The organism is Pseudomonas sp. B21-059, from assembly GCF_026016285.1.
Classification (GTDB): Bacteria; Pseudomonadota; Gammaproteobacteria; order Pseudomonadales; family Pseudomonadaceae; genus Aquipseudomonas; species Aquipseudomonas danubii.
Map to the genome: position 1 here is coordinate 463906 of NZ_CP087201.1, position 115343 is coordinate 579248.

General features: G+C 63.2%; 93 protein-coding genes and 3 pseudogenes (2 of these 96 only partly in view). 42 read left to right on the forward strand and 54 right to left on the reverse strand.

Annotation, left to right across the window (positions count from 1 at the left end; genetic code table 11):
- The 7 genes from phaC to LOY69_RS02155 all read right to left on the reverse strand — a co-directional run.
- Window positions 1-634 carry the beginning of a class II poly(R)-hydroxyalkanoic acid synthase gene (gene phaC / locus LOY69_RS02125; RefSeq protein WP_102862792.1) on the reverse strand. It extends 1046 nt beyond the left edge of the window, so 634 of the gene's 1680 nt are visible here — the first part of the coding sequence; it begins with the start codon at window positions 632-634; the stop codon falls past the left edge of the window.
- 258 nt (window positions 635-892) lie between these two features.
- Window positions 893-1270: a gamma-butyrobetaine hydroxylase-like domain-containing protein gene (locus LOY69_RS02130; RefSeq protein WP_102862793.1), complete on the reverse strand. Its 378-nt coding sequence runs from the start codon at window positions 1268-1270 to the stop codon at window positions 893-895.
- 91 nt (window positions 1271-1361) lie between these two features.
- Window positions 1362-2699 carry an ATP-dependent protease ATPase subunit HslU gene (hslU, locus tag LOY69_RS02135; RefSeq protein WP_110595389.1) on the reverse strand — a complete coding sequence of 446 codons (1338 nt, stop codon included), beginning with the start codon at window positions 2697-2699 and terminating at the stop codon, window positions 1362-1364.
- A 57-nt stretch (window positions 2700-2756) separates the two neighbouring features.
- A complete protein-coding gene (gene hslV, locus LOY69_RS02140; protein ID WP_003186641.1) occupies window positions 2757-3287 on the reverse strand; it encodes an ATP-dependent protease subunit HslV in 531 nt (176 codons plus the stop codon).
- A 198-nt stretch (window positions 3288-3485) separates the two neighbouring features.
- Window positions 3486-4193, reverse strand: a complete 708-nt coding sequence (locus LOY69_RS02145) for an SPOR domain-containing protein (RefSeq protein ID WP_016962745.1) — start codon at window positions 4191-4193, stop codon at window positions 3486-3488.
- Between the two features lies 1 nt (window position 4194).
- Window positions 4195-5931, reverse strand: a complete 1737-nt coding sequence (gene argS, locus LOY69_RS02150) for an arginine--tRNA ligase (RefSeq protein ID WP_102882089.1) — start codon at window positions 5929-5931, stop codon at window positions 4195-4197.
- Between the two features lie 211 nt (window positions 5932-6142).
- Entirely contained in the window at window positions 6143-8362 is a 2220-nt protein-coding gene (locus LOY69_RS02155; RefSeq protein WP_221809859.1) for a primosomal protein N', read from the reverse strand.
- Window positions 8363-8661: 299 nt separating this feature from the next.
- Here LOY69_RS02155 and rpmE point away from each other — a divergent pair, with 299 nt between their 5' ends.
- From rpmE to LOY69_RS02170, 3 genes are all read left to right on the forward strand, one after another.
- Window positions 8662-8883 carry a 50S ribosomal protein L31 gene (gene rpmE, locus LOY69_RS02160; RefSeq protein ID WP_011058815.1) on the forward strand — a complete coding sequence of 74 codons (222 nt, stop codon included), beginning with the start codon at window positions 8662-8664 and terminating at the stop codon, window positions 8881-8883.
- Between the two features lie 41 nt (window positions 8884-8924).
- On the forward strand, window positions 8925-9704 hold the full coding sequence (locus LOY69_RS02165; RefSeq protein ID WP_123391504.1) for a thermonuclease family protein: 780 nt from the start codon (window positions 8925-8927) through the stop codon (window positions 9702-9704).
- Between the two features lie 187 nt (window positions 9705-9891).
- Entirely contained in the window at window positions 9892-11160 is a 1269-nt protein-coding gene (locus tag LOY69_RS02170; protein ID WP_102862798.1) for a malic enzyme-like NAD(P)-binding protein, read from the forward strand.
- 169 nt (window positions 11161-11329) lie between these two features.
- On the opposite strand, the gene LOY69_RS02175 is transcribed toward LOY69_RS02170, so the two are convergent.
- Complete coding sequence (locus LOY69_RS02175; RefSeq protein WP_180988481.1) at window positions 11330-13762, reverse strand: penicillin-binding protein 1A; 2433 nt, start codon at window positions 13760-13762, stop codon at window positions 11330-11332.
- Between the two features lie 217 nt (window positions 13763-13979).
- Here LOY69_RS02175 and LOY69_RS02180 point away from each other — a divergent pair, with 217 nt between their 5' ends.
- From LOY69_RS02180 to hemE, 11 genes and pseudogenes are all read left to right on the forward strand, one after another.
- Window positions 13980-15029, forward strand: a complete 1050-nt coding sequence (locus LOY69_RS02180) for a pilus assembly protein PilM (RefSeq protein ID WP_265074077.1) — start codon at window positions 13980-13982, stop codon at window positions 15027-15029.
- Window positions 15029-15595, forward strand: coding sequence for a PilN domain-containing protein (locus tag LOY69_RS02185; RefSeq protein ID WP_110595393.1), 567 nt, complete (start codon window positions 15029-15031; stop codon window positions 15593-15595). The genes LOY69_RS02180 and LOY69_RS02185 overlap by 1 nt, the downstream gene beginning before the upstream one ends.
- A complete protein-coding gene (locus LOY69_RS02190; protein WP_265074078.1) occupies window positions 15592-16215 on the forward strand; it encodes a type 4a pilus biogenesis protein PilO in 624 nt (207 codons plus the stop codon). Before LOY69_RS02185 ends, LOY69_RS02190 begins: the two co-directional genes overlap by 4 nt.
- Window positions 16212-16739: a pilus assembly protein PilP gene (locus tag LOY69_RS02195; protein ID WP_102882083.1), complete on the forward strand. Its 528-nt coding sequence runs from the start codon at window positions 16212-16214 to the stop codon at window positions 16737-16739. Before LOY69_RS02190 ends, LOY69_RS02195 begins: the two co-directional genes overlap by 4 nt.
- 191 nt (window positions 16740-16930) lie before the next feature.
- A pseudogene (locus tag LOY69_RS02200) lies at window positions 16931-18190 on the forward strand (type IV pilus secretin PilQ); the annotation flags it as partial.
- A gap of 4 nt (window positions 18191-18194) precedes the next feature.
- Window positions 18195-18713 carry a shikimate kinase AroK gene (gene aroK / locus LOY69_RS02205; protein WP_011058824.1) on the forward strand — a complete coding sequence of 173 codons (519 nt, stop codon included), beginning with the start codon at window positions 18195-18197 and terminating at the stop codon, window positions 18711-18713.
- 146 nt (window positions 18714-18859) lie between these two features.
- Entirely contained in the window at window positions 18860-19960 is a 1101-nt protein-coding gene (gene aroB / locus LOY69_RS02210; RefSeq protein ID WP_265074079.1) for a 3-dehydroquinate synthase, read from the forward strand.
- Between the two features lie 10 nt (window positions 19961-19970).
- Window positions 19971-21536 (forward strand): SPOR domain-containing protein, encoded by a 1566-nt coding sequence (locus LOY69_RS02215; protein ID WP_265074080.1) that lies wholly within the window; start codon window positions 19971-19973, stop codon window positions 21534-21536.
- 348 nt (window positions 21537-21884) lie between these two features.
- A complete protein-coding gene (gene gltB / locus LOY69_RS02220) occupies window positions 21885-26333 on the forward strand; it encodes a glutamate synthase large subunit (protein WP_265074081.1) in 4449 nt (1482 codons plus the stop codon).
- Between the two features lie 124 nt (window positions 26334-26457).
- On the forward strand, window positions 26458-27876 hold the full coding sequence (locus LOY69_RS02225) for an FAD-dependent oxidoreductase (protein ID WP_102882079.1): 1419 nt from the start codon (window positions 26458-26460) through the stop codon (window positions 27874-27876).
- 211 nt (window positions 27877-28087) lie between these two features.
- Window positions 28088-29155, forward strand: a complete 1068-nt coding sequence (gene hemE / locus LOY69_RS02230) for a uroporphyrinogen decarboxylase (protein ID WP_110651016.1) — start codon at window positions 28088-28090, stop codon at window positions 29153-29155.
- 188 nt (window positions 29156-29343) lie between these two features.
- On the opposite strand, the gene LOY69_RS02235 is transcribed toward hemE, so the two are convergent.
- Window positions 29344-30555 carry an MFS transporter gene (locus tag LOY69_RS02235; protein ID WP_265074868.1) on the reverse strand — a complete coding sequence of 404 codons (1212 nt, stop codon included), beginning with the start codon at window positions 30553-30555 and terminating at the stop codon, window positions 29344-29346.
- Window positions 30556-30723: 168 nt separating this feature from the next.
- Between LOY69_RS02235 and LOY69_RS02240 the strand changes: the two genes are divergently transcribed.
- Window positions 30724-31623: a LysR family transcriptional regulator gene (locus tag LOY69_RS02240; protein WP_102882202.1), complete on the forward strand. Its 900-nt coding sequence runs from the start codon at window positions 30724-30726 to the stop codon at window positions 31621-31623.
- On the opposite strand, the gene LOY69_RS02245 is transcribed toward LOY69_RS02240, so the two are convergent.
- The 23 genes from LOY69_RS02245 to LOY69_RS02355 form a co-directional block, all read right to left on the reverse strand.
- A complete protein-coding gene (locus LOY69_RS02245; RefSeq protein WP_102882077.1) occupies window positions 31591-32082 on the reverse strand; it encodes an excinuclease in 492 nt (163 codons plus the stop codon). The two genes, LOY69_RS02240 and LOY69_RS02245, sit on opposite strands and share 33 nt — an antisense overlap.
- Before the next feature lie 205 nt (window positions 32083-32287).
- Window positions 32288-32734: an excinuclease gene (locus tag LOY69_RS02250; RefSeq protein WP_102862811.1), complete on the reverse strand. Its 447-nt coding sequence runs from the start codon at window positions 32732-32734 to the stop codon at window positions 32288-32290.
- 62 nt (window positions 32735-32796) lie between these two features.
- Entirely contained in the window at window positions 32797-33246 is a 450-nt protein-coding gene (locus LOY69_RS02255) for a hypothetical protein (RefSeq protein WP_102882076.1), read from the reverse strand.
- A 25-nt stretch (window positions 33247-33271) separates the two neighbouring features.
- Window positions 33272-34498, reverse strand: coding sequence for a beta-ketoacyl-ACP synthase (locus LOY69_RS02260; RefSeq protein WP_102882075.1), 1227 nt, complete (start codon window positions 34496-34498; stop codon window positions 33272-33274).
- On the reverse strand, window positions 34498-35226 hold the full coding sequence (fabG, locus tag LOY69_RS02265; protein WP_102862814.1) for a 3-oxoacyl-ACP reductase FabG: 729 nt from the start codon (window positions 35224-35226) through the stop codon (window positions 34498-34500). Before fabG ends, LOY69_RS02260 begins: the two co-directional genes overlap by 1 nt.
- The gene (locus tag LOY69_RS02270; RefSeq protein ID WP_102862815.1) at window positions 35223-35696 is read right to left on the reverse strand and encodes a hotdog family protein; all 474 of its coding nucleotides are present in this window, start codon (window positions 35694-35696) and stop codon (window positions 35223-35225) included. Before LOY69_RS02270 ends, fabG begins: the two co-directional genes overlap by 4 nt.
- A complete protein-coding gene (locus tag LOY69_RS02275) occupies window positions 35693-36889 on the reverse strand; it encodes a beta-ketoacyl-[acyl-carrier-protein] synthase family protein (protein ID WP_110595400.1) in 1197 nt (398 codons plus the stop codon). Before LOY69_RS02275 ends, LOY69_RS02270 begins: the two co-directional genes overlap by 4 nt.
- The gene (locus LOY69_RS02280; protein ID WP_110651012.1) at window positions 36886-37371 is read right to left on the reverse strand and encodes a DUF3261 domain-containing protein; all 486 of its coding nucleotides are present in this window, start codon (window positions 37369-37371) and stop codon (window positions 36886-36888) included. Before LOY69_RS02280 ends, LOY69_RS02275 begins: the two co-directional genes overlap by 4 nt.
- Window positions 37368-38129 carry a class I SAM-dependent methyltransferase gene (locus LOY69_RS02285; protein ID WP_110595402.1) on the reverse strand — a complete coding sequence of 254 codons (762 nt, stop codon included), beginning with the start codon at window positions 38127-38129 and terminating at the stop codon, window positions 37368-37370. The genes LOY69_RS02280 and LOY69_RS02285 overlap by 4 nt, the downstream gene beginning before the upstream one ends.
- Window positions 38126-39373: an NAD(P)/FAD-dependent oxidoreductase gene (locus tag LOY69_RS02290; RefSeq protein WP_265074082.1), complete on the reverse strand. Its 1248-nt coding sequence runs from the start codon at window positions 39371-39373 to the stop codon at window positions 38126-38128. Before LOY69_RS02290 ends, LOY69_RS02285 begins: the two co-directional genes overlap by 4 nt.
- Window positions 39360-40550, reverse strand: coding sequence for a sodium:proton antiporter (locus LOY69_RS02295; protein WP_102862820.1), 1191 nt, complete (start codon window positions 40548-40550; stop codon window positions 39360-39362). The genes LOY69_RS02290 and LOY69_RS02295 overlap by 14 nt, the downstream gene beginning before the upstream one ends.
- Window positions 40544-42886 (reverse strand): MMPL family transporter, encoded by a 2343-nt coding sequence (locus LOY69_RS02300; protein ID WP_265074083.1) that lies wholly within the window; start codon window positions 42884-42886, stop codon window positions 40544-40546. Before LOY69_RS02300 ends, LOY69_RS02295 begins: the two co-directional genes overlap by 7 nt.
- Window positions 42870-43550 (reverse strand): outer membrane lipoprotein carrier protein LolA, encoded by a 681-nt coding sequence (locus LOY69_RS02305; protein ID WP_265074084.1) that lies wholly within the window; start codon window positions 43548-43550, stop codon window positions 42870-42872. Before LOY69_RS02305 ends, LOY69_RS02300 begins: the two co-directional genes overlap by 17 nt.
- A complete protein-coding gene (locus LOY69_RS02310; RefSeq protein ID WP_102862823.1) occupies window positions 43547-43972 on the reverse strand; it encodes an acyl-CoA thioesterase in 426 nt (141 codons plus the stop codon). Before LOY69_RS02310 ends, LOY69_RS02305 begins: the two co-directional genes overlap by 4 nt.
- Window positions 43962-45509, reverse strand: coding sequence for an HAL/PAL/TAL family ammonia-lyase (locus LOY69_RS02315; protein ID WP_265074085.1), 1548 nt, complete (start codon window positions 45507-45509; stop codon window positions 43962-43964). The genes LOY69_RS02310 and LOY69_RS02315 overlap by 11 nt, the downstream gene beginning before the upstream one ends.
- The gene (locus LOY69_RS02320; protein WP_102882067.1) at window positions 45490-46446 is read right to left on the reverse strand and encodes a glycosyl transferase; all 957 of its coding nucleotides are present in this window, start codon (window positions 46444-46446) and stop codon (window positions 45490-45492) included. Before LOY69_RS02320 ends, LOY69_RS02315 begins: the two co-directional genes overlap by 20 nt.
- Window positions 46443-47201: a glycosyltransferase family 2 protein gene (locus tag LOY69_RS02325; RefSeq protein ID WP_102882201.1), complete on the reverse strand. Its 759-nt coding sequence runs from the start codon at window positions 47199-47201 to the stop codon at window positions 46443-46445. The genes LOY69_RS02320 and LOY69_RS02325 overlap by 4 nt, the downstream gene beginning before the upstream one ends.
- Window positions 47202-47232: 31 nt before the next feature.
- Window positions 47233-48906, reverse strand: a complete 1674-nt coding sequence (locus tag LOY69_RS02330; protein WP_265074086.1) for an AMP-binding protein — start codon at window positions 48904-48906, stop codon at window positions 47233-47235.
- On the reverse strand, window positions 48903-49448 hold the full coding sequence (locus tag LOY69_RS02335; RefSeq protein ID WP_110651002.1) for a hypothetical protein: 546 nt from the start codon (window positions 49446-49448) through the stop codon (window positions 48903-48905). The genes LOY69_RS02330 and LOY69_RS02335 overlap by 4 nt, the downstream gene beginning before the upstream one ends.
- A complete protein-coding gene (locus LOY69_RS02340; RefSeq protein WP_016962653.1) occupies window positions 49445-49699 on the reverse strand; it encodes an acyl carrier protein in 255 nt (84 codons plus the stop codon). Before LOY69_RS02340 ends, LOY69_RS02335 begins: the two co-directional genes overlap by 4 nt.
- Before the next feature lie 9 nt (window positions 49700-49708).
- On the reverse strand, window positions 49709-49981 hold the full coding sequence (locus LOY69_RS02345) for a phosphopantetheine-binding protein (RefSeq protein WP_011058851.1): 273 nt from the start codon (window positions 49979-49981) through the stop codon (window positions 49709-49711).
- A complete protein-coding gene (locus LOY69_RS02350) occupies window positions 49950-50771 on the reverse strand; it encodes a lysophospholipid acyltransferase family protein (protein ID WP_253084269.1) in 822 nt (273 codons plus the stop codon). The genes LOY69_RS02345 and LOY69_RS02350 overlap by 32 nt, the downstream gene beginning before the upstream one ends.
- Window positions 50747-51466: a beta-ketoacyl synthase chain length factor gene (locus tag LOY69_RS02355; RefSeq protein ID WP_102882065.1), complete on the reverse strand. Its 720-nt coding sequence runs from the start codon at window positions 51464-51466 to the stop codon at window positions 50747-50749. The genes LOY69_RS02350 and LOY69_RS02355 overlap by 25 nt, the downstream gene beginning before the upstream one ends.
- Before the next feature lie 345 nt (window positions 51467-51811).
- Here LOY69_RS02355 and LOY69_RS02360 point away from each other — a divergent pair, with 345 nt between their 5' ends.
- Window positions 51812-52582, forward strand: a complete 771-nt coding sequence (locus tag LOY69_RS02360; RefSeq protein WP_102882064.1) for a ParA family protein — start codon at window positions 51812-51814, stop codon at window positions 52580-52582.
- 47 nt (window positions 52583-52629) lie between these two features.
- Here LOY69_RS02360 and trxC read toward each other — a convergent pair whose 3' ends face one another.
- From trxC to LOY69_RS02380, 4 genes are all read right to left on the reverse strand, one after another.
- A complete protein-coding gene (gene trxC, locus LOY69_RS02365; RefSeq protein WP_102882063.1) occupies window positions 52630-53064 on the reverse strand; it encodes a thioredoxin TrxC in 435 nt (144 codons plus the stop codon).
- A 78-nt stretch (window positions 53065-53142) separates the two neighbouring features.
- The gene (locus LOY69_RS02370) at window positions 53143-54093 is read right to left on the reverse strand and encodes a hypothetical protein (protein WP_265074087.1); all 951 of its coding nucleotides are present in this window, start codon (window positions 54091-54093) and stop codon (window positions 53143-53145) included.
- A 26-nt stretch (window positions 54094-54119) separates the two neighbouring features.
- A complete protein-coding gene (locus LOY69_RS02375; protein ID WP_265074088.1) occupies window positions 54120-55064 on the reverse strand; it encodes a hypothetical protein in 945 nt (314 codons plus the stop codon).
- Window positions 55065-55140: 76 nt separating this feature from the next.
- Entirely contained in the window at window positions 55141-55581 is a 441-nt protein-coding gene (locus LOY69_RS02380; RefSeq protein WP_110651000.1) for an IgaA/UmoB family intracellular growth attenuator, read from the reverse strand.
- Between the two features lie 284 nt (window positions 55582-55865).
- Here LOY69_RS02380 and LOY69_RS02385 point away from each other — a divergent pair, with 284 nt between their 5' ends.
- Together LOY69_RS02385 and LOY69_RS02390 are read left to right on the forward strand one after the other, a co-directional pair.
- On the forward strand, window positions 55866-56162 hold the full coding sequence (locus LOY69_RS02385; protein ID WP_213664620.1) for a type II toxin-antitoxin system HigB family toxin: 297 nt from the start codon (window positions 55866-55868) through the stop codon (window positions 56160-56162).
- On the forward strand, window positions 56159-56560 hold the full coding sequence (locus LOY69_RS02390) for a helix-turn-helix domain-containing protein (RefSeq protein ID WP_102882058.1): 402 nt from the start codon (window positions 56159-56161) through the stop codon (window positions 56558-56560). The genes LOY69_RS02385 and LOY69_RS02390 overlap by 4 nt, the downstream gene beginning before the upstream one ends.
- A 1-nt stretch (window position 56561) precedes the next feature.
- Here the strand turns inward: LOY69_RS02390 and selO are convergent, their stop codons facing one another.
- The 6 genes and pseudogenes from selO to LOY69_RS02415 form a co-directional block, all read right to left on the reverse strand.
- Entirely contained in the window at window positions 56562-58025 is a 1464-nt protein-coding gene (gene selO, locus LOY69_RS02395) for a protein adenylyltransferase SelO (protein ID WP_265074089.1), read from the reverse strand.
- Between the two features lie 49 nt (window positions 58026-58074).
- Window positions 58075-61428, reverse strand: a complete 3354-nt coding sequence (gene mscK, locus LOY69_RS02400) for a mechanosensitive channel MscK (protein ID WP_102882056.1) — start codon at window positions 61426-61428, stop codon at window positions 58075-58077.
- 67 nt (window positions 61429-61495) lie between these two features.
- Entirely contained in the window at window positions 61496-63238 is a 1743-nt protein-coding gene (locus LOY69_RS02405) for a potassium/proton antiporter (RefSeq protein ID WP_102862839.1), read from the reverse strand.
- Window positions 63239-63414: 176 nt separating this feature from the next.
- Window positions 63415-64287 (reverse strand): methyl-accepting chemotaxis protein, encoded by an 873-nt coding sequence (locus tag LOY69_RS30455; protein WP_372342496.1) that lies wholly within the window; start codon window positions 64285-64287, stop codon window positions 63415-63417.
- A gap of 30 nt (window positions 64288-64317) precedes the next feature.
- Window positions 64318-65187 (reverse strand): annotated as a pseudogene (locus tag LOY69_RS30460) (MCP four helix bundle domain-containing protein); the annotation flags it as partial.
- A 45-nt stretch (window positions 65188-65232) separates the two neighbouring features.
- Window positions 65233-66858: a methyl-accepting chemotaxis protein gene (locus tag LOY69_RS02415; protein ID WP_102882054.1), complete on the reverse strand. Its 1626-nt coding sequence runs from the start codon at window positions 66856-66858 to the stop codon at window positions 65233-65235.
- A gap of 311 nt (window positions 66859-67169) precedes the next feature.
- Here LOY69_RS02415 and LOY69_RS02420 point away from each other — a divergent pair, with 311 nt between their 5' ends.
- From LOY69_RS02420 to LOY69_RS30470, 4 genes and pseudogenes are all read left to right on the forward strand, one after another.
- Complete coding sequence (locus LOY69_RS02420; RefSeq protein ID WP_102862842.1) at window positions 67170-67400, forward strand: hypothetical protein; 231 nt, start codon at window positions 67170-67172, stop codon at window positions 67398-67400.
- A complete protein-coding gene (locus LOY69_RS02425) occupies window positions 67397-67699 on the forward strand; it encodes a cell division protein ZapA (protein WP_102862843.1) in 303 nt (100 codons plus the stop codon). The genes LOY69_RS02420 and LOY69_RS02425 overlap by 4 nt, the downstream gene beginning before the upstream one ends.
- A gap of 163 nt (window positions 67700-67862) precedes the next feature.
- Window positions 67863-68888: pseudogene (locus LOY69_RS30465) on the forward strand (cache domain-containing protein); the annotation flags it as partial.
- A 135-nt stretch (window positions 68889-69023) separates the two neighbouring features.
- The gene (locus LOY69_RS30470; RefSeq protein WP_371826196.1) at window positions 69024-69755 is read left to right on the forward strand and encodes a methyl-accepting chemotaxis protein; all 732 of its coding nucleotides are present in this window, start codon (window positions 69024-69026) and stop codon (window positions 69753-69755) included.
- Between the two features lie 157 nt (window positions 69756-69912).
- Here LOY69_RS30470 and LOY69_RS02435 read toward each other — a convergent pair whose 3' ends face one another.
- Window positions 69913-71715, reverse strand: coding sequence for an acyl-CoA dehydrogenase (locus LOY69_RS02435; RefSeq protein WP_102882052.1), 1803 nt, complete (start codon window positions 71713-71715; stop codon window positions 69913-69915).
- A gap of 277 nt (window positions 71716-71992) precedes the next feature.
- Window positions 71993-75946, reverse strand: coding sequence for a trifunctional transcriptional regulator/proline dehydrogenase/L-glutamate gamma-semialdehyde dehydrogenase (gene putA, locus LOY69_RS02440; protein ID WP_123391373.1), 3954 nt, complete (start codon window positions 75944-75946; stop codon window positions 71993-71995).
- A 466-nt stretch (window positions 75947-76412) separates the two neighbouring features.
- Here putA and putP point away from each other — a divergent pair, with 466 nt between their 5' ends.
- Entirely contained in the window at window positions 76413-77897 is a 1485-nt protein-coding gene (gene putP / locus LOY69_RS02445) for a sodium/proline symporter PutP (RefSeq protein ID WP_213664622.1), read from the forward strand.
- Between the two features lie 73 nt (window positions 77898-77970).
- Here the strand turns inward: putP and LOY69_RS02450 are convergent, their stop codons facing one another.
- The 6 genes from LOY69_RS02450 to LOY69_RS02475 form a co-directional block, all read right to left on the reverse strand.
- Window positions 77971-78465, reverse strand: coding sequence for a DUF2165 family protein (locus tag LOY69_RS02450; RefSeq protein WP_110595416.1), 495 nt, complete (start codon window positions 78463-78465; stop codon window positions 77971-77973).
- 121 nt (window positions 78466-78586) lie between these two features.
- Complete coding sequence (locus tag LOY69_RS02455) at window positions 78587-79858, reverse strand: O-acetylhomoserine aminocarboxypropyltransferase/cysteine synthase family protein (protein ID WP_265074091.1); 1272 nt, start codon at window positions 79856-79858, stop codon at window positions 78587-78589.
- A gap of 221 nt (window positions 79859-80079) precedes the next feature.
- Window positions 80080-81504, reverse strand: a complete 1425-nt coding sequence (locus LOY69_RS02460) for a glycerol kinase (protein ID WP_265074092.1) — start codon at window positions 81502-81504, stop codon at window positions 80080-80082.
- Window positions 81505-81531: 27 nt separating this feature from the next.
- A complete protein-coding gene (locus LOY69_RS02465) occupies window positions 81532-82764 on the reverse strand; it encodes an NAD(P)/FAD-dependent oxidoreductase (protein WP_265074093.1) in 1233 nt (410 codons plus the stop codon).
- Window positions 82751-84157 carry an NAD(P)/FAD-dependent oxidoreductase gene (locus tag LOY69_RS02470; RefSeq protein WP_265074094.1) on the reverse strand — a complete coding sequence of 469 codons (1407 nt, stop codon included), beginning with the start codon at window positions 84155-84157 and terminating at the stop codon, window positions 82751-82753. The genes LOY69_RS02465 and LOY69_RS02470 overlap by 14 nt, the downstream gene beginning before the upstream one ends.
- A 158-nt stretch (window positions 84158-84315) precedes the next feature.
- The gene (locus tag LOY69_RS02475) at window positions 84316-85080 is read right to left on the reverse strand and encodes a DeoR/GlpR family DNA-binding transcription regulator (protein ID WP_170001609.1); all 765 of its coding nucleotides are present in this window, start codon (window positions 85078-85080) and stop codon (window positions 84316-84318) included.
- Between the two features lie 380 nt (window positions 85081-85460).
- Between LOY69_RS02475 and eutH the strand changes: the two genes are divergently transcribed.
- The 3 genes from eutH (at window position 85461) to LOY69_RS02490 (ending at window position 88029) form a co-directional block, all read left to right on the forward strand.
- Entirely contained in the window at window positions 85461-86696 is a 1236-nt protein-coding gene (gene eutH, locus LOY69_RS02480; RefSeq protein WP_102862854.1) for an ethanolamine utilization protein EutH, read from the forward strand.
- Between the two features lie 36 nt (window positions 86697-86732).
- Entirely contained in the window at window positions 86733-87089 is a 357-nt protein-coding gene (locus LOY69_RS02485; protein WP_207166976.1) for a DUF1937 family protein, read from the forward strand.
- 103 nt (window positions 87090-87192) lie between these two features.
- Window positions 87193-88029, forward strand: coding sequence for a 23S rRNA (adenine(2030)-N(6))-methyltransferase RlmJ (locus LOY69_RS02490; RefSeq protein WP_102862856.1), 837 nt, complete (start codon window positions 87193-87195; stop codon window positions 88027-88029).
- A gap of 92 nt (window positions 88030-88121) precedes the next feature.
- Here the strand turns inward: LOY69_RS02490 and msrA are convergent, their stop codons facing one another.
- The 4 genes from msrA to aceE form a co-directional block, all read right to left on the reverse strand.
- Window positions 88122-88769: a peptide-methionine (S)-S-oxide reductase MsrA gene (msrA, locus tag LOY69_RS02495; protein WP_102882046.1), complete on the reverse strand. Its 648-nt coding sequence runs from the start codon at window positions 88767-88769 to the stop codon at window positions 88122-88124.
- Between the two features lie 74 nt (window positions 88770-88843).
- A complete protein-coding gene (locus LOY69_RS02500) occupies window positions 88844-91537 on the reverse strand; it encodes a GGDEF and EAL domain-containing protein (RefSeq protein WP_102882045.1) in 2694 nt (897 codons plus the stop codon).
- A 312-nt stretch (window positions 91538-91849) separates the two neighbouring features.
- Window positions 91850-93790: a dihydrolipoyllysine-residue acetyltransferase gene (gene aceF / locus LOY69_RS02505; RefSeq protein WP_102882044.1), complete on the reverse strand. Its 1941-nt coding sequence runs from the start codon at window positions 93788-93790 to the stop codon at window positions 91850-91852.
- 11 nt (window positions 93791-93801) lie between these two features.
- Entirely contained in the window at window positions 93802-96447 is a 2646-nt protein-coding gene (gene aceE / locus LOY69_RS02510; protein ID WP_110595419.1) for a pyruvate dehydrogenase (acetyl-transferring), homodimeric type, read from the reverse strand.
- 383 nt (window positions 96448-96830) lie between these two features.
- Here aceE and glnE point away from each other — a divergent pair, with 383 nt between their 5' ends.
- The 16 genes from glnE to LOY69_RS02590 form a co-directional block, all read left to right on the forward strand.
- Window positions 96831-99770, forward strand: a complete 2940-nt coding sequence (glnE, locus tag LOY69_RS02515) for a bifunctional [glutamate--ammonia ligase]-adenylyl-L-tyrosine phosphorylase/[glutamate--ammonia-ligase] adenylyltransferase (RefSeq protein ID WP_213664627.1) — start codon at window positions 96831-96833, stop codon at window positions 99768-99770.
- A 133-nt stretch (window positions 99771-99903) separates the two neighbouring features.
- Entirely contained in the window at window positions 99904-100938 is a 1035-nt protein-coding gene (gene waaF, locus LOY69_RS02520; protein ID WP_102862861.1) for a lipopolysaccharide heptosyltransferase II, read from the forward strand.
- A gap of 1 nt (window position 100939) precedes the next feature.
- Window positions 100940-102001 (forward strand): lipopolysaccharide heptosyltransferase I, encoded by a 1062-nt coding sequence (gene waaC / locus LOY69_RS02525; RefSeq protein WP_102862862.1) that lies wholly within the window; start codon window positions 100940-100942, stop codon window positions 101999-102001.
- Window positions 102001-103125 (forward strand): glycosyltransferase family 4 protein, encoded by a 1125-nt coding sequence (locus LOY69_RS02530; protein ID WP_102862863.1) that lies wholly within the window; start codon window positions 102001-102003, stop codon window positions 103123-103125. The genes waaC and LOY69_RS02530 overlap by 1 nt, the downstream gene beginning before the upstream one ends.
- Entirely contained in the window at window positions 103122-103928 is an 807-nt protein-coding gene (gene rfaP, locus LOY69_RS02535; RefSeq protein ID WP_110595420.1) for a lipopolysaccharide core heptose(I) kinase RfaP, read from the forward strand. The genes LOY69_RS02530 and rfaP overlap by 4 nt, the downstream gene beginning before the upstream one ends.
- On the forward strand, window positions 103928-104662 hold the full coding sequence (locus tag LOY69_RS02540; RefSeq protein ID WP_102862865.1) for a lipopolysaccharide kinase InaA family protein: 735 nt from the start codon (window positions 103928-103930) through the stop codon (window positions 104660-104662). Before rfaP ends, LOY69_RS02540 begins: the two co-directional genes overlap by 1 nt.
- On the forward strand, window positions 104659-105411 hold the full coding sequence (locus tag LOY69_RS02545) for a lipopolysaccharide kinase InaA family protein (protein ID WP_265074095.1): 753 nt from the start codon (window positions 104659-104661) through the stop codon (window positions 105409-105411). The genes LOY69_RS02540 and LOY69_RS02545 overlap by 4 nt, the downstream gene beginning before the upstream one ends.
- On the forward strand, window positions 105411-106865 hold the full coding sequence (locus tag LOY69_RS02550) for a lipopolysaccharide kinase InaA family protein (RefSeq protein WP_265074096.1): 1455 nt from the start codon (window positions 105411-105413) through the stop codon (window positions 106863-106865). Before LOY69_RS02545 ends, LOY69_RS02550 begins: the two co-directional genes overlap by 1 nt.
- 202 nt (window positions 106866-107067) lie before the next feature.
- Entirely contained in the window at window positions 107068-108825 is a 1758-nt protein-coding gene (locus LOY69_RS02555; RefSeq protein ID WP_102862868.1) for a carbamoyltransferase, read from the forward strand.
- Window positions 108809-109939, forward strand: a complete 1131-nt coding sequence (locus tag LOY69_RS02560) for a glycosyltransferase (RefSeq protein ID WP_102862869.1) — start codon at window positions 108809-108811, stop codon at window positions 109937-109939. Before LOY69_RS02555 ends, LOY69_RS02560 begins: the two co-directional genes overlap by 17 nt.
- Window positions 109939-110835 carry an antimicrobial resistance protein Mig-14 gene (locus tag LOY69_RS02565; protein ID WP_265074097.1) on the forward strand — a complete coding sequence of 299 codons (897 nt, stop codon included), beginning with the start codon at window positions 109939-109941 and terminating at the stop codon, window positions 110833-110835. The genes LOY69_RS02560 and LOY69_RS02565 overlap by 1 nt, the downstream gene beginning before the upstream one ends.
- 8 nt (window positions 110836-110843) lie before the next feature.
- Window positions 110844-112256 (forward strand): PIG-L deacetylase family protein, encoded by a 1413-nt coding sequence (locus tag LOY69_RS02570; protein WP_265074098.1) that lies wholly within the window; start codon window positions 110844-110846, stop codon window positions 112254-112256.
- Window positions 112257-112310: 54 nt separating this feature from the next.
- Window positions 112311-113195, forward strand: coding sequence for a DUF6625 family protein (locus LOY69_RS02575; RefSeq protein WP_265074099.1), 885 nt, complete (start codon window positions 112311-112313; stop codon window positions 113193-113195).
- Window positions 113192-114346 (forward strand): glycosyltransferase, encoded by a 1155-nt coding sequence (locus LOY69_RS02580; protein WP_102882035.1) that lies wholly within the window; start codon window positions 113192-113194, stop codon window positions 114344-114346. Before LOY69_RS02575 ends, LOY69_RS02580 begins: the two co-directional genes overlap by 4 nt.
- A complete protein-coding gene (locus LOY69_RS02585) occupies window positions 114343-115227 on the forward strand; it encodes a glycosyltransferase (RefSeq protein WP_265074100.1) in 885 nt (294 codons plus the stop codon). The genes LOY69_RS02580 and LOY69_RS02585 overlap by 4 nt, the downstream gene beginning before the upstream one ends.
- A 14-nt stretch (window positions 115228-115241) precedes the next feature.
- A protein-coding gene (locus tag LOY69_RS02590; RefSeq protein ID WP_102862875.1) for a CatB-related O-acetyltransferase crosses the window boundary here: on the forward strand, window positions 115242-115343 show its 5' portion. Its footprint extends 519 nt past the window's final position; 102 of the gene's 621 nt are visible here — the first part of the coding sequence; the start codon lies at window positions 115242-115244; its stop codon lies beyond the right edge, outside the window.

A 115343-nucleotide genomic window follows, 5' to 3' on the forward strand; every position in this document is an offset into this window, starting at 1 on the left:
GCTCGGTGATCGGCCGGTACTGGATCAGTTCCAGGACATCGTTGCGAAACACCACAGCCCCTTCGCTGGTGCCCAGGTTCTTGCCGACTTCGAAGGCGTCCATATTCACCTGGCTGGGCATGCCGCCGTTGTGCACCAGGTCCTTGGCCAGGTGGGACAGGCCGTCCAGCAGGCTCTTGCCGCCGGTTTCGAAGAAGCGTTTGACTGCGGCAGGGTTGGCCGCGCTGTTGGTCGGGGCCATGGCCTCGGTCATCAGGTTGATCACGAAGTGGCCGCGGCTGATGTCCTGCTCCGACAGGCTGCTGTCGCCGATCCAGTCGTGGAGCTCTTTGCGCCATGCCAGATAGGTTTGCAGGTAGCGTTTGTACAGCGGGTTCTGGCTCCAGGCCGGATCGTTGAAGCGACGGTCGTCGCTCTCCGGTTGCAGCGTCGACTTGCCGAACATCACGTTCTTCAGTTCGAGGCCGAAATGCGCAACGTGCTTGACGCTGTGGATGGGTTGTTTGATGGCCTGGGCAAGCACCATTCGAGCAGAGGTAAGCAGATCCTTTCTACGCAAGCCGATGACCGGATTGAGCCCCAGGGTGTTTTCCGAGGCTTGGCGTTTCAGGTCATCGTTATTCTTGTTACTCATCTACGACGCTCCATTGTCCTGAGACGAGTACCGGACCTGCTGTGCAGTCACACAGCACGATGCCAGGTACTACTGCTCGGGTGACCGTTAATTGCGCACCGCTGCCTTACAGGCTCGCAAAACTCTGCAGGGAACTTGCCAGCTCCATTGGTTACCCGAGTTTAATTTTTTTCGCAAGCAGGCCATTCATTGGCCATACAGCCCAGCATTCAAACAGATGGAATTAGAAAATGCCCTCTAAACAGTCGGAGGCTTGAGTTAGAGCATCAGCTTGATGACGGACTGATTCGGATCGCGGGTTTTTCCGGCGGCTTTGAGCTCCGCCAGATAATCGTTCCACAGATCGTCCTGGCGCAGCGCCAACTGATACAGGTATTCCCAGGTGAACAATCCGCTGTCATGGCCATCATCGAAGGTCAATTTCAGTGCGTACTGGCCAGCCGGTTCAACCTTGCTCAGGCCCACGCCTAGCTTGCCGAACTGGAGGATGGGTTTGCCGTGGCCCTGGACCTCGGCGGAGGGGGAGTGCACCCGCAGGAATTCTGCGGGCAACTGATAGACCTCGTCTGGCCCATAGGTCAGGGTCAGGGTTTTCGAGGCTTTATGCAGGTTGATGCCGGTGGGGAGTTTGCTCATGACCTGTAGTCCTTCCGGTAGCAGCCGGCCTGTCGGCGATCGGGTTTGGCCCTATCGCCTACAGGCCGGTTCCTACGTGGGTAGTGAAGGCTTACAGGATATAACGGGACAGGTCTTCGTTCTGCGCCAATTCGCCCAGGTGGCTGTTGACGTAGGCAGCATCGATGCGGATCGGCTCTTCGTTATGGGCGCTGGCCAGGTCACCGGCGCTGAACGACACCTCTTCCAGCAGGCGCTCGAGCAGGGTGTGCAGGCGACGGGCACCGATGTTCTCGGTCTTCTCGTTGACCTGCCAGGCAATCTCCGCCAGGCGCTTGATGCCGTCGGGCAGGAACTCGATATTCAGGCCCTCGGTCTTCAGCAGCTCTCGGTACTGCTCGGTCAGCGAAGCATGGGGCTCGCTGAGGATGCGCTCGAAGTCTTCTGGCGACAGTGCCTTGAGCTCCACACGGATCGGCAGGCGGCCTTGCAGCTCTGGCACCAGATCGCTGGGCTTGCTCAGGTGGAAGGCGCCGGAGGCAATGAACAGGATGTGGTCGGTCTTGACCATGCCCAGCTTGGTGTTGACGGTGCAGCCCTCGATCAGCGGCAGCAGGTCGCGCTGTACGCCTTCGCGGGACACGTCGACGCCGCCGGAATTGCCGCGCTTGGCCACCTTGTCGATCTCGTCGATGAACACGATGCCATGTTGCTCGACGGCCTCCAGGGCCTTGGCTTTGAGTTCCTCATCGTTGACTAGGCGGCTGGCTTCTTCGTCGCGCACCAGCTTCAGCGCTTCCTTGACCTTGAGCTTGCGGCTCTTGCGCTTGCCCTTGCCCATGTTGGCGAACAGGCTTTGCAGCTGGTTGGTCATTTCTTCCATGCCCGGTGGCGCAGAGATGTCGACACCACTGATTTCCGCCACTTCGATCTCGATTTCCTTGTCGTCCAGTTGGCCTTCGCGCAGGCGCTTGCGGAACAGCTGGCGGGTGTTGGAGTCCTGGGCTGGCGCTTCATCGCCGCCAAAACCCGTGCGTGCCGGTGGCAGCAGGGCATCGAGGATGCGTTCTTCGGCGGCGTCTTCGGCGCGGTGGCGAACCCGGATCATCTCCTGTTCGCGGAACATCTTGATCGCCGCGTCGGCCAGGTCACGAATGATCGATTCAACGTCGCGGCCGACATAGCCGACCTCGGTGAATTTAGTGGCTTCGACCTTGATAAAGGGGGCATTGGCCAGTTTGGCCAGGCGCCGGGCGATTTCGGTCTTGCCAACACCGGTCGGGCCGATCATCAGGATGTTCTTGGGGGTTACTTCAACGCGCAGCTCGGCCGGTAGCTGCATGCGGCGCCAGCGGTTACGCAGAGCGATAGCGACGGCGCGCTTGGCATCGTCCTGGCCGATGATATGGCGGTTGAGTTCGTGGACGATTTCGCGGGGTGTCATGGACATAGTAATTGGCGGTCCTCAAGCAAGAATGAATGCCGTGGCGCGAGCGCCGTAACAGGCTTATTCCGCGAGATCCTGCTCCTCGATGGTTTGAGTGTGGTTGGTGAATACACAGATGTCGCCGGCGATACCCAGGGCGGTCTCGACGATTTCACGGGCCGACAGGTCGGTCTTCTTCAGCAAGGCGCTGGCTGCGGCCTGGGCGTAGGCGCCACCGGAACCCATGGCGATCAGGCCGTCTTCGGGCTCAACCACGTCGCCGTTGCCGGTGATGATCAAGGAAGCGTCCTTGTTGGCGACAGCCAGCATGGCTTCCAGGCGGCTGAGGGAGCGGTCGGTGCGCCATTCCTTGGCCAGTTCAACAGCGGCTCGCACCAAGTGACCCTGATGTTTCTCCAGCTGGCCTTCGAAGCGTTCGAACAGGGTGAAGGCGTCAGCGGTGGCCCCGGCAAAACCGGCGATCACCTGGCCGTGGTACAGGCGACGGACTTTTTTCGCGTTGCCTTTCATCACGGTGTTGCCGAGAGATACCTGGCCGTCGCCGCCCATGACGACTTTGCCGTGGCGGCGGACTGAAACGATGGTGGTCAAGGGGAAGTCTCCACACAGCGGGGCGAAAGTGCCCTGATGGAAACTCATATGGGGGTGGCTGAGCGTTTTTCAACTGGAGGCTGTAGCGGGGGACCGGCGGTCTTTGTTGCAAGCTGCAAGCGCTTCGCGGGCAAGCCCGCTCCTACCGCGCGTTGTGCAGGAGTGGGCTTGTTCGCAATCAATCGTGTAGCCGTCGGCTTAGCGGCTCTGGCGCTGTTGTAACAGCAGGTTGCTGAAGCCGGCGCCGGCCAGTTGTTTCTGGGCCACGGTCAGTTGTTCACGGTTGCTGAACGGCCCCACCAATACCCGGTACCAGGTTTCGTCCTTCACCGTGCCGGATTCCACCGCCACCGACTGGCCCAGCAGGATGATCTGCGCCCGTACCTTGTCGGCATCGGCCTGCTTGCGGAACGAGCCGGCCTGGAGGAAGAACTTGGTCACCGGCGCCGCCTTGGCCACCGGTGGCGCTGGCGGTGGGGTGATGCCGGCCAGGGCCGCCTGGGCCCTGGCGGTGTCGATCTTCGCCGCTTCCGCCGGGGTCACCGGGGTGGTAGGCACCGGTGGCACTTGCGGCGTCGGCAGGGTTTTCTCCGGCACGGCCTCGGGCGGCACTATCACTTCCGATTCCGGCAGCAGGGTATAGAAGTCGTACTTGGGCTTCACCGGTTGCTGCGGGCTCGGCGGGGTCTTGTTGGCCTCGGCGATCTTGCTGGCTTTCTGCTGTTCGATCTTCTCGCGCTTGACGCTGTCGCCGCCCTTGCCTGGTTCGAGCTTCATCAGGAATACGATGAAGGCGCCAATGGTCAGGCCGATGGCCAGCCACAACCAGCCCGGAATCGGCTTCTTGGCCGGGGCCTGGTAACGGCTGGCGCCACGCTTGGGTGCAGGTTTTTTCTTGGCAGCCAACTTACATTTGCTCCAGGACTTTGAGGCCCAGCAGTTCCAGACCTTGCTTGAGGGTGCGACGGGTCAGTTCGGTGAGGCGCAGGCGGCTGTGCATCTGCGTCGGCGTCTCGGCCGCCAGGATCGGGCAGTTCTCGTAGAAGCTGGAGAACAGCCCGGCCACGTCGTACAGGTAGGTGCAGAGGATGTGCGGCGTGCCCTTGTCGGCGACGTTGTTGAGGATCTCGCCGAACTGCGCCAGCTTGGCCGCCAGCTCCAGTTCCTGGGCCGCGTGCAGTTCGATCTGGCCACCGACTTCGCTGAAGTCCTTGCCCAGCTTGCGGAACACACCGGCGGCGCGGGTGTAGGCGTACAACAGGTAAGGGGCGGTGTTGCCTTCGAAGTTGAGCATCAGGTCGAAGTTGAAGCTGTAGTCGCTGGTGCGGTGCTTGGACAGGTCGGCGTATTTCACCGAGTCGATGCCCACCACCTTGGCGATGCTGCGCAGGTCGGCTTCCGGCAGTTGCGGGTTTTTCTCTTTGACCAGGGCGTAGGCGCGTTCTTCGGCTTCGGTCAGCAGGTCGATGAGTTTTACGGTGCCGCCGTCGCGGGTCTTGAACGGACGGCCGTCGGCGCCGTTCATGGTGCCAAAGCCCATGTGCTCCATTTCCATCGGATGGGTCACGAAGCCGGCCTTGCGGGCGACGGCGAACACTTGCTGGAAGTGCAGGGCCTGGCGCTGGTCGACGAAGTACAGGGCGCGATCGGCCTTGAGCTTGCCGCTGCGGTAGCGCACGGCGGCCAGGTCGGTGGTGGCGTACAGGTAGCCGCCGTCGGCCTTGACGATGATCACTGGCAGCGGTTCGCCTTCGGCGTTCTTGAACTCGTCGAGGAACACGCACTGGGCGCCGTTGCTCTCCACCAACATGCCCTTGGCCTTGAGGTCGTTGACCACATTGATCAGGTCGTCGTTATAGGCGCTTTCGCCCATGACGTCGGCCATGGTCAGCTTGACGTTCAGCAGCTCATAGATCTTCTGGCAGTGGGACAGGGAGATGTCCTTGAACTTGGTCCACAGCTCCAGGCAGTCCGGATCGCCGGCTTGCAGCTTGACCACCAGGCTGCGGGCACGATCGGCAAAGGCTTCGGATTCGTCAAAGCGTTGCTTGGCGGCGCGGTAGAAGTTCTCCAGGTCGGACAGTTCGTCGCTGGTGATCGGGTTTTCTTCCAGGTAGGCCATCAGCATGCCGAACTGGGTGCCCCAGTCGCCGACGTGGTTCTGGCGGATCACGGTATCGCCGAGGAACTCCAGGACCCGCGCCACGCCGTCGCCGATGATGGTGGAGCGCAGATGGCCGACGTGCATCTCTTTGGCCAGGTTTGGCGCCGACATGTCGACCACGGTGCGTTGTGCCGGGCTGGCCTTGCGCACGCCCAGGCGTTCGTCGCCAAGGGCGGCGTCCAGGCGCGCGGCCAGTGCCTGGGTGTTCTGGAAGAAGTTGATGAAGCCCGGGCCGGCGATTTCTGCCTTGCTCAGGTCTTCATGGGCCGGCAATGCGGCAATGATTTTTTCCGCCAGGTCGCGAGGCTTCATGCCGGCGGGCTTGGCCAGCATCATGGCGATATTGCTGGCGAAGTCACCGTGGGTCTTGTCGCGAGTGTTTTCGACCTGGATCGCCGGCGTCAGGCCTTCTGGCAACACACCTTCGGTGACGAGTTGGGTGATGGCTTGCTGGATGAGCTGGCGAATGGTGTCTTTCATGGTCTTCTCGTTCGACCGCTGGCGCGGCGGCGCTTCGGTGCGCGGGTGGAAAAACTGGGCATTATCCGTTGCTGAAGCGGGCTTGCCAACTATAGAGGGCTGCTGAGGGATCGGTGGTGGCTACTGGGTCCCGTCCGCGGGCGAGCCTGCTCTTGTGGGTGGGTTGCTATCTATCGTGAGAGCCGGCCTGCTCGCAAAGACGCGATATTGATCAATACAAATCCACCGGGTCCACATCCAGCGACCAGCGCACCTGGCGCCCGCTGGGCATTTGCTCCAGCACCAGCAGCCAGCTGCTGAGTAGCCGGTGCAGCGGTGCCCGGGCGTTGGCCTGCAGCAGCAATTGTGCACGGTAACGTCCGGCGCGCCGCTCCATCGGCGCCGGCACCGGGCCCAACAGTTCGATGCCGCCCAGGTTCTGTTCCGCCAGCAAGCGCTCGGCTTCGCTGCAGGCTTCGTCCAGAAAACCTTCGGCCTGGCCCGGCTTGTGGGCTTCGGCCCGCAGCAGCGCCAGATGGGCGAAGGGTGGCAGGCCGGCGGCGCGGCGCTCGCTCAGGGCCTGCTCGGCAAAGGCGAAGTAGCCCTGTTCGGTCAGTTGCACCAGTAGCGGGTGGTCGGCGAGGTGAGTCTGGATGATCACCTTGCCCGGTTCTTCGGCGCGTCCCGCGCGCCCGGCCACCTGGACGATCAGTTGCGCCATGCGCTCGCTGGCACGGAAGTCGCCGGAGAACAGGCCGCCGTCGGCATCGAGGATCGATACCAGGGTGACCCGGGGGAAGTGGTGCCCCTTGGCCAGCATCTGGGTGCCCACCAGGATGCACGGATGACCTTTCTGGATGGTGGCGAACAGTTGGTTCATCGCATCCTTGCGTGAGGTGCTGTCGCGGTCCACCCGTAGTACCGGGTAGTCGGGGAACAGGATCCCCAGGCGTTCTTCGGCCCGCTCGGTTCCGGCGCCCACGGGGCGCAGGTCGACCTTGCCGCATTGCGGGCAGTGCCGGGGCACGCGCTCGACGTGGCCACAATGGTGGCAGCGCAACTCGCCGGAGCGCTGGTGCACGGTCATCCGGGCATCGCAGCGCTGACATTCAGACATCCAGCCGCAGTCATGGCAGAGCAGGGTCGGAGCGAAGCCCCGGCGGTTGAGAAACACCAGCACTTGCTGCCCGGCGGCCAGGGTCTGACCGATGGCTTGTTGCATGGGGCCTGAAATACCGCTGTCCAAGGGGCGACTCTTCACATCCAGGCGCAGGAAGCGTGGCTGTTTGGCGCCACCGGCCCGCTCGTTCAGGCGCAGCAGGCCATAGCGACCGGTGTAGGCGTTGTGCAGGCTTTCCAGGGATGGGGTGGCCGAGCCCAGGACAATCGGGATGTTTTCCTGGCGTGCCCGCACCAGCGCCAGGTCCCGGGCGTGGTAGCGCAGGCCTTCCTGCTGTTTATAGGAGCCATCGTGCTCCTCGTCGATGATGATCAGCCCGGGATTCTTCATCGGGGTGAACAGGGCCGAGCGGGTGCCGATGATGATATCGGCTTCGCCATCCCGGGCCGCGAGCCAGGCGTCCAGGCGTTCCCGATCATTGACCGCCGAGTGCAGCAGGGCGATGCGTGCGTTGAAGCGCTGCTCGAAGCGCGCCAGGGTTTGCGGCCCCAGGTTGATCTCCGGGATCAACACCAGTGCCTGCTTGCCGGCTTCCAGGGTTTCGCGGATCAGTTGCAGGTAGACCTCGGTCTTGCCGCTGCCGGTGACGCCAGCCAGGAGAAAGGCGTGATAACTGTCGAACCCGGCGCGGATGGCCTCGTAGGCGGCGCGCTGCTCGCTGTTGAGCGGCAACTCGGGCTGGGCCAGCCAGTGTTCGTGGCGCACGCCCGGAGCGTGCTTGCGTACTTCCACCTGCACCAGGTCCTTGGCCAGAAGCAGATCCAGGCTGTCCTTGCTCAGCATCAGCTTGCTCAGCAATGCATGGGGCACGCCATGGGGATGCTGGGCCAGGGTTGCCAGGGCTTCACGCTGGCGCGGGGCACGGGCGATGCGTGGGTCATCAAGGCGGGCGCCAGGGGCAATCGACCAGAAACGCTCCTGGCGGGCCTCGGCCAGCTCTCCCTGGCGCAGTAGCACCGGCAGCGCCCAGCTCAGGGTGTCGCCCAGGCTGTGCTGATAATACTGGGCGGTCCACAGGCACAGCTTGAACAGGGCGGGTGGCAGTGGCGGGGTGGGGTCCAGCAAGGCCAGCGCCGGCTTGAGTTTCTCGGCCGGGACTTCGCTGTGATCCGCCACTTCCACCAGAATGCCGATCATTTCCCGACGGCCGAACGGCACCCGCAGGCGCATGCCCGGATGCAGCTGGGCGCGCAGCACGCCGGCGGGTGCACGGTAGTCGAACAAGCGGCGCAGGGGCGAAGGCAGGGCGAGGCGCAGGATGGCGTCGGGCACGCGGGAAAATCTCGTTGAGCGGACAGTAAATAAGCCCCGGAGCCTAACAGAGGCGCTCTGGAGTGTCCTGCACAAGCGTGTACGGCTCCGGTTCCTGCGACCTTTGAGCTGTGCCGGGACGGCCGTCGTCGCTTACGGAACGGCAAACCGGGTGCTGTCAAGGCTGCTCGGGGTTTTTCTGATGGAGTGCAGTCAGGATCTCTTGCGCGATTGACGGGGTCTGGTAGAATTCGCGCCCTAATTCGTGCGGTATTCAACAATAGTGTTGGGTGGCGGCACGCTAGCCTGAGGAATACACCATGAAAGCCGATATCCATCCAGTATACGAAGCCATTACCGCCACTTGCAGCTGCGGTAACGTCATCGAAACTCGCTCCACCCTGGCCAAGCCTCTGAGCCTGGACGTGTGCAACGAGTGCCACCCGTTCTACACCGGTAAGCAAAAGACTCTGGACGTTGGCGGTCGTGTCGACAAGTTCAAGTCGCGCTTCGGTGCTTTCGGCGCAACGAAAAAGGCCTGAGGCTGATCGTTCTGGAAAGCCGTTACCGACTTTCCTCGCTGATGAAAAAGGCGTCCCTAGTGGGCGCCTTTTTTGTGTCTGCGATTTGGCTGACCACCGCCGAGGCGTTTTGCCCGGTACCGAAGGGACTGATTCCTGCAACCGTGCAGCGGGTGGTGGATGGCGACACGCTGCGCCTCAAGGATGGCCGCAGCGTACGCATGATCGGCCTCAATGCGCCGGAGCTGGCCGCTAAAGGGCGGTCGGCCGAGCCTTTCGCGGTGGCGGCGCGGCAACGCTTGCAGCAATTGGTGACGCAGAGTGGTGGTCGAGTCGGTTTGTTGCCCGGGCGTGAGCGGCGTGATCGCTATGGCCGGACGCTGGCTCATGTCTATGGTGCCAATGGCATCAACTTTGAGGCGCGCTTGATCGCTGAAGGGCTGGCCTACCAGATTGCACTGGCGCCGAACGTCGCCCTGGTGGCTTGTCAGCAAGCCGCTGAAAACCATGCGCGCCGAGCCGGGCTGGGGCTCTGGCGGCGTTCACCTGTACTGAAAGCGGAGCAGATCCGCGGTTCGGGTTTTGTCGTGCTTGAAGGGCGTGTGAGCAAGGTGCAGCGCAATCGCGGGGGTGTTTGGATCACATTGCGGGGCGCGGTTGTATTGCGCATTGCACCCAATGTCCTGGAGCGTTTTGATCGTCGCTGGCTCAAGGGGCTTTCGGGGCAGCGAATCGAGGCTCGCGGCTGGGTGGTGGAGCGCTCGCGTCGAGAGGGTTCCACATCGGGTGGGGCGCGCTGGATGTTGTCAGTGACCGACACTTCTATGGTCAGACGTCTCTGATAAAGAAAAATTGTAGACATTTTTTAATTGGATTGTGAACAGTTGAAAGCCTTGTGCACCGTGGCTCTTGGCCCAAAGTCGTACGCTACAGGCCTTGACAGGGGTGACTGGGCAGTCTTGTAGGGACTATGCGACACGCGTATCCTCGGCGGTCCGTCTGTCCAACAGTAAAAAGCGGAATGCCCACATGTCTGATTTGAAAACTGCCGCTCTCGAATATCATGCCAATCCTCGTCCAGGAAAGCTGAGTGTCGAGCTCACCAAGGCCACTGCTACCGCTCGTGATCTGGCGCTGGCCTACAGCCCCGGCGTAGCCGAACCGGTACGCGAAATCGCTCGCGATCCGGAACTGGCCTACAAGTACACCGGCAAAGGCAACCTGGTTGCCGTCATTTCCGATGGCACCGCGATTCTCGGCCTGGGTAACCTCGGCCCACTGGCCTCCAAGCCTGTGATGGAAGGCAAGGGCGTACTGTTCAAGCGTTTCGCCGGCATCGATGTATTCGACATCGAAGTCGACTCCGAAAGCCCGCAAGCCTTCATCGACACCGTCAAGCGCATCTCCATCACCTTCGGTGGCATCAACCTGGAAGACATCAAGGCCCCAGAGTGCTTTGAGATCGAGCGCGCTCTGATCGAGCAGTGCGACATTCCGGTCTTCCACGATGACCAGCACGGCACCGCGATCGTGACCGCAGCCGGCATGATCAACGCCCTGGAAATCGCTGGCAAAACCCTGTCCGACGCCAAGATCGTCTGCCTGGGTGCCGGTGCTGCCGCCATCTCCTGCATGAAACTGCTGGTGAGCATGGGTGCGCAGATCGAGAACATCTTCATGGTTGACCGTACCGGTGTGATCCACTCCGGCCGTGACGACCTGAATCAGTACAAGGCCGTGTTTGCCCACGCTACCGACAAGCGCACCCTGGCCGATGCCCTGCAAGGCGCCGACGTGTTCGTGGGTCTGTCCGGTCCGAACCTGCTGAGCGCTGAAGGCCTGAAGTCCATGGCGCCGAACCCGATCGTGTTCGCCTGCTCGAACCCTGATCCGGAAATCGCTCCAGAGCTGGCTCACGCCACCCGTGATGACGTGATCATGGCCACTGGCCGTTCGGACTACCCGAACCAGGTGAACAACGTTCTGGGCTTCCCGTTCATCTTCCGTGGTGCCCTGGACGTTCGCGCCAAGCGCATCAACGAAGAAATGAAGATCGCTGCAGCCAACGCCCTGCGTGAACTGGCCAAGCTGCCAGTGCCTCAGGAAGTGTGCGACGCCTACGGCGGCATCAAGTTGGAATTCGGTCGTGAGTACATCATTCCGAAGCCAATGGATGCCCGCCTGATCACCGTGATCTCCGATGCCGTGGCCAAGGCTGCCATCGAGACCGGCGTTGCCACCCTGCCGTATCCGAAGAACTACCCGCTCAAAAGCGTGGATGATGTGTTCAACGGCTAAGCTGTTGTAGCGTCATGCAAAAAGCCCCGGCTCTCGCGAGCCGGGGCTTTTTTGTGGGCGCTTTGCGCCCTGTCATGGCCTTGCCTTAGGAGCGGGCTCGCCCGCGAAGAGGCCGATAAACCAGGTAAGACACCCATCGACCTGCGCTGGCCAGTCGGCCCCAGCAGACCTAGAACAGATCGATCGGTGCCGCCTCGTCCGCCGGCAACGGGCTGCCCGGAGCGACCCCATTGCCCAGCTCGTTGACTGAGGGCGGAGTGTCTTCGCTCTTGAACAGCTCGAAATAGGCATTCGGTGTGCCTGGGGTGGCCGCGCGGCCGCTGACCGGGTCCACCCGCAGGCTGAGGATGCCTTCCGGCTCCGCCTGGGTGTGCGCCGGCTTGTCCTTGAGGGCGGCGCCCATGAAGTTAATCCAGATCGGCAGAGCCACAGTGCCGCCGTACTCACGGCGTCCCAGGCTTTCCGGCTGGTCAAAGCCGGTCCACACGGTGGTCACGTAGTCAGCGTTGTAGCCGGAGAACCAAGCGTCCTTGGATTCGTTGGTAGTACCGGTCTTGCCGGCCAGGTCCGTACGGCCCAGGGACAGGGCCCGGCGTCCGGTGCCCAGCTTGATCACGTCCTGGAGCATGCTGTTGAGGATGTAGGTGGTGCGCCCGTCGATGATCCGCTCGGCGACCGCGGGGGTCTGCACGGGGGCCTGGATCGGATTTTCGCCCGCCACGGTATTGACCGTGAAGCTGTGTTCCGGCGCCGCAATGCCGCTGCTGGTGGTATCCCCGGTGGGGACGCTGGGCGGGTTGGCGCTGAACAGCATCTCGCCGTTGCGGCTTTCGATCTTGTCGATGATGTATGGGGTGATCTTGTAGCCGCCGTTGGCAAAGGTGCTCCAGCCAGTGGCGATCTCCATGGGCGTCAGGGTCGCGGTGCCCAGTGCCAGGGACAGGTTGCGCGGCAGGTCCTGCTTGTTGAAGCCGAACTTGCTGATGTAGTCGATGGTGTGGTCCACACCCATGCTCTGTAGCAGGCGGATCGATACCAGGTTGCGCGACTTGTACAACGCTTCACGCATGCGGATCGGGCCGAGGAAGGTGTTGGTGTCGTTCTTCGGACGCCAGACCTTGTCCAGGTACTCATCGACAAACACGATCGGGGCGTCATTGACCAGGCTGGCCGCGGTGTAGCCATTGTCCAGGGCTGCGCTATAGACGAACGGCTTGAAGCTCGAGCCGGGTTGGCGCTTGGCCTGCATCGCACGGTTGTAGTTGCTCTGCTCGAAGGCAAAGCCCCCCACCAGCGCACGGATCGCGCCGTTTTTCGGGTCCAGGGTCACCAAGGCGCCTTGGGCGACCGGAATCTGGCTGAACTTCAGCGAATTGTCCGCCTGACGCTGTACGCGAATCAGGTCGCCGACCTGAGCCACGTCCGCCGGCTGGCGAGGGACGGCGCCCATGCTGTTGGTGTTGAGGAACGGCCGGGCCCATTTCATGGTGTCCCAGGCCACGTGCTCCTCGCCGTTGCGAGTCAGCACTTGTACGCCGTTCTTCTCGATCTGGGTGACGATTGCCGGTTCCAGGCCGCTGATGGTCCTCTGCTTGGTCAGTTCGGTGGCCCAGGCCGCCTGAGTCTTGCCTGGCAGGCGGGACTCAGGCCCACGATAGCCGTGGCGCTGGTCGTAGGTCATCAAGCCTTCATGGACCGCGGTGTTGGCCATTTCCTGCAGATCGCTGGGCACCGTGGTGGTGACTCGGAAACCTTCGGTATAAGCGTCGCTGCCATAGCGGCCAACCATTTCGGCACGGGCCATCTCGGCGATGTACGGCGCGCTCACTTCCGGTGTCGGCACGTGATAGCTGGCGTTCAGCGGCTCGTTGATGGCTTCGGTGTAGGCCGCTTCGGTGATCTTGCCGAGCTTGTACATGCGCCCCAGGATCCAGTCACGACGCTCCTTGCTGCGCGCCGGGTTGGCCAGGGGGTTGAAGCGCGATGGGGCCTTGGGCAGGCCGGCGATCATCGCCATCTGCGCCAGGCTCACGTCGCGAATGGACTTGCCGTAATACACCTGGGCCGCAGCCTCGATGCCATAGGCGCGGTTGCCCAGATAGATCTTGTTGACGTACAGCTCGAGGATCTCGTCCTTGGTCAACTGCCGCTCGATCTGCAGGGCCAGGAGGATTTCGGTGGTCTTGCGCGAGAAGCTGCGCTCGCTGCTGAGGAAGAAGTTTTTTGCCACCTGCATGGTGATGGTGCTGCCGCCGGACTGGATGTGTCCGCTCTTGACCAATTGGGTCGCAGCGCGCATCAGGCTGCTGGGGTCAACTCCGTAATGGTTAGCGAAGTTGTCGTCTTCAGCACTTAGTAACGCATTGATGAAGTTGGGGGGAATTTCGGCGAAACGTATAGGGGTACGGCGCATTTCGCCAAATTCTGCGATCAACTTGCCGTCGCTGCTGTACACCCGCAGAGGAATCTGCAACTGGATACTTCTCAAGGCCTCAACCGAGGGAAGGCCGGGACTAAGATAGAGAAACGCACCGGAGAGGGCGAGAAGCAGCCCGCAGAACACAGCGACGATGGACCACCCGAAAAACTTCAGCAGACGAATCAAGGCTTTTGGATTTCCAGAGAAAGGAATGAATTAGGCGTCAGGGCATTCAAGGTATTCAGGGACCGACCTACGCAGCAGGAAAGCGGAAAAAAACGCTGCGCATTATAAGCATTTTCCGCCGAGAGCGTCATTTGCCCGTCTGTCAAGACGTGGCGAACGAGTGCAATTGAGCTCAGGAAGTTCGTAAGTTACGGATACTCATAGGGAAATGATCGTGCTTGGACTCTTCAGCAAAAAGTCGGGTTCCCTGCTGGGGATCGACATCAGTGCGACATCGGTCACGCTTCTGGCTCTGAGTCACCAGCGGCGCAGCTATCGAGTCGAGGCCTATGCCAGGGAAGACCTGGCTTCGGACCCGTTCGGGGCCGATCCCGAGGCGCTGGCCAGGGTGTTGTCCCGGGCCTGGCTCAAGAGCGGCAGCCGTCGCCGGGATGTGGCTGTGGCGGTGTCGGGCGAGGCAGTGATCAGCAAGCTGATCGAGATGCCGGCCGGGCTCGGCGACGATGAGCTGGAACATCAGCTCCAGCTGGAGGCGGCCCAGTACATTCCGTATCCCCTGGAGGACGTGGCCATTGATTTCGAGGTCCAGGGCGCCGTGCCCGGTGATCCCCAGCGGGTTCAGGTGCTGCTGGTGGCCTGTCGCAACGAGGATGTCGAAGCCCTGGAAGCGCCAATGACCTTGGCAGGCCTGACGCCAAGGGTGGTGGATACCATGCCCCTTGCCCTGCAGCGTTGTCTGGCAATGCTGACAGAGTCGTTGCCGTCTGCATCGCCCTTGGCCGTGGCGCTACTGGACATAGGTGCAGATATGACCACGTTCTGCGTGATGCACGGCCAGCGAATCATCTATAGCCGGGAGCAGTTGTTTGGCAGTCGACAGCTGACCCAGGCGTTGGAGCGCCGCTACGCGCTGACCCTGGATCAGGCGTTGCTGGCCGAGCGCCAGGGCTGTTTGCCCCAAGGTTGTGCCGAGGACACGCTGCGGCCGTTCGAGCAAGCGTTGTTGCAGCAGGCGCATCGTTCCTTGCAACTGTTTGCCGAGTCGCCGCAACAACAGCCTGTTGAGCGGTTGCTGCTGGCCGGTGACGGCAGCCGCTTGACCGGTCTTGATGGTCGGCTAGCAGAACAAGTGGGAATCGTCACAGTCATCGCCGATCCGTTTGTCAGCATGTCCATTGCTCCCCATGTGGATGCCCGAGCGCTTGCTGAACAGGCGCCGTACCTGCTGCGTGCCTGCGGTCTGGCCCTGCGAGGGTTTGATTGATGGCCGGCATCAACCTTCTTCCCTGGCGCGAGGCCGCACGAGCGTTGCGTCGCCGACGTTTCCTCCAGGCATTGGCGGCAATGCTGGTGCTGGGCGTAGGGCTTGTGCTCCTGGCCGATGCCTGCATCGACCGGCTGATCGGTCGGCAACAGGCTCGCAACCAATATCTGAGGCAGGCGACGGCTGGCCTGGATAACCAAATTGCCACCATTCACCAACTCAAGGTCCAGCGTCAGCAACTGGTGGAGCGCATGGGGATCATTGAGGACCTGCAAGGCAGTCGCTCGGCCAGTGTGCGGATTTTCCAGCAATTGGCCCGCAGCCTGCCCGCTGGCTTGTACTTTACCGAGGTGGGTCTGCTGGGGCAGAGCCTGAGCATTAGTGGGGCCGCGGAGTCCAATCAGCGGGTGTCCGAGTTGATGCGCAATCTGCAGTCCGCCGAGGGGTTTGCCGCACCCAGTCTGACCGAGGTAAAGCATGTTGTGGCGGCGGATCAGGGGTTGGGCAATCTGTTTCGGCTCAACGTTGGGTGGATGCCCTTGCTGCCGCAGGAGGCCCCGCGATGAGCCTGGGACATTGGTTGGCGCAGTTGCGTAGTACCGATCTACGGGAGCTGGAACTGAGCAACCTCGGTTGCTGGCCCGGGCCGATCAAGGCGCTGCTGGCGGTCTTGCTTCTGCTACTGCCCCAGGTGGCGGGCTATAGCTTTTACCTGAGTCCGCATCTGGAGACGCTGGGGCAACTGCGCCGGGAGGAGCATCGATTCAAGCTGCAGTTCGCTGACAAAGCTGGAAAGGTCGCCAATCTTGAGCGCTACCGTGAGCAGCTTGGGGCCCTGCAGGACAGCTTCTCTCTGGTGGTGCGCCAGTTGCCCAGCGAGACCGAGGTCCCAGGACTGCTGGAAGACATCAGTCGCATGGGGCAGGACAGCAGCCTGGCGTTCGAGGAGATCAAGCTGCAACCGGAGGTGGTCCGGGAGTTTTATGTCGAGCTGCCAATTCAGATCGCGGTCACTGGTGCCTATCACGACCTGGCGACTTTCGTCAGTGGCGTCGCCGGTCTGCCGAGAGTCGTCACCTTGCATGATTTTCAGATCAAGCCCGTGGACAGGGGCAATTCCACACAACTGCGCATGAGCATCGAGGCGCGGACCTACAGGTATGACAGTCGGGAGCCTCACTCATGATCGGTTCGCGTTGCTGGGTATTCGGTTGTTTCTGTGTGGCACTGCTGGGATGTGAAGGTGGCGCTGACTTTGCCGACCTGGATGCCTACATGAGTGAGGTGCACCTGCAATCACCGGGGGCGATTGATCCGCCTCCGGTCATGCGCTCCTACCCCTCGGTCACCTATGGCGCCAGCGCGCTGCGCAGCCCATTTCAGCCACCCCAAAGAGTCGAGCAGATCACTGCTCGACAGGGCGCTAGTGCTGTCCGGCCCAATTCGCGGCGGGTCCGGCAACATCTTGAGGGCTTCGATATCGAGCAGTTGCAAATGGTCGGGACTCTGTCCCGTGCCTCCGGCCGCTTTGCGCTGTTGCGCAGCGCAGGCGGTGTCTTTCCCTTGCAGGTCGGTGATTACCTGGGGCGAAACGAGGGTCGGATCGTGGCCATCAGCGAGTCCCGCGTGGACGTGGTGGAAATTGTCGCCGATGGAGCGGGAGCCTGGCAGGAGCGGCCGCGAACACTGTCTCTGAAAAAACACTCTTAAGTGGAATCTGCAAAATGAACAGGACTGTTTCAGCCTTCGGTGTGGTGCTATGGATAGTGCTGCTGGCATCGCTGGTTGGCGCCACCGCGCTCAGGGCCTTCGCCTCTGAAGAGCACAATCGATTTGCCAGCAGCCCCCCGCTTGAGCCGGAAAACATTGGCGTTTCAGGTGAGGGCGCAACGCGTCTGCCCGGTGAAAAGCTTTCGCTGAATTTCCAGGACATCGAGGTGCGCGCGGTGCTGCAACTGATCGCCGATTTCACCGGGCTCAATCTGGTGGCCAGTGACACCGTGCAAGGCAATATCACCTTGCGCTTGCAGAGCGTGCCTTGGGACCAGGCTCTGGATCTGGTACTCAAGACCAAGGGGCTGGATAAGCGCAAGGTCGGGAACGTTTTGCTGGTGGCTCCGGCGGATGAGATCGCGGCCCGCGAGCGCCAGGAGCTGGAGTTGCAGAAGCAGTTGGAAAACCTGGCGCCCTTGCGCCGGGATCTGCTGCAGGTCAATTACGCCAGGGCTGCGGATATCGCCAGGCTGTTCCAGTCCGTGACCGGTACCGAGGAGAAGGCTGGCGAACGTGGCTCCATCACCGTGGATGAGCGCACCAACAACATCATTGCCTACCAGACCCAGGAGCGCCTCGATGAGCTGCGGCGCATGGTCATTCAGCTGGACGTCCCGGTGCGTCAGGTGATGATCGAGGCGCGAATCGTCGAGGCCAACATCGACTACGACAAGAGCCTGGGCGTGCGCTGGGGCGGCTCGGTGCAAAACAGGGGCAACTGGAATGCTTCCGGGGTGCAGGGCGGCGCCAAAGGCTCTTCGACCATCGGCACCCCGGGCAGCAGTGGCAGCAACTCGCCTTTCGTCGATCTGGGTGTCACGGCCAACACCTCGGGCCTCGGCATTGCCTACATCACTGACAGCGTGCTGCTGGACCTGGAGCTGACCGCCATGGAGAAGACCGGCAACGGTGAAATCGTGTCCCAGCCCAAGGTGGTCACCTCCGACAAGGAAACCGCGAGGATTCTCAAGGGCACCGAAATTCCCTACCAGGAAGCCAGTTCCAGTGGCGCCACTTCGGTGTCGTTCAAGGAAGCCTCGCTGTCTCTTGAGGTGACGCCGCAGATCACCCCGGACAATCGCATCATCATGGACGTCAAGGTCACCAAGGATGAGCCGGACTACCTGAACAAGGTTCAGGATGTGCCGCCGATCAAGAAGAACGAGGTCAATGCCAAGGTCCTGGTCACAGATGGCGAGACCATCGTCATCGGTGGGGTTTTCTCCAATACCCAAAGCAAGGTTGTAGATAAAGTGCCATTTCTTGGCGATGTGCCGTATCTTGGCCGCCTTTTCCGGCGTGACGTGGTGTCGGAGAAAAAATCCGAGCTGCTGGTATTTCTCACTCCGCGTATCATGAACAACCAGGCGATTGCTGTGAGTCGTTGATTCTGTGCGAAATTTGATTCTTGTTGGGCCGATGGGGGCTGGAAAAAGCACCATAGGCCGCTTACTGGCCAAAGAGCTGCGCCTGCCATTCAAAGATTCCGATAAGGAAATTGAACTGCGTACAGGCGCGAATATTCCGTGGATCTTCGATAAAGAAGGCGAGCCGGGCTTTCGCGATCGTGAGCAGGCAATGATCGCCGAGCTCTGTGGCACCGACGGCGTGGTCCTGGCTACCGGCGGTGGTGCGGTGATGCGCGAAGCCAATCGTCGGGCGCTGCATGCCGGTGGACGCGTGGTCTATCTGCACGCTTCGGTGGAACAGCAGGTAGGGCGCACCGCCCGGGACCGCAATCGTCCCTTGCTGCGCACCGCCGATCCGGCCAAGACCCTGCGCGACCTGTTGGAAATCCGTGATCCGCTTTATCGGGAAATCGCCGACCTGGTGGTGGAAACCGATGAGCGGCCGCCACGAATGGTGGTGCTGGACATACTCGAGCGCCTGCAGCAGCTGCCACCCCGTTAATGCGTCGAGCGAAATGCGCTATTCTCGGCGTCGCGCCATGACCGCCAAGGTGTGGCGCAGAGCTATCGGGCAGCGTCAGAAGACCAGACGAGGCCCATCGTCAATACAAGGCACAACGCCTGCTTCCATCTTCACTGTGGGGACACATGCAGACACTTAAGGTCGATCTAGGCGAGCGCAGCTACCCGATTCACATTGGTGAAGGACTGTTGGACCGGCCCGAGCTGCTGGTGCCCCATATCGCCGGGCGGCAAGTGGCGATCATTTCCAATGCGACCGTTGCGCCGCTGTACCTTGAGCGTTTGACCCGCAGTCTGGCGCAGTTTTCGGTGATTTCGGTGGTCCTGCCCGATGGCGAGGCCTACAAGAACTGGGAAACCCTGCAACTGATCTTCGACGGCCTGCTCACTGCGCGCCACGACCGTCGAACCACCATCATTGCCCTCGGCGGCGGAGTGATCGGCGACATGGCCGGCTTCGCCGCCGCCTGCTATCAGCGCGGCGTGGACTTTATCCAGATTCCTACCACCCTGTTGTCCCAGGTGGATTCCTCGGTGGGGGGCAAGACGGGCATCAACCACCCCCTGGGCAAGAACATGGTTGGCGCTTTCTATCAGCCGAACGTGGTGCTGATCGATACCACCAGCCTCAATACCCTGCCGAACCGTGAACTGTCGGCGGGCCTGGCGGAAGTGATCAAGTACGGCCTGATCTGCGACGAGCCGTTCCTGACCTGGCTGGAAGAGAATGTCGATCGCCTGCGGTCCCTGGACCAGCAGGCGCTGACCTATGCCATCGAACGCTCCTGCGCGGCCAAGGCTGCGGTGGTCGGTGCCGACGAGCGTGAATCGGGGGTGCGTGCCACCCTCAACCTGGGCCATACCTTCGGCCATGCGATCGAGACTCATATGGGCTACGGTGTCTGGCTGCATGGTGAGGCGGTGGCTGCTGGCACCGTAATGGCCTTGGAAATGTCCGCGCGCCTGGGCTGGATCACCAGCCAGGAGCGTGACCGCGGTATTCGCCTGTTCCAGCGCGCGGGCTTGCCGGTCATCCCGCCTGAAGAGATGACCGAAGCGGACTTCCTCGAACATATGGCAATTGACAAGAAAGTGATCGACGGTCGTTTGCGTCTGGTGCTGTTGCGCCGCATGGGCGAAGCCGTAGTGACCGACGATTATCCGAAAGAGGTTTTACAGGCCACGCTGGGAGCGGATTACCGCGCCCTGGCTCAGCTTAAAGGTTAATAAGATCCCGATGACTAGTTTGCACGCCGACGAGGCTTTCCTCGGCCATTACCAGTTGAGCCATGATCCTTTCGCTCCCCGGGTCCCTGGCTTCAAATTCTTTCCTGCCCAACGCAAGCCTGTGCTGGGGCAGTTGCATCACCTGGCACGTTACAGTCAGCTGCTGCTGGTAGTTACCGGCCCTCAGGGCAGTGGCAAGACGCTGTTGCGTCAGGCTCTGGTCGCCAGTACCAACAAGCAATCGGTGCAAAGCGTGGTGGTTTCCGCCCGTGGCGCCAGCGATGCTGCCGGAGTGTTGCACCAGGTAGCCCAGGCCTTGAACGTGGCCCAGGCCGAGATCGGCGCAATCCTCGCCCAAGTGGTGCAACTGGCCCTGACCGGTCAGGAAGTCTACCTGCTGGTGGATGATGCCGAGCAGCTTGACGAGTCTGCACTTGAGGCCCTGCTGGCCCTGGCGGCGGGCGCTCCGGAAGGTCGCCCTCATGTATTCCTGTTCGGCGAGTCGTCGCTGATCGCGTCCCTGGATCAGTTGAGCGCCGAGGAAGAGCGCTTCCACGTCATCGAATTGCAGCCATACACCGAAGAGGAAACCCGTGAATATCTGGCTCAGCGCCTCGAAGGCGCGGGTCAGGGCATCGAACTTTTCTCCGCAGATCAGATCAGTGATATTCACGAAAGCTCCGATGGCTGGCCGGGCAACATCAACCAGGTCGCCAGGGATGCAATGATCGAAGCCATGATCGCCAGCCGCTCCGCGGTCAAGCGTCCAAGTATGGGGTTCAACATGCCGAAGAAACACGTATTGGCCATTTCCGCTGTAGTGGTTGTGGCCCTGGCTGCAGCCTGGTTGATGCCGGGTCGCAGTAAGGCGCCAACCACCGGGGCTCCGGCCAGCGAGCAAGCGCAACTGCCCCTCGGGCAGACACCGACACCGAATGCCAATGGCAGTCCATCGGTGGAATTTGCCGGCTCGTCTCAGCCGATGCCGCTGCCGTTGGTCGGCCAGTCGCAACCGGTCATGCGCGGTCCTCTGGCTGAAGCCGCAGGCGGTATCACCGAGGGCGACGATGGGGTTCCTGTGGAAGGCTCCAGCGCCGTTCCGCCAACCGTGACCACCACCGCGCCACCTGCTGGTGCAGTGGCCAGTCCTGCACCGACTCCGGCCCCGACCCAGGTCGCCACCGCCAAGCCGACCCCTGCGCCCAAGCCGGTAGAGAAACCGGTTGCTGCCAAGCCGGCTCCGGCCGCCAAGCCAGCGGAAAAGCCGGTCACTGTAGCCAAGGCTGCCGGTGGCAGTTGGTACGCCGGACAAGCGCCAGGCAACTACGTGGTGCAGATTCTCGGCACCAGCTCGGAAGCCGCAGCGCAGAATTTTGTTAAGGAACAGGGCGGCGAATACCGCTACTTCAAGAAAGTCCTCAACGGCAAGCCGCTGTATGTGATCACCTACGGCAACTTCGCAAGCCGCGATGCAGCGGTCAGCGCCATCAAATCCTTGCCAGCGAAGGTTCAGGCTGGTAAACCTTGGCCTCGCACTGTCGCTAGCGTTCAACAAGAACTGGCAACAACTCGCTGAAGATTCGGCGGCCTTACCCAGGCCGCCTCTCCCGGCAACCTCAAATTTCCGCATCGGCATGCTGCCTTACAGGCCGCGTGCCTTGTGGTGTCTGCGTCACAGTAGTTTTTGAGTCGCGGCAGTCAAAAACAAAACTTTTTGACTAGCACAGCATATCGCTTTAAAACGTTCATAAATGCGACATGAATTTGCGACAGATCGTCGTCAAATTTGTGGGGCTTTGTGTCGGTGTGTACAATGACCTCCCTTTTGCCCCCGCAAAGCTGGCGTACGTTCGGCGTGGACGGTAAGTGGTTGAATTGAAAAGAAATTTGTCTCGATAAGAGGCAGCCTGGTGAGAAAGTGTCTATGAAAGCAGGTCTGTACCAACCAGATGAGTTTAAGGATAACTGTGGTTTCGGCCTGATAGCCCATATGCAGGGCGAACCCAGTCATACCCTGTTGAAAACGGCCATTGAGGCCCTGACCTGCATGACCCACCGCGGTGGGATCAACGCGGACGGCAAGACCGGCGACGGTTGCGGTCTGCTGATGCAAAAGCCCGACCTGTTCCTGCGCGCCGTCGCCACGGAGCATTTCGGCGTCGAACTGCCCAAGCAATATGCAGTGGGCATGGTGTTCTTCAACCAGGACCCGGTGAAAGCCGAAGCCGCTCGCGAAAACATGAACCGCGAGGTCCTGGCCGCCGGCCTGCAGCTGGTGGGCTGGCGCAAAGTACCGATCGATACCAGTGTGCTCGGGCGTCTGGCCCTGGAGCGCCTGCCACAGATCGAACAAGTGTTCATCGGCGGCCAGGGTCTGAGCGACCAGGACTTCGCCATCAAGCTGTTCAGTTCCCGTCGTCGCTCCTCGGTGGCCAACGCCGCCGACACCGATCACTACATCTGCAGCTTTTCCCACAAGACCATCATCTATAAGGGCCTGATGATGCCGGCGGACCTCGCCGCCTTCTATCCGGACCTGGGCGATCCGCGCCTGCAAACCGCGATCTGCGTGTTCCACCAGCGTTTCTCCACCAACACCCTGCCGAAATGGCCGCTGGCCCAGCCATTCCGCTTCCTCGCCCACAACGGCGAGATCAACACCATCACCGGCAACCGCAACTGGGCCGTGGCCCGGCGCACCAAGTTCGCCAACGACCTGATCCCGGACCTGGAAGAGCTCGGCCCGCTGGTCAACCGCGTGGGTTCCGACTCCTCGAGCATGGACAACATGCTGGAGTTGATGGTCACCGGCGGCATCGACCTGTTCCGCGGCGTGCGCATGATCATTCCGCCAGCGTGGCAGAACGTCGAGACCATGGACGCCGACCTGCGCGCGTTCTACGAATACAACTCCATGCACATGGAGCCGTGGGACGGCCCGGCCGGCGTGGTCATGACCGACGGTCGCTACGCCGTCTGCCTGCTGGACCGCAATGGCCTGCGCCCGGCGCGTTGGGTCACCACCAAGAACGGCTTCATCACCCTGGCTTCGGAAATCGGCGTGTGGAACTACCAGCCCGAGGACGTGATCGCCAAGGGCCGTGTGGGGCCAGGGCAGATCTTTGCCGTGGACACCGAAACCGGGCAGATCCTCGACACTGACGCCATCGACAACCGTTTGAAGTCCCGTCATCCGTACAAGCAATGGCTGCGCAAGAACGCTCTGCGCATCCAGGCCACCATGGAAGACAACGACCACGGTTCGGCCTTCTACGATGTCGACCAGCTCAAGCAGTACATGAAGATGTACCAGGTCACCTTCGAAGAGCGTGACCAGGTGCTGCGTCCGCTGGGCGAACAGGGCTACGAGGCGGTGGGCTCCATGGGCGATGACACGCCGATGGCGGTGCTGTCCCAGCGCGTGCGTACCCCTTACGACTACTTCCGCCAGCAGTTCGCCCAGGTCACCAACCCGCCGATCGACCCGCTGCGCGAAGCCATCGTCATGTCCCTGGAGATCTGCCTCGGTGCCGAGCGCAACATCTTCCAGGAGTCGCCTGAGCATGCTTCGCGGGTGATCCTCAGCTCGCCAGTGATCTCCCCGGCCAAGTGGCGTTCGCTGATGAACCTCGATCGCCCGGGCTTCGAGCGCCAGGTCATCGACCTCAACTACGACGAGAGCGTCGGTCTGGAAGCGGCCATCCGTAATGTCGCCGACCAGGCGGAAGAAGCCGCGCGCGCCGGCCGCACCCAGATCGTCCTCAGCGACCGACATATCGCGCCGGGCAAGTTGCCGATCCACGCCTCCCTGGCCACGGGCGCGGTGCACCATCGCCTGACCGAAAAAGGCCTGCGTTGCGACTCCAACATCCTGGTGGAAACCGCCACTGCCCGCGATCCGCATCACTTTGCGGTGCTGATCGGTTTTGGTGCTTCGGCGGTCTATCCGTTCCTGGCCTATGAAGTGCTGGGTGACCTGATCCGTACCGGTGAAGTGCTGGGCGACCTCTACGAGGTGTTCAAGAACTACCGCAAGGGCATCACCAAGGGCCTGTTGAAGATCCTGTCGAAGATGGGCATCTCCACCATCGCCTCCTACCGTGGCGCGCAGCTGTTCGAAGCCATCGGCCTGTCCGAGGAAGTTTGCAACCTGAGCTTCCGTGGCGTGCCGAGCCGGATCAAGGGCGCACGTTTCGTCGACATCGAAGCCGAGCAGAAAGCCCTGGCGACCGAAGCCTGGAGCCCGCGCAAGCCGATCCAGCAAGGCGGCCTGCTGAAGTTCGTCCACGGTGGCGAATACCACGCCTACAACCCGGACGTGGTCAACACCCTGCAAGCCGCCGTGCAGCAGGGCGACTACGCCAAGTTCAAGGAATACACCGCGCTGGTGGATAACCGCCCGGTGTCGATGATCCGTGACCTGTTCCAGGTGAAGACCCTGGACACGCCGATGGACATCAGCGAAGTCGAGCCCCTGGAATCGATCCTCAAGCGCTTCGACTCCGCCGGCATCTCCCTGGGCGCCCTGTCGCCCGAGGCCCACGAAGCCCTGGCCGAAGCCATGAACCGCCTCGGTGCGCGTTCCAACTCCGGTGAAGGCGGCGAAGACCCGGCGCGCTACGGCACCATCAAGAGCTCCAAGATCAAGCAAGTGGCCACTGGCCGTTTCGGTGTGACCCCGGAATACCTGGTCAACGCCGAAGTGCTGCAGATCAAGGTGGCTCAAGGCGCCAAGCCCGGCGAAGGCGGCCAGCTGCCCGGCGGCAAGGTCAACGGCCTGATCGCCAAGCTGCGCTATGCGGTCCCCGGCGTGACCCTGATCTCGCCACCGCCGCACCACGACATCTACTCCATCGAAGACTTGTCGCAGCTGATCTTCGACCTCAAGCAGGTCAACCCTCAGGCCCTGGTTTCGGTGAAGCTGGTGGCTGAAGCCGGCGTTGGCACCATCGCTGCCGGTGTGGCCAAGGCCTATGCCGACCTGATCACCATCTCCGGCTACGACGGCGGCACTGGCGCTTCGCCGCTGACCTCGATCAAGTACGCCGGTGCGCCGTGGGAACTGGGCCTGGCGGAAACCCACCAGACCCTGCGCGGCAACGACCTGCGCGGTAAGGTCCGGGTGCAGACCGACGGCGGCCTGAAAACCGGCCTCGACGTGATCAAGGCGGCCATCCTCGGCGCCGAGAGCTTCGGCTTCGGCACCGCGCCGATGATCGCCCTGGGCTGCAAATACCTGCGCATCTGCCACCTGAACAACTGCGCCACTGGCGTGGCGACGCAGAACGAGAAGCTGCGCAAGGATCACTACATCGGCACCGTCGACATGGTGGTGAACTTCTTCACCTACGTCGCCGAGGAAACCCGCGAGTGGCTGGCCAAGCTTGGCGTGCGCTCCCTGGAAGAACTGATCGGTCGTACCGATCTGTTGGAAATCCTCGAAGGCCAGACCGCCAAGCAGCACCACCTGGACCTGACCCCGTTGCTGGGCAGCGACCATATCCCGGCGGACAAACCGCAGTTCTGCCAGGTGGACCGCAACCCACCGTTCGACAAGGGCCTGCTGGCCGAGAAAATGGTCGAGATGGCGCGTTCGGCGATCAACGACAAGAGCGGTGCCGACTTCGCCCTGGATATCTGCAACTGCGACCGTTCCATCGGTGCGCGGATCTCCGGTGAAATCGCCAAGCTGCACGGCAACCAGGGCATGGCCCAGGCACCGATCACGTTCCGCTTCAAGGGCACTGCGGGGCAGAGCTTCGGCGTGTGGAACGCCGGTGGCCTGAACCTCTACCTGGAAGGCGATGCCAACGACTACGTGGGCAAGGGCATGACCGGCGGCAAGCTGGTCATCGTTCCGCCCAAGGGCAGCGTCTACAAGACTCAGGACAGCGCGATTATCGGCAACACCTGCCTGTACGGCGCCACCGGCGGCAAGCTGTTCGCCGCCGGCACCGCGGGCGAGCGTTTCGCCGTGCGTAACTCCGGTGCCCACACGGTGGTGGAAGGCACTGGCGATCACTGCTGCGAGTACATGACCGGTGGTTTTGTCTGCGTCCTGGGCAAGACCGGTTACAACTTCGGCTCAGGCATGACCGGCGGATTCGCCTACGTGCTCGACCAGGACAACACTTTCGTTGACCGGGTCAACCACGAACTGGTGGAAATCCAGCGGATCAGCGGCGAAGCGATGGAAGCCTATCGCAGCCACCTGCAGCGTGTGCTGAACGAGTATGTCGAGGAAACCGACAGCGAATGGGGTCGTAACCTCGCTGAGAACCTCGACGACTACTTGCGTCGCTTCTGGCTGGTCAAGCCCAAGGCGGCGAGCTTGAAGTCCCTGCTCTCCAGTACTCGTGCGAATCCGCAGTAACGCAGCTGCAGACTACGAGCCTCAAGCGGCAAGCTTGAAGCTCGTGCGCGGTGTGCCGACTTAATGTGATTGTCTTGCAGCTTGAAGCTCGTCGCTTGAGGCTGTCGTAAAGAGGTTCCTGAACATGGCCGAACGTCTCAATAACGACTTCCAGTTCATCGAGGTCGGGCGTAAAGACCCGAAGAAGAAACTGTTGCGTCAACGCAAGAAAGAGTTCGTGGAGATCTACGAACCCTTCAAACCCCAGCAGTCGGCCGACCAGGCCCACCGCTGCCTGGGTTGCGGTAACCCGTACTGCGAATGGAAGTGCCCGGTGCACAACTTCATTCCCAACTGGCTCAAGCTGGTGGCTGAGGGCAACATTCTCGCTGCCGCCGAGCTGTCGCACCAGACCAACACCCTGCCGGAAGTCTGCGGCCGGGTCTGCCCCCAGGACCGGCTGTGCGAGGGTGCCTGCACCCTCAACGACGGCTTTGGCGCGGTGACCATCGGCTCGGTGGAGAAGTACATCACCGACACCGCCTTCGCCATGGGCTGGCGCCCGGACATGTCCAAGGTCAAGCCCACTGGCAAGCGCGTGGCGATCATCGGTGCGGGCCCGGCGGGCCTGGGCTGTGCCGACGTGCTGGTGCGTGGCGGCGTGACCCCGGTGGTGTTCGACAAGAACCCGGAGATCGGCGGTCTGCTGACCTTCGGCATCCCCGAGTTCAAGCTGGAAAAGACCGTGCTGAGCAATCGTCGCGAAGTCTTCAGCGGCATGGGCATCGAGTTCCGCCTCAACACCGAGGTGGGCAAGGACGTGACCATGGAGCAACTGCTCGCCGAATACGATGCCGTGTTCATGGGCATGGGCACCTACACCTACATGAAGGGCGGCTTTGCCGGTGAGGACCTGCCGGGCGTGTACGACGCCCTGGATTTCCTGATCGCCAACGTCAACCGCAACCTGGGCTTTGAAAAGTCGCCGGAAGACTTCGTCGACATGAAGGGCAAGAAGGTCGTGGTACTGGGCGGTGGCGACACCGCGATGGACTGCAACCGCACCTCGATCCGCCAGGGCGCCAAGTCGGTGACCTGCGCCTATCGTCGTGACGAAGCCAACATGCCCGGCTCGCGCAAAGAGGTGAAGAACGCCAAGGAAGAAGGCGTGAAGTTCCTCTACAACCGCCAGCCGATCGCCATCGTCGGTGAAGACAAGGTCGAAGGCGTGAAGGTGGTCGAGACCCGTCTCGGTGCGCCGGACGCCCGTGGCCGCCGCAGCCCCGAGCCGATCCCCGGCTCCGAAGAGATCATCCCGGCCGACGCCGTGGTCATCGCCTTCGGCTTCCGCCCAAGCCCGGCGCCGTGGTTCGAGCAGTTCGACATCCAGACCGACAGCCAGGGCCGCGTCGTGGCGCCGGAGCAGGGCGCGTTCAAGCACCAGACCAGCAACCCGAAGATCTTTGCCGGTGGCGACATGGTGCGCGGTTCTGATCTCGTGGTGACGGCGATCTTCGAAGGGCGTAACGCCGCCGAAGGCATCCTCGACTACCTGGGCGTCTGATCGCTCCTGTAGGAGCCGGCTTGCCGGCGAACAACGATAACGCGGTGCTGTTGATGCACCGCGTCGATCGTTTCGCCAGCAAGCGGGCTCCTACGGGATCTGTGCCCGTCCCCGTGACAAATTGACCCCATAGACATAAAGAAACGGCTCTTGCCGTGCCTTTTGTGTCGCGCTCTGAGAAAATGCCCCCACTTTTTTTCCGGATGCCGACATGACTGCCCTGAAGAACGACCGTTTCCTTCGTGCCCTGCTCAAGCAACCCGTAGACGTCACCCCGGTGTGGATGATGCGGCAAGCCGGGCGCTACCTGCCTGAATACCGCGCCAGCCGTGCCAATGCCGGTGACTTCATGAGCCTGTGCATGAACCCGGCGTTCGCCTGCGAAGTCACTCTGCAGCCTCTGGACCGCTATCCACAGCTGGATGCGGCGATCCTCTTCTCCGACATCCTCACCATCCCCGACGCCATGGGCCAAGGCCTGTACTTCGAGACCGGTGAAGGCCCGCGCTTCAAGAAAGTGGTCAGCACCCTGGCCGACATCGAAGCCCTGCCGATCCCCGATCCGCAAAAGGACCTGGGCTACGTGATGGACGCGGTCAGCACCATTCGTCGCGAACTCAATGGCCGCGTGCCGCTGATCGGTTTTGCCGGCAGCCCCTGGACCCTGGCCACTTACATGGTCGAAGGCGGTTCGTCGAAAGACTTCCGCAAGTCCAAGGCCATGCTCTACGACAACCCGCAAGCCATGCACCTGCTGCTGGACAAGCTGGCGCAGTCGGTCACTTCCTACCTCAACGGGCAGATCCTGGCCGGTGCCCAGGCGGTGCAGATTTTCGATAGCTGGGGCGGCAGCCTTTCGTCGGCGGCCTATCAGGAATTCTCCCTGGCCTACATGCGCAAGATCGTCAGCGGCCTGATCCGCGAGCACGAGGGGCGCAAGGTGCCGGTGATCCTGTTCACCAAGGGCGGCGGCCTGTGGCTGGAGAGCATTGCCGATGCTGGCGCCGACGCCCTGGGCCTGGACTGGACCTGCGACATTGGCGAAGCCCGTCGGCGTGTCGGCAGCAAGGTTTCCCTGCAAGGCAACATGGACCCCACCGTGCTCTACGCCAATCCGCAGGCGATCCGCAGCGAAGTCGCGCGCATCCTCGCCAGCTACGGCACCGGCAGCGGCCATGTGTTCAACCTGGGTCACGGCATCACCCCGGAAGTGAAGCCGGAGCATGCCGGTGCTTTCCTGGAAGCGGTGCACGAGTTGTCGGCGCAATACCACGCGTAAGCGCCACCCCATAAAAAACGCCCGGCACCTGCCGGGCGTTTTCATTGGCGGACACTTTCTGTAGGAGCCAGCTTGCTGGCGAATGGGCCCTCGAGACTTGCACCTGCCTGGCAGACGCCTTCGCTGGCAAGCCAGCTCCTACAAGGGCCGCCGGCACAGACCCGATTCGTGTAGGAGCTGGCCAGGCGTTACAAAGGCGGTAGTTTGGCCAGTTTCATGGCAATCAGCAGTGCTCCCACCAGCAAGGCGCCGATAAACAGGCCGATGCCGTTCCACCCCGCCAGGTGCCAGAACACCCCGCCAGCGGTGCCGGCAATGCTCGAACCGGCGTAGTAGCTGAACAGGTACAGCGAGGAGGCCTGGCCCTTGGCCTTGGTGGCACGGCGGCCGATCCAGCTGCTGGCCACCGAGTGGGCACCGAAGAAGCCGAAGGTGAACAGCAGCATGCCGATCAGCACCAGGGACAGCGGCGTCAGCAGGGTCAGGGCGATCCCCGCCAGCATCAGCACGATGGTGGCCCAGAGCACTCGGCGTCGGCCCAGTTGGTCCGCCAGGGCGCCGATCTTCGCCGAGCTGTAGATCCCCGAGAGGTAGACCACCGAGAGCATCCCGACCCAGGCCTGGCTCAGCTGATAGGGATCGGCCAGCAGGCGGTAGCCGATGTAGTTGAACAGGGTGACGAAGGCCCCCATCAGCAGGAAACCTTCAAGAAACAGCCAGGGCAGGCCGGCGTCGCGAAAGTGCATGGTAAAGCCGTCCAGCAGGCTGCGTGGGTGCAGCGAGCGGGGGCGGAAGTTGCGCGACTCGGGAAGGATGCGCCAGAACACCGCGGCGGCGATCAATGCCAGGCCGCCGATCACCAGCATCGCTGTGTGCCAGCTGACGAAGTCGATCAGCACCCCGGTGATCAGTCGCCCGCTCATGCCGCCAATGGCATTGCCGCCGATGTACAGGCCCATGGCCAGGCCGATGTGCTGGGGGTGAATCTCTTCGCTGAGGTAGGTCATGGCCACCGCCGCCAGCCCGCTCAGGGACAGCCCCACCAGCGCCCGCATCACCAGCACTCCGTGCCAGCTGGGCATCAGTGCGCTGGCGATGGTGCACAGGGCCGCGGCGAGCAAGGCCGCCACCATCACCGGCTTGCGGCCGATGCGGTCGGAAATGGGCCCGGTGATCAGCAGACCGATGGCCAGCATGCCCGTCGACACCGAGAGAATCAGGCTGCTTTGTGCCGCATTGATGGAAAACTCCCGGGACAGCAGCGGCATCATCGGTTGCACGCAGTACAGCAGGGCGAAGGTGGCAAAGCCCCCGGAGAACAGCGCCAGCACCGTGCGCATGAACAGCGGTGTGCCTTTTTCGATGTAGACCTCGTTGAGTTGGGCGACCACTTCGTCCAGGGGCGTAGCGGCGAGGGTGTGGGCAAGGGGGGCAACAGCGGTTTTCACAGGAACCTCGGAGGAACGCAGCCGGTCAGGCAATGGAAAAAAGCATATAGCTGGCTAATGATCATTTCCAATATATTGTTCGACCTGTTTGATAGCTTTAACGACTCAATGGAGTTACCCATGGAATTGCGTCATTTGCGCTACTTCATTGCCGTCGCCGAAGAGCTGCACTTCGGCCGCGCGGCCCAGGTGCTGGGCATTTCCCAGCCACCGCTGAGCCAACAGATCCAGGCCCTGGAGCAGGAGGTGGGCGCCCGGCTGTTCGAGCGTACCAATCGTCGGGTCGAGCTTAGCGAGGCCGGGCGCCTGTTCCTCGAAGAGGCGCGCCTGGTGCTGGCTCAGGTGGACAAGGCGGCAGACGTGGCCCGGCGCGCGCAGTTGGGCGAACTGGGCGAGCTGAAGATCGGCTTCACCTCGTCAGCCCCCTTCAACTCGACCATTCCCCAGGCGATCTTTGCCTTTCGCCAGCGCTTTCCCGCGGTGCACCTCAAGCTCAAGGAAATGAGCAGCACCCAGGTGGCCGAAGCCTTGGTGGACCAGACGATCCAGGTGGGCATCATGCGGCCCTTGCCCTTGCCGGACTCCTTGTCGGTGGTGGAGCTGCTGCGCGAGCCGCTGGTGGCGGTGCTCAGCGCCAAGCATCCGCTGGCCAGCGGCAGTGAAGAGGGCTTGCACCTGGCGGCGCTGGCCCAGGAGCCTTTTGTGTTCTTCCCCCGCAGCTATGGCAGCGGCCTGTATGCCCAGTTGCTGAGCCTGTCCCGGGAGGCCGGGTTTACCCCGCATTTCGCCCAGGAGGCGGGTGAAGCCATGACCATCATCGGCCTGGTCGCAGCGGGGCTGGGCGTCTCGGTACTGCCGGCGTCCTACCAGCGCATGCGCATCGACGGCGTGGTCTATCGGCGGCTGCTGGACCCGGAGGCCATGTCGGCGGTGTGGCTGGTACAGCGCAAGGACCAGGCCTCGCCCATGGCCAAGGCCTTTGTCGAGCTACTGACGCGCAAGACCGGGGCCGCGTCCTGAGGGGCTGTTGGGGCGCACCGGGGGCTGCAGGATGACCAGGTCGCCGCGCAGGGCGACGCCCGCCATCAGCACCCCGGCGCGGCATTCGTAGGTGTTGAGGTCCTTGCGTACGCGGCGCTTGTAGTAGCTGACGATGTTGGTCACCGCGTTGGCGCCGACCCGCTTGGCTGCGGCTTGCAGGGTGATCAGCGCCGACTGCAACGCCCACTCGCAGGCAGCGATATCGCTCTTGTTGGAGGCATTGGTCTTCTTGTGGGTGGTCACTTCAGTGAGCCGCACCTGGAGCACCGGTGGCAGCGGGTTGCCGGCCAGGTGGAAGCTCACGCTGCCATCCAGGCGCCCGGCGCGCTCGGCGTCGGCCACGACTTTTTCAAAGGGCATGTACATCAGGTTGGTGGCCTGGCTGGTGGGGCTCAGGACGGCTAGCAGGGCCAGGGCAATCAGCGCTTTCACTTGCATGGTCGGCTCCTTGACGGACGTGAAAGAAGAGCCAGCGTCGCGCCGGCCCAGGTCCAGTCGCAGCGCTTGGCTCCCGCAGGCGACGGTGGCCCGGCCTGCTGTTGCGAGTGTAGACGGCGCTGGCCGGGCTCCCGAAAAAATCCCGGAAACAAAAAGGGCGCCCCACCAGGCTGTGTGGGGCGCCCTTTTCATTGTCAGCCGCAGCTCACTGGACCTTGGACAGATCCCCGCGCAGCGCGACACCAGCCATGATGGCGCCAGCATGGCACTCATAGGTGGTGGCGTCCTTGCGCTCACGGCTCTTGTAGAAGCTGGCGATGTCGGTCACGGCGTTGGCGCCGACTTTCTTCGCCGCCTCATGCAGGGTGATCAGCGCCGACTGCAAGGCCCACTCGCAGGCCACCTGGTCGGCCTTGCCGAAGGCATTGGTCTTCTTGTTGGTCACGGCGCCCGGGCTCAGCACACTGACCTTGCCGGCCGGCTTGTTGCCCGCCAGGTAGAACTTCACGCTGCCATCGATCTTGCCGGTGCTGATGGCCTCGGCCACCACCTTGTCGAAGGGCAGGAACAGGGTGGTATCGCGGGCCTGGCTGATGCCGGGCAGGGTGCACAGCAGCAGGGTGGCGGTGGCCGCCAGTGTCTTCAAACGCATCGCATTCTCCATGACATTAAAGGGGGTGAAGCAGCCCTGTGACCGGGGTCACAGGGAAGGGCTCATTGCGCGGCCGGGAAGCTCTTGGCCGCGGCGTCGGACAGCTGTTGCGCGGTCCGCTCGTTCTGGTTGTCCCGCAGTTCGCGCAGGATGCCCTTGTCCAGCAGGCGTACCCAGCGGATGTAGTTCTTGTGGATCTTGCCGTCCTTGTAATCCAGGTCGCGGCTGTCGCGGTAGACGATCTTGTAGTAGCTGGCGGAGTACTGGATATCGATCTCGGCGTGGAACTGCTCACGCACGGTGATCTCGGCCTGGATCAGCTCCGGGCTGATGCGCTGCACGGTCCATTTGCGGGCCACCAGGTTCTTCAGGATCGCCTGTTTGACCTGCTCCTGGTCGGCCTGGATGGTGGCCGGGATCACTCGGTTGGGGGTGTACATGCGCTTGCTGGTACAGGCGGTGACGCTCAGCAGGGCGAGGACGATGAGGGTGGCGCGAAAGAGGGAAGACATTCCATTTCTCCAGTGAGGTGAGGCATTAGCGCCAGCGGCGGAAGATCAACGAGGTGTTGACGCCGCCAAAGGCAAAGTTGTTGTTCATCACGTATTCGTGGCTCATGGCCCGGAAACCGCCCTGCAGGTAGTCCAGCTCGCCGCAGCGCGGGTCGACCTGATCCAGGTTGCAGGTGTGCACGTACAGGTCGCGGTTGAGCATCTCGATGCTGAACCAGGATTCCAGCGCGCCGCAGGCGCCCAGGGTGTGGCCGAGAAAGCTCTTCTGCGAGCTGATGGGCATGCGACTGCCGAACAGGCTGCTGGTGGCCTGGGTCTCGGCGATATCGCCCTGTTCGGTGGCCGTGCCATGGCCGTTGACGTAGCCGATGGCCGCCGGGAACAGGGCCGCATCCTCCAGCGCCAGCTCCATGGCCCGGCGCATGGTGCTCTGCTCGGGACGGGTGGTGTGCTGACCGTCGGCGTTGCTGCCGAAGCCGACGATTTCCGCGTGAATGCGGGCGCCGCGGGCCAGGGCGTGTTCCAGTTCTTCGAGCACCAGCATGCCGCCGCCCTCACCAATCACCAGACCGTCGCGGTCGGTGTCGTAGGGCCGCGGGCTGGTGTGGGGCGCATCGTTTTTCAGGCTGGTGGCATACAGCGCGTCGAACACCATGGCCTCGGTGGGGCACAGCTCTTCGGCGCCGCCGGCAAGCATCAGCGGCAGACGGCCGAACTTGATCGCTTCATAGGCGTAGCCGATGCCCTGGCTGCCACTGGTGCAGGCGCTGGAGGTAGGAATCAGGCGCCCGGTGAGGCCGAAGAAGATGCTGATATTGGCCGCGGTGGTGTGGGGCATCATGCGCACGTAGGAGTTGGCGTTGAGCCCTTCGGCCACTGAGTTCAGCAGCATGTTGCCGAAGGCCTTGATCTCGTCGGTGCTGCCGGTGGAAGAACCGCAGGCCACGCCCATGCGCCCGTCCTTGATCGACGGGTCGCCCAGCAGCCCGGCGTCGGCCAGGGCCTGCTCGGCGGCGCCCACGGCCAGGCGCGAAACCCGGCCCATGCTGCGCAGTTGCTTGCGGGTCCAGTGGCCGGGCACCTGGAAGTCATCGATGGGGCCGGCCAGGCGGGTATTGAGCTCGCTGAACCTGTCCCACTCGTCCATGCGCCGGATGCCGCTGCGGTTGGCGGCGAAGCGCTCGGCGATGCGGGCCCAGTCGCTGCCCAGGGAGGTGATGCCGGCCATGCCGGTGACGACCACGCGTTTCATCAGCACAGGCCCCCGTTCACCGCCAGCACCTGGCGGGTGATGTAGGCGGCCTCGGCGGACATCAGGAAGTTCACCGCGCCGGCGACTTCTTCCGGGGTGCCCATGCGCTGGGCGGGAATCATCTTCATCAGTTCGTCCACCGGCACGTTCTCGTCGAGCATGGCGGTGTCAATCAGGCCCGGGGCCACGCAGTTGACGGTGATCTTGCGCTTGCCCAGCTCGATGGCCAGGGCCTTGGCGGCGCCGATCAACCCGGCCTTGGAAGCGCTGTAGTTGACCTGGCCACGGTTGCCGATCAGCCCCGACACCGAGGTGATGCAGACAATGCGCCCGGCGGCGCGGCGGCGGATCATCGGCATCATCACCGGGTGCAGGACGTTGTAGAAACCGTCGAGGTTGGTGCGCAGCACCTGATCCCAGTCCTCTTCGCTGAGGGCCGGGAAGGCGCCGTCGCGGGTCAGTCCGGCATTGAGCACCACGCCGTAATAGGCGCCATGAGTCTCAACGTCGGCTTCCAGCGCGGCCTTGCAGGCCGCTCGGTCCGACACGTCGAATTGCAGGATGCGGGCGCTGCGGCCCAGGGCCTCGACTTCGCCCTTGACGGCTTCGGCTTCGCTGCGGCCGCTGCGGCAATGCAGCACCAGGTCATAGCCAGCCTGGGCCAGACGCAGGGCGATGGCACGGCCGATGCCACGGCTGGAGCCGGTGACCAGTACGGAGTCAGTCATGACGGGGTTCCTGTAGAAGAGGCAGGTGTTTCATGCAGATAGTCGGCGGCCTGGGGCGGACGGAACACATTCAGGCGCGCGCTGGCGGCAATGCCGGGGCCGCTGAGGTGGCACTCGAACACGCCCATGCCGTTGTCGTCTTCGAGGGAGCGCAGGGCGTGGATTTCCAGGGTGCTGCCGACGGGGAAATGTTCAACGTTGCACTCGAATTTACGGGTGCCCAGAAGAAAACCCAGCTCCACCGGCAAGCCCTGCTGGCGGGCGCGGCAACCGGCGTAGGCGGCGACGCTCTGGGCCATCAGTTCGATGCCGACCCAGGCCGGCAGGCTGCCATCGGCGCGGTTGAACAGGCCGCCGGGGCGAACTTGGAGGCGAGTGCGGATCTGTTCTTCATCAAAGGCCAGGACCTGATCGATGAGGATCATGTCCCCGGCATGGGGCAGCAACTCGGCGAGCGGCCAGTCAATCATGGGGCGTCTCCGATAATCAGGCTGACGTTGTTGCCGCCGAAGGCGAAGGAGTTGCTCATCAGGCGGCGCGGGGCGTGCGGGTCCAGGCGGTCGGCCGGGGTGACCCAGCGCAGTGCCGGCAGGGCCGGGTCGGCCTGGGCGTCCCAGAGGTGCGGCGGCAGTGCCTGGGCGGCGTTCTCGGCGCTCAGGCTGAGCCAGCAGAACGCGGCCTCCAGGGCACCAGCGGCCCCCAGGGTGTGGCCGCTCATGGGCTTGGTCGATGAGCAGGGCACGCCTTCGGGGAACAGCTGCGCCACCGCCAGGCTCTCCATGGCGTCGTTGTGCTGGGTAGCGGTGCCGTGCAGGTTCAGGTAGCCGATCTGTTGTGGCTGCAAGCCGGCACTGTGCAGGGCCAGTTTCATGGCCTGCAAGGCTCCTCGACCGTCGGGGGCCGGGGCGGAAATATGGTAGGCATCGGAACTGGCACCGCCGCCCAGCAGGGCAATGGGCGAGTCACGGCCCGGTTCCTTGCTCATCAGGAACAGCACCGCCGCTTCACCGATGTTGATGCCGTCGCGGTGGCGGGAAAACGGATTGCAGCGCTGAGCGGACACCGCCTCCAGGGCGGTGAAGCCGTTCAGGGTGAGCTGGCACAGGCTGTCGACCCCGCCGCACAGCACGGCGTCGCACAGGCCCAGGTCCAGCAGGCGCCGGGCGCTGATCAGGGCCCGGGCGCTGGAAGTGCAGGCGGTGGAAATCACATAGGCCGGGCCGCACAGTTGCAGCCAGTCGGCGAGGAAGTTTGCCGGCGCGCTGAGCTCCTGCTGGCGGTAGTCGTAATCCGCCGGGAATTGCCGGTCCTGCAGATAACGGGCAATGCCGCGACTGGCTTCGTCGATGCCCGAGGTGCTGGTGCCCAGGACGATACCGATGCGGCCACGGCCATAGCGTTGGATCGCCTGGCGGATGTCGTCCTCGATCTGCAGCGTGGCCTCCAGCAGCAATTGGTTGTTGCGGCTGTTTTGCGCCTGGAAGCCACTGGGCATGGGGGCCAGTGGACCGCGTACCGCCGCCACCGGCAAGGTGCGCTCGGGCACCCAGTGGCTTTCGTCGCGCATGCCTGAACAGTCGCCGGCAAACAGGCTGCGGGCGACTTCCTGGCGATTGCGGCCCAGGGCGCAAATCACCCCGAGGGCATTGAGGTAGGCCGTCATGGGGTGGCCTCGGTACTCAGTGCAGTGATGTGGTAGTGCGGGCCTTGAGGCAGGTTCAACTCGAAATCCAGAAGTTGTTGATAGTCAATCCGCCAGCGTGGGCCGAGGGTACGTTGGGCGCCTTGCTGACGGGCGCCCGGGTAGTTGGCGGCCAGTTCCGCCTCGGGTGTGAGGGCGAATAGCAGCGCTGCGAACAGCTCCCGGGCCTCCGGGTTGGGGGGCAGCAGGCCATCGGCCTGCCACCGGCCTGCCACCAGGCGCTGACGGGCCTGGGGAATGCCCAATGGGTCCATTAGCGACCAGCGCAGGTCCGCGCCTTCAGCCTGGATCACCAGCAGCCAGTCCTGGCGTTGGCCATCCGCCTGGCGCTGCACATGCAACTGCAACGGCAACACCAGGGAAGGCGTGCGCTCGGGCAGCGGAGCCTGACTGACGCAAGCGCTCAGCAACAGGACACAACCGAGCAGCAGAGCGCGGATCATGCGGGCAGACCTTCCTCGGCGACCGGGGGATTCAGGGGCTTGCGGGCCACCACATTGACCAGGGTTTCCTCGCGCTGGCCCACCGGCGGCGGCTGGCGCAGGCCGAAGCGCTCCAACAGGCCGAAGTCTTTGGCGCGGCTCCACCACAGGTAAGGATAAGACACGTTCTGCGGGCCGAACTCAAAGCCCTGCCGACGAATCATCTCTAGATACTCGGCGGCGCTTTTCTGTACATGCATCGGATGGCGGAACAGCCAGCGGATCACCCAGGTATCGATGTAGGCCTCGGTGGATTCGGCGAACAGCAGGTAGCCTCCCGGCTTGAGCACGCGATAGAACTCGGCCAGGGCCTTTTCCTGCTCCACCAGGTGATGGAAGGTCTGGTGGCAGAACAACAGGTCGACGCTGGCGTCCGCCAGCTCCAGGGTCGCGCAGTCGCTGCCGATCAGTTCCACCTGCAGTTGCTGGCGCCGGGCTTCCTCGGCGCTGAGCTTGAGGCTGTGGGGGTCGGCGTCGAGGCCAATCAGGCGCTGCGGAGCGAACACCTGGCGCAGGTACTGGAACGACTTGCCCTGGCCGCAGCCAGCATCCAGCAGCACCGGGTGGGCCGGCAGCTCACCATCGAACAGCGAACGCAGGTCATTGATCGCCACCCGCAGCACATGGTGCTGCCAGGTGTGGCTGCGCAGGAACCAGAAGCCGAAGCGGGTTTCCTCGACGTAGCTGGCGCTCAGGTACTGGCTGGATGGTTCGCTCATGCCACGTCCCTCGCACAGACTTGCGACAGGGCCTTGAGCCGGCGCTTGGGCTCGCTGACGAAGGGGTTGCGCTCATCCCAGGCGTAGCCGGCGAGGATCGAGCTGATCATGCGGCGGATTTCCGGCGAGCTGCCCGGGTGATAGATCACGTCCTGGAAGGTGCCGGCGTACCAGCCTTCGACGTAGCAGCGGAAGGTGTCGACGCCGCGCTTGAGCGGTTCGGCGAACTCGCTCTGCCAATCGACGCTCTGGCCTTGCAACTGACGGTGCAGCACCGCGGCGGCCATGCTCGATGAACGCATGGCGATGGTCACCCCGGAGGAGAACACCGGGTCGAGGAATTCCGCGGCATTGCCCAGCAGGGCGAAGCCCGGGCCGTGCAGGGTGGTGACGTTGGCCGAGTAGCCGCCGATGGTCCGCGCCGGGGTGTCCCACTCGGCGTTTTTCAGGACCCGGGCCAGGCTCGGGGTTTCGTTGATGAAGCCGCGCAAGCAGGCGTCCAGGTCGCCATCGCGTCCGGCGAAGTGTTCGTCGGCGGCCACCACGCCCACCGAGCAGCGGCCGTTGCTGAAGGGGATGCTCCAGAACCAGATGTCGCGGTGTTCCGGGTGGGTGGTGATAAGGATCTTGTTACGGTCGAAATGCTCGCAGTCGATGCGATCCTCGACATGGGTGAACACCGCCCGGCGTACCGGAAAGTTCGACGGTGCTTCCAGTTCCAGCAGGCGTGGCAGGACCCGGCCGTAGCCGCTGGCGTCGAGGATGAAGTCGGCTTCGATGCGGTACTGGCTGCCGTCTTCACGGCGGCAGTCGAGCTGCGGCAACGGCCGTTCCACGTCTACGGCGACAATCTCTTCGCCGTAGCGGATCTCGACCCCTCGCAGGGCGGCCTGGTCGGCCAGCAGCTTGTCGAAATCGGCGCGCTGCACCTGGAAGGTGGTGGGCTTGCCGTTACTGAAGGTGTCACCAAAATCGAAGGCGCTGTAGTGCTCGCCCCAGGCGAAGGCTGCGCCGTTCTTGAGCTGGAAACCGGCGGCTTGCACCGCCTCCAGCATGCCGGCTTCCTCGACGAAATCCAGGCAGTGGGACAGCAGGCTTTCACCGATGGAGAAACGCGGGAAATGTTGCCGCTCGACGATCAGCACGTCGTGGCCCTGGCGCTTGAGCAGCGCGGCCGCGATGGCCCCCGAGGGGCCGGCACCAATCACCACGACCTGGCGACGTTGCATTTCAACTGTTGGCACTGGGGCTCCTTGCCGGTTCGGCGATGTTCAGGTTCAAGGGGGCCGCGTTTACCGCGGCCGCAGGCGTTCGGTGCATCCCGGCCAGGGCCGGCAGCAGGGTGGCGATCAGGCCCATGAGCATCAGCGCGAAGTACAGCGCCGGGCTGATCAACTGTTGTTGCAGCAGCAGGTTGAGAAAGACGATCTCACTCAAGCCGCGAATGTTCAGCAGCAGGCTTTCCCGCCAGCGGCTGGCGCCCTCGAAGGAGGCGCCGGCCCAGCTCAGGCCCAGCCAGTTGCCCAGCAGCTTGCTGGCAATCGGCAGCAACAGCAGCGCCGCCAGTTGCACCCAGCCGAGGCTGTCCATGGCGCTGTGCACGTTGATCTGCACGATGCCGAACGTCAGGATCAGCGGGATGGCGACCAAGGTCTGCAAGCGGTTCATCCAGGCAGCCTTTAACGGCAGCACCAGCGGCAGCTTGAGGGCGGCCATGCACAACAGGTAGCCGATGCCGAAGATCAGCGCATTGAGCTTGTAGTGCTCGGCCAGCACCAGCAGGCCGAAGAACCCCAGGCTGTGCAGCAGGGGCTGGCGCAGGCCGAGGACCCGCAGCACCAGGGGCAGGCAGGCACCCGCCAGGGGCAGCAGCAGGCTGCTCACCTGCAGGCTGCCCTGGGCCAGGGCGAACAGGGTCCAGCAGGTCAGGTCGATGAGGATCGCGGTCTGCACCAGGCGCCGGGTGGCGGCGGGCGGGTACTGGATGTGTCGCAGGTACAGGTAAAGCACCGGGATTGCGGTAATGGCGAACAGCAGGCCCACCGCCAGGGAGCTGATCCAGGGTTGCGCCGGCAGCAGCCAGAAGGCCGTGGCCAGGCCACAGGCAAAGGGTATGCAGAAGCTCGGCACGGCGATCTTCAGGCTCTGACGGTCCAGGCGCAGGTCGATCACATCACTGAGGATGTGCCCCAGCAGCAGGGCGAAGCTCAGGCCGTAGAGGAACTTGAGCCATTGCGGCGATACCAGCTGCGCGCCGCCCAGCTGCCAGTGGGGTTCGATCCACAGCAGCATCAGCAACGGCAGGCCGAAGGTCGCCAGCAGCAGTTGGCTGACAATCGGAATCAGGCCCAGGTGGCGCCCGATGTAGGTGGCCAGGGCGAACAGGGCCAGGGCCAGCAGCCAGAACAGCAGGATCAGCATGGCGGGTTCTCCGCGGCCGGCGTCGGATGCGGCGTGTGGCCAGCCCAGGGCGCGAGGATGAAGCTGAAGGTCAGCCCCAGGCTCACCGCCAGACCGAAGTTGCTCACCGCCGGGGTGCTGGACACCGCCAGCAGACCGAACGACAGCCAGGTGGTCAGGGCCGCCAGCAAGGTGCCCAGCAGGCTCACGGCGGCGCCACCGATCTGCTCGCGCATGAGGATCGCGTAGTCGACGCTGATGGCGGTCACCAGCAGCAGGCCGAACAGGCTGAACAGGGTCAGCGGCTGGCCCAGCCAGCCGAGGCTGGCCAGGCTGCACAAGGCTGCCAGCAGCGGCAGGGCCACCAGGCGCAAGGCGCCACCGAAACCGAAGGGCAGGATCAGCAGCAGCACGATCAGCACGCAGGACGCCAGCTTGAGTTCGGCGGCGCTGACCTGGGTTGCGGCGAACACGCGGTTCAGCTCGCCCAGGCGATCCACCAGTTGCACCCCTGGCAGGTCATCGGCCTGGACCCGCAGCAGGGCAGCGTCGTTCAGGCCTTGCAGGCTGACCATGGCCGCTACGCCGCTGGCGTTGCTGCCCAGCCACAGCGGGCGATAAGGCTCGGCCAGGGGACCGATGAGCGCGGTATCGATGTCGGCCACGGGCAGGTCCTGCAGTTGTTTCAACTCCGCTTGCAGGGCCGGCAGGGGCACCCCCAGCGCCAGCAGCGGCTGCCAGACGCCCGGCAGTTGCTTGAGGGCCTCGCGTACTTGCTGCTGCTCGGCGGGTTGGCTCACCAGTTGGTCCAGGGACAGGTAGCCCTTGAGCTTGCCCAGGCTCACCAGTTGTTGCAGGCGCAGGTCCAGGGCGCGCAGGCGTTCCAGCAATTGCTGCTGATCGGCCGCGCGCACCAGGAAGAACTGGCTGGTGGGTTGATAACCGGTGATCCGGGCAATGGCCTGGGCCTCTTGCATCAGTTGCGGCGGTGCACCGACCCATTGGCGAATGTCGTTCTTGCTCTCGAGCTGCCACAAACCAGCGGCGCAGAACAGCGCCAACAGGGCCAGCAACGCCGGGCTCGGCACACGCTTGAGCAGCGCGGCACGCACCCCGAGCAAGGCTTCGGCGACCCGCAGCGGCCATTGCGCCGGACGCAGTTCGACGCCCTTGAGCAGGGCCGGCAACAGGCACACCGCCGACAGGTAGGCTCCCAGCAGGCCGGCGGCGGAGAACACGGCGATCTGGGTCAGCGCCGGGAATGGGGTCCAGGCCAGGGCCAGGTAGCCGATGCAACTGGTGATCAGGCTCAGGCTCAGCCCGGGCAGGGTCAGGCGCAGGGCCGGCCAGCTGCGCCAGGGTTTCAGGCTCCAGCTCTTGGACAGGTAATGCAGGGGGTAGTCGACGGCCACGCCGATCAGGCTTGAGCCCAGCACCAGGGTCATGACGTGCATGCGCCCGAACAGCGCGACGCAGGCCACGGCGCCGAACAGCATGCCCACCAGCACCGGGACGAAGGCCAGCAAGGCGCGCCAGCGGCGGAAGGCCAGGAGCAGCAGCAAGAGGATGCCCAGGGTGGCGCCTCCGCCAACCCAGGTGATTTCCCGGCTGGCCTGCTGCTGGCCGTTGGCGGCATACAGCAAGCCGCTGGCGGCCAGCAGTTGTACATCGCTGTGGCCGGCCTGTTCGCGGCTGTGGTCCAGCAGTTCGGCCACCTGCAAGGGCAATTGCATGTCGAAGGCATTGCCGTTGGTGCGGGCCCGCAGGAGTACCCATTGTTTGCCATCGGCGTCGGCCACCAGGGCGCCGCTGCCGATGTCCAATTGCACCGCGCCGTGTTGCGGCTGGCTGTTCTGAATACGTCCGGTCAGGCCCAGCCAGTCATCCTGGCTCGGCACCAGGGAGAAGCCGGCAAAGGGGTCGAAGAGGCTTTGCACTCGCTGCTCGATGAACGCCTGGGGCTGGCTGATCAACTGCTCGCGGTCATGGGTCGAGAGCATGGCCAGGCGGCCTTGCAGCAGTTGCTTGCGCAAGGCCGGCAGGTCGGCCTGCAGGTTCCACTGGACCTTCTCGAACAGCCCGCTGGCCTGCCATTGCTCGGCCAGTTGCCGGGCCATGGCCACGGCTTTTTCGCGCTCGGCATGCCCCACCAGCACCAGGATTTCCCGGTTCAGCGGTTCCTGCATGCGCTGTTCGGCCTGCAGCTCCAGGGCGTCCGGGGCGGTGCCGGGCACCAGCTCCATCAGGTTGGCGGACAGGGGCGCGCCGTGGCGCCATTGCCAGGCGCCCAAGGCCAGCACCAGGGCCAGCAGGATCAGGAAGGATCGCGGCAGCCAGCGTTCACTCGGCAAAGTCATGTTGCTCCGCTTCACTCAAGGGTTGGGCACTGCTGCTGTCCTGCATGATCAGCAAGGTACGGTCGCCCTGGGCTTCCAGCAGTTCGATGCGTTGCACCAGCGCGCCGCCGTCGATGTTGATCTGGTTGAAGATCTGTTTCAGCAGCAGGGAGCGGGGGATCAGTTGCAACTGCCAGTTCTGCGCGCTGCCTTGCAGCTTGAGTTCGAAGTCACGCTGCAGGCCACTGCTGTCGCCTTGCAGCACAGCGAGGAACAGGCGGTTCTGTTCGGCACCGGCACTCTTGCCCGGAAGCATCTGCCAGCCGCCGGCATCGCGCCGGGCAATGCCGGCGGCGGTGATGCGATAGTCCTGCTGCAACGGGGTCTGCAGCAGCCACAGCAGGCCATGGTTTTTCGCCAGCACGAAGTGGCCCTTGCTGGTCAAAGGTTGGGGCAGGGCGCGCAGGTGCTTTTCCTGGATGAAGCGGCCGTGGATCACCTCCGGCCGCGACAGCTGGTCGCTCAGTTGTTGCAGATCGAAGGCCTGGGCCAACCCCGGCACACACCACAGCACCAAAACCGTAGGAGCGAGCTTGCTCGCGAACCGCCGCACCAGGGTGCTTAGCCCTGTGCAATGGGCAGATAGACCAACGATCTTCGCGAGCAAGCTCGCTCCTACCCTCATGGCAGGGCCCTGGCAACGGCGTCGGTGAAGACCTTGGGCGAGGCCAGCTGCATTTCACGGCTGGCGATCTCCACGGCCACCTGCACCGAGCTGGCGCGGGTCAGGCGCTCGCCACTGGCCAGGTCGGTGATCAGGTAGTTGATCTTCAGGCGGTTCTCCCACTCCACCAGGCTGGCGCGCACGTTCAGGGTCTGGCCGAACACCGCGCCGCGCACGTAGCGCAGTTGCAGGTCGATCACCGGCCAGGCGTAGCCGGATTCGAGCATCTGGTTGTAGTTGTGGCCGAGCTTGTCCAGCAGGGCGCAGCGGGCGACTTCCAGGTACTTGACGTAATGCCCGTGCCAGACGACATGCATGGTGTCGACGTCGAAGAACGGCACCTGGACCTGGGTGTCGGCGTGGATCACTCCCTTACTGCGCATGCAGCCTCCAGTGTTGTTCGGCGATACGTTGCAGGCACAGGCGCAGCTCGCGCTCCAGGGCGCGGTCCTCGATCACCGGTGGGAAGTCTGCGGCCAGTTGCTGGTGCATGGCCTCCAGGGCCGGCGGCAACGGCCGGGTATCGGCTTCCTGGCGGCGCAGCCAGACGCCCTGGTTGGCTGCGAGCAAGGTGGCCGCGGCCACTTGCTCGGTGAGCTCCAGCACGCGGATCGCGTCGCGGGCAGCGATGGTGCCCATGCTCACCTTGTCCTGGTTGTGGCACTCGGTGGAACGGGAGAACACGCTGGCCGGCATGGTGTTTTTCAGGGCTTCGGCAGTCCAGGCGCTGGCGCCGATCTGCACCGCCTTGAAGCCGTGATTGAGCATGGCGCGTTCGGCGCTGGCGCCGGACAGGTTGCTCGGCAGGCCGTGGTTGTAGCGCACGTCCACCAGCAGCGCCAACTGCCGGTCCAGCAGGTCGGCGACGTTGGCCACCAGGTTCTTCAGGCTGTCCATGGCGAAGGCGATATGCCCGCCATAGAAGTGTCCGCCGTGCAGCACGCGTTCGGCCTCGGCGTCGATGATCGGGTTGTCGTTGGCGCTGTTGAGTTCAGTTTCGATAAAGCCCCGCAGCCAGTTCAGGCTGTCGGCCAGCACGCCGAGAACATGGGGCGCGCAGCGCAGCGAGTAACGGTCCTGCAGGCGGTGCAGGGGCGCGGTCGGTGCGTCGATGGCCAGGTCCTGGCGCAGCCACGCGGCCACTTGCATCTGCCCCGGGTGCGGCTTGGCGGCGAACAGGCGTTCGTCGAAGTGCTCCGGGTTGCCTTGCAGGGCCACCACGTTGAGGGCGGTGATGCGGGTGGCCAGGTGCAGCAGGTAATCGGCCCGGGCAAAGGCCAGGCAGGCCAGTCCGGTCATCACTGCGGTGCCGTTCATCAGCGCCAGGGCTTCCTTGGGGCGTAGCACCAGGGGCTCCCAGCCCAGCTCGCGGTGCACGTCGGCGGACTCACGACGCTCGCCGCGGAACAGCACCTCGCGTTCGCCGGACAGGGTGGCCGCCACGTAGGACAGCGGCGTCAGGTCGCCGCTGGCGCCCACCGAGCCCTCTTCCGGGATCAGCGGCAGGATGTCCTGGTCGAGGAAGGCCTGCAGACGCTCCAGCAGTTCCACCCGGACCCCGGAAACCCCGTGGCACAGCGACTGCAGGCGTGCGGCCAATACGGCGCGGGTGGCTTGGGCGTCCAGCAGCTTGCCCAGGCCGCAGCCATGGAAGGTGTACAGATGACGGGGCAGGGCCTCGACATGCTGCAGCGGCACCGCCACCACACACGAGTCGCCGTAGCCGGTGGTCACGCCGTAGATCACCCCTTCCTTGTCCAGCAGGGAGTCGAGGAACTGTGCACCCTTGGCAATCCGCTGGCGCCAGGCGGCGTCGCTTTGCAGGCGCGTCGGCACCTGGCGGTTGGCCAGGGCCAGCACGTCTTCGATGCACAGGGGGTGTTCGCCGAAGGTTACCGGCTCATGGGTCGAGGTCGTCATCGGTCTTCCAGAATGGGTAAAAGTTGAACCATTGTTGCGGTGCCTGCAGGCAGTACTGGCCCAGGCGCTCGGCGTAGCGGGCGGTCCACTGGGCGATCACCTGCTGGCGGTCATTGCGCTTCCACTGCACGGCCTCGGCGAAGGGTTCGAGGATCACTTGGTACCGGCCCTGCTGTTTCAGGCACAGCAGCAGGTTGACCGGGCACTTGAGCAGCCCGGCCAGCAGCCAGGGGCCCTGGGGAAAAGCGGCCTGATGGCCGAGGAAATCCACCCGCACGTTGCGCCCGCCGTGCAGCGGTACGCGGTCGCCGGCAATCGCCAGCCACTCGCCGCGATCCAGGCGCTGGCTCAGTTGCAGCATGATCGCCGGGTCCAGCTCGCTGACCTGGATCAGTCGCAGGTTGCTGGCCCCGGCCTCGCCCAGCAGGCGGTTGAAGCGTTCGGCGTGCTTGGTGTGCACCAGCACGTTCATGGTCACTTGCTCGCCCAGCTCGGCCAGGGCCCGGCAGACTTCCAGGTTGCCCAGGTGCGCGCCCACCAGCAGCTGTCCGCGTTCCCCGCGCAGCTGATGGCGCAGCTGCGCCGGGTCGACGATTTCGATCTGTTCGATGCGCAACTTGCCGTTCCACACATCGAGCTTGTCCAGCAGGGCATCGGCAAAGGCCATGAACTGGCCGAACACCCGCCAGTGGCTGGGGCGCAACTCATCGCGCCCGCTCCATTGGGCCAGGCGCTGCTGGTACTGCCAGATGCTGCGGCGGGCGCGGCGGCCGAACAGGAAGAAGTAGAAGACTATGGCGTACAGCACCGGGCTCAGCACCCGGCGCCCCAGCACCCGTACACCGAAGGCGGTGAGCTTCATCAGCCAGAAGCTGCCGCGCTCCTGATGGCCGGCCCAGTGTTCGCTGCCGGGCTCCTTGGGTTGCTCCAGGCTCATGAACGCCACCGGCGCCAGAGGATCAGCGGCAGGCGCAGCAACATGCCGAAGAACAGCTTGGCGTGCATCTTGGAAATCAGCGCGTTGTCGTGGAACAGGCGAAAGTGCGAGAGGCCGTCCTGGGGGTAGTGCACCCGGGTCGGCAGCCAGTGCATGGGCTGGTTGCGCCAGGACAGGCGCACCAGGATCTCCGGGTCGAAGTCCATGCGCCGCCCCAGTTGCACCGAGTCCAGCAGGGCCAACGTGGCTGGCAGGGGATAGACTCGGAAGCCACACATGGAGTCCGGGATCTGCAGCGACAGGCTGTTGATCCAGACCCAGACGTGAGTCAGGTAGCGGGCGTACAGGCGCCCCTTGGGCACGCTGGCGTCGTACTGTGGATAACCGCAGATCAGCGCCTCGGGATGGGCCTGTGAGCGTTGGATGAAGTGATCCACATCCGCCAGGTCGTGCTGGCCGTCGGCGTCCACCTGCAAGGCGTGGCTGAAGCCCAACTGAGCGGCTTCGCGCAGGCCGGCCATGACCGCGCCGCCCTTGCCCTGGTTGATGGCCAGGCGAATCAGGAACACCTGCTCGCGCTCGGCCAGTTGTTCCAGCACCGCCGCACAGGCCGGGCTGCTGGCGTCGTCCACCAATACGCAGGGCAGGCCCCGGGCCAGGAGCGCGTCGACCACGGCGGGCACGGCGGTTTCATGGTTGTAGACCGGAATGACGGCGCAGGGCTTGTGGGTCGGCGCTGGACCCTTGGCTGGCAAGCCAGCGCCTGCAACCGCGAAGTGGGAGGAGTTATCCACAGCTGGCCTCCAGGATGATCCGCCCGCTGGAGCAGGGGGCGCCGTCATTCAGGAAGGCGAAATACAGTTTCTGGCGCTGGACGTCGAAGCGCAGGTTGAGCTGGATGCGGTCGCCGGGGCGCACCAGTTGCTGGAACTTCAGCACTTCCATGCCGGCGAAGCGGCCCGGCAGATCGAGCAACTGCTGACCCAGAGCCAGGGCCCAGTCCACTTGCACCACCCCCGGTAGCACCGGAGTCTGGGGGAAGTGCCCGCTGAAATAGGCCAGGTCTGGCGGGATTGCCAGTTGCAGTTGCCACTCTTCTGCGTGCTGCACCTGCTCCAGTACCTCCGGCGCTTGCGGACGCGGCGCCAACAGCAGGGCCTGGACCTCGGCCTGGGGCAGCTTGCCCTGGTTGTTCAGGGGCATTTGCCGCAGCAGGCGCCAGCGCCGGGGCAGGGCCAGGGCTTCGCAATGCCCGGCCAGGTGCTGGCGCAGGGCTTGGGTCAGGTGGCGTCGGCCCTGGTTGCGCAGGGCATGCAGGCCGGACTCACTGAGTACCAGCAGGGCGCCAAGGTAGGCGCGGTTGTCTTCGATCACCCCCAGGCGCGCTTCCGCGACCCAGTCGTGCTGCTCCAGGGCCTGTTCGAGCATGGGCAGGGAGATGCGTTTTTCTTCCAGCTTGACGATGCGGTCCAGGCGGCCCAGCAGCTCGAAACGGCCGTCGGCGGCGATGCGCGCGGCATCGGCCGTGTGTTCGACATGCCCGGGCGGCAGGTAGGGCGATGCGATCAGCAGTGCGCCGTCGCTGTCCTGGCTCAGGTGCACCTCGGCAAAGGGCTGCCACAGCTCTGGCCCCTGGCGCCAGGCGATACCACCGGTTTCCGAACTGCCGAGGATCTCCGTCGGCCATTGCTGCAGGCGCTGTTGCAGCCCGCTGGCGGCCTCGGCAGGCAAGGCGCCGCCGGAGGAGAACACCCGGCGCACCGGGCTCAGGGCCGGCCAGTCGAGGTTGTCGCCCATGCGCTTGAGCAGGGCCGGGCTGGCCACCCAGGCGAATGCCGGGCATTCGCGGCTGGCCCGTTGCAGGTCTTCGGGGAACGGCAATTGACGGCGCACGAAGGGACGCCCGGCGCACAGCGGCCAGAGCACGCGGAACAGCAGGCCATAGATATGCTGGGTGGCGACGCTGCCGATGATCCAGGCCGGGCCCAGGTCGGCGCCCCAGAGCTGTTCCAGGGCGCTGACCTCGTTGGCCAACTGGCGCAGGTTTTTCTCGATGCGCTTGGGTTCGCCGCTGGAGCCTGAGGTGCACAGGCTCAGTTGGCAGGCGTCCAGGTCCAGCTCCGCCGGTTCCAGCGGCGCAGCCTGCAGTGGCTGCAAGGGCGGGTCCTGGTCGGTCAGCCACAGGTCGACGTCCGCCGCCCAGCGCTGGCGGGTCTGGGCCTGCAGGTCGGCGGGCAGCAACACACTGACCCCGGCGCGCCAGGCACCCAGCAGGGCTACGGCCAGGTCGACGGCATCTTCCAGATGCAGCGCCAGGCGTCGCACGCCGCGCGCTTGCAAGGCCGCGGCCAGGCCCAGGGCCCGGGTCTGCAAGCCTTCCAGGTCGATATCGGGGTGGGCGCTGACCACCCGCGGTGCTTGGGTCCTGAGCAATAGCCGCTCAAGGGCAATCCAGTTCATCTACGGCCTCGTACCCGTTGTCGTAAAAGCCACTCAATGGCAAACAGCAAACCCATCAGCCCGTAGGCGATCAGGCCGTTGTACAACGTCCACCAGCTCAGCGGCGCCCAGAGGGTCAGGGCCGCGGCGATTACTCCGTTACAAAGGAAAAACACACTCCAGGCGATGGTCACCTGGCGGGTATAACGTATGGCTTTTTCCGGCAGGTCCGGCTCGCCAAGGCGCGCCAGGCGCTCCGCCACCGGCGGGCCGTACTTCAGGCTCAGGCTGAACAGGCCGAGCATGAAGCTGCTGATCAGCACCGGGTACCAGCGCAGCAGCGCCGGGTGGTCGAACCACGCCAGCAGCAGGCAGAAGACGAGCGCCGCGGCTGCCATCCACAGGCTGCCGGGACGACGTTCCCCGGTCAGCGCCCGGGCCAGCCACAGGCCGCCCAGCAGCAGGCCGAATTGCCACGGAGCGAAGTGCTCCATACCGAAATACACCGCAAAGGGGTAAAGCAGGCCGGCCAGCAACAAGCCCAGGCCGATCAGCCGGCTCATGCGGCCGGCTGGACCAGACGGTAGACCGCCTCGACCACGTCATTGACGGTACGCACCGACTTGAATTCCTCGGCGGCGATTTTCTTGCCGGTCTGACGCTTGATGTGGTCGATCAGGTCGACGGCGTCGATGCTGTCGATTTCCAGGTCCTGGTACAGGTTGGAATCCAGGCTGATGCTGTCAGGCTCAAGCTCGAAGAGTTCGACCAGGGCATCGCGCAGGGTGTTGAAGATGTCGTCACGGGTTTGCATGGTCGGTTCTCAAGCTGCCTGTTTTGCAGTGACGAACGCCGCAAGGCTCGCCACGTTACTGAAGTGGTTGCGGGTGTCCTTGGCGTCGGCATCGATCTTGATACCGTACTTTTTCTGGATCGCCAGCCCCAGTTCCAGGGCGTCCACCGAGTCCAGGCCGAGGCCTTCGCCGAACAGGGTCTGATCGTTGCCGATGTCCTGGGCACTGATGTCTTCGAGGCCCAGGGCGTCGATGATCAGCAGTTTGATTTCAAGCATCAGGTCCGGGTGTGTATCGCTCATCTCTGGCGAGCTCCTTGATGAAATAGTGGTGCAAGTGCTCATTGAGCTTGCGCGACGCCTGAGGCGCGGGGCCTTGGGCGGCAAAGGTCTGTGGGTCTATATCGGCACCGACGTGAAAACTGAAGTGCACACGGCGTTGCGGAATGCGATACCAGGGCTCGGCCTTGGTCAGGGTGGTGGGGCTGACCTTGATCACCACCGGGGTAATGATTTTCGCACCCCGCAGGGCAATCGCCGCGGCCCCCCGATGAAAGGCGGGAGCGGCGCCCGGCTGGGTACGGGTGCCTTCGGGAAAGACGATCAGGGTCTGGCCTGCTTGCAACGCCCCGGAGGCGCTGTCGAGCATGTCCATGCTGCCGTCGTTGCTGATGTACTGGGTGGCGCGCACCGGGCTGCGGGTGAAGGGGTTGTCCCAGAGGCTTTGCTTCACCACGCAGTTGGCATCGCGCACCAGACCGATCAGGAACACCACGTCGATCAGCGACGGGTGATTGGCGATGATCATCTGCCCCGGACGGCCGAGCAGGTGGGCGCCCTGGACTTCGTAGGTGAGCACGCCGCTCTTGGCCATGAAACGGATGAACAGCCAGAACAGCCGACTGACGGTCCGGCGTGCGCGCCGGCTATGGCTCGCGGCGTCGCCGGGCAGGCAGGCCAGGAGCGGGAAAATCACCAGGCGCAGGCACAAACCACCTATTCCGAACAGTGCAAAGCTCAGACCGGTGGCCAGCAGGCGCCAGTAGTAGGCATTGCGGCCCTTGGCGCTCAGTGGTTGCGTTGCCAGGTCCATACACGATTCATCCAGGCATGTTGGCAAAAGGTCTGCGAGCCAAGCAGGGTTCGCAGCAGGTTCAGGGCATGGGGCCACTGGGTCTTGGGGATTTGACCGTCGTGGCTGTCCAGGGACAGTTGCCAGTCGTCGCCTGGGGTCAGCAACAGACCCAGGGCATAGGGAAATGGCACGTCGTCGATCCAGCTGGCGTAGGCCTCGGGCGGCTGTTCCTCGGTGATCACCAGCAGTACATGGGGAGCGCCGTCCGCCAGCAGGGTGGCGGCTTCCAGCAGGCCGTGTTCCAGGCCGTCGCCGGCGGCGGCCAGGGCGGTCATTTCACTGGTTTCGCCGCGCATGATCGACCACAGGCCGATCACCGCGTTGTGCACCGAGAGGCTGAACTGGGTGGGCGACAGCGGCTGCTCGGCGGCCAGGTCGCTGAGGATCTCGAAGGTTCGCGGGGTTTCGCCGTGCCGGGAGATGAACACCAGCGGCAATTGCTCGAGGCCTTCGGCCAGGGGCCAGCCAACGCTGAAAGCCATGCGCGCCAGGCGACTGAGACGGCGGCGCTGCATGGCAGGCAGAAAAGACACATCGGGAGCGGCATCGCTGCTCTCAGGCAGGCTCGGCTGACGGCTCCAGGCCTGCCAGGCGTCCACGCTTTCGAGCCCAGGGGCCCATGCACGCCATTGAGCGATGTTGAACTTGATCACTTGATTTCATCCCGCCCCTGCGGGCTTCCTTGACGCGGTGTATCGCTTCGATTGGCGATTGACCTGGATGACGCGAAGGCGTCAGTGGCGCGCATTATCCCGGTGCGACTGGCTTGTAGCAAATGCTGCTTGGGCTGTTGGTCGCAAAAGCGTCGAATCTGCCGCGATCATGGGTGTCTATTTGCCACTATCGAGTTTCCTTTGCGCCCCGATCCCTCGCCGCCGAGGCTTTGCATCGCCTGTTCCAGGGGTGGCGGAGGTTGGGAAACTCTTGTGTTGCCGAGGTAGCTAACGGGCGCGGAGGACTACTACACTCGGTGATCTTTGATACACGGAGGTTTAGACATGCGGCGAGTGGTGTTCAATCAGAAAGGTGGCGTGGGCAAGTCCAGTATTGCCTGCAATCTGGCGGCGGTCAGCGCCAGCGAGGGGTATCGCACCTTGCTGGTGGATCTGGATGCCCAGGCCAACTCGACCCAGTACCTCACCGGCCTGACCGGCGATGACATTCCCATGGGCATTGCCGATTTCTTCAAGCAGACCCTGTCTTCCGGGCCCTTCTCGAAAAAGAACCAGGTGGATATCTACGAGACGCCGTTCGACAACCTGCATGTGGTGACCGCCACCGCCGAGTTGGCGGATCTGCAGCCCAAGCTTGAGGCCAAGCACAAGATCAACAAGCTGCGTAAATTGCTGGACGAATTGGCCGAGGACTATGACCGGATCTATCTCGACACCCCGCCGGCCCTGAATTTCTATGCGGTTTCGGCGTTGATCGCCGCTGATCGGGTATTGATTCCTTTCGACTGCGACAGCTTCTCCCGTCAGGCGCTGTACGGCCTGCTGGCGGAGATCGAAGAGTTGAAGGAAGACCACAACGAGGACCTGCAAGTCGAGGGGATCGTGGTCAATCAGTTCCAGGCTCGGGCGAGCCTGCCGCAACAGATGCTCGACGAACTGATCAGCGAGGGGCTGCCGGTGCTGCCGGTGTACCTGGCCAGCTCGGTGCGCATGCGTGAATCCCACCAGGCCAGCCTGCCGCTGATCTATCTCGATCCGCGACACAAGCTGACACAGCAATTCGTTGACCTGCACAACCTGCTGGAAAACGCCTGAACTCAGCGCCGCGGTGGCAGGAGTGCAAGTCTCCTGTCAGGGCGTGTTCAGATGCCCTGGCTGCGCAACCAGCCCAAGAGTTGCGGCAAGGGCAGGGCGCCGCTCTGGCGGGCCACTTCCCGGCCGTTCTTGAACAGGATCAGGCTGGGAATCGAGCGAATACCCAATTGCCCCGAGAGCTGCGGGTTGGCTTCACTGTCCAGCTTGGCCAGCCGGCACTTGCCACTGAGCTGCGCGGCGGCCTGCTGGAAGATCGGCGCAAAGGATTTGCACGGTCCGCACCAGTCTGCCCACACATCCACCAGTAACGGCAGGTCGCCCTTGATCTGGCTGGCGTAGTCGCCCTGTTGCAAGTCAAAGGGTTTGCTCAGCAACACCTCGGCCTTGCAGCGCCCGCACTTGGGCTGATCGCCCAGGCGCTCGGCGGGAATGCGGTTGAGGCCGTTGCAGTGAGGGCAGGGGATCAGCAGTGGCTCGGACATGGTTGGGCTCCGCAAACAGGGTAGAGCGCCTTAAATGGCGGCGCCCGGGGTGAATATCAAGTCGGCGCCGCCATGGCTTCACGTGTTGGGCGGGGCCAGTTCGACGCTGACCAGACGGTCCATGGAGCGGCCGATGTAAAAGGTAAAGGGCCGGCCCAGGTCCATGGCCATGCCCTCGCACTTGCCCATGAAGCCTATGTGTTGCAACGGAGAAATCTCTCCATCCTCGTGGTACTGCAAGCCCAGGGAACCGACACTGAAGCCGACGCGGTCGGCGCGGCGATCCTCGCGCGTGCCCCAGGAGGTCTTGATCGCAGACAGTTGGATGCGGTTGTCGAACAGCATCTGGTTGAGCGTGGGGTTGGCGAACCTGATGTTGCCGAACAAGAACTGCGCCGGTTCGCGCTTGTTGTCTTTCCACTCCAGATACACGTTGTAATCCCCTGTTCCGCTCCCGGCCTTGCTGCCCATCTGGCTGAACGGCATGCCCGGTGCCTGGAGAGTGGCCTGGTATTGGCAAAACGCCTCGTTGGGCGTGCCGGTGGCCGACAGCTTGCCGCTGATCAATTCCTCCATCGAGTAATGAAACAGCACATCGGCGTATTTCACCGGCTCCAGCGCCAGCGAGAAGCGCCGCGGCAAGGCCATGGCTCTTTTGCGGTACTCGGGGTTGGTGTATTTCCCGGTTTCCGGGGCGATCTCCAGAACGGCTTCGAAGGTGCCGGCTGCGCGCGCCTCGACAATCTCGCTGAACAGCTCCCGCAGGCGTTGGCGCTGGGTTTCGGGCACGCTGCTGTCCAGGCTGATATGCAGGGTCTTGTCGTCCTTGCGGTCCATCTCCAGGCCGATGTGGTCAGGCTCGATGCCGATCCCGGCGGCCATCTGAGTGATGGTCTCGGCGAAGTACGGCACGATCTGGGCCTGCTTGGGGTTACCCACGGTGTCCTGGAAGTGCAGGGTGAGGTAGGTCTGCTTGCAGCCGGTCAGCAGCATCAGCAGCAGGGCTGCCGTGTAGAGGCGTCGGTTCAATGGATGTCCTTGTTGCGCCATGGCGCTTAGCGGTAATCGACGCGGGTCAAGCGATCCAGGGTCCGGCCCATTTGAAAGGTGAATGGCCGACCCAGGGTCTGCATCTTTTGCTCGCACAGCGCTTGCAGCTCGTCCTTTCGGGTGTCGAAGGGCAGGGCTGAGGTCAGGGTCTGGACACCGATGGAGCCGATGACGATGGCGAATTCGTCAAGGGGCACCGGCGCTGGCTGAGTGCTTTTCGAGCTGGAAGGCCAGGCCTGGATGGTTTTCTGCTGCATGTGCCGGTTCAGGTCCGGGTCATCGAAATGCACCTTGAGCGGTACCTTGGCAATGCTGCCGCTGCGGGTCAGCAAGGAGATCAGGCCGCGCTCGCTGTTGTCCTGTTCAAGGGCTTCGTAGCCGATCAGTTTCAAGCGCGTGGGCATTGTCAGGTGCGCGGTGATCTTGCAACTGACCGGGCCTTCGATTTCGCTGCGGTTGACGATGGCACGCAGGCTGTCGTCGTAGCTGCGGTCCAGCAGCATCTCGAACGCCGGGTCGAACTTGAGGGTGGCGTCGATGCTGTCTGGCAGGCCGCTGGGGCCGGACGGATTGACGCTGGCCCGAGCGTTGTCCAGTTCCAGGTGCAGGTTCATCGAACTGGCCTTGCGCGCGTCGGTAACCTGCTCGAAGACGGCCTTGAGGCGGCCCCGTTGTTCCGGGCTCAGGGAGTAGTCCACCAGGCGCAGGTGGATCACTTTGTCATCCTCCTTGTCGCGCTCCAGGGCGATGGCATCCGGGTCCAGGCCCTGGGCGCTGAGCGCCGTGTAAATACTCTGCTTGTACGCCTCGTGCACCAACTGGTCGGAGAATTGCGGGCCGGCCTTGGGATCGGAGCGCACCGAGTCCTGGAAGTGCAGGGTGGCGAAGTCTTCCTTGCACCCGGTCAGCCAGAGCAGCAGGGGTAACAGCAGCAGGTAGCGAGTTTTCATGGTGGACTCTTGCAGGGCATCGACGGGGCTAGTGGCATGGGCGAGCGGTGAAATTGGCAGCCAGGCTTTCAGTGTGTCACTGGGCCAGGCGATGCCCGTTGAGGGCGATGACCACGGCGAACTTCTTGGCGATCACCACTTCGGCCTGGTTCTTGGTGGTCAGGAAGTTTTCCATCGGGTAGGGGAATTCCACGGGGATGCCGCCGATCGACATGTGCTTCAGCGTCTGGGACTGCAGCTCGATGCTGTCGCTCCCGGCGCCGCCGCCAATCAGGTAGACGTTGTCGCTGACCGGCTGGTAAGACATGCCGCCGCGGCCCTGGATTCGCTGCAGGCTGGCGGTCTGTTTGGCCAGTTCGTCCAGTTCGACCTGGGTGATGGTGCGGTGCGGTTTGCCGTGCAGGCGCAGGTCCTGCAGGTTCATGCGGTACTTGGCGCGGCGGCTCAGGTAGATGATCGCCGACACCAGGCCAATGACGGTGAAGACTCCGGCGACCAGGGTGAGGAACAGGTTCATGCGCATCCTTGCAGGTACTGGAAATCAGGGTTGCGCATTATCCGTATCCGCTGTCGACGGGTCCATGCGCAATCTTGTGTTTGGCGCTTTTGTGCACGACGGCTGAGGCGTTGGTCGAAGCTCATGAGTCCGTCGCAATCGCTCACACACTGCTCTGCAAGCCCGTTCGTTGGCTGTCTAGGCTTGAAGCACGTGAGCACCGCTGGTCTGGCCGCGGATATAGCATCTTGAGATATCTAATGCTCGCATCTAACGTTAATAGCATTATGCGATAGGGACATTGCATGCACATCATCACCGCAAAACGTATCCGGCAGGCCAAGGAGCAATGGCCGCAAGTCGCGCGGGCGCTGGATACCTGGTACCGCAAGGCCAAAGGCGCCAGACCGGCTGATTTCGCCGACATGAAGGCCTTGTTCCCGGCGCTAGACAAGGTCGGGCGCTTTCATGTTTTCGACATTGGCGGCAACAAACTGAGGCTGATCGCAATCGTGCGCTATGGGGGGCAGCGCCTCTATATCAGGCATGTGCTGGATCACGGCGAATACGACAAGGGGCTGTGGAAGGAGGAATCACAATGAGTCTTCAGGTTAAGCAAGCGGCGGAGCACTGGCAGTTCGTTGCGCCCATATTGCGCAAGCCCAAGAGCGAGGCCGATTACGACGCGCTGGCCCTGGCACTCGATGAGCTGTTGGACATCATGGGCGAAGACGAATCGCACCCACTGGCTTCGCTGGTGGACATCATTGGTGACTGGATCGAGGCCTACGACGAAGAGCACCATCCGATGCCGGCGGTCAGCGCAGTGGAGGTTCTACGTTCGTTGATGCGTGAACATGGCCTGACTCAAAGCGACCTGCCCGGGGTGGGCGCGCAGTCGGTGGTGTCGGAAGTGCTCAGCGGCAAGCGCCAGCTCAACCTGCGGCAGATCCGCTGGCTGGCCGAGCGCTTCAAGGTGTCGATGGAGACCTTCGCCTGAGTCAGGACGAGCAGCTGATTTCCAGGTGCTTGCCCCACTCTGGCGGACGTTCGGCATAGCCTTGCATGCCCTCTTGCTCCTCAAAAGGCCGGCTCAGCACCTGATGCAGGCGACGCACTTCTGAGTAATCGCCTGACTCGGCGGCGTCGATGGCCTTCTGCGCCAGATAGTTGCGCAGGATGTACAGCGGGTTGACCGCGTGCATGCGCTCCCGGCGCAGGTCCTGGCCCTGGAGCGGATCGCGGGCGACCCGTTGCCGATATTGCTCGGCCCAGGCATCGAAGCCGTTGCGGTCGACGAAATCGTCCCGCAGCCGGGCCAGTGCCTGGTTCGGCGCTTGCTCCCCCAGGCGGCGGAAGAACAGGCTGTAGTCGACGCCGCTGTTCTGCATCAGTTGCAGCAGGCGTTCCACCAGCTTCTGGTCGTCGTCCTCGGCCTGGGTGAAGCCCAGGCGCCGACGCATCAGGTCCAGGTAATGGGCCTGGTACAACGGCAGGAACAGGCCCAGGGCTTCACGCAGCGCCTCGACGCTGATGAATGGCGTCAGGGCCTGGGCCAGGGCGCTGAGGTTCCACTGGCCGACGGGCACCTGGTTGCTGAAGGAGTAGCGGCCCTGGTCATCGGAGTGGTTGCAGATGAAGTGGGCGTCGAAATCATCGAGAAAGGCGAACGGGCCGAAGTCGAAGGTGATGCCCAGGATCGACATGTTGTCGGTGTTCATCACCCCGTGGCAGAAACCGTAGGCCTGCCATTTGGCGATCAGTTCGGCGTTGCGTTCGACGATCTCGCGGAACATCGCCAGATAGGGTTCAGGCTGCTCCAGGCACTCGGGAAAATGCAGGGCCAGCACATGCTCCCCCAGTTGTTTATGCAGCTCGGGTTTCTTCGTGTAGTAGAAATATTCGAAATGCCCGAAGCGGATATGGCTCTGCGCCAGGCGCAGGACCATCGCCCCGCGTTCCTGTTTCTCGCGCCATACCGGGGTGTCCGAGCCGATCACGCACAGGGCGCGGCTGCTGGGGATGCCCAGGGCATGCAGGGCCTCGGAGGCGAGGAATTCACGGATCGACGAGCGCAATACGGCACGACCATCGCCCATGCGCGAATACGGCGTCTGCCCGGCGCCCTTCAGGTGCAGGTTCCAGTGTTCTCCCGCCTGGTTGTAGACCTCGCCCAGCAACAGCCCGCGACCGTCCCCCAGTTGCGGGTTGTAGGAACCGAACTGATGCCCGGAATAGACCATTGCCCGGGGTTCGGCCTCGGCCCACAGCTTGTGCCCGCCGAACAGTTCGGCGAACACCGGGCTTTCGGCCACGGCCGGGTCCAGGTCCAGCAGCGCCATGGCCGCCGGGCTGGCGGCCACCAGCCTGGGGTTGTCGAGGGGTTCGGGCAGTACGTGGGTCGAGAAGGCGTCGCCCAGGCGGGCGAAGCGGTTGTCGAAGGTCAGTTCGTCGAGGGCTTTCAACGGCCATCTCCCAGCAGAATGTCCGAGCATTCTGCTAGGGATAGGGGCCTTAGTCGAGTTTGCTCGGCGGCGGTTCCTGCAGCGGCTTGCCCCCGGGCATCGGGACGATGGTCTTGGCCTCCGGCTCGATGGGCACCATCTTGTATTCCTGGCCGTGGAGGTTTTTCAGGTAGACCTCCATCTGCCGGAACGAGATGTTGATGTGCTGCTTCTTGAACTCGCGGTTGATGAAGCGGTTGACCTCGTCCACCACCGGGTTGCGGTCCCCCAGCTCGCGCACGTGCATGCGCAGTTCGTGGTCCAGGGTGCTTTCGCCGAAGTTGAGGAAGTACACCTGAGGCTCCGGTTCCTTGAGCACCCGCGGGTTGTCCCGGGCGGCCTTGAGCAGCAGCTCCTTGACCAGGTCCAGGTCCGAGCCGTAGTCGACGCCGAGCTTGAGGGTCACCCGGGTCACGGTGTCGGTCAGCGACCAGTTGATCAGTTGCCCGGTGATGAAGGTCTGGTTGGGGACGATGATGTCCTTGCGGTCGAAGTCGGTGATGGTGGTGGCGCGGATGCGGATCTTGCTCACCGTGCCCGACAGGTTGCCGATGGTGATGGTGTCGCCGATGCGCACCGGCCGCTCGAACAGGATGATGATGCCGGAGATGAAGTTGGCGAAGATCGCCTGCATGCCGAAACCCAAACCCACCGACAAGGCCGCCACCAGCCACTGCAGCTTGTCCCAACTGACGCCGAGGGTGGCCAGGGTCGAGACGAAACCTATTCCGGCAATGGCGTAGGACAGCAGGGTGGTGGTGGCGTAGGCGCTGCCCTGGGCCAGATTCAGCTTGGACAGCACCAGCACTTCCAAGAGGCCTGGCAGGTTGCGCGCCAGGGCTAAGGTGATGCCGACAATGATCAGCGCACCGATCACGTCGCCGATGCTGATGGGCACCATGCTCATGTTGGCGCCGGTGCCGCTGGTGTATTCGTAGAGGGTGATGTTGTCCAGGTAGGAGAATACCGTGATCAGGTCCGACCAGACCCAGTACAGCGCGGCGATGAAGCCGCCCAGCAGGGCCAGGCGGATCAGGCGCAGGGACTGTTCGTTGACCTTCTCGATGTCCATGGTCGGCTCTTCGACCACCGCGTCGCCGCTTTCCCCGGCTTCCTTGGCCGCCTGGCGTTTGCTCAGGGCCCGCTGGTAGGCCAGGCGCCGTGCTGCAACGCCGAGTCCGCGGACGAAGGTAGCCTCGATCACCAGCCAGAACATCAGCAGGTACAGGGTGTTGATCAGGCGGTCGCTGAGCTTCAGCGCGGTGTAGTAGTAGCCGAAGCACACGGCGATGAACAAGGCGATTGGCAGCAGGGTGAATAGCAGGCCCAACGCCTTGCGGAACAGCGAGGCATTCTCGTGGGCCGGGCTGCTCAGCAACAGGCGGCTCAGCAGCCAGGCCATCAGCCCGTAGCAGGTCAGCACCACGGCGATGCCGAGCACGTCATCGGCCAGGGCCGCGGGCTGGTGCTCGGCCACCGCCACCACGGCCACCAGCGCCAGGACCACCAGCCCCAGGCGCCGGACCCAGCCCTGGAGGAATTCCACCTGGGGTTTTTCCCAGCGGAAATGCAGTTCGGCCACGCCGCCGGGGGCGAGTATCCGATAGGCGGTGTAGAACACCAGCCAGGCCTGGGCGATCTGCAGCAGCGCCGCACCGAGGTTGGCGTTCTGCCCCCGGGCATCGATCTGCAGGGCATAGCCGCACAGCGCCAGGGCCAGGGTGACCGGCATCGCCAGAAGAATGTTCACCAGGATCGCCAGGGGCGTGTGCCACTGGCTGTCGCGTTTGAAGTGGCCGATATCCTTGTGCACCTTGTTCAGGCGCGCATAGAGGTTCTTGCGCCGCCACAGCAGGGCGCCGATCAGCAGCGCCAGGGGCAGGAACAGCAGCGGCCGCTGCGCCAGACCGTCGGTCAGCTCACTGAGGCTGGAGGCCCAGGGCAGGGTGGTGATCTGTTTCTCCAGGCGCTGAGGGACGTCCTGTAGCCACTCGGCGTCCAGAGGCTTGTTGCTGGGAATCCAGAACATCTGCTCGTCGAGGGTCGCCCGCAGGCTCTGGGACGTGCTCAACAGTTGTTTCTGGTTCAGTTGCAGGGTGATGGATTCATTGAGCAGGGCGCTGAGCTCGCGGTTCAGGCGCTCCAGCAGATCGACGCGGGTCATGGCCAGCTCGATCAGGGTCCGGCGCAGTTGCGGCGTGACCTGCTCCGGCGGCTGGCTCTTGAGCAGGTTGTCGACGTAGGTGCTGGGGCTACCCAGCAATTCGCGCTGCTGGTTGACCTCGAATTGATAAAGGCGGATATCGGCGATTTCGTCCGCTAGGTCGCGATCCAGCTTCAGGCGTGGCAAGGCCTGTTTCTGCTTGTAGAGAATCTTCGACAGCAGCAGGCTGCCCTTGAGCACGTTGATCTGCTCGTCCAGGGCCGCGTCGCTTTGGGTCACGCTGTCCAGTTGCTGTCGGGTCTGCAGGTTCTGCTGGGTCAGTTCGTTGAGGCGGTCGGTGCTCTTGAGCAGGTAGTCGGAGAGCTTGAGGTTGGTGGCGCTTTCGGTGGTCAGCAGGCTGCTGCTGCCGGCCTTCTGCGCCTCGATGGACTGCTGGGTCACGGTTTCCTGGGACTGGGCCAGGCGCTTCTGGTTGATCAGGGTTTGCAGGTCCTGGATTTCCTGCTCCAGGCGCGCGGTCTTTTCCATCAGCAGGTCATGCTGGCTGCTGCCCAGGTCCTGCAACTGGCTGTTGCCTGCCAGTTCCTGGCGGCGCAGGGGAATCAGGGCGTTGATCGCCGCCAGTTCGGCATTCAGCAGATTGCGTTGATCGGCGCCGAGCAGCTTGCCGCCGTCCTTGCCGGACTTGAGTGCGGCGTTGATCTGCAGGATGCGGGTCTGGCTGTTGCTGATTTCCGCCTGGGCCCGTTCGGGACGGGTCTGGGCGGTGATGGTCAGGGTGTTGGCGTCGGCCAGGGCCTTTTGCAGCTCGCCTTGCAAGGTGGTGCGTTCGCTCAGCAGTTGCTCCAGTTGCGACACCGCCAGCGAGCCATAGCGCTGGGCCACCGGTGCGACTTTACTGGCCTTCAGGCGTGCCAGCTCGCGCTGGTTTTCCGTGGTCTGGCGCGGCGCGTTGCTCAATTGCTGGCGCAGGTCGTTGAGGCGCCGCTCGTAGTCCTGCTTGTTGTTCAGGTGATTCAGGGTGTTTTGCAGCAGGGTCTGCAGGGCCTTTTGATCGGCTTCCGGCAGTTTGCGTTCGGCGATCTTGTCCAGGCTTTGCTGGACCGACTCGGCACTGGGCGGATCGCCGCCCTGTGCGGCGCCGACAGAGAGACTCAGACCCAGCAGGGCAACAGCGAAAAATTTACGCAAGTTAGGCATAGAAGTCGGTCAAGCAAATAGGAATGGGGGGAGACGCGTCGCGACCAGGTCTGACGCGCTCCGCAGTTTAGAGGAAGAGGCCGGGGCCGGGGCGACTTCCTTCGGGGAATCTGACGCCCACTTTGCCGATCTTGTTCCCGTCCATCACCGCCACGGTCCAGATGGTGTTGTTCCACTCCACCTGGTCGCCGACCACCGGTGCACCGCCGACCTTCTGGGCGATGAACGCGCCCAGGGGCATGTCCGCGTCCTGGCCGTCGAGCTTGAGCCCATAGAGCGCCGACACCGCGCCCAGCTGGGCGTCGCCTTCAAGAACGAAGTCGCCGAAGAAGCGCAGGTCCAGCCCGCGCTCCGGAGCCTGGCTGAAGAGTTTGCCCAGGGCTGGAAGGTTGTGTTCATGGCCGATCACGCACAGCAGGTCATCGGCCTCAAGCACGGTACTACCCGACGGATGGAGCAGTTGCTGGCCGCGAAACAGGGCCGCGATCCGTGTGCCTTCGGGCATTTTCAGCTCCCGCAGGGCGGCGCCGATGCACCATTTTTCCGCCCCCAGGCGGTAGACGAACAGTTCCCACTCGCTGGTGACGTGAACCTCCAGAGCCGCCCGGGAAATCGGTGCCGGCTCCGGCGGCACCGTGACCTTGAGCCACTTGGCCACCCACGGCAGGCTGGTGCCCTGGACCAGCAGCGAGATCAGCACGATAAAGAACGCCAGGTTGAAGTACAGCTGGGCGTTGGGCAGCCCGGCCATCAACGGGAACACCGCGAGAATGATCGGCACCGCGCCGCGCAGGCCGACCCAGGAGATAAAGGCCTTTTCCCGGCCGTGGAAGGCCTTGAACGGCGCCAGGCCCACCAGCACCGACAGCGGCCGGGCGAACAGGATCATCCACAGCGCCAGGCCCAGGGCCGGCAGGGCGATAGGCAGCAGGTCGTGGGGGGTGACCAGCAGCCCGAGCACCAGAAACATGCCGATCTGTGCCAGCCAGGCCATGCCGTCGAGCATGTGCAGGATGCCGTGGCGGCTGCGCACCGGGCGGTTGCCGATCACCAGGCCGCACAGGTACACGGCGAGGAAACCGCTACCGTGCAGGGCGTTGGTCAGGGCGAACACCACCAGACCGCCGGCCACCACCAGGATCGGGTACAGGCCGTTGGCCAGATGAATGCGATTGACCAGTTGCAGCATCAGCCAGCCGCCCCCCAGGCCGATTAACGCGCCGATACCGAATTCGCGGATCAGGTCCCCCAGCAGGCTCCAGTGCAAGCCGGTGTGGCCCTTGGCGAGCATGTCGATCAGGGTCACGGTGAGAAACACCGCCATCGGGTCGTTACTGCCGGACTCAATCTCCAGGGTGGCGGTGACCCGCTCGTTGAGGCCCTTGCCCCCCAGCAGGGAGAACACCGCCGCGGCGTCGGTGGAGCCGACGATGGCGCCGATCAGCAGCCCCTGGATCAGGTTCAGGTCGAACAGCCAGGCGGCAGCCATGCCGGTCAGCCCAGTGGTGATCAACACCCCCACCGTGGCCAGGGACAGCGCCGGCCACAGGGCCACGCGGAAACTCGCGACCCGGGTGCGCAGGCCGCCGTCCAGCAGGATCACGGCCAGGGCCAGGTTGCCCACCAGGTAGGCGGTCGGGTAGTTGTTGAAGATGATGCCGCCGCCGTCGACTCCGGCGCTCATGCCCACGGCGAGGATGATCACCAGGATCGGGATGCCGAGACGGGATGAAAGTGAGCTCACCAGAATGCTCGCACCTACCAGCAACGCGCCGATCAAGAACAGGCTGTTGATGGTCGTCGCATTCAAAGGCAGTACTCCAGAGCGAAAAAGGCGGGCGCAAACTGACCATGCAGTCTGCGTGCCAGCGATTCTAACCTGTTGAAATGCGCCACTGTCAAAAAGCTTTTGATGACAGTGGCGGATTTTTTTGGCGTGAATTCCGGCGCCGATTTACCGGCGTGTTGCGGGGCTGGCGAGCGGCTTCAGAGGCTGAAGCGCGCGACCATGCTGTTGAGGTCCACGGCCAGTCGCGACAGCTCGTTGCTGGCTGCACTGGTCTGGTTGGCGCCGGTGGCCGACTGCACCGACAAGTCGCGGATGTTCACCAGGTTGCGGTCCACTTCCCGGGCCACCTGGGCCTGTTCTTCGGCGGCGCTGGCGATCACCAGGTTGCGTTCGTTGATCTCGATGATCGCGCTGTTGATGGTGTCCAGCGACAGGCCGGCGCCGCGGGCGATGTTCAGGGTCGACTCGGCGCGCTCGGTGCTGTTGCGCATGGAGTCCACCGCGTGCTCGGTGCCGCTCTGGATGCTGCCGATCATGCGTTCGATTTCGCTGGTGGACTGCTGGGTACGGTGCGCCAGGGCCCGCACTTCGTCGGCGACCACGGCAAAGCCACGACCGGCCTCGCCAGCACGGGCGGCTTCGATGGCGGCGTTGAGGGCCAGCAGGTTGGTCTGGTCGGCCAGGCCGCGAATCACGTCCAGTACCTTGCCGATGTCCCGCGACTCGTTGGCCAGGTCGCCGATCAGGCTGGCGGTGCCTTGCACGTCGGAACTCATGCGTTCGATGGCGGACACGGTTTCCTGCACCAGATCGCGACCGTCGCCGGCGGAGGCGGTGGCGTTCTTCGAGGCTTCCGAGGTGCTCACGGCGTTGCGTGCCACTTCTTCCACGGCGCTGGTCATTTCATTGACTGCGGTGGCGGCTTGCTCGATTTCGTTGTTCTGCTGGGTCAGGCCACGGGCACTTTCCTCGGTGACGCAATTGAGCTCTTCGGCTGCCGACGCCAGTTGGGTGGCGGAGCCGGAAATGCGCTGCAGGGTGTCCCGCAGTTTTTCCTGCATCTTGGCCATGGCGCGCAGCAGGCGTCCGGCTTCGTCATTGCCGTCGACCTGGATCGGCCGGGTCAGGTTGCCTTCGGCGATTTCTTCGGCGGCGCTCAGGGCGTTGGCGATCGGTACGGTGATGCTGCGGGTCAGCAGCCAGGCGAACAGCAGGGTCAGGCCGGTGGCCAGCACCAGCAGGGCCACCACCAGGTTGAAGGCCGAGGAGTACTGTTCGGCGGCCTGCTGGTTGGTGTCGAGGGTCTGCTGGGTGTTGATCTCCATCAGGCGGTTGAGCACGGTGTTCATGGCTTCCGAGTTGTTCAGCAGGTCGGTGTTGAGCAGGTTGCGCAGCTCTTCCACCTGATTGCCGCGGGACAGGGACCTCATCCGCTCTTCGATCTGCCGGTACTGTGTCAGCAACTGGACGTACTGCTCGTAGGCAGTCTTTTCCTCGGGGCTGCTGATGAACTTCTCGTAGGTGACCTGGGCGGCGCGGATCTGCTGGTTGCGCATGTCCAGCAGTTCGATGGTCTTTTGCTGGACATCGGGTTCACGGTTGACCAGCAAGCGATAGGACAGCACCCGCAGACGCAGGGTCAGCTGGGTGAACTCGTCGAGGCTCTTGATGCTCGGCACGCTGCTCAGGGTGATGTCCTCGGCGGCGCCGCGGATCTTGCTCATCTGGTTCAGGGCGAACACCCCCAGGATCAGCATCAAGCCGCCGATCATGGCAAAGCCGAGGAAGGCCCGCGGAGCGATATTCATATTGCGTAGGGACATGGTGAGTACCAAAAAGGGCGCATCCGTGCGGGGGCTTGAGACTGATCTACCGTGACTTATCGGTCGTACGACTAAAGTCTTGAGTCGCGCCGTGGATTTAGCCTTTTGGCTACGCACCGGGCCGGGAGTGTCAACGGCCGACTGCATCGGCCCCAGGCCCGTAATAGAGCCCTGGAGCCGGGAGAAGGGGGTTTACAGCTGGAAGCGGGTCACCAGATTGTTCAGGTCAGCGGCCAGGATCGACAGTTCACTGCTGGCGGAGCGGGTCTGGTTGGCACCGGTGGTGGACTGCACCGACAGGTCGCGGATGTTCACCAGATTGCGATCCACTTCCCGAGCCACCTGGGCCTGTTCTTCGGCGGCGCTGGCAATGACCAGGTTGCGCTCGTTGATTTCGTTGATGGCGCTGTTGATGGTGTCCAGGGACTGGCCGGCGCTGCGGGCGATGTTCAGGGTCGAGTCGGCGCGTTCGGTGCTGTTGCGCATCGACTCCACCGCCTGCTCGGTGCCGCTCTGGATGCTGCCGATCATGCGTTCGATTTCACTGGTGGACTGTTGGGTGCGGTGCGCCAGGGCGCGGACTTCGTCGGCAACCACGGCAAAGCCGCGGCCGGCCTCGCCGGCACGGGCGGCTTCGATGGCGGCGTTGAGGGCCAGCAGGTTGGTCTGGTCGGCCAGGCCGCGAATCACGTCCAGTACCTTGCCGATGTCCCGGGACTCGTTGGCCAGCTCGCCGATCAGGCTGGCAGTGTCTTGCACGTCACCGGTCATGCGTTCGATGGCCGAGACGGTTTCTTGCACCTTGTCCCGTCCGTCCCCGGCGGATTGGGTGGCGTTTTGCGAAGCTTCGGAAGTGCTCACTGCATTGCGCGCGACTTCTTCCACGGCGCTGGTCATTTCATTGACCGCGGTAGCCGCCTGCTCGATTTCATTGTCCTGTCGAGTCAGGCCACGAGCACTTTCGTCGGTGACGCTGTTGAGCTCCTCGGCGGCCGAGGCCAGTTGGCCGGCGGAACCGGAAATGCGCTGCAGGGTGTCCCGCAGTTTTTCCTGCATGGTCAACATGGCCTGCAGCAGGCGGCCGGCTTCGTCGCGGCCATCCACGGTGATCGGCTGGGTCAGGTTGCCTTCGGCGATCGCTTCGGCCGCATGCAGGGCGTTGTCGATCGGCAGGGTAATGCTGCGAATCAGCCGCCAGGCAAACACCAGGGTCAGGGCGGTGGCCATGACCAGCAGCGTCACCACCAGGTTGAAGGCGGTGGCGTATTGCTCGGCCGCGTCTTGATCGGCGGCGCTGGAGTACTGGGTGTTGATGTCCACCAGTTGATTGAGAAGGGCGTTGATCTTTTCGGCGCTGGTCATCAGCTCGGTGTTCAGCAGCTGCTGCATGCTTTCGAGCTGGTTGTTGTGCGACAGCTCGATCAACTGGCCTTCCAGTTGGCGGTGGTGGGTCAGCAGTTCCATGTACTGATCGTAAGCGGCGTGCTCTTCCGGGCTGCTGATGAGCTCCTGGTAGCGGGCCCGGGTTTCATCGATTTTCTGGTTGCGCTGGCTGATGGAGTCCAGGGTCTTTTGCTGTTCCTCAGGGTCGCGGTTGAGCAGTAGCCGGTAGGCCTGGACCCGCAGGCGCAGGCTCAGTTGGGTGAAGTCGTCGACGCTCTTGATGCTGGGAATGGTGTCCTGGGTGATGCGTTCGGTCGCTGCGCGGATCTTGCTCATTTGACTCAGAGCGAAGATCCCGAGAAACAGCATCAAACAACCGATCACGGCAAAGCCGAGGAATGCTCTCGGAGCGATATTCAGGGTGCGCAGGGACATTGAACCTACCTCGGATGTGCGCGGCTTGCGCGTTTGGGTCAGGGAAGTACCTGTGCTATCGCGTTGAAAAAACGCTTCTTGAATCGCCAGGAGCGCTTTCAGAAAAGTCTGACCACCTGTTGGGATAATTCGTAAAAGTCCGAAGCATCCGACCGAACGTCAGGAACCCGAGGCGCGAATGACAGTCTCTAACAGCTCTCGCGTGAGGGTCATCGCCAGTAAAATCAAGGCCTTGCGCCTGGATATCCCTGGTATCCAAGGTGACTTTTCTTTATCGTACGCGCCCTTTGCAAACAGCCCGGAAGATCAAAATGTTGGAAGCATCCCTCAGCCAATTGGAACAGTTGGTCAGTGACCTGGTGGTACAGAACCAGGAGCTGCTCGGCACGAACGAAACCCTCAAGGAACAACTGGCCCAGGCCAAGGATGAAAACGAAAGCCTGCAGTTGAGCCTCATGGAGCAGGAAGAAAAACAGGGCGCTACCGCCGCCCGCATCCAGGCTCTGGTTGAGCGCGTCAGTGCGAGCCCGGCCAACCCATGAGACATCACATCGATGGGGTGAAGGTGGTCTCGATCCTGGGCGAGGATTACTCGATCAAGGCGCCGGCCGGTGAGGAACAGACCCTCATGGACGCCGCGCTGATGCTCAAGGCGGCCCTGGCCGACACCAAGAAAAAATACCCGACGCTGATTGGCGAGCGCCTGCTGGTGCTGGCAGCGATGAACCTGTGTTCGCAGCAGATCGAAATGAAAAAGCAGCACGCCCAGGCGCTTGAGCGTTATCAGGAGCAGGTGAGCGCCACCGTTGAGGTGATCGCCAAGACCATTCAACAGAATTGATGGAAGTGCACACAGCTGGCGGGTAATGAGTTGGACAAGCAGAAGCATTGTTTGTATACAACTTCCCGCGGCTGGCGCGGTATCTCAGCCTCTTATAACCATAAGAAAGAGGTGTTCCATGCAATTCTGGCGACGCAGTATTCAATGGCAACTGATCCTCAGCATGGGTTCGGCCCTGCTGGTCAGTCTGCTGGTGGTCGTAGCGATCTACACGGTGCTGATCAATCACCTGACCCAGAGCTACCTGGTGGACAGGGCGCTGCCTTCGAGCATCGAAGCCATGCGCAACGATATCGAACGCATTCTGACCCAGCCTCTGACCGCCGCCCGTGACCTGGCCGGCAACGGCATGCTGCGCGACTGGCTGGCGGCAGGCGAAGACCCGGCCCGGGCGCAGAGCTTCATCAGCTACCTGGAAGACATCCGCGCCGAGAACCAGGCCTTCACCACCATGATGGCCAGCCCGCTCAGCCATCACTATTACAACCAGAAAGGCCTGGACCGGACCCTGAGTCGGGATAATCCGAAGGATGTCTGGTTCTATCGCTTTATCGACAGCGGCAAGCCGCGGGTGCTGAACATCGATGTCGATGTTGCCAGTGGCGAGCTGGCGCTGTTCATCAACTACCGGGTCGAGAAAGACGGTGAGCTGGTGGGGGTCACCGGCCTGGGCTTGCGCATGACCGAGCTGTCGCAGCTGATTCACGACTACAGCTTTGGCGAGCGTGGCCGGGTGTTTCTGGTGCGCAACGATGGTTTGATCCAGGTGCATCCGGACGCTGAATTCAGCGGCAAGCGACAGTTGTCCGAGCAGATCGGCGCGACCGCCGCCGAGGCGCTGATGGGGCACGAGGGACTGACCAGCAGTCATTTCGAGCGTGACGGCGAAGACTACCTGGCCCTGAGCCTGCCACTGCGCGGCTTTGGCTGGAGCCTGGTGGCCGAGGTGCCGCAGGCGCAGATTTACGCCGAGGCGCACCGGGCGATCTGGCTCACTAGTCTGATCGGCCTGGGCATCGCCGGCGTCTGCCTATTGCTGGTTGTACTGCTGGCCCGTGGCCTGGTACGCCCGGTGCGACAGGTGACCGAAGGGCTGGTGGCCATCGGCAGCGGCGGTGGCGACCTGACCCTGCGCCTGGATGCCAGCCGTGCCGACGAGCTGGGGGATCTGGCCCGGGGTTTCAACCGTTTTCTCGACAGCCAGCGCGGCATGATCGGTGAGGTGTTGGCCACCACCGAACGCCTGCGTTCCTCGGTGAGCCAGGTGGCGGCGGTGGTGGATAACACCGCCGAGCGCTCCGGCCGGCAGCAGGAAATGACCGACATGGTGGCCACTGCGGTACATGAGATGGGGCTTACCGTGCAGGACATTGCGCGCAATGCCGGGCAGGCGGCGGATGCTTCCCAGGCGGCCCGGGATGAAGCCCAGCAGGCCCAGGACGTGGTGGGCGGTTCGATTCGGCATATCGAGAGCATGTCCGGTGAAATCGCTCTGGCCGCCGGTGCCGTGGGCGAACTGGCGGAACAGGTGGCCTCCATCGATCAGGTGCTGGCGGTGATCCGCGGGGTTTCCGAACAGACCAACCTGCTGGCCCTCAACGCTGCCATCGAGGCGGCTCGGGCCGGGGAAATGGGCCGTGGCTTTGCGGTGGTGGCCGATGAAGTCCGGACCCTGGCCCAGCGTACCCAGACCTCCACCGATGAGATCCAGCAGATGATCCAGGGCCTCAAGCAGGGGGCGGAGAACGCCGTGTCCTCGATGCATGCGGGGCAATCGGCCACCGGCACCGGGGTTCAGTCCAGCCAGCAGACCGGGGCCTCACTGACGGCGATCACCGGGCAGGTGGAGCGTATCAGCGACATGAATCAGCAGGTCGCCACTGCCACGGAAGAACAGTCGGCGGTGACCGAAGAGATCAACCGCAATGTTCAGGGCATTTCCGAACTGGCCCGGGCCACCGCGGCTGAAGTGCACACCTGTCGTGAGGATTGCCAGACCCTGCAGCGCCTGGCCGAAGACCTGGCGCGCCAGGTGGGCGGTTTCAAGCTGCACTGACCAGCGTAGGAGCTGGCTTGCCAGCGAACCTCGGGCCGCGCAGTGCCAGGCCTGACGCTTTCGCCGGCAAGCCGGCTCCTACAGGTGTGGAGTGAGCCTTCTGGTAGGGGCTGGCTTGCCAGCGAACAGCGCCGCGGTGTGACAGGCCGCCTCGGTCTCAGAACCAGGCGTCCTGCATCTCCAGGCAGGTGGCGTCCCGTGCTTCCAGCAGGGTCAGTTCATGCTGGCAGCCCGGCACTTCCCAGGTCAGGAAGTAGCGCGCGGCCTGCAGTTTGCCGTGATAGAAATCCCGGTCCCCGGCATGGCCTCGCGCCAGTCCTTCCTCGGCCCTGATGGCCTGTTCCAGCCAGCGCCAGCCGATCACCGCGTGGCCGAAGGCCTTCAGATACAGCGCCGAGTTGGCCAGGGTCGCCGTGACCTTGCCGCTGGCCAGGTCGCCCAGCAGACCCAGGGTCACGCTCTGCAGGCGCGTCACCAGTTGCTCCAGAGGCAGGCGCAGGGCGTCCAGCGACGCATGGGCGCGGGCCCGCTCGCCCGTTTCGGCGATCAGGCGGATCAGGCGCTTGAGCCCGGCGCCGCCGTTCTGCGCCAGCTTGCGCCCCAGCAGGTCCAGGGACTGGATGCCGTGGGTGCCTTCATGGATCGGATTCAGGCGATTGTCGCGGTAGTACTGCTCCACCGGGTATTCCCGGGTGTAGCCGTGGCCACCGAGGATCTGGATCGCCAGCTCGTTGGCCTTGAGGCAGAACTCCGAAGGCCAGGATTTTACGATGGGCGTCAGCAGGTCCAGCAGTTCATGGGCCTGCTGGCGCTCGGCCTCGCTGGCCAGGGTGGTGGTGTCATCGAACAGCCGCGCCGCATACAGCCCCAGGTCGAAGGCGCCTTCAACGTAGGCCTTCTGGGTCAGCAGCATGCGGCGCACATCGGCGTGCTGGATGATCGCAACCGGTGCAGTGGTCGGGTCCTTGCTGTCCGGCAGGCGACCTTGCGGACGCTCGCGAGCGTATTCCAATGAATACAGATAGCCGGCATAACCCAGCATCACCGCGCCCATGCCGACGCCGATCCGTGCTTCGTTCATCATCTGGAACATGTAGCTCAGGCCGTGATGGGGCTTGCCCACCAGATAGCCCACGCAATTACCGTTATCGCCGAAGTTCAGCGCGGTGGAAGTGGTGCCGCGCCAGCCCATCTTGTGGAACAGCCCGGCCAGCAGCACATCGTTGCGCGGCCCCAGGCTGCCGTCATCGTTGACCAGGAACTTGGGCACGATAAACAGGGAAATGCCCTTCACCCCGGGCGGCGCGTCCGGCAGCTTGGCCAGGACCATGTGCACGATGTTTTCCGACAGTGGGTGGTCGCCGCCGGAGATGAAGATCTTGTTGCCCTTGAGCCGGTAGCTGCCGTCGGCAGCCGGTTCGGCGCGGGTGCGGATATCCGACAGCGACGAGCCGGCATGGGGCTCGGTCAGGGCCATGGTGCCGAAGAAGCGGCCATCGATCATGGGCTGCAGGAAGCGCTGTTTCTGTTCGTCGGTGCCGAAGCTCTCGATCAGGTTGGCCGCGCCCATGGTCAGGAACGGGTAGGAAGTCGTGGCCGCGTTGGCGGCCTGGAAGTGGGCGAAGCAGGCCTGGGACAACAGGGTCGGCAACTGCATGCCGCCCGCGTCGAAACTGCGCGCGGCATTGAGAAAGCCGGCTTCGAGGAAGGCGTCCACCGCCGGTTTCACTTCAGGGATCAGCACCGCCTGGCCGTCTTCGTAGCGCGGCTCGTGTTCATCGCCCTTGCGGTTGTGCGGGGCGAAGTACTTCTCGGCGATGTTGCGCGCGGTGCCCAGGGCGGCATCGAAGGTTTCGCGATTGTGCTCGGCAAACCGCTCGCGCTGGGTCAGGCCCTCGGCGTCGAGCACCTCATACAGTTCGAAAGCCAGATTGCGGGAACTGAGCAGCGTCTCGGACATGGCGGCATACCTGTTGGCTAGGGAATGGGCTGAGTCTAGGCGCGTGAATAAAGGCTGAATAGCAAGATTGATCTGGGTGATAAAGATGCCAAACAGGCACAGCCCCTGTCGCCGCTGCCGAAGGCTGCGATAAGTCCCGCAGGGACTTTGGCGGCAATGAAATTGCTACGGCCGTTGCGGCCGATCGCAGCCTGCGGCAGCTGCTACAGGACATTGCATCGGGCAAAAAAAAGAGCGCCGCTGAGGGCGCTCTTTTCCATGCTGCTGACTATCGGCTTCAGCCGATGGTCATCAGGCTGGCGTTGCCGCCGGCCGCTGCGGTGTTGACGCTCAGGGCGCGCTCGATCACCAGGCGCTCCAGGGCAATCGCGGTCTCGCCCTGGGACAGGCCCTGGACGCCGACGATGGCTCCGGCACGCTGGGCCACTTGCTGGCAAACGCCGCGCAGTTGGTCAGAGTCGCCGTGATGCAGGACCGCGTCGAATACCACGTCGTCCTTGGTCCAATCCGCCACCCGCTGGATGCGTGCTTGCACGTCCTTGGGCAGACGGGCGAACAGCGCCTTGCTGAGGTCGCTTTCCGGCCAGACTGCCGAACCGCCGACGGCCAGTACGGCCGCCAGTTGGGTCAGCAGGTCGCCCTCGACCTCCGCCAGGCACAGGACGTGCTCGCGGGGCAGGATGGCGTAGCTGTTGCGCTCGCCGGTCGGGCCGTTCAGCTGGCGGGTGATACCGCTTTGCGACTGGCTGGCGAACTGTTTGCACAGGGTCGCCAGTTCCACCAGCTTGCTGCTCTCGGCCCAGGCTTGCAGGGCGTTGAGCGGCTTGCCGAGGGCTTCGCGCAGGCGCAGGTCCGGGGCGTTGGCGGCATCGGCGCGAACGAAGGATTGCTCGATGGCATCCACCGGACGGGTCGACAGCAGGCGGTACAGGTACAGCGGACCGCCGGCTTTCGGGCCGGTGCCCGACAGGCCTTCGCCGCCGAACGGCTGCACGCCGACCACGGCACCGACGATGTTGCGGTTGACGTAGACGTTACCGGCGTTGACGTTGTCCACCACCTTGGCAATGGTTTCGTCGATCCGGGTGTGCACACCCAGGGTCAGGCCGTAGCCGGAAGCATTGATCTGGGCGATCAGTTGGTCGATGTCCTTGCGCTTGTAGCGCACCACGTGCAACACCGGGCCGAAGATCTCGCGCTGCAGTTCATCGAAGCTTTCCAGTTCGATCAGGGTCGGCATGACAAAGGTGCCACGCTTGCATTCTTCGCTGTCGGCGATGGCCATCTGGTACACGCTGCGACCTTTGTCGCGCATGGCCTGGATGTGCTTCTCGATGCCGGCCTTGGCTTCGGCGTCGATTACCGGGCCGATGTCCACCGACAGGCGCTCCGGGTTGCCCAGGCGGTTTTCGGCCATGGCGCCCTTGAGCATTTCGATCACGCGGTCGGCGGAATCTTCCTGCAGGCACAGCACGCGCAGGGCCGAGCAACGCTGGCCGGCACTGTCGAAGGCCGAGGACACCACATCGATGACCACTTGTTCGGTCAGGGCCGAGGAGTCGACGATCATGGCGTTCTGGCCACCGGTTTCGGCGATCAGCGGGATCGGCCGACCCTGGTTGTCCAGGCGCCCGGCGATATTGCGTTGCAGCAGGCGCGCGACTTCGGTGGAACCGGTGAACATCACGCCCTTGACGCGCTCGTCACCGACCAGGCGGGCACCGACGCTTTCGCCCTGGCCCGGCAGCAGTTGCAGCACGCCTTCGGGAATCCCGGCTTCGAGCAGCAGGCGCACGGCCTGGGCCGCCACCAGCGGGGTCTGTTCGGCCGGCTTGGCCAGTACCGGGTTGCCGGCGGCCAGGGCGGCGGCGACCTGGCCGCTGAAGATCGCCAGCGGGAAGTTCCACGGGCTGATGCACACCACAGGACCCAGCGGACGGTGGGCGTCGTTGCTGAAGTCATTGCGGGCCTGCACCGCGTAATAACGCAGGAAGTCCACGGCTTCACGCACTTCGGCGATGGCGTTGGCGAAGGTCTTGCCGGCCTCGCGGGCCAACAGGCCCATCAGTGGCTGGATCTCGGCTTCCATCAGGTCGGCGGCGCGTTCCAGGATCGCGGCGCGTTCGGCCGGCGGCGTGGCCTGCCAGATCGGCGCGGCGTTCAGCGCGCACTGGATGGCGTTGTCGACGTCTTCGATCGTGGCTTCCTGGACGTGACCGACCACATCGCGATGATCCGACGGGTTGAGGACCGGCGCCGGGGTTTCGCTGCTGGCGGCGCAACCGAGCATTGGCGCGGCTTTCCAGTTGTTGTGGGCGCTGGCCAGCAGGGCGCAGGACAACGACGCCAGGCGGTGTTCGTTGGCCATGTCGATGCCGGCGGAGTTGGCGCGCTCGCTGCCATACAGGTCACGCGGCAGCGGAATGCGTGGGTGCGGCAGGCCGAAGCCGCCTTCCAGGGTGGCCATCTGCTCGATCTGCGCCACCGGGTCGGCCACCAGCTCTTGAATCGAGATCGACTGGTCGGCAATGCGGTTGACGAAGGAGGTGTTGGCGCCGTTTTCCAGCAGGCGGCGGACCAGGTAGGCCAGCAGGGTTTCGTGGGTGCCGACCGGTGCGTACACGCGGCACGGACGGTTCAGCTTGCCATCGGCGACCTTGCCCACCACTTGCTCGTACAGCGGTTCGCCCATGCCGTGCAGGCACTGGAACTCGTACTGGCCGGGGTAATAGTTCTGACCGGCAATGTGGTAGATCGCCGACAGGGTGTGGGCGTTGTGGGTGGCGAACTGCGGGTAGATGACTTCCGGCACCGACAGCAGCTTGCGTGCGCAGGCGATGTAGGAAACGTCGGTGTACACCTTGCGGGTGTAGACCGGATAGCCTTCCAGGCCTTCGACCTGGGCGCGCTTGATCTCGCTGTCCCAGTAGGCGCCTTTCACCAGGCGGATCATCAGGCGGTGACGGCTGCGGCGGGCCAGATCGATGACGTAGTCGATGACGTACGGGCAGCGCTTCTGGTAAGCCTGGATCACGAAGCCGATGCCGTTCCAACCGGTCAGCTGCGGCTCGAAGCACAGGCGCTCCAGCAGGTCCAGGGACAGCTCCAGGCGGTCCGCTTCCTCGGCGTCGATGTTCAGGCCGATGTCGTATTGCTTGGCCAGCAGGGTCAGCGACAGCAGGCGCGGGTATAGCTCTTCCATCACGCGTTCGTACTGGGCGCGGCTGTAACGCGGGTGCAGCGCCGACAGCTTGATGGAGATGCCCGGGCCTTCATAGATGCCGCGACCGTGGGAGGCCTTGCCGATGGAGTGGATGGCCTGCTCGTAGGACGCCAGGTATTTCTGCGCGTCGTGCTCGGTCAGTGCCGCTTCGCCGAGCATGTCGTAGGAGTAGCGGAAGCCCTTGGCTTCGAACTTGCTGGCATTGGCCAGGGCTTCGGCGATGGTTTCGCCGGTGACGAACTGCTCGCCCATCAAACGCATGGCCATGTCCACGCCCTTGCGGATCATCGGCTCGCCGCTCTTGCCGATGATGCGGCTCAGGGAGGAGGTCAGACCGGCCTCGTTGTGGGTCGACACCAGCTTGCCGGTGAGCAACAGGCCCCAAGTGGCGGCGTTGACGAACAGCGACGGGCTGTTGCCCAGGTGCGGCTGCCAGTTGCCGGTGCTGATCTTGTCGCGGATCAGCGCGTCACGGGTGCCCTTGTCGGGGATGCGCAGCAGGGCCTCGGCCAGGCACATCAGTGCCACGCCTTCCTGGGACGACAGGGAGAACTCCTGCAGCAGGCCCTGGACGATACCGGCACGGCCGCCGGCGCTCTTCTGGTTACGCAGCTTCTCGGCGATCGAGGCGGCCAGCTTGTTGGCGGCTTCGGCGGTGGCGGCCGGCAGACGCGCCTGCTCCAGCAGCATCGGCACCACTTCCGGTTCCGGGCGGCGGTAGGCAGCGGTGATCGAGGCGCGCAGCACCGATTGCGGGAGGATGCTCTCGGCAAATTCGAGGAAGCATTGGTGAGCGTGATCGGTCAGCACGTCGCCGGCGTCGTCGCCGTCCTTGGTGGTGACACTGCTCAGCTCGGTCAGGGTTGCACCACCCTCGAGTTTTTCCAGGTAATTGAAAATCGCCTGCTTGATCAGCCAGTGCGGCGTACGATCGATCGAGGTCGCAGCGGCCTTGAGGCGCTCGCGGGTTGGGTCGTCGAGTTTGACCCCGAGGGTGGTGGTAGCCATATTTTTATCCTCATGTTTGCCACGCACGTGTGGCATCAGCTGGCGGCAAGATTATCCGTGCGCCGAAATAGGTGCAACCGGGTGCAACCCTTTTTTCGCCGGAATAAATAGCAGCTCGTCAGGAAATCAATATTGCCTCCTGGCTCCCGTATTGCCTTGGTGCATTTAATTCTGGCGGGTGGATTTCTTGCTCCAAAAAGGAGCAAAAAAGTTGTCGTCGTCGGTAAATGCGACAAGGTGCAACTTAATTGGATGAAACTGGTTGCACCTTGTTTAATTTGTTGAATAGGATTCGCGCCCAAGGTGCAACCTGTCTTTTGCGACTCGGTTCATCGGCCAATGGCTTTCCTGGGGAAACATTGGTCATAAAACGTGCGCGATAGCCGATCGTCTTCCAAACTGTAAAAGCTGGGTGACGGTACTGCTGACCGCCGCTACATAAAAACAAAGCCAGGGCGTAACTCAAATGAGTGCAAGCAATCCAACCTTGATCACGTTCGTGATCTACATCGCAGCAATGGTGCTGATCGGCTTCATGGCCTATCGCTCCACCAACAACCTTTCCGACTACATTCTTGGCGGCCGCAGCCTGGGCAGCGTGGTGACCGCGCTTTCCGCTGGTGCTTCCGACATGAGTGGCTGGCTGCTGATGGGCCTTCCGGGCGCTATCTACATGTCGGGTCTGTCGGAGAGCTGGATCGCCATCGGACTGATCGTCGGTGCCTACCTGAACTGGCTGTTCGTTGCCGGTCGTCTGCGGGTGCAGACCGAGCACAACGGTGATGCTCTGACCTTGCCGGACTACTTCTCCAGCCGTTTCGAAGATAAAAGCGGCCTGCTGCGCATCATCTCCGCGGTGGTGATCCTGGTGTTCTTCACCATCTACTGTGCCTCCGGCATCGTGGCCGGTGCCCGTCTGTTCGAAAGCACCTTCGGCATGCCTTACGAGACGGCGCTGTGGGCTGGCGCGGCGGCGACCATTGCTTACACATTTGTCGGTGGTTTCCTGGCGGTGAGCTGGACCGATACCGTGCAGGCCACGCTGATGATCTTCGCGTTGATCCTGACCCCGATCATCGTGCTGTTGGCCACCGGTGGCGTCGATACCACCTTCCTGGCGATCGAAGCCAAGGACCCGACCAGCTTCGACATGCTCAAGAACACCACCTTTATCGGCGTGATCTCGCTGATGGGCTGGGGCCTGGGCTACTTTGGTCAGCCGCACATCCTGGCGCGTTTCATGGCGGCGGATTCGGTGAAGTCGATCGCCAACGCCCGTCGCATCTCCATGACCTGGATGATCCTGTGCCTGGGCGGCACCGTGGCCGTGGGCTTCTTCGGTATCGCCTACTTCTCGGCGCATCCTGAAGTGGCCGGTCCCGTGACCGAGAACCCTGAGCGTGTGTTCATCGAACTGGCCAAGCTGCTGTTCAACCCGTGGGTAGCCGGTGTGTTGCTGTCGGCCATTCTGGCGGCGGTGATGAGTACCCTGAGCTGCCAGTTGCTGGTGTGCTCCAGTGCCCTGACCGAAGACTTCTATAAAGCCTTCCTGCGCAAGCACGCCTCCCAAGTTGAGCTGGTATGGGTCGGTCGCGCCATGGTGCTGGTGGTGGCGCTGATCGCCATCGCCATGGCCGCCAACCCGGAAAACCGCGTGCTGGGCCTGGTGAGCTACGCCTGGGCCGGCTTCGGTGCGGCGTTCGGTCCTGTGGTGCTGATCTCGGTGCTCTGGAAGGGCATGACCCGCGACGGCGCGCTGGCCGGGATCATCGTCGGTGCCGTCACCGTGATCCTGTGGAAACACTTCGCTCTGCTGGGTCTGTACGAAATCATCCCGGGCTTCATCTTCGCCAGCCTGGCAATCGTGCTGGTGAGCAAGATGGGTGCTCCAAGCGCTGGCATGGTTCAGCGTTTTGAAGCGGCCGAGAAGGATTTCAAGCTCAACCACTGAGTGCGCAAATCCTGCCCTGATCGTTCGGGGCAATGAAAACGGCCCGCTGCGTCACCGCAGCGGGCCGTTTTTTTTAGTGCAGTTCAGCGTCGGGCTGGTTGAGGAAGATCAACACGCCAAGGATCGCCATGTAGAACTTGAAGGCCGCGTCCTGGCCATTCCAGGTCTGGGATTGCCACATCATGAACCACTCGCCACCCACCACCATGAAGCCGAAGAACCAGACGCAGAAGCCCAGGCAGAAGCCGGCAATGGCCCAGCCTTTGCGCCGGTTGAAGTAACTGGCGACACCGTGTCGCGCCAGCCACAGGCGCAAGGCGCCAACGACCAGCAATACCCCGGTCAGGGCCTCGCCGGTAATGATCAGCCAGTAGCCGACATTCCACAGCAGGGGCAGGGTCAGGGCGCGGTCGGTGGCGGTGTTGCCGGGGAAGACGCTGTCCATGCTCAGTACGTGCTGGACAAAGGCGAAGTTGGAGTCGTAGTCGCTGATGTTGTTGTAAGCCACCAGCAAGGCGAACGCCGCCACTGCCAGGGTCATGGTGATTTTTACGTAACGCACAATCATGTTGGGTTCCTTTGCGGGTGAGTAATGATCCTGGGGGCTGGTTGGGGGTGGATGCGTCGGTGCCAACGCGCTGGGGGGATTTGGGGGGATGGCCCTGGCGTCTGCTGCCAGGGCCGATGAATCAGGCTTGTTTCAGCGCCTGGTCAAGGTCCTCGAGCAGGTCCTCGATGGCCTCGATGCCGACCGAAAGGCGGATCATCTCCGGCTTGACGCCGGCCTTGGCCTGCTCTTGTTCGTTCATCTGCCGGTGAGTGGTGGACGCCGGGTGGCAGGCCAGGGACTTGGCGTCGCCGATGTTGACCAGGCGCTTGAAGATCTGCAGGGCGTCGTAGAAACGCACGCCTGCGGCATAGCCGCCTTTTAGGCCGAAGGACAGGATCGCCGACGGCTTGCCCTGCATGTACTTGTGCGCCAGTTCATGGTGCGGGTGATCGGCCAGGCCGGCGTAGCTGACCCAGGCCACCAGCGGGTGGTCCTTGAGGAACTGCGCGACCCGGATGGCGTTGTCGGTGTGGCGCTCCATGCGCAGGGCCAGGGTTTCCAGGCCTTGTAGCAGGAGGAAGGCGTTCATCGGTGCCAGCGCCGCGCCGGTGTTGCGCAGTGGCACGGTGCGGGCCCGGGCGATAAAGGCAGCCGGGCCGAACTTCTCGGTGTAGACCACGCCGTGGTAGGCCGGCTCCGGGGTGTTGAGGCTGGCGAACTTCTGCGGATGCTCGGCCCAGGGGAAGTTGCCGCTGTCGACGATCACCCCGCCCAGGGAGTTGCCGTGGCCACCGACGTACTTGGTCACCGAGTGCACCACGATGTCGGCACCGAACTGGATCGGCTTGCACAGGATCGGCGTGGCCACGGTGTTGTCCACCATCAGCGGTACGTTGCGGGCGTGGGCGGCCTGGGCCAGGCCCTCGATGTCGACGATGTTGCCCGCCGGGTTGCCGATGCTTTCGCAGTACACCAGCTTGGTCTTGTCGTCGATCAGCTCGGCGATGGCCTCTGGCGAATCGTCCCGGGCGAAGCGCACTTCGACCCCGAAGCTGGGCAGCAGGTGGGCGAACAGGGTGTAGGTACCGCCGTACAGCTGGGGCGTGGAGACAATATTGTCCCCGGCCTGGGTCAGGGTCTGGATCGCGTAGTGGATCGCCGCGCTGCCAGCCGCCACCGCCAGCCCGGCGATCCCGCCTTCCAGGGCGGCCATGCGCTGTTCCAGCACATCGTTGGTGGGGTTCATGATGCGGGTGTAGATGTTGCCGGGCACATCCAGGTTGAACAGGTCCGCCCCGTGCTGGGCGTTGTCGAACTCGAAGGCGACGTTCTGGTAGATGGGCACGGCCACGGCCTTGGTGGTCGGGTCCGACTTGAATCCATGGTGCAGCGCAATCGTTGCGTCTTTCATAAATCCTCGACTCAGTAGCAATCCGTTTTATGAGCACAGCCAGGCAGGTCGTGTGCCCGCGCAGCAGTCAGTGGTCCCGTGTGTCTGAGTCGCCAGCAACCGCTTGATGTGCCCGCCGCATGGCCGCGAGCGGGCGCGTCAGTGTCCAATAGGCGCGGCGGATGGGCAAGGGGGCGCTGGCTTGCCGGGAACGGAGCGGCCGTCCTTGGCCAATGGCTGTTTTAGCGCGGCTGGGACCAGCCCTGGGAGCGGCTGACGGCGGCGCTGAAGGTGCGGCGCCAGACGTCGGCCGTGGTCCGGTCGACACGGGGCTGATAGTGGGTGCGGGTGTTGTCCAACTCCGGCAGCTCCAGGTCCAGGCCACGGGCAGCCAGGGCGGCGCAGCCCAGGGCAGTGAGTTCGTCGAAACGCTGGGTGACGATGGTGCGTTGCAGGATATCGGCAAGGAACTGGGCGAAATACGGGCTGCGGGCCAGCCCGCCGTCGATCGACAGCTGGTCGGTGACACGCAGGTGATCGTCCATCGCAGTGATCACTTCGGCGCTGCGCAGGGCCACGCCTTCCAGCACCGCCTGGCACAGGTCCTGGCGGCTGGTGGCGGCGTTCATGCCGATCCACACCGCCCCGGCGCTGCGGTCCCAGTGCGGGCAGGCCAGCCCCGACAACGCCGGGACAAAGGCCAGTTCGCGGGAAATGGCCGGTGGCTGATCGAAGGCCGCCAGCTCCGAGAAGTCGCTGAACAGGCCCAGCCGCCCGGCCCACTCCACCGCGGCGCTGGCGTCGTACACGCCACCGTCCATGGCATACACCGGCTTGCCATCGACCTGCCAGGCAATGGTGGCCAGCAGGCCTTTCTCCGGTGCGCGGATGATCTGATCGCCGGTGACGGTCAGGGCGAAGGCGCCGGTGCCGAAGGTGATCTTGGCGTCCCCCGGCTGCCGGCAGCCGTGGCCGTAGAGCGAGGCTTGCTGGTCCACCACCGAGGCGCTGATGGGCGTCTGGCCGATGCGCCCGAAGTCGCCGACCGTGGCACGGATCTGTGGCAGGGCCTCTAGCGGGACGCCGAACAGTGCACACAACTGCGGGTCCCACTGGCCGGTGGCGAGGTTCATCAGCGAGGTGCGCGAGGCGGTGGTGATGTCGGTGGCATAGACCCCGGCCAGGCGGTCGAGGAAGTAGGCATCGGTGGTGCCCAGGCGCAGGCGGCCGGCACTCAGGGCTGCCTGTGCCGCCGGCAGGTTCTCCACGATCCAGGCCAGCTTGCTGGCGGAAAAATAGGCGTCCAGAGGCAATCCGGCCCGCTCCAGGGTCAGGGCTTCGGCTCCGTTGGCTCGCAGTTCCTCGATGCGTGCGGCGCTGCGGTTGTCCTGCCAGACGATCACCGGAGACAGCGGTGCGCCACTGATGGCGTCCCAGGCGAGGCAGCTTTCGCCCTGATTGGCCAAGCCAATGGCGTCGACCCGGCCGGTGGCTTCCAAGCAGCGTTGCAGGTTGGCCAGCAGTTCCAGCGGGTCGTGCTCGACCCAGCCCGGACGAGGGTGATGCTGCTGGTGGCGCAGCGCCAGTTGGATGTCGGCACGGCCTTGCATGTCCACAACCAGTACGCGGGTGCTGGTGGTGCCCTGGTCAAGTGCGGCTATTCGCATGGTCTTTTCTCTTGTTGTGGGACGGGCCTAGTCGATGCAGATGTCCAGTTGGTCAAGGTGTTCCGGCAGTTGCAGTTCCTTGAGGGGAATCAGCAGGCGCCGTTCCGGCAGTGCCGAGACCGGGCGGCTCCAGAGGTCCAGGCCCTGGGCGCGAACCCGCAAGGTGCCGCTGACCGCCCGGCTGACCCGCAGTTGGATGTGCTGCAGGCCCGCCAGCTCGCCGCGCACCAGCCGGCCCGGTACGCCGAGCTTGATCGGGGCTGCGTATTTCAGGGTCAGCGCGTCATGGGGAGCGGGTAGCTGGTTGCACAGGGCCAGTGCCATCAGGCTGCCGATACGCCGCCCTTCACGGTAGGACCAGCCGGCGGTCTCGATCGGTCGCAGCAGGTTGCCGGCGGCGAAGTAGGCCGGGTCCGAGCAGCGCCCGTATTGGTCGATCTTCGGCCCGTCGCTACCGCTGTCCAGCTGCAGGTGGCTCTGGCGCACCAGGCTCGACTCAGGGGTGAACTGGCCCGTGAGCAGCACGCCGTCGCAGGCAATCTCGCGCACCTGACCGTCGGCCAGGCGCACCTGGGCCGATTCCACCCGGCCGGTGCCGTTGATCGCCAGCAATTGCGCGCCGAAATGCATGGGAATGCCCAGTAAGCGTGGAAACAGCGACAGCGGCCAGCGTGCGGTTGCCCGGTTGTTGGCTTCGAGCACCGCTACCGGGCGGATTCCTGCGCGCCGGCAACTGAGTACGGCGGACAGGCTGACCAGCTCGGTGCCGACGATCAGCGGTCGTTCAAAGGGCTTGAGGTGCTGCATATAGAGGAAGTTCTGCAACGCTCCGGTGTTGATCACGCCCACCGGGCGGTCGCCGGACAGCAGGCGTGCCGAGCGCGGGGTTTCCCGGGCGCCGGTGGCGATCAGGACCTTTTTCGCCTGGATCTGCCGCGGCCCGTCGATGCTCGCCAGGCGCAGCAGGCCGCCGGGTTCCAGGCTGACTACCGTGTGGCGCAGCAGCAGGATCACGCCGGCTTTCAGCGCGGCTTCGACATTGCGTCGGGCATAGGCCGGGCCGCTGAGAATGCGCTGATACTCGCGCATGCCGAAGGGCGGGTGAGCGCAGTGCCGGGGAATGCCGCCAGCTTCGCTTTCACGCTCGATGACAATCACCGGGCCGATGCCCTGGCGCCGCAGTTCAATGGCGGCCGCGAGGCCCGCCGGGCCGCTGCCGATAATGGCCGCTTCGGCCTGAAGGAGTTCAGTGCTGTTCATGGCAACGACCTGTGGCAAGTGGGACGGCCAGTTGGCTGGCACTGAGTTCGGCGACCTGGGCCGAGCAATAGAAACCCTGGCAGCGACCCATGCAGGCACGGGTGCGACGCTTGAGCCCACCCAGATCGCCGGGGGGCAGGGGGCTGTGCAGGGCGGTCTCGATTTCGCGACGGGTCACCAGTTCGCAATGGCAGACGATTTCGCCATAGCCGGGGCGTTGCCAGTCCCGGGCCAAGTGCTCCGCGAGGTTGGGCATCTGCGGCCAGACCGGCTCGCGCACCGGGTGATGCTGGCGACGCTGGCTGTACAGGCTGTAGACGTGCCGGGCAATGCCCAGGGCGGCAGTGAGCCCGGTGGAGCGGATGCCGCCGACGGTGATCCAGTGCCGGGAGTGATCGGCCTGGATCCGGTACTCCTTCTTTTCGCTGGCCGGGCGCAGTCCTGCGTAGGTAGCGGTGACCGGCATTCCGGCGAGGCCGGGAATCCGCTCCACGGCAGCGTCGATCAGGCTTTGCAGGGTCGGGCCGTCGAGCCCGGCATGCACCCGGTCCTCCTGTTCTTCGGCGGTGGGGCCCACCAGCAGGTTGCCGTAGACGGTGCGGGTCAGGACGATGCCTTTGGTGCGTTCGTTGGGCACCGGCAGGACGATGCGCTCCAGCAGTTTGGCCGCGGCCTTGTCGAAGACCACGAACTGGCCCTTGCGCGGCATGATGCGAAATTCGCTGTGGCCCAGCAGGTTGTGCTCCAGGGTGTCACCGAACAGCCCCGCGCAGTTGATCACCTGGGCGCTGCGCAAGGTGCCCTGGTTGGTATGCAGGGTCCAGGCATCACCATCGAATTGGCCTTGCTGCACCTCGCACCGCAACTGCACCCGGGCGCCGTGGGCCATGGCCTGCTGCAGGTAGCCCAGGGGCGCTGACCAGGGGTCGATCAGGTGTTCGTCGGGCACCAGCACCGCGCCCACCGCGTGATTGGCCAGATGGGGTTCCAGGGCGAGGATCTCGCTGCGTTCCAGCAGGCGCACGTTATTGACCCCATTGGCCTGGGCCTGGTCGAGAATCCCCGGTAGGCGGGCCTGGTCCTCGGCGTTCCAAGCCACCACCAGGGCGCCACTCTTGAGCAGCGGCAAGTTCATGGCCGAGTGAATCTCCAGGTATTCCTGGTACCCGGCCTGCATGCACTGCAGCTCCAGGCTGCCGCTGGGGGCATCGAAGCCGGTGTGCAGGATGGCGCTGTTGGCCTTGCTGGCGCCGGAAAGAATGTCGCTGCCCTTTTCCAGCAGCACCACCCGTGCACCCTCCAGGGCAAAGCGCCTGGCCATGGCGCAACCGACGACTCCGCCACCGACGATGGCCACATCGAAAGTCACACTGTTCGGATAAAGTTCGGTCATATAAATGCCTGTTTCCTGCGGTAACACCAAGATCGTGTGCAGGAATCAAAGCATATTGCGGGCCATGATTGTTGTTTTTATTTCTTATTCGGTCATATATCGGTCAGTTATTTGTGGATTTAAGGCGGTGGGCGACCGCCTGCCACACCGGGGCGGGTTCAGGACTGGGCCACCAGATGCACTTCCACGCCGGCTTTTTCCAACGCCGCCTGCAGTGCCGGGCCGGGCTGGCGATCAATCACCAGGCGGTCGATGCGCTCCAGTGGAAATACCTTGAACAGGCCACGGCGTTCCAGCTTCGAGGAGTCGGCGATTACGGTCAGCTGGCGGGCCTGGGCAATCATGGCGCGAGCGACTTCGGCCTCTTCGATGGAGAAGTCCATGGCGCCGTCTTCATTCAGCGCACCGATGGTGATCACCGCGTGTTCGGCGTTGAAGCGGGTGATCTGCTCCAGGGCCAGGGTGCCGACGTTCTGCGTCGAGTCGGGGCGGTATTCGCCGCCGATCATGAACACCCGGTTACCGGATTCGCCCAGGCAGCCGGCGATTGGCAGGGAGTTGGTGATGACCGTCAGGCGCGTGAGCTGGGCCAGTTCCCGGGCGAAGAACAGGGTGGTGGTCCCGGTATCGATAAAGATGCTGTCCCCGGCGCAGAACAGGCCGGCGGCGTAGCGGGCAATGGCACGCTTCTCCTGGGCGTGTTCGTTCATGCGGGTCTGGAAGGTGTTTTCGTGTTCACCGGTAGGCGGTAGGGCCGCGCCGCCATGGAACTTGGTAACCAGGCCGTTTTCCGCCAGTTCGCTGAGGTCGCGGCGAATGGTTTCCTGGGAAGTGGCGGTAATGCGGGCCAGTTCCTCCACGGAAATTCGCTCCCGCTGGCGCAGGAGTTCGAGAATCTGCTGTCGTCGTTCGTTGGGGCGCATGGGGCTTTCCGTTAGTGGTAATTCGCCACACAAATGGGCAGTTTTTGTTACTTACGCACACATTTTGCACATTTGCATGCAGATTCGGTCAGGTTCGATGGCGAAGTTAAGCATTTAACTGCAGGTTTCACAATCGTGACCGGTCACCCGCTTAGCTAGGCCAGATCAGCTCGTGAAGACTCTGGCGACAGATATTGTGACCGATAATTGAGTGTTTGTAGGTAAAAACCACAACTAATACACATTGTGGCATAGGAAATGCCCTGTGTTTGCATACCGGGTCATCGCCCGCCTTGGCGAAGAGATGACCAGCGCTGGCCTCAACAAGAACCTCCCTGGTGGGGGAAACCTATAAATGACGCGCAGAGAGATGAACCCACATGGCTGAATTTGGAAACTACGTCATTTACCTGATCATGCTCGGCGCCGTGGTTGGCGCCCTGTCATCCATCATCAAGCCCGACAGTGGCCTGGGTAAGGAGTTCGTCAACGGTATCCACTCCATTGGTCCGGTCTTTCTGGCCCAGGCCGGGATCATGGTGGCGATTCCCTACCTGTCCCAGGGCATCTCCCATGCGCTGGGGCCGTTCTTCAATGCCCTGGGTTCGGATGTGTCGATCGCGGCGTTGTCGATCATCGCCGTGGACATGGGCGGCTATCAGCTGGCCAATGCCCTGACCGCCAATCGCGACCTGTGGATCACCGCGATGCTGGTGGGCTACACCTCGGGGGCGACCATCGTCTACCTGATCCCGGTGGGCCTGACCATGCTTGAGCGCAAGGACCACAAGTACCTGGCCCTGGGCGCCATGGCCGGGCTGATCAGCATTCCCTTCGCCGTGCTGATGTCGTTGCTGATCATCACCGCTACCCAGTTGCCGGTGCGCGATATCGTCTCCACCAACTCCGAGGCGCTGTACTACCTGTCCCTGGGGTTTGTCGACATGCTCAAGCTGCTGGCGCCGCTGTTCGTGTTCTGCTTCCTGCTGGCGGCGGGACTGCGTTACCGGCCGCGCATGATGGTTGGCGGCTTCCTGGTGTTCGGCAAGATCATGGACGCTGCGATCAAGCTGATCCTGGCCCTGAGCATCGTCGAGCACTTCACCAAGTTCTTCAGCATCAACTTCGGCGGCTGGGGCTTCGACCCGATGTTCGCCGATGAAAAGGAGCTGTTCCGGGCCATCGAGATCGCCGGTTACATCGGCATCATGCTCGCCGGCACCTTCCCCATCTGCTACCTGTTCCAGCGCTACTGCAAAAAGCCCATGGAACTGCTGGGACGCCAGTTGAACCTGTCCAGCACCGGTGCTGCGGGCTTTGTCATGGTGTTCGCCAACATCATCGCTACCTACCACCTGTTCAAGCACATGACCGCTCGCGACAAAGTGCTGTGCGTGGCCCTGGGGGTCTGTGCCCAGGCGCTGATCGGCGATCACCTGGCGTTTACCGCGAACTTCCAGCCGAGCCTGATCCTGCCTGTGCTCATCGGCAAACTGTTCGGCGGCTTGCTGGCGGTGGCGATTGCCATCCGTATCTCGGTGCCGGCCGCCCAGCGTTATGAGCTGCAAGAGCAGGAACAGGCCGCGGCCTTTGCCCTGCAACCTGCGCGGACCTGAGGGTCCGCTCCACCTATCCCTGAAGTCGAGGTAACGATGCGCAAGATTTTCCTGGCCTGTCCCTACAGCCACTCCGACGCTGAGGTCATCAATGAGCGTTTTCTTCAGTGCAATCGCGTTGCGGCGCAGATACTCGAGGCCGGGCACGCAGTGTTCAGCCAGGTGAGCATGTCCCATCCGATCAACCTGTGCCTGGCCGGCAAGGACAACGCTGCCATCGGCAAGCTCTGGGCACCGGTGGATGCGTTGTACATGGCGATGATGGAAGAGTTGATCGTGCTCGACCTGCCGGGCTGGAAGGACAGCGGCGGGATCAAGCGCGAGATCGAGGTCTTCGAATCGTCCGGGCGGCGGGTCAGCCTGTGGTCCGAGGTCCGTCACGAATTTGCCTGAGTCCCGGGCCGTACCCATCGTCGCCTGCGCCGGGTACGGCCGCCGTTCGAACTGACGACAGCCTGCGCACAAGGTAAACTTGCCCGCCTGCGCAGGAGCAACCATGAACTATCGTCACGCCTTCCACGCCGGCAATCACGCCGACGTCTTCAAACACCTGACTTTGACCCGCCTCATCGCCCTGATGTCGCGCAAGGAGCAGCCGTTCGCCTACCTCGACAGCCACGCCGGCATCGGTCTGTATGACCTCAAGGGCGACCAGGCAAACCGTACCGGCGAGTATTTGGAAGGCATCGCCCGCTTGTGGGGCGAACAGGATCTTCCGGCGTTGACCGCCGACTACATGCAGGTGCTGCACAAGATGAACCCCGATGGCGAGTTGCGTTACTACCCGGGGTCACCGGAATTGGCGCGACGCTTGACCCGCTCCCAGGACCGGGTGCTGCTCAACGAAAAACACCCGGAAGACGGCCTGCTGCTCAAGGACAACATGAAGGGTGATCGTCGGGTGGCGGTGCACCTGGGGGAAGGCTGGCACGTGGCTCGGGCGTTGCTGCCGGTGGCTGAAAAACGTGCGGTGATGCTGATCGACCCGCCTTTCGAGCAGCTCGACGAGATGCAGCGCTGTGCTGCGTCGTTGAAGGAGGCCATTGGCCGCATGCGTCAGACCGTGGCGGCCATCTGGTACCCGGTGAAGGATCAGCGGGCCCTGCGGCGCTTCTACCAGGACCTGGCCGGTACCGGCGCGCCGAAGTTGCTGCGGGTGGAGTTGCTGGTGCATCCGCTGGATACGCCCAACAGCCTCAACGGTTCGGGCCTGGCGATTGCCAATCCGCCTTGGGGGCTGGAGGAGGAGTTGCGCGAGCTGCTGCCGTGGCTGTCGAAGAAACTCGGCCAGACCCAGGGCGGCTGGCAGATGGACTGGTTGATCGCCGAGTAACAGCGCTACATTTCAAGCCTCAAGCCTCAAGCCTCAAGCCTCAAGCTGAAAACACAGCGTCTGGAGCTTGAGGCTTGTCGCTTGCGGCGGGTTCAGATCGGGCAGGTCACGCCAGTGCCGCCGATCCCGCAATAGCCTTCGGGATTCTTCGCCAGGTACTGCTGGTGGTACGCCTCGGCGAAATAGACGGTCGGGGCTTCTCCAATTTCAGTGGTGATTTCGCCCAGGCCGGCCTTGGTCAGTTCCGCCTGGAACACGTCCCTGCTGTGCAGCGCCTGCTCCAGCTGGGTCGGGTTGGTGGTGTAGATCACCGAGCGGTACTGGGTGCCAACGTCATTGCCCTGGCGCATGCCCTGGGTCGGGTTGTGCAGTTCCCAGAACATCGCCAGCAGCTCTTTGTAGCTGACTTTCTCGGGCTCATACACCACCAGCACCACTTCGGTATGGCCGGTCAGGCCTGAGCAGACTTCTTCGTAGGTCGGGTTCGGGGTGAAACCGCCGGCATAACCCACGCAGGTGCTGAACACGCCTTCACGCTGCCAGAAGCGCCGCTCGGCGCCCCAGAAACAGCCCAGGCCGAAGATGGCGAAATCCACATTGCCCGGAAACGGGCCCAGCAGTGGGTTGCCGTTGACGTAGTGTTCTTCAGGCACGGTCATGGGTGTTTCGCGGCCGGGCAGAGCTTGTTCTTTGGTTGGAAGCACGTTTTTGTTCACCAGTATTTCCGAGCGCAAGACCATGTGTCGGTCCTCCAGTCAGGTTGGGGAGTCGTTCAGTCGATAGACACGCAGTTTGCCCGAGTGTTACAGCGCTGTCAGGCAATTGGGCCGCGAGGATAGCGCTTGAGCTTGGCAATCAGCTCGGTGCCGGGAATCGGCCGGTCGAACAGGTAGCCCTGGCCGACGTCGCAGCGATGACGGCGCAGGAATGCCAGTTGCTCGGCGGTCTCGATGCCTTCGGCGACCACCTTGATCTTCAGGTTGTGAGCCATGGCGATCACGGCCGAGGTGATTTCCATGTCGTCCTGGTTGTCGGGGATCTCGTGGATGAAGCTGCGATCGATCTTGATGATATCGATGGGGAATTTCTTCAGGTAGCTCAGGGACGAATAGCCGGTGCCGAAGTCGTCCATGGCCAGGGTCAGGCCAAGTTTTTTCAGCTGTTCTAGCTGTTGGTGAGTGTCGTCGGTGGCTTCCAGCAGCAAGCCCTCTGTTAACTCAAGCTCCAGCAGCGAGGAGGGCAGTTGCTCTTCCTTGAGGATGCTGGCGATGGACGCAACCAGGTCCGGGTCGGAGAACTGCTTGGGCGACAGGTTGATGGCCACGTGCAGGTTGCCCAGGCCGGCGGCGGTCAGTTGCTTGCTCATGCGGCAGGCCTGGCGGGCGATCCACTTGCCGATGGGGATGATCAGGCCGGTTTCTTCCGCCACGCTGATGAACTGGTCCGGGCGGATCATGCCCTTTTCCGGGTGGTTCCAGCGCAGCAGCGCTTCCATGCCCAGCAGGCGGCCGCTGCGCAGGCACAGCTTGGGCTGATAGAACACGTCCAGCTCGTTCTGGGTCAGGGCCCGGCGCAGGTTGTTTTCGACGAACAGCTTGTAGCTGGCTTCGGCGTTGAGGGCTTCGGTGAAGACCTGCACCTGGTGCTTGCCGTTGGCCTTGGCCTTGTGCAGCGCCAGGCCGGCGTTGCGCATCAGGGTCTGCGGGTCGCGGCCATGCAGTGGCGCGCTGGCCAGCCCCACGGAGCCGGTGACGCTGATCAGCTGGTTGTCGACGAACATCGGCTTGTCCAGGGTCATCAGCAGTTGGCTGGCGATCTGTTGCCCGGTTTCCAGGTCGGTGTTGTCCAGCAGTACGGCGAATTCGTTACTGGCAAAGCGCGCCAGGCTGCCGCTGGGGCTCAGGCTGTTGCGCAGGCGTCGGGCCAGGCTGATCAGCAGCTTGTCGCCGGTCTGGTGGCCGAGGCTGTCGTTGATCCGCTTGAAGTTGTCGATGTCTACCAGCAGCAGGCTGATCGGGGTATCGCTGTCTCGGGCGAAGCGTTCATCCAGGTTGCGGATGAACGCGGGGCGGTTGCCCAGGTTGGTCAGGTTGTCGGTGTAGGCCAGGCGCTCGATGCGTTGCTGGGCGAGCTTGGTCTGGGTGATGTCTTCGTAGATGCCGATGTAGTGGGTCAGCTCACGATTGTCGCCGTAGACCTTGGAGATCGACAGCTGGCCCCAGTAGGGCTCGAGGTTCTTGCGTCGGCTCTTGAACTCGCCTTGCCAGCTGTTGCTCTTGGCCAGGCTGGAAGGGGCGTCGAACAACAGTTCGCTGAGGTTTTCCAGGGCCGGCAGTTCGGACAGGCGGTGGCCGTGCACCTCTTCGGTGCTGTATTGGGTGATCGCGGTAAAGCTTGGGTTGACGTACTCCACCACGCCGTCGCAGTTGACCAGCAGGAAAGCGTTGGCGCTCTGTTCCACGGCGCGCTGGAACAGGTGCAGGGCGCTGGTGGCGGCGCGTCGGTTGTGATTGTTGATGACTTGGGCGAACTGGTCTGCTAGCTCGCCAGCAAAGGCAATCTCGTCGGACTGCCAGGCCCGGGTCATGCCGGTCTGTTCCAGGCACAGCACGCCGACTACCTGGCCGTCGATGCGGATACTGGCGTCGAGCATGGCATTCACATCCCGTGGCCGCAGGCTTTCGGCCATCTCTCGGGTGCGCGGGTCGCGCATGGCATTCTGGGCGTCGATGGCGCGGCAGCTGTGCAGGGCTTCCAGGTAATCGGGAAAGCTGCTGGCGTCGATGGACTCCGGCATGCGGTATTCCTGGGGGCCGCGGTGGTAGGCGGCAATCGGCACCAGTAGCTGGTCTTCCAGGTTCCAGATGCTGGCGCAGTCGATCTGGTAGATGTCGCAGGCACTGCGGGTGATCAGCTCGGCAGCTTCCTTCAGGGAGTTGCTGGTGCTGTAGCGCTGGCGGGTCAGGAGCAGGATCAGGTCCTGCTGCGCACGTACCCGTTCCAGATGCTGCAGCTGTTCCTGCTGGGCCCGCTGGTTGAGTTCCAGGGCGATCTGCAGGCGGGTGTTCTGGGTTTCCAGATCCACGGTCGGCATTGGCGAGGCGTCGCTGAACAGGCCTTCCACTACCAGCAGGTAGCCGCGCAGCAGGTGCCGGTTGTGTTGCTTGTAGGCCTCCCCCAGCTCCAGGATGCTCAAGGGGCCTTGGCCAGTGTGCAAGGTGTAGCGGATCAGATAATGGGGGCTGGTGCTCAGTTGCTGCTGGATGGCGTCGTGCAGCTGATAACGCGCCTCAGGCTCCATCAGGCTGGCATAGGGGGAGCCGACCAGAGCGCAGAGTTCGACGGCGGGCAGGCCGAACTGACGTTCGCAATTGGGATCGAGAAACAGCAGTGCCCAGCTCGCTTCATTCAGCCGTTCGAAACGCAACATGCCGAGCCGCGAGGGCACAGGCAACTGCGTCACTACCTCGGCCGCCATACGGCTGGCGGCATCGGGTTGGCTTTTCATGGGGAAACTCGCTTCGAAATTGCTGATCGCGCCGGGCTCGCGCCCTCTTTACTGTTGCTTGCGGCAAGGTTGCATCATGCGGCATCGACTGACAAGTAAGATGAAGGCTAAGTGCTATAAACCTGTATCGGCAGGCAGAAGGATTTCTGCAAAGTAACTTTTTTGCTGTTTGGGCTCGAGCAATGACGGGCAATTGGCGACGTTTTTCCGGCAAAAAAAAGCCCCGCCAAATTGACGGGGTTGAGGTACGAGCGTGGCGCTCGGAAAACGTGCGGTACCGGCCCACCCATGATGGGAAGGCCGGTTCGCGAGTTACAGCAGGATGGTGCGGATGTCGGCCAGCAGGTCGCTCAGACGCTTGGTGAAGCGTGCAGCGGCCGCGCCGTTGATCACACGGTGATCGTAGGACAGGGACAGTGGCAGCATCAGCTTCGGCTGGAAGGCCTTGCCGTCCCAGACGGGCTGGATGGTGGCCTTGGAAACACCGAGGATCGCCACTTCCGGCGCGTTGACGATCGGCGTGAAGCCGGTGCCGCCAATGTGCCCGAGGCTGGAGATGGTGAAGCAGGCGCCTTGCATCTCGTCCGCAGAGAGCTTCTTGGTCCGGGCTTTTTCCGCCAGGGAAGCCGCCTCGGCCGCCAGTTGCAGCAGGCTCTTCTGGTCGACGTTCTTGATCACCGGTACCAGCAGGCCATCCGGGGTGTCCACGGCGAAGCCGATGTTCACGTACTTCTTGCGGATGATCGCCTTGCCGCTGGGTGCCAGGGAACTGTTGAAGTCCGGCAGTTCCTTGAGCAGGTGCGCACAGGACTTGAGCAGCAGCGGCAGGATGGTCAGCTTGACGCCGGCCTTCTCGGCCACGGCTTTCTGTGCAACGCGGAACGCTTCCAGCTCGGTGATATCGGCCGAGTCGAACTGCGTCACGTGCGGCACGTTCAGCCAGCTGCGGTGCAGGTTGGCGGCGCCGGCCTGCATCAGACGGGTCATCGGCACTTCTTCGATTTCACCGAAGCGGCTGAAGTCCACGACCGGGATCGGCGGGATGCCCGCGCCACCGGTTGCGCCGGCAGCCGGTGCTTCCTTGGCCTTCTGCATCATCGCCTTGACGTAGACCTGCACGTCTTCCTTGAGGATGCGGCCGTGCGGACCGCTGGCGCTCACGGCGTTCAGCTCGACACCGAATTCGCGGGCCAGTTGGCGCACAGCCGGGCCGGCGTGAACTTTCGCGCCTGGTTTGGCCGGTGCGGCAACTGGAGCGGCAGCGGCAGGCGCGGCGGCGGCAGGAGCCGCTTCAGCTTTCGCCGGGGCAGGGGCCGCGGCAGGTGCCGGAGCGGCTGCCGGGGCGGCGCCCTTGACCTTGAGCTTGAGGATCAGGTCGCCGGTACCGACTTCGTCGTCCAGCTTGATCGACACGCTTTCCACGATGCCGGCGGCTGGCGATGGGATTTCCATGCTGGCCTTGTCGGATTCGAGGGTGATCAGCGACTGGTCGGCAACCACGCTGTCGCCGGCCTTGACCAGCACTTCGATGATCTTGGCCTTGCCGGCCGAGCCGATGTCCGGAACGTGAATGTCCTGGACGCTGTCGGCCACTGGCGCAGCTGCAGCAGCGGCTGGCGCAGGCGCGGCGGCAGCCGGAGCGGCGGCCTGGGCTGGTGCGGCAGTGGCAGGAGCCGCAGCACCGGCCACTTTCAGGGCCAGGATCAGGTCGCCAGTGCCCACTTCATCGTTGAGCTTGACGCTGATGCTCTCGACCACGCCGGCAGCCGGCGACGGGATTTCCATGCTGGCCTTGTCGGATTCGAGGGTGATCAGCGACTGATCAGCCTCGACGGTGTCGCCGACCTTGACCTGGATCTCGATGATCTGGGCCTTGCCCGACGAGCCGATATCCGGCACGTGCACCTGCTGTACCGAGGCAGCGGCAGGAGCGGCAGTTGGAGCGGCAGCAGCTGGCGCTGCGGCCGGCTGTGCAGGTGCAGGTGCAGCGGCTGCCGGCGCAGGGGCCGCAGCAGCGGCGCCCTCGACTTCCAGTTCCAGCAGTTCGTCGCCTTCTTTCAGGCGGTCGCCCAGCTTCACTTTCAGGCTTTTGACCACGCCGGACTTCGGCGCAGGGATTTCCATGCTGGCCTTGTCCGACTCGAGGGTCAGGATGCTCTGGTCGGCTTCGATGCGATCGCCGACCTTGACCATCAGTTCGATTACTTCACCTTCACCGCTGCCGATGTCAGGTACGCGAATGAGTTCGCTCACAGAAAGTCTCCTCAGCAGTCCAGTGGGTTGCGTTTTTCCGGGTCGATACCGAACTTGGTGATGGCTTCAGCCACGACCTTGGGTTCGATGTCGCCACGGTCAGCCAAGGCTTCCAGGGCTGCCAACACCACGAAGTGACGGTCTACTTCGAAGAAGTGACGCAGTTTCTTGCGGCTGTCGCTGCGGCCGAAACCGTCGGTACCCAGGACTTTGAATTCCTTGGACGGCACCCACTGGCGGATCTGTTCGGCAAACAGCTTCATGTAGTCGGTAGAGGCGATGACCGGACCCTTACGGCCGCTCAGGCACTCTTCCACGTAGCTCAGCTTCGGCTTCTGGCCAGGGTGCAGACGGTTGCTGCGCTCTACGGCCAGGCCATCGCGACGCAGTTCGTTGAAGCTGGTCACGCTCCACACGTCAGCGGCGACGTTGAACTCGTCACGCAGGATCTTCGCCGCTTCGCGGACTTCGCGCAGGATGGTGCCGGAGCCCATCAGTTGCACGTGGTGCGCGGCTTCGCGGGTGTCTTCTTCCAGCAGGTACATGCCCTTGATGATGCCTTCCTCGACACCTTCAGGCATGGCTGGCTGCTGGTAGGACTCGTTCATCACGGTGATGTAGTAGAAGACGTCCTGTTGCTCTTCGGTCATCTTCTTCATGCCGTCCTGGATGATCACCGCCAGCTCGTAGCCGTAGGTTGGATCAAAGGTGCGGCAGTTCGGGATGGTCCCGGCCAGCATGTGGCTGTGGCCGTCTTCGTGCTGCAGGCCTTCACCGTTGAGGGTGGTACGGCCGGCGGTACCGCCGATCAGGAAACCGCGGGTACGGCTGTCACCAGCGGCCCAGGCCAGGTCGCCGATACGCTGGAAACCGAACATCGAGTAGAAGATGTAGAACGGCAGCATCGGCTGGTTGTGGCTGGAGTACGAAGTACCGGCCGCGATGAAGGAGCTCATGGCGCCCGCTTCGTTGATGCCTTCTTCGAGGATCTGGCCCTTCTTGTCTTCGCGGTAGAACATCACCTGGTCTTTATCGACTGGCTCGTAGAGCTGGCCGACGGAGGAGTAGATGCCCAACTGACGGAACATGCCTTCCATACCGAAGGTACGGGCTTCGTCCGGAATGATCGGCACGATGCGCTGGCCGATTTCCTTGTCCTTGACCAACTGCGCGAGGATCCGCACGAAGGCCATGGTGGTGGAGATTTCGCGATCGCCGGAACCGTCGAGGATGGCCTTGAGGGTATCCAGTGGCGGAGTCGGGATGCTGAAGCTCTTGGCGCGACGCTGAGGCACGAAACCGCCCAGTGCGGCACGACGCTCGCTCAGGTAACGGGCTTCGGCGCTGCCTTCTTCAGGCTTGAAGAACGGCAGGTTTTCGATGTCGTCGTCTTTCACCGGAATGTCGAAACGATCGCGGAACAGCTTCAGGCTTTCGACGTCGACTTTCTTGGTGTTGTGCGCGGTGTTCTTCGCTTCGCCGGCGCCGGTGCCATAACCCTTGATGGTCTTGGCCAGGATGACGGTCGGCTGCTCTTTGTGGTTGACCGCCTCGTGGTAGGCCGCATAGACCTTGTACGGGTCGTGGCCGCCACGGTTGAGTTTCCAGATCTCGTCGTCGGACAGATCGGCAACCATCGCCTTGAGTTCAGGGGTATTGAAGAAGTGCTCACGGACGAACGCACCGTCCTTGGCCTTGTAGTTCTGGTACTCGCCGTCGATGACTTCGTCCATGCGGCGTTGCAGGATGCCGTCGACGTCCTTGGCCAGCAGTGGGTCCCAGAAACGGCCCCAGACCACCTTGTTGACGTTCCACTGGGCACCACGGAACACGCCTTCGAGTTCCTGGATGATCTTGCCGTTGCCGCGAACCGGGCCGTCGAGGCGCTGCAGGTTGCAGTTGATGACGAAGATCAGGTTGTCCAGCTTCTCGCGGCCGGCCAGGGAGATCGCGCCCAGGGATTCCGGCTCGTCGCACTCGCCGTCGCCCATGAAGCACCAGACTTTCTGCTTGCCGGCCGGGATGAAGCCGCGGGCTTCCAGGTACTTCATGAAGCGTGCCTGGTAGATCGCCTGGATCGGGCCCAGGCCCATGGAAACGGTGGGGAACTGCCAGAAATCAGGCATCAGCCAAGGGTGTGGATAGGAGGACAGGCCGTTGCCGTCCACTTCCTGGCGGAAGTTGTTCATCTGGTCTTCGGTGATGCGGCCTTCCATGAACGCACGGGCGTAGACGCCTGGCGATGCGTGACCCTGGAAGTAGATCAGGTCGCCGCCGTGTTCGTCGGTCGGGGCCTGGAAGAAGTAGTTGAAGCCGATGTCATACAGGGTGGCGCTGGAGGCGAAGCTGGAGATGTGACCGCCCAGGTCAGAATCTTTCAGGTTCGTACGCATGACCATGGCCAACGCGTTCCAACGTACCAGCGAGCGAATGCGGCGTTCCATGAACAGGTCGCCAGGCATGCGTGCTTCGTGGGTGACGGGAATCGTGTTGCGGTATGGCGTGGTGATGGCGTAGGGCAGTTGCGAGCCGCTGCGGGTCGCGAGTTCGCCCATACGGGTCATCAGATAGTGAGCACGGTCTTCGCCTTCTTTGTCGAGAACCGATTCCAGGGCGTCCAGCCATTCCTGGGTTTCGACGGGATCGAGGTCTTGCATGGCTTGCTCCAGGGCGGAAAGGCTTCCAGAATCGGTTGCCTGAGTTTGCGACTGGCCTTGTGGGCAGACGATTATAAATTCTTGGATTGCCGGAGGTTGATCCGGCGGCGTGTAGTTTTACTACAAATCGTCGGCCATTTCAGCCTTTCGAATGTATATACGAGTAGTAAAACTACAGAAGAGCGGCTTATGGCCTCCTGCTGCGTTGTGAGAATAATCGTTACTGTTGGTCGCTGACTAACGGGAATAGGTAATAAATTAATGCCGGCTGCTAAAAAAAACCTATTTTCAGCTATTTCTAACTTTTGTTCGACAGTCCATCAGGCTGCTCGCCCTCGATATTCCTCTCCGCCTGCCTTTTCCACGCCGATCAAGGATAGCCCATGAGTCTGCCCGCGCTTGCCCCAGTCCCCGCGATTCTCCTGCCATTGGTCAGCCGTGCAGAGCAGTCGTTCCGCGCTGCGGTGGCGGCCCTTGAAGGCGGTCCCGATGTTGCGGATTGGAGCGCCGAGCGCTGGGCCGAGTTTGCCCGGGTCAGTGCCGCCAGTGACTTCGTCATTGAACAGAGTCTGCGTGACCCTTTGATGTTGCTGGAGCTGGTGCACTCCGGTGAGCTGGACCGGGCTTTTGCACCGGGTGAGTTGTGCGCGCAGATTGCGGCGGCGGTGCAAGCGGCCGAGACCGATGATCAATTGGGCCGCGTACTGCGCCGCCAGCGCACTCGCCAGCAGGTGCGGATCATCTGGCGCGACCTGAACCGCCAGGCGAATCTGGTGCAAACCTGCCGTGACCTTTCCGACCTGGCCGACGCCTGCATCGACCAGGCCTATCAATGGCTGTATCTGCGTCATACCCAGCAATTTGGCGTGCCCACCGGCGGCCGCAGCGGCGAGCCGCAGCAGATGGTCATCCTCGGCATGGGCAAGCTGGGAGCAGTGGAACTCAACCTGTCGTCGGACATCGACCTGATCTTTGCCTATCCCGAAGGCGGCGAGACGGTGGGGGTCAAGCGTGCCCTGGATAACCAGGAGTTCTTCATTCGTCTGGGGCAGCGTCTGATCAAGGCTCTGGACCCCATGACCGTCGACGGTTTCGTGTTCCGGGTCGACATGCGCCTGCGGCCGTACGGCTCAGCCGGTGCCCTGGTGCTGAGTTTCAATGCCCTGGAGCAGTACTATCAGGACCAGGGGCGCGACTGGGAGCGCTACGCCATGATCAAGGCCCGGGTGGTGGCCGGGGATCAGGTGGCCGGGGCGCAATTGCTGGAGATGCTGCGGCCCTTCGTCTACCGCCGGTACCTGGACTTCTCCGCCATCGAGGCGCTGCGCACCATGAAGCAACTGATCCAGCAGGAAGTCCGGCGCAAGGGCATGGCCGACAACATCAAGCTGGGCTCGGGGGGCATTCGCGAGGTGGAGTTCATCGCCCAGGCCTTCCAGCTGATTCACGGTGGTCGCGACCTGAGCCTGCAGCAGCGTCCTTTATTAAAGGTGCTGGGTACTTTGGAGGGGCAGGGCTATTTGCCGGCCGCGGTGATCAGCGAGTTGCGTGAGGGCTACGAGTTCCTGCGCTACACCGAGCACGCGATCCAGGCCATTGCCGACCGGCAGACGCAGATGTTGCCGGACAATCCCCAGGACCAGGCGCGGATCGCCTTCATGCTCGGCTTTGCCGACTGGAGCGCCTTCCATGAGCAACTGATGTACTGGCGTGGGCGGGTGGAGTGGCACTTCCGCCAGGTGATTGCCGATCCTGATGAAGACGAAGGCGCTGAAAGCGAAGTGGTGGTGGGGGGCGAGTGGCTGCCGTTATGGGAGGAAGCCCAGGACGAGGAGGCCGCCTGCCGGCAGTTGCAGGAGGGTGGTTTCGTCGATGCGCCCAAGGCCCTGCGGGCACTCGCCAGCCTGCGCGGTAGTCCGCAATTGCGGGCCATGCAGCGTCTGGGGCGTGAGCGTCTGGATGCCTTTATTCCACGCCTGCTGGCTCAGGCCGTCGAACACGCCAATCCGGATCTGGTCCTGGAGCGGGTCTTGCCGCTGGTCGAGGCGGTGGCGCGGCGTTCGGCCTATCTGGTGTTGCTCACCGAAAACCCGGGCGCCTTGCGCCGCTTGCTGACCCTGTGCGCGGCCAGTCCGTGGATTGCCGAACAAATCACCCGCTTCCCTCTGTTGCTGGACGAATTGCTCAACGAAGGACGCCTGTTCAAGCCGCCCCTGGCGCCGGAGCTGGCGGCCGAGCTGCGCGAGCGCCTGACGCGGATTCCCGAGGACGACCTGGAACAGCAGATGGAGGCCCTGCGCCACTTCAAACTGGCCCACCGTTTGCGGGTGGCCGCCTCGGAGATCGCTGGCAGCCTGCCTTTAATGAAGGTCAGCGATTACCTGACCTGGCTCGCCGAGGCGATTCTGGAGCAGGTGCTGGCCCTGGCCTGGCGCCAGACCGTGGCCAAGTACGGGGCGCCACAGCGCACTGATGGCACCTTGTGTGACCCGGGATTCATCATCGTCGGCTACGGCAAGGTTGGCGGCATCGAGCTGGGCCACGGTTCCGACCTGGATCTGGTCTTTATCCATGATGGCGATCCGCAAGCGGAAACCGATGGGCCCAAACCCATAGACGGTGCACAGTTCTTCACCCGGCTGGGGCAGCGCATCATCCATCTGCTGACCACCCAGACCAACTCCGGCCAGTTGTATGAAGTGGATATGCGCCTGCGGCCGTCCGGTGCTTCGGGGCTGCTGGTGAGTTCCCTGGGAGCTTTTGCCCGCTATCAGGAAAACGAAGCCTGGACCTGGGAGCATCAGGCGCTGGTCCGGGCCCGGGTGCTGGTGGGCAGCCAGGATGTGGGCCAGGCCTTTGAAAAGGTCCGGGCCGCCGTGCTGGGTAAAACCCGCGACCTGCCCAAGTTGCGCCAGGAAGTCAGTGAAATGCGGGCCAAGATGCGTGACAACCTGGGCAGCCGCCTGACTGCCGCCGGAACCGCGGCCAACGCCTTTGAAGCCACGGCGCCGTTCGACCTCAAGCAGGACGCCGGAGGTATCGTCGATATCGAATTTATGGTGCAATACGCGGCCCTGGCGTGGTCCGAAGAGCACCCGTCATTGCTGCGCTACACCGATAACATCCGCATTCTGGAAGGGCTGGAGCAGGTTGGGCTGATGCCGGCGAGCGATGCCAGCCTGCTACGCGAGGTCTACAAGGCCTACCGTTCCGCGGCTCACCGGCAGGCGTTGCAGAATGAGGCCGGAATCATTAACGGTGATCAATTCGTGACCGAACGACGGGAAGTGTTACGAATTTGGCGCGAGCTGGGGCTAAGCTAGTCGGCATAATGCAGCCGCAATTGTATTCGGCGAGCTGCGAGGCTCGCCCCAACTGAACCGACGGTGAAGGCCGCGGTGCTGGATTCTCGAGGCGGGGAGGCGTATGCCTCCCCGGCTCGTTTATGGAAACCACATGAATATTCTGATCGTTGGGCCCAGTTGGGTCGGTGACATGGTGATGGCGCAGACACTCTTGGAGTGCCTGAAACAGCGTCATCCACAATGCGAGATCGACGTGCTGGCCCCCGAGTGGAGCCGGCCGATCCTGGAGCGCATGCCCCAGGTGCGTCGGGCCTTGAGCTTTCCTCTTGGTCACGGCGTCCTGGAACTGGCGACCCGCCGGCGGATCGGCAAGTCCCTGGCCGGCCAGTACGATCAGGCGATCCTGCTGCCCAATTCGCTGAAGTCGGCCCTGGTGCCGTTCTTCGCAGGCATCCCCAAGCGCACCGGCTGGCGCGGCGAGTTCCGCTACGGCTTGCTCAATGACGTGCGCAAGCTCGACAAAGAGCGTTACCCGCTGATGATCGAGCGCTTCATGGCTCTGGCCTATGAGCCGGGCGCCGAATTGCCCCAGCCTTATCCGCGCCCGAGCCTGCAGATCGATCCGCAAAGCCGCGAGGCGGCCCTGGCCAAGTTTGGCCTGAGCCTGGATCGCCCGGTGCTGGCGCTGTGCCCGGGAGCAGAGTTCGGCGAGGCCAAGCGCTGGCCGTCCGAGCATTACGCACAAGTGGCTGAGGCGAAGATCCGCGAGGGCTGGCAGGTCTGGCTGTTCGGTTCGAAGAACGATCATGCCGTGGGTGAAGAGATTCGCGGGCGACTGATTCCCGGCTTGCGCGAGGAATCGACCAATCTCAGCGGCGAAACCTCCCTGGCCGAGGCCATCGACCTGCTGTCCTGCGCCGATTCGGTAGTGTCCAACGACTCCGGGCTGATGCACGTGGCGGCCGCGCTGAATCGTCCGCTGGTGGCGGTGTACGGCTCCACCTCCCCGGGCTTCACCCCGCCCCTGGCGGATCAGGTCGAAGTGGTGCGCCTGGGGATCGAGTGCAGTCCGTGTTTCGATCGCACTTGTCGCTTCGGTCATTACAACTGCCTGCGCCAACTCCTGCCGCAGCCGGTGAACGAAGCCCTGCAGCGGTTGCAGGGCACTGTGGTAGAGGTCCAGTAAGTTGCGGGTACTGTTGATCAAGACCTCGTCCCTGGGGGATGTGATTCATGCATTGCCGGCGCTGACCGATGCCGCGCGAGCGATCCCGGGGATCACGTTCGACTGGGTGGTGGAAGAAGGCTTCGCCGAGATTCCTTCCTGGCATCCGGCGGTAGGCAAGGTGATTCCGGTGGCGATCCGCCGCTGGCGCAAGAATATCTGGCAGACCATCAAGAGCGGCGAGTGGCGCCGCTTCAAGCAGAGCGTGCGTTCTACCAAGTACGACCTGGTGATCGATGCCCAGGGCCTGCTGAAAAGCGCCTGGCTGACCCGTTACGTGCGCGCCCCGGTGGCGGGGCTGGACAAACACTCGGCCCGTGAGCCCCTGGCTTCGCGTTTCTACTCGCGACGCCTGGCGGTGGCCCGCGGGCAGCACGCCGTGGAGCGGGTGCGCCAGCTGTTCGCCGTGGCCCTGGGCTACGACCTGCCACAGGGCCTGGGCGACTACGGCCTGAATGTCGAAAAACTGGTGGAGCTGCCGCGCAAGAATCCCTTCGTGCTGTTCCTGCACGGCACCACCTGGGACACCAAGCACTGGCCTGAGGCCTATTGGCGCGAGCTGACCGAGCGCATGGGCATGCTCGGGGTCGAGGTCAAGCTGCCCTGGGGCAATGCTGTCGAGAAGGCCCGGGCGGAGCGTATTGCCAGTGGCCTGAAAAACGCCACGGTTCTGCCCAAGCTGAACCTGGCCGGGGTCGCCAAGGTGCTGGCCGATGCCCAGGCCTGTGTGGCCGTGGACACCGGGTTGGGCCACCTGGCCGCGGCCCTGGATGTGCCGACCATCTCCTTGTTTGGCCCGACCAATCCGGGCCTGACCGGCGCCTATGGCAAGGTGCAGATTCACCTGGGGAGCAACTTCCCCTGTGCGCCGTGCCTGCAGAAAAAATGCACCTACCAGCCCACTGCTGTGGATCAGCAACGCTATGACATCAAGCGCGAGTGGCCATTGTGCTTCACGCGCCTTAACCCCGAGCGTGTCGCCAGCCGACTGAGCACCTTGTTACTGGCTGAGGAGCCGCGCTGATGCAATTGGCTTTTGTCCTTTATAAGTATTTTCCCTTTGGCGGCCTGCAGCGCGACTTCATGCGCATTGCCCTGGAGTGTCAGCGCCGCGGGCACCAGATCCGCGTCTACACCCTGATCTGGGAAGGTGACGTGCCTCCTGGCTTTGAAGTGCTGGTGGCGCCGGTCAAGGCGCTGTTCAATCATCGTCGCAACGAAAAGCTCAGCGCCTGGATGGCGGCCGACCTGGCCAAGCGTCCGGTGGATCGGCTGATCGGTTTCAATAAGATGCCGGGGCTGGACGTGTACTACGCCGCCGACGGCTGCTTCGAGGACAAGGCGCAGAATCTGCGGCACTCCCTGTACCGTCGCTGGGGTCGCTACCGGCATTTCGCCGAGTACGAGCGGGCGGTGTTCGCCAAGGATGCCAAGACCGAGATCCTGATGATCTCCGAGGTTCAGCAGCCGCTGTTCATCAAGCATTACGACACCCCGCTGGAGCGCTTTCACCTGCTGCCGCCGGGCATTGCCCAGGATCGCCGCGCACCGTCCAACGCTGCCGAGATCCGCGCCGATTTCCGTCGTGAGTTCGCCTTGAAGGACGACGAGCTGCTGCTGGTGCAGATTGGCTCCGGGTTCAAGACCAAGGGCGTGGACCGCAGCCTCAAGGCGCTAGCGGCCCTGCCTTCGGCGCTGAAAAAACGCACCCGACTGTTTGTAATCGGCCAGGACGACCCCAAGGTATTCCAGGTACAAAGTGCCGCATTGGGGCTCAGCGACCAGGTGCAGTTCATGAAGGGGCGCAGTGATATTCCGCGTTTCCTGCTGGGAGCCGACCTGCTGATTCATCCGGCCTACAACGAAAATACCGGCACTGTGCTGCTCGAAGCCCTGGTGGCTGGGCTGCCGGTGCTGGTGAGCGCGGTCTGCGGCTACGCCCATTACATCGCCGAGGCCGAATGCGGCCTGGTGCTGGATGAGCCGTTCGAGCAGGCGCAGCTCAATCAATACCTCACCACCCTGTTGACCGACGACGCTGCACGCGCGACCTGGAGCCGTAATGGCCTGGCGTTCGCCGAGACGGCCGACCTTTACAGCATGCCGCAGCACGCTGCGGATGTGATTCTGGCGGAGCAACACCGATGAAGTTGATGCTTGCCGAACCCTTCAAGAGCCTCTGGGCCGGACGCGATGCGTTCGACGCTGTCGAGGGCCTGAAGGGCCAGGTCTACCGTGAGCTGGAAGCGCGCCGTACCTTGCGTACGGAAGTCGACGGTCGCGGTTATTTCGTGAAGATCCATCGCGGCATTGGCTGGGGCGAGATCGTCAAGAACCTGATCACCGCCAAGCTGCCGGTGCTTGGCGCCGGTCAGGAATGGCGGGCGCTGGAGCGTCTGCATCAGGTAGGCGTGCCGACCATGACTGCCGTGGCCTACGGCGAGCGCGGCAGCAACCCGGCGGACCAGCACTCGTTCATCGTCACCGAGGAGCTGGCGCCCACCGTCAGCCTTGAAGACTTCAGCATCGACTGGGTCAAGCAGCCGCCTGCGCCGGCCCTCAAGCGCGCGCTGATCGCCGAAGTGGCGCGCATGACCGGCATGATGCACCGCGCCGGGGTCAACCACCGCGACTGCTACATCTGCCATTTCCTGTTGCACACCGATCGTCCCATCACGCCTGCGGAGCTGAAACTCTCGGTGATCGACCTGCATCGTGCCCAGACCCGGCCGAGGATCACCCTGCGCTGGCGCAACAAGGACCTGGCCGCCCTGTATTTCTCCGCCCTGGATATCGGCCTGACGCGCCGCGACAAGTTGCGCTTCCTCAAGGGCTATTTCCAGCAGCCGTTGCGGCAGATCCTGGCCGAAGAAGCGGCGCTGCTGTCCTGGCTCGAAGGCAAGGCGGAAAAACTCTACGCACGTAAACAGCGGTACGGAGACGCACTCTGATGGCGAGTTGGAACCTGGACCCCGCTTATCAGGAGTTGACGCAAGATTTCGGCAGTCTGGACGCGGTATTTGCCCTGCAGGGTGAGCATCTGACCCGGGACCCTCTGTCGGAGGTTATTCGGGTCGAGCGCGGCGGCGTCAATTACTACGTCAAGCGCTATACCGGCGCCGGCAAGAACCTGCGGCGCTACCTGGGTAAGCCCCGGGTCAAGTTCGAATGGCAGAACCTCAAGCGCTTCGCCAAGTGGGGCATTCCCACTGCCGATGTGGTGGCCTGGGGCCTGGAACGTCGCTGCCTGGCTTACTCCCGGGGCGCGATGATCACTCGCGAGCTGCCGCGGACCGAGGACCTGTCGGTGCTGGCCGAGCGCAACGATCCGCGGCTCAAGGATCGGCGCTGGGTCGATGGGGTGAGTCGTCAGTTGGCCGCTTATACCCGGGTCATGCATGACCATCGCTTTACCCACAATGATTTGAAGTGGCGCAACCTGCTGATCGACGATCAGGACCGGTTGTACCTGATCGACTGTCCGAACGGCGATTTCTGGCGTGGGTTCTGGCTCAAGTACCGGATCACCAAGGACCTGGCCTGCCTGGACAAGGTGGCCAAATATCATCTGTCGGCCACTCAGCGCCTGCGTTTCTATCTGCAGTATCGCCAGCGCGATCGCTTGAGTGCCGCCGACAAGGCGCGTATTCGCCACGTGGTGAGATTTTTCGAGGGGCGCGAATGACTGATTTCCTGGCGTCCGAGGAACGTGCGCTACTGGAGCGTAACGGTCTCGGCACTTTTGACCAGTTGTGGGCTACGCAATTGGATGCGGTGGATGAGCCCAATACCAGTCGCGGCGGCAGCAGCAGCGTCTTTCGCCTGGATGTGGAAGGGCAGGGGTTCTATCTCAAGCGGCAGACCAACTACCAGACCCGGACCCTGCATCGGCCTTTCGGCGAACCGAGTTTCGCCCGGGAGTTTCGCAACATCCGGCGTTATCAGCAGTTGGGCATTCCCGCGCTGCAGGCGGTGTTCTTTGGCATGCGCAAGGTCAATGGCGAGTCTCGAGCCATACTCCTGACCCGGGCCCTGGATGGTTGGGACGATCTGGATGCGCTGCTGTCGCGTTGGGATGAGCTCAGTGAGCTCCAGCGCCAGGCGGTACTCAAGGCCTGCGGGCAACTGGCCCGGCAACTGCACAGCTTGCGTCAGGTCCATGGCTGCTTCTACCCCAAGCATATTTTCCTCCAAGGCCATGGCGAGGGTTACCGGGCGCAGTTGATCGACCTGGAGAAAACTCGGCCCTTGCTGTTCGGTCAGCGCGACCGGGTCAAAGATCTGGAACCTTTACTGCGCCGGGCTTCGGTGTGGAATGCCGACGAAGTGCGCGGCCTGTTGGCGGCCTATCTGAACCAGCCCCTGGACAGTTCCCTGGTGGGTGCCTGGGCCGCTCGTCTCAGTGCTCGCAGCAGTCACAAGGAATCTCGCTGATGCGTTTGTCCGAGCTGAAAAACAGCGGGCGCAGCCCGACCCTGCCCCTGAGCCTGGAGTTGGCGGACGCTGCCGGCCCGGCGCAGTTGCAGTTGCTGACCCTGTTGCGCGTGCTGCCGGGGCAGCGCTATGTCGGTGCCGGTGTCTGGCGTGGGCGTCCGGTGCTGGCCAAGTTGCTGGTGGGGCCTAAGGCCGCGCGGCATTTTCAGCGGGAGTTGCAGGGTGTGCGCCTGCTGGCGGAGCAGGGGCTGACCACGCCGTTGCTGCTGGCGGACGGCTTGCAGGAAGGCGAGGGCGGCTGGTTGCTCTTCGAGTTCCTGGAAGGGGCGCAAAGCCTCGGCGACGCCTGGAAGCAGGTGGAAAAGCTGCCGGTGCTGGCCGATGAGCAGACCGCGGTGTTGGCTGAGGCCCTCGGGGCTATTGCCCAGTTGCACGCCAAGGGCCTGTGGCAGGAAGACCTGCACCTGGACAACCTGTTGCGCCATGACGGCAAGCTGCACCTGATCGATGGCGCGGGGATCTGTGTCGAAGAGGCTGGCAAGCCCCTGTCCCGGCAAAAGGTCCTGGAAAACCTGGGCGTGTTCTTCGCCCAGCTACCCAAGAGCCTGGAACCCTTCACTGAAGAGTTGCTGGTGCATTACCTGCTGAGCAATGCCGAGCACGCCTTGCCCCTGGAGGCCCTGGAGAAGCAGGTGAACAAGGTGCGTGGCTGGCGCCTGCGGGACTTTCTCAACAAGGTTGGCCGTGAGTGCACGCTGTTCAGCGTGCAGCGTGGACCTTTCGCCTTGCGTGCGATTCGCCGTGAGGAAGAGGCCGCGATGCTGCCAGTGTTGGCGCAGGCCGATGCCCTGTTGGATCAGGGGCATCTGTACAAGACCGGTGGCGCCGCCAGTGTAGGCCGGGTTGAGGCCGCTGGGCGGACCCTGGTGGTCAAGCGCTACAACATCAAGGGCTTGGCTCATTGGCTCAAGCGTTTCTGGCGCCCGAGCCGGGCCTGGCACTCCTGGCGTGAAGGCAATCGCCTGGAATTCCTGGGGATTGCCACGCCCAGGCCCCTGGCGGTACTGGAGCAGCGTTTTCTCTGGTTGCGCCGTCGGGCCTACCTGGTGACCGAGTACTTGCCGGGGCCTGACATCATTGAGCGTTTTGCACCGTTCGTGGACAGTGGCGAGGCGCCTGAATCGGAGTTGCTGGCGCTGGATCGGCTGTTTGCCCAGTTGATCAGGGAGCGCATCAGTCACGGTGACTTAAAGGGCCACAATCTGTTCTGGCAGGACGATCGCTGGGCCCTGATCGATCTGGATTCCATGTGTCAGCACTCCGGTCTGAGCAGTTTTGCTCCGGCTTTTGCCCGGGATCGCGCACGTTTCATGCGCAACTGGCCCGAAAGCAGCAATTTGTATCAAGTGATTGATCGGCGGCTGCCCAAGACCGTCCAGAGCGCCGAGGCCTGACCTGCGACCTATAGCCGCTGCTGCAGGCAGCGGCTGCGGGCCGTGGCGTATGCGGCGCCCGGGCTTGGCGCTTGCCGCTAGAGGCTTGCCCCTGCTTTTACGTTATAATCCCGCCCTTTCGTTGTTTCTCGCCCCTTTGCGAGCACACTTTATTTTCAAGGCGCACTGCGCCCGCATGCAGACTAAACGAGGCTAGACCCCTGTGGCATTGACGATTCTTGGCCTGTCCGGCGCCCTTAGCCATGATCCTTCAGCAGCCCTGTACATCGACGGCAAGCTGATTGCCGCCGCTGAAGAAGAGCGTTTCGTGCGCGACAAGCATGCAAAGAACCGCATGCCCTACGAGTCGGCGAAGTTCTGCCTGGAGCAGGCCGGGATCAAGCCTTCCGACGTTGACGTGGTAGCGATTCCGTTTGCCCCGATCAGCCTGTTCGGCAAGGCTCGCTGGCATTACGCCAAGCGCTACTGGTACGCCCCGGACCGCGCCCTGGACGCGATCCTGATGGGCAACCGTCGCTACAAGCGCTATCGCAAGAAGATCGTCTGGTGCCTGGAGCAACTGGGTTTTGACCCGAAAAAGGTCAAGATCGAGCCGGTGGAGCACCACCTGGCCCACGCCTCCAGTGCCTACCACTGCTCGGGCTTCAAGGAGAAGACCGCGATTCTCGGCATCGACGGCAAGGGCGAATACGCCACTACCTTCTTCGGCTACGGCGAAAACGGCAAGATCCACAAGATCAAGGAGTTCTTCGATCCGGACTCCCTGGGCGGCCTCTATGGCGCGATCACCGAGTTCCTCGGCTTCGAAATGCTCGACGGCGAGTTCAAGGTCATGGGCATGGCGCCTTATGGCGACGCCAGCAAGTACGATTTCTCGCGCCTGGCCAGCTTTGAAAACGGCGAACTGGTGATCAACACCGACTACGCCAACGTCATTGGCCTGCGTCGCTACAAAGAGAAGGGCAAGGGTTTCTACTTCTCGCCAAAACTCATCGAGTGGCTGGGTCCCAAGCGCGAAGGCGACATCGCCGACGAGCCTTACATCCACTACGCCGCGAGCATGCAGGCGCTGTTCGAAAAACTGGCCCTGCAGATGATCGACCACTATCTGGGCGACGTCCTCAAGGAAACCGGCAAGCTGGCTTTCGCCGGCGGCTGCGCGCTGAACGTCAAGCTGAACCAGAAGATCATTGCCCGTCCTGAAGTCAAAGAGCTGTTCGTGCAGCCGGCTTCCGGCGACGCCGGCACCGCCGTGGGCGCTGCTGCGTACGTTTCCCATGCCCGTGGGGTGCCGGTAGAGAAGATGGAACACGTCTATCTCGGCCCGTCCTACAGCAACGAAGACGTGATCGCAGCCTGTGCCCGTCACCCGAACAAACCGGCTTGGCGGCAGATCGACAACACCCCGGAACGCATCGCCAAGATCATGGTCGATGGCAACCCGGTGGCCTGGTTCCAGGGCCGCATGGAGTTCGGTCCACGGGCCTTGGGCGGTCGTTCGATCATTGGTTGCCCGAGCGCCGTGGGCGTTGCCGACCGGATCAACGAGCAGATCAAGTTCCGCGAGCGCTGGAGGCCTTTCTGCCCGTCGATGCTCGACACCGTCGGTCCGCAGATGATCAAGGTCGACCACCCGGCACCATTCATGACCTTCACCTTCGAAGTGGCTGAAGAGTGGAAGACCCGGGTGCCGGAAGTGGTTCACGAAGACGGTACATCCCGGGCCCAGGTGCTAAAGCGCGAATACAACCCGCGCTACTACGACATGATGAAGGCGTTGGAAGTCCTGACTGGTAACGGCGTGTCGCTGAACACCTCGTTGAACCGCCGTGGCGAACCGATGATCTGCTCGCCGACCGATGCCCTGAACATGTTCTACGGTTCCGATCTGCAGTACCTGATCATGGAAGACATTCTGGTGGTCAAAGACGGCGTGGACCCTTATGACACGCTCGGCTGAACGCCATGTGCTGCAGTTTTGCCACGGCTATGACGGGCCGTTCCTGGACTGCGCCCGGCAATATGCCAACTTGTTCGCGGGCAGCGGCTATCGGGTGACCACGGTGTTTCTCACCGGGGCCGCCGATGCCGAAGTGGCTGCCGGCTGTGCGTCCGATGAAGTGCTGTTCATGGAATACAGCTCCAAGGCCATTCGTGGCCTCAAGCTGGGTGCCATTCGTGACCTGCGCAAGATTGCCGCCTCGCGCAATTTCAGCTTTTGCATCGCTCACCGCTTCAAGCCGATCTACATCGCTTTGTTGGGCACCCGCTTGCCGGTAGTGGGTGTCCATCACGCCTTTTCCGACTACAAGCGCCGTAGCCGGCAGATCTTCGCTGGACTGTTTCGCAAGCGCCTGAGCCTGTTGGGGGTCTCTGATGCGGTGCGTGACGACATGCGTGCCTGCCTGCCCAAATGGCCTGCGGCGCGCATCCAGACCCTGTACAACCGCATCGACCTGGAAGCCTTGCAGGCCAGCCAGCTGGACGCGGCCCAGGCCCGCAGCGAGCTGGGCCTGTCCGCGGATGCCTGGATTGTCGGCAACGTCGGACGCCTGCACCCGGACAAGGATCAGGCCACTTTGCTGCGGGGCTTTGCCGCCGCCGTGCCGCAATTGCCGCAGCAGAGTCAGCTGGCCATCCTGGGGACCGGACGCCTGGAGAAGGATCTGAAATCCCTGGCCCGTGAACTGGGCGTGGCTGATCGTGTGCTGTTCCTCGGGCAGGTGCCGGACGCTCGGCGCTATTTCCGTGCGTTCGACGTATTTGCCTTGAGCTCCGATCACGAACCCTTTGGCATGGTCCTGCTGGAAGCCATGGCGGCCGGTGTGCCCTTGCTGGCCACCGCCTGCGGCGGTGCAAAGGAAGTGGTAGAGGGTGTGGGTATTCTGTTCCCCCTGGGAGACGCCGAGCACATGGCTCAAGGGCTGCAGCACCTGGCCGCGATGGATGACCATCAGCGCCGGGTCTGTGCCGAGTTGATGCTCGATCGCCTGCGCGAGCGTTTCTCCGACCGTGCTGTACGGGACGTATTCTGGCGTTTGCCGCAAGTCACCGATCTGACCGCGAGGGGCTGATGCTCAATCGATTTCAAGGCTGGCGCGAACGTGGCTGGTCAGTCATTGACGCGTCGACCTATGCCGATGCCTGGCAGCGCTTTGGTGGCAGCGTGGCGACCCATCCGTTGGTGGTGGAGCAACTGGCGGACCTGGCGCAGATTCCCGTGCGTTATCTGGCCTGGGAACAGGACGGCCATCTGCAGGCGGCCATTGCCACCTGGGGGCGGGACCTGGCGCTGTCCAAGGACGTGCTCAAGCGAGCCGGCAAGAAGGGGTTGTTCGATATCGGCAATGCCGAGCTGATCCTGCCGGCCGCCGCGGATGCCCAGGCCGTGCTGCGTCATCGCGGGCGTTATCTCTCCGCGCTCAACGAAGGGCGCTTCACCGCCCTCAGGCCTCAGGCCGAACAGTTGGCCATGGCTCGCACCCCGGAAGAGTTGTCGAAGAAGTTTCGCTACAACCAGCGCCGCGAACTGCGCCTGCTGGAAGAGGCCGGCGGCGTGGTGCGTGCAGTCACTGATTTCACCAGTGCTGAGCTGGCGGCGATCTACTGTGATCTGTTCCAGCGTCGCTGGGGCTTTGCCGCGACGGGGGCCGAGCGCATGGCCGAGGTACTGGAGCGCCTGCGCGAGCTGCTGATCGGCTCGGTGATCTTCCTCAACGATGCGCCCATTGCCGTGCAGTTGATCTACCGGGTCGAAGCCCCGCAGTGGATCAGCGTCGAGTACGTCAATGGCGGGGTCGATCCTGAGACACGGGAGTTCAGCCCCGGCAGTGTGCTGAGTTTCCTCAATACCCAGAGCGCCTGGGAGCAGGCCCGGACCTTGAACAAGCCCCTGCGCTTTTCCTTCGGTCGCGCCGACCGTGAATACAAGGATCGTTGGTGCAATCCTGTGCCGGTTTTCCAGGTGTGAGTCCGTCCATGAGTCGCAAGCAGCAATTGCTCAAGCGCCACCGGCGCAACAAACGAATCGTCCTGTTGGCGGGGCTGGTCCTGTTGCTGCTGGTGGGGGTGCTGGTGGCCTGGTGGTTGCCGCTGCTGTTGGCGGTGCTTGGCTGGCTGGCTCATGAAGCCTGGTTTGCCGATCACCTGTTCTATTCGCCCAAGGATGACTACTGCTACGACTTCGGCAGTGAAGCCCGGCAGATCGCGGTGCGCCTGGAAGCGGGACGTCTGCGGCTGGATCCGGCGCCCGAGTTGGGCGCGGATGAAACCCTGATCCTCGGAGTGCAGGTCAAGAGCTCCTGGATCGGACGCTTTCTCGATCCGGCCATTGAAGTGCTGGGCGGCCCGACGCTCGATCGCCAGGCGTTCGAGCGAGGCGTCGATGGCCTGCGTTATCTCAACCTTAGCGGCCTGGCTGGCCCGCTGCTCGGCGGCGAGCTGCAATTGCGTGGGCGATTCTGTCGGATTCAGGTCCAGCCGCAGTTGATGGCCTGGCGCGACCCCGACTACCGACGCCAGCGAGTGATGGTGATTGCTCCCCATGCCGACGATGCTGAACTGGCAGCCTTTGGCTTGTACAGCCAGGCCGACGAAGCCTGGATCGTGACCCTGACAGCGGGGGAAATCGAGGCTGAGCATTATCAGGCCATGGGTATGAATGCTGCCGAGGCCGCGCGAATCAAGGGCCGTTTGCGAGCCTGGGACAGTATCGCTGTGCCGCGTTGGGCGGGAGTGCCTGAAGCCCACTGCGTACAGCTGGGGTACTTCTGTCTGCAACTGCCTGCCATGCAGGCCGCGCCGCAACAGCCGGTGGCCTCGCGTGAGGCGCAGTTGAGCGATATCCGCCTGTTCCGCCAGTTCAATCCGTTCCCGCTACCAGCCGATCGGGATGGGCTGCCGACCTGGGACAACCTGTTGGCTGATCTGCGCGAGCTGCTGCTCAAGGCGCGGCCCGAAGTGCTGGTGCTGCCCCATCCGTCACTGGACCCTCATCCTGACCATATCTGTGCCCAGGCGGCGGTGATGCAGGCGCTGGAGGGGTTGGACTGGCAGCCGACCACCGTGCTTGGCTATGCCAATCACCTGCATGACAACGACCGCTGGCCAATGGGTGATTCGGGTGCGGGCATTGCTTTGCCGCCGGTGTTCGATTCGACGACAGTGTTGCGTCCCTGGTGTTTGCCACTGTCCCAGGTTGAGCAATATGACAAGGCCATGGCCTTGGGCATGATGCATGACCTGCAGCCGAGAATGCCGTTCAAGCGGCGTCTGCGCAGGTCGATACAATGGCTTCTGGCTAGTAGAGTGCCTTCGACCCTGGGAGAGAATGAGTTCTTTCGCAAGGCAGTGCGGCGGCACGAACTGTTCTGGCTGTTGCGGCAGCGATAAAACCGGCATAAACACAGGAATCTGTTGTGCCCCTAACCTGACAGCGAGTCTTTTGTGATCAATCCACGCCCGCGAATCCTGTTTCTCATGCCCTATTTCGGGCGCTGGCCATTCTGGCTGCCGTTTTTTCTCGAAAGCTGCCGACGCAATCCGGATATCGACTGGTTGTTTTTCAGCGATTGTGGGATTCCGGAGAATCTGCCGCCGAACGTCCAGTTTGAAAGCATCAGCTTTGCTGATTATTGCGCCTTGGTGTCCCAGCGCCTGAACATCGATTTTGCGCCCAATGCGGCTTACAAGCTCTGTGATATCAGGCCTGCAATGGGTTATATCCATATTGATCGGCTGCAGGGCTACGACTTTTGGGCTTTCGGCGATATCGATCTGGTCTACGGTGACCTGCGGGCCTACTTCACCGCAGATCGTCTGGCGAAGTATGACCTGTTCTCCACCCACGAGCGTCGCGTCGCTGGGCACTTGTGCCTGATACGCAACAGCGCCCGCCAGCTTGAATTGTTCAGGCAGATCAAGGATTGGCAGACGCGCTTTACCGACCAGCAGCATCATGCACTGGATGAAGGGGCGTTCAGTCGGATTTTTCTCTGGCGCAAGAACTTCCCGAAGCCGCTGTTCAAGCTGGTGGGCAAGTTCAATCCATGGCGTCGTCGCAGCGAGTTCACTGAGGCGTTCAGCACGCCGGGCGGAGTGATCGACTGGCATGACGGCAGTCGTGATTTTCCAACGCGCTGGTACTGGAAGGATGGGCATCTGACCAATGACCGCGACGGCGACCGCAGTTTTCCGTATTTCCACTTTGTGTGTTGGAAGCGCAATGAGTGGTCGGATTTGCCTGAGCAGGATGCCAAGGTGGTCCAGGCCCTGGCCAGCGAGTCTTCCTGGGTCATCGATGCCACAGGTTTCCACCGGGGAGAGTTATGAGTCAGCGCTTCAAGGTCCTGCAATTGCAACCGGACTACAACGTCAAATCCCACGACTTCGCCGACCTGGCGGAGCAGATCGTCAAGGCCTTGCCGGCTGACCGGTACGAGATGACGGCGGCCTTCCTGCGTGGGCGACCCGGGCCGGCTGATCCGGTCAGCCGGGCCGATCATTCGGTGTATTTCGAGTTTTCCGACAAGGCCCTGAAAGGCATGCGTCTGCGGGCCATGTGGCGGTTGTATCAGTTCTGCCGCAAGGAAAAGTTCGATGTGGTGATCTGCAATCGCTTCAAGCCGGTGAACATGATGCTGACCCTCAACCGTTGGTTGAAGGTCCCACTGTGCATTGGCATCTCCCATGGTTTCGGTGAGTACGACCGGCTTTACCGGCGGCGCCAGACCCAGCGCCTGATCGACCGGCACTGGCGTTTTGTCGGTGTATCGCCCGCGGTCAAGCAGTACCTGCTGGATTGCCAGTGCGGTTTCACCGACCAGAACACTTGGGCGATCACCAACGCCATCGATATCGAACAGGCCGAAGCCTTGCAGCACTCCCGCGAGCGCTCTCGTGAGTTGTTGGGGCTGGACCCTTCCGTGCGCCTGATCGGTGCGCTGGGGCGCCTGGTGCCGGTCAAGGGCCACACTTACCTGCTGCAGGCATTTGCTCAGCTCAAGGACAAGTACCCGCAGACTCAGTTGGCGATCATTGGCGCCGGGCGCGAAGAGGCCAATCTGCGCGCCGAGATCGAGCGTCTGGGCCTGCAGGGTCGGGCCCACCTGCTGGGCTTCAAGGAGAACGCACTGCAGTATGTGCGTGCCTTCGATATCTGGACCATGCCGTCATTGGCCGAAGGCTTGGGCCTGGCGTTGCTGGAAGGCATGAGCGGGCAGTTACCGGTGATCGCTTCCAATGTACCGGCCATGCTGCCGCTGATTGAAGGGGCCGGTGGCCTGGCGGTTGAGCCGGCCAATGTGCCGGCGCTGACGGCGGCATTGGACAATTACCTGGGGCTCTCCGATGAGGCGTTGGCCGATAAGGGCCAGCAAGCGTACCGCTATCTGCAGAAAGAACATGATATCGAGGTGTTCCGCGAGGAATACCGGCAATTGATCGACTCGGGATTGAGTCAGGCGGGCAAGAGGCAGCAATGACAGACCAGCAACCTGTGGTGACGGTAATCATCGCCTCCTACAACCACGCACCCTATATCGAGCAGAGCATTCTCAGCGTGCTCAACCAGACCTATTCGAACATCGAACTGCTGGTGGTGGATGACGGTTCCAGCGATGACAGCGTTGAGCGTATCCGGCGGTTGCAGGCGTTGCATGGTTTCGACTTCCGCGTCCAGCAGAACCAGGGGCTGACCAATACCCTCAATGGCGCCATCGCTCGGGCCAAGGGCAGCCTGATCGTGCCCTTCGGCTCCGACGACATTATGCTGCCCGAGCGTATCGCGACTCAGGTGGCATACCTGGACGGCAAGCCGGAGGTCGGGATCTGCGCCGGCAATATTGAGTTGATCGACAGCGATGGCAACCTGTTTCCCGAAAATCGCCAGCGCCGTGATGTACCGTTCCGGCGTCTGGATTTCGATGACATGTTCCTTGAGCGCAAGCCTTACCCGCCTGCGCCGACGTTGATGATTCGCTGTGAGGCACTGGAGAAGGTCGGTGGTTTCGACCCGAATATCCGCCTTGAGGACTTGCTGATCGAGCTGAAGATCACCCATGCGGGCTACTTTATCGACGGCTTGAACGTAGTGATGGCGCGTTATCGCAAGCATGCCACCAACTCCTACAAGAACAACCGATTCATGATCGACAACATCCTGCGCACCTACGCTCTGTTCAGTGAGCATCCGCTGTACGAGGAGGTTCGCTACAAGTTCCTCAGTTCGATGTTCCTCAAGGTGTCCAATCGCGATCGGAAACTGGCTCGCGAATTGTTGGCGCAGATTCCGTTCAAGGCCTGGAACAAGAAAACCTGGCGTGGACTGGTCCGCCTGTATTTTTCGCCGCTGGAAAAAGACTGAAGGGGCGCCGGAGCATGGGCTGGATTCAACGCTTTCTTGAAAAGCGCGCCAAGCGTGCGATCCGCAAACTGCCGAAAATCGAACGCGGCGTGGTGCGCTTCCAGCAGCGTTATCCG

Excerpts from the sequence above, each read along its gene's own strand:
- LOY69_RS02130 (WP_102862793.1), bottom strand. The coding sequence starts at position 1,270 with ATGAGCAAACTCCCCACCGGCATCAACCTGCATAAAGCCTCGAAAACC.
- hslU (WP_110595389.1), bottom strand. The coding sequence starts at position 2,699 with ATGTCCATGACACCCCGCGAAATCGTCCACGAACTCAACCGCCATATC.
- argS (WP_102882089.1), bottom strand. The coding sequence starts at position 5,931 with ATGAAAGACACCATTCGCCAGCTCATCCAGCAAGCCATCACCCAACTC.
- rpmE (WP_011058815.1), top strand. The coding sequence starts at position 8,662 with ATGAAAGCCGATATCCATCCAGTATACGAAGCCATTACCGCCACTTGC.
- LOY69_RS02165 (WP_123391504.1), top strand. The coding sequence starts at position 8,925 with ATGAAAAAGGCGTCCCTAGTGGGCGCCTTTTTTGTGTCTGCGATTTGG.
- LOY69_RS02170 (WP_102862798.1), top strand. The coding sequence starts at position 9,892 with ATGTCTGATTTGAAAACTGCCGCTCTCGAATATCATGCCAATCCTCGT.
- LOY69_RS02185 (WP_110595393.1), top strand. The coding sequence starts at position 15,029 with ATGGCCGGCATCAACCTTCTTCCCTGGCGCGAGGCCGCACGAGCGTTG.
- LOY69_RS02190 (WP_265074078.1), top strand. The coding sequence starts at position 15,592 with ATGAGCCTGGGACATTGGTTGGCGCAGTTGCGTAGTACCGATCTACGG.
- LOY69_RS02195 (WP_102882083.1), top strand. The coding sequence starts at position 16,212 with ATGATCGGTTCGCGTTGCTGGGTATTCGGTTGTTTCTGTGTGGCACTG.
- aroB (WP_265074079.1), top strand. The coding sequence starts at position 18,860 with ATGCAGACACTTAAGGTCGATCTAGGCGAGCGCAGCTACCCGATTCAC.
- LOY69_RS02215 (WP_265074080.1), top strand. The coding sequence starts at position 19,971 with ATGACTAGTTTGCACGCCGACGAGGCTTTCCTCGGCCATTACCAGTTG.
- gltB (WP_265074081.1), top strand. The coding sequence starts at position 21,885 with ATGAAAGCAGGTCTGTACCAACCAGATGAGTTTAAGGATAACTGTGGT.
- LOY69_RS02225 (WP_102882079.1), top strand. The coding sequence starts at position 26,458 with ATGGCCGAACGTCTCAATAACGACTTCCAGTTCATCGAGGTCGGGCGT.
- hemE (WP_110651016.1), top strand. The coding sequence starts at position 28,088 with ATGACTGCCCTGAAGAACGACCGTTTCCTTCGTGCCCTGCTCAAGCAA.
- LOY69_RS02240 (WP_102882202.1), top strand. The coding sequence starts at position 30,724 with ATGGAATTGCGTCATTTGCGCTACTTCATTGCCGTCGCCGAAGAGCTG.
- LOY69_RS02245 (WP_102882077.1), bottom strand. The coding sequence starts at position 32,082 with ATGCAAGTGAAAGCGCTGATTGCCCTGGCCCTGCTAGCCGTCCTGAGC.
- LOY69_RS02250 (WP_102862811.1), bottom strand. The coding sequence starts at position 32,734 with ATGCGTTTGAAGACACTGGCGGCCACCGCCACCCTGCTGCTGTGCACC.
- LOY69_RS02255 (WP_102882076.1), bottom strand. The coding sequence starts at position 33,246 with ATGTCTTCCCTCTTTCGCGCCACCCTCATCGTCCTCGCCCTGCTGAGC.
- LOY69_RS02260 (WP_102882075.1), bottom strand. The coding sequence starts at position 34,498 with ATGAAACGCGTGGTCGTCACCGGCATGGCCGGCATCACCTCCCTGGGC.
- fabG (WP_102862814.1), bottom strand. The coding sequence starts at position 35,226 with ATGACTGACTCCGTACTGGTCACCGGCTCCAGCCGTGGCATCGGCCGT.
- LOY69_RS02270 (WP_102862815.1), bottom strand. The coding sequence starts at position 35,696 with ATGATTGACTGGCCGCTCGCCGAGTTGCTGCCCCATGCCGGGGACATG.
- LOY69_RS02275 (WP_110595400.1), bottom strand. The coding sequence starts at position 36,889 with ATGACGGCCTACCTCAATGCCCTCGGGGTGATTTGCGCCCTGGGCCGC.
- LOY69_RS02280 (WP_110651012.1), bottom strand. The coding sequence starts at position 37,371 with ATGATCCGCGCTCTGCTGCTCGGTTGTGTCCTGTTGCTGAGCGCTTGC.
- LOY69_RS02285 (WP_110595402.1), bottom strand. The coding sequence starts at position 38,129 with ATGAGCGAACCATCCAGCCAGTACCTGAGCGCCAGCTACGTCGAGGAA.
- LOY69_RS02295 (WP_102862820.1), bottom strand. The coding sequence starts at position 40,550 with ATGCTGATCCTGCTGTTCTGGCTGCTGGCCCTGGCCCTGTTCGCCCTG.
- LOY69_RS02300 (WP_265074083.1), bottom strand. The coding sequence starts at position 42,886 with ATGACTTTGCCGAGTGAACGCTGGCTGCCGCGATCCTTCCTGATCCTG.
- LOY69_RS02305 (WP_265074084.1), bottom strand. The coding sequence starts at position 43,550 with ATGAGGGTAGGAGCGAGCTTGCTCGCGAAGATCGTTGGTCTATCTGCC.
- LOY69_RS02310 (WP_102862823.1), bottom strand. The coding sequence starts at position 43,972 with ATGCGCAGTAAGGGAGTGATCCACGCCGACACCCAGGTCCAGGTGCCG.
- LOY69_RS02315 (WP_265074085.1), bottom strand. The coding sequence starts at position 45,509 with ATGACGACCTCGACCCATGAGCCGGTAACCTTCGGCGAACACCCCCTG.
- LOY69_RS02320 (WP_102882067.1), bottom strand. The coding sequence starts at position 46,446 with ATGAGCCTGGAGCAACCCAAGGAGCCCGGCAGCGAACACTGGGCCGGC.
- LOY69_RS02330 (WP_265074086.1), bottom strand. The coding sequence starts at position 48,906 with ATGAACTGGATTGCCCTTGAGCGGCTATTGCTCAGGACCCAAGCACCG.
- LOY69_RS02335 (WP_110651002.1), bottom strand. The coding sequence starts at position 49,448 with ATGAGCCGGCTGATCGGCCTGGGCTTGTTGCTGGCCGGCCTGCTTTAC.
- LOY69_RS02340 (WP_016962653.1), bottom strand. The coding sequence starts at position 49,699 with ATGCAAACCCGTGACGACATCTTCAACACCCTGCGCGATGCCCTGGTC.
- LOY69_RS02345 (WP_011058851.1), bottom strand. The coding sequence starts at position 49,981 with ATGAGCGATACACACCCGGACCTGATGCTTGAAATCAAACTGCTGATC.
- LOY69_RS02350 (WP_253084269.1), bottom strand. The coding sequence starts at position 50,771 with ATGGACCTGGCAACGCAACCACTGAGCGCCAAGGGCCGCAATGCCTAC.
- LOY69_RS02360 (WP_102882064.1), top strand. The coding sequence starts at position 51,812 with ATGCGGCGAGTGGTGTTCAATCAGAAAGGTGGCGTGGGCAAGTCCAGT.
- trxC (WP_102882063.1), bottom strand. The coding sequence starts at position 53,064 with ATGTCCGAGCCACTGCTGATCCCCTGCCCTCACTGCAACGGCCTCAAC.
- LOY69_RS02375 (WP_265074088.1), bottom strand. The coding sequence starts at position 55,064 with ATGAAAACTCGCTACCTGCTGCTGTTACCCCTGCTGCTCTGGCTGACC.
- LOY69_RS02380 (WP_110651000.1), bottom strand. The coding sequence starts at position 55,581 with ATGAACCTGTTCCTCACCCTGGTCGCCGGAGTCTTCACCGTCATTGGC.
- LOY69_RS02385 (WP_213664620.1), top strand. The coding sequence starts at position 55,866 with ATGCACATCATCACCGCAAAACGTATCCGGCAGGCCAAGGAGCAATGG.
- LOY69_RS02390 (WP_102882058.1), top strand. The coding sequence starts at position 56,159 with ATGAGTCTTCAGGTTAAGCAAGCGGCGGAGCACTGGCAGTTCGTTGCG.
- mscK (WP_102882056.1), bottom strand. The coding sequence starts at position 61,428 with ATGCCTAACTTGCGTAAATTTTTCGCTGTTGCCCTGCTGGGTCTGAGT.
- LOY69_RS30455 (WP_372342496.1), bottom strand. The coding sequence starts at position 64,287 with ATGGCCAAGATGCAGGAAAAACTGCGGGACACCCTGCAGCGCATTTCC.
- LOY69_RS02415 (WP_102882054.1), bottom strand. The coding sequence starts at position 66,858 with ATGTCCCTGCGCACCCTGAATATCGCTCCGAGAGCATTCCTCGGCTTT.
- LOY69_RS02420 (WP_102862842.1), top strand. The coding sequence starts at position 67,170 with ATGTTGGAAGCATCCCTCAGCCAATTGGAACAGTTGGTCAGTGACCTG.
- LOY69_RS02425 (WP_102862843.1), top strand. The coding sequence starts at position 67,397 with ATGAGACATCACATCGATGGGGTGAAGGTGGTCTCGATCCTGGGCGAG.
- LOY69_RS30470 (WP_371826196.1), top strand. The coding sequence starts at position 69,024 with ATGGTGGCCACTGCGGTACATGAGATGGGGCTTACCGTGCAGGACATT.
- LOY69_RS02435 (WP_102882052.1), bottom strand. The coding sequence starts at position 71,715 with ATGTCCGAGACGCTGCTCAGTTCCCGCAATCTGGCTTTCGAACTGTAT.
- putA (WP_123391373.1), bottom strand. The coding sequence starts at position 75,946 with ATGGCTACCACCACCCTCGGGGTCAAACTCGACGACCCAACCCGCGAG.
- putP (WP_213664622.1), top strand. The coding sequence starts at position 76,413 with ATGAGTGCAAGCAATCCAACCTTGATCACGTTCGTGATCTACATCGCA.
- LOY69_RS02450 (WP_110595416.1), bottom strand. The coding sequence starts at position 78,465 with ATGATTGTGCGTTACGTAAAAATCACCATGACCCTGGCAGTGGCGGCG.
- LOY69_RS02455 (WP_265074091.1), bottom strand. The coding sequence starts at position 79,858 with ATGAAAGACGCAACGATTGCGCTGCACCATGGATTCAAGTCGGACCCG.
- LOY69_RS02460 (WP_265074092.1), bottom strand. The coding sequence starts at position 81,504 with ATGCGAATAGCCGCACTTGACCAGGGCACCACCAGCACCCGCGTACTG.
- LOY69_RS02465 (WP_265074093.1), bottom strand. The coding sequence starts at position 82,764 with ATGAACAGCACTGAACTCCTTCAGGCCGAAGCGGCCATTATCGGCAGC.
- LOY69_RS02470 (WP_265074094.1), bottom strand. The coding sequence starts at position 84,157 with ATGACCGAACTTTATCCGAACAGTGTGACTTTCGATGTGGCCATCGTC.
- LOY69_RS02475 (WP_170001609.1), bottom strand. The coding sequence starts at position 85,080 with ATGCGCCCCAACGAACGACGACAGCAGATTCTCGAACTCCTGCGCCAG.
- eutH (WP_102862854.1), top strand. The coding sequence starts at position 85,461 with ATGGCTGAATTTGGAAACTACGTCATTTACCTGATCATGCTCGGCGCC.
- LOY69_RS02485 (WP_207166976.1), top strand. The coding sequence starts at position 86,733 with ATGCGCAAGATTTTCCTGGCCTGTCCCTACAGCCACTCCGACGCTGAG.
- LOY69_RS02490 (WP_102862856.1), top strand. The coding sequence starts at position 87,193 with ATGAACTATCGTCACGCCTTCCACGCCGGCAATCACGCCGACGTCTTC.
- msrA (WP_102882046.1), bottom strand. The coding sequence starts at position 88,769 with ATGGTCTTGCGCTCGGAAATACTGGTGAACAAAAACGTGCTTCCAACC.
- LOY69_RS02500 (WP_102882045.1), bottom strand. The coding sequence starts at position 91,537 with ATGAAAAGCCAACCCGATGCCGCCAGCCGTATGGCGGCCGAGGTAGTG.
- aceE (WP_110595419.1), bottom strand. The coding sequence starts at position 96,447 with ATGCAAGACCTCGATCCCGTCGAAACCCAGGAATGGCTGGACGCCCTG.
- glnE (WP_213664627.1), top strand. The coding sequence starts at position 96,831 with ATGAGTCTGCCCGCGCTTGCCCCAGTCCCCGCGATTCTCCTGCCATTG.
- waaF (WP_102862861.1), top strand. The coding sequence starts at position 99,904 with ATGAATATTCTGATCGTTGGGCCCAGTTGGGTCGGTGACATGGTGATG.
- LOY69_RS02530 (WP_102862863.1), top strand. The coding sequence starts at position 102,001 with ATGCAATTGGCTTTTGTCCTTTATAAGTATTTTCCCTTTGGCGGCCTG.
- rfaP (WP_110595420.1), top strand. The coding sequence starts at position 103,122 with ATGAAGTTGATGCTTGCCGAACCCTTCAAGAGCCTCTGGGCCGGACGC.
- LOY69_RS02540 (WP_102862865.1), top strand. The coding sequence starts at position 103,928 with ATGGCGAGTTGGAACCTGGACCCCGCTTATCAGGAGTTGACGCAAGAT.
- LOY69_RS02545 (WP_265074095.1), top strand. The coding sequence starts at position 104,659 with ATGACTGATTTCCTGGCGTCCGAGGAACGTGCGCTACTGGAGCGTAAC.
- LOY69_RS02550 (WP_265074096.1), top strand. The coding sequence starts at position 105,411 with ATGCGTTTGTCCGAGCTGAAAAACAGCGGGCGCAGCCCGACCCTGCCC.
- LOY69_RS02560 (WP_102862869.1), top strand. The coding sequence starts at position 108,809 with ATGACACGCTCGGCTGAACGCCATGTGCTGCAGTTTTGCCACGGCTAT.
- LOY69_RS02565 (WP_265074097.1), top strand. The coding sequence starts at position 109,939 with ATGCTCAATCGATTTCAAGGCTGGCGCGAACGTGGCTGGTCAGTCATT.
- LOY69_RS02570 (WP_265074098.1), top strand. The coding sequence starts at position 110,844 with ATGAGTCGCAAGCAGCAATTGCTCAAGCGCCACCGGCGCAACAAACGA.
- LOY69_RS02580 (WP_102882035.1), top strand. The coding sequence starts at position 113,192 with ATGAGTCAGCGCTTCAAGGTCCTGCAATTGCAACCGGACTACAACGTC.
- LOY69_RS02585 (WP_265074100.1), top strand. The coding sequence starts at position 114,343 with ATGACAGACCAGCAACCTGTGGTGACGGTAATCATCGCCTCCTACAAC.